Genomic DNA, 115343 nt, shown 5'->3' with positions numbered 1-115343 from the left:
ATTTTTCTGATCTTTGTTTCATGGTCAACGGACCATTCGCAAAGAACAGTGATGGCAGGGCGAACGCTTTTACCAAAGGCCGTTAGTTCGTATTCAACTCGGGGAGGTATTTCCGGAAATACCTCCCGCTTAATGAGCTCTAGCTCTTCTAACTTTTTAAGAGTTTGTGCGAGCATTTTAGGAGAGATCGTCGGAACTTGTCGTTGGATTTCACTGTAACGCTTTTTTCCTTCCATCAGAACAACCAAAATAATAATAGTCCACTTGTCACCAAGCAGGCGAGCACCAAGGCTAAAGATGCAGCTCTCGTCAAAGAGCGGTTTCTTTTTGATTTTTCCCACCATGGCTTCAATTTTTTCGTCAAAGAAGGTTTGTTCGTTACGAGATGTGCCCATATAATTTCCTATATATAGCAACTATATATTAGATAGTATAAGAGCGCAATTTCTGCTTTTTGTTCGATGCGGATTTATTTCGTAGCTGATGTTGAAGAGACTTTCTGATTTTTAATATTACAAACTTCTCTGCTGCATTTGTGCAACGTCTCGAAAAATTTGGCGAAATTGGTTTAGATTCATTTGATGAATCAATTTTTCGACTCCCATTTATTCGCGAGCGTTCGGTATCAATTTCATTCACCGAACGTCACCTTCTGAGATTTTGAACCCTACGGACTCTCACGTTCACCTCCGATAAGTTATATACGACCAGGAGGCTTTTGTGCGTACTGTGACATTGCCCCAAGGAAGTTTTCAGGGGCCGAAAAATAACCAGGGTAATACCATTCTTGGTGTTTTGTGTTTGATCGCTGCATCAGTGGCTGCTTTCCAAATTAGTTATTCGGATTCTCTGGCAGTGAACAGCGGCATTAAAAACTCTCGAATCTTAAGTGCGCGTGACTCGCTTGAGTCGCGTATTAAATCTTATTCTTCAATGGCCGCTACATTCCGGAGTAGCATGTATAAAGGACTGCCTGTTACGGTAAATCCAGAACTTCGTAACTGCGTTTTTGGCAGTGGCACCACTCCATGTAAGGCCGGTGAGAAAACACCTATTGCGCTTTATTATCCAATTTATTCCGACAGTGGATCGGGCAGTGCAACTCTAAGAAGAATCTCAGGTCCCGGCATAGCCGATGATCTCGCAGAATCTGAATCGGCGTTTTACGACAATAAAGGAAATCTTTGTCTTCCGAATAGTACAGGAACAATTGATCCGAACTGCGCTTTCTTTGAAGTCAGAACAAGCTTTGTCGCGACTTGCGCAGCTGGTGCTTCTTCATGTGCAACAGCGGACACCATCACCGTGAACTATCTTATTAAAGCAACAACTCTTGCAGGTTCGGCTTCGCAAAAAATGGGAAGTGTGCCAATGGCGCAGATTGATCTTTCAGCTCCGGAGGTTTCAGTCATAGATATTCTTCCGCCAAGACCTGGGTCTTCTGCGAACAACGTGACGATCTCACTTTTACAAACTTCTACGACACTCAGTCTGGATTCTATTATTTCTGCTTTGAAGGCCCTTGGCATGAAAGATCAAAAAGATATCGAAGAGATGGCTTTAGCCTTTCAGCAAAGTGGTGTGAATGATTTAAGTAAATTAGAATTCGCAGCAAGGGCTGGTCATGCTGATCCTGCTTGGATCCGACTTGTTGCAGACTCTGGAATCACCAACTTGATTTTGGCGCGAGAACTCTATTGGGCAAAGAAAACCTGGACGCCGGAACTCTTAGCAGCCGTTGCCGCAGCCGTGGCCGATGTCAAAGTTCCGCAAGTAATGTATGCCATCGCCGAACAACAGATCTCGGATAAAGCAGTAGCTGACAGTATGGCCAAAGCCGTTGAAGGAGTTTCTAATCCAAGTGTTGCGGCGGGCATTATCACCGGCGGGCACTATTCAGATGCCGAGAAAGTTCAAAAAATTTCCGAAGCTGTTAGTCATATTCAAGACCCCTATGCTGAGTATATGGCAGAAGCTGGCATCCAGGATAAAACAACGGCAGATAAAATCTTAACAATCGTTTCAGTTATCTCCAATCCATATGGAACGGGTTGGATTATTGTCAGCGGCGGAGGAGATGTCGACAAAACACAAAGTATCGTCACCAAAGCTTTAAGCTCATCATCATCAACTTCTGAAACACCGGCAACAACAACAGCGGCGTCAACTCCACCACCAGCGCCATCTCCGACACCTCCACCTGTGGAGATCTCGTTGATGCCGACATGCTCGACGTGCGCACCTTTGACTTACTGACATGAAGCAAATTTATTCAAACCAAGGACATACAGTCATTGAAATCGCGATCGCTCTCGGCCTTGTGGGGCTGGTGTCCTTGGGTATATTTTCTTTAACTCAAGAAACTCTTAAAAATATTCAGCACAGTAAACTTGCGACCACTCGCGATCAATTGGCAACTCAGTTCCGTCAAAGTGCAGGGCGGATGAAAAACCTGCGCTTATCTCTGACAAAACCCGAGAACGAGGCTTTTTTAAATTGTGTTTGCGGGAAGGGCAGCGGATGTACGAGTGCTCAATCTTATCCGCTGTCACTCTATGATGACGCTCTACCTGATAAACCGATTAGCACTTTTTATGATTATGCAGGAATGCCTTGCGATCAGAACGCCGATAGTTGCGCAATCAGAGTCACAGTGAATTTTGTGCCTCAGTGCAAACCGGTATTGCCTTCTGCGGATCCAACGCCTCCGGCAACCTGTGTGGGGGTTCCTGTAGAATTTTTCGCGGTCAGCTTTACTGTTCAACAAAATCCCGCGACTTTATCGCAAGGAAGTTTATTTAAAACCATCGGGGGCTCTTCTTTCACTCAGGTATCGGCCTTGGTCGCTGGAACTGGGGTTTGCAATTGAAGACTTTTAAGGCAGCTAAAACACAGAGTGGATTTACTCTCATTGAAGTCATGATCTCATTGGCATTGATTTCTGTTTTTGTATTTATGGTTTTAACTTATTCGTCGGTTTTAAGTAAGCATTCCAATATCAACCGTAGTAACAACACGAAAAATCGAATTCTCGCCGGTGTTCGCGATCTAGCCGGGATGCCGGCTTCGTTGCGTGTAAGTATGCGCGCTTCTGCAAATGGTGCCGCGATTAATCCGCAGCTCTTAGCTTGTGCCGGGGGAAATCCGATTAACAGTTGTACGACGGGAGTGGAGATTCCATTTACTCTGTATTCACCATTGATTCAAAGATCACCTACCGGCGCGGTTTTAGGTGCGCTCCCGATCTCAGCTCCCTTAGGAAGTTCAACACCCATGCGTATTGATACTTTTGGTGCTCCTTGTACGGTGGCGGGCCCAGGCTGTCCGCTTTTGGTTTCAACTTCTTTTAAAGCGCAATGTGCGCCACCATCATTGCCAGCAGGGCCGCCAAGTCCAACGGTGGATCTTGCGCCGTCAGCGACGTGTACGGTCGCTGACGTGATTGAGGTGACTTATTACGTGCGCTTAGATTCACAAGTCGCAATCGCAGATCCTGAGCTGATGAGCTTTGTGACGCCAATATCAGGATCTGTCGTGGTGCCGGTCTCGGCGATTTCTGGAAACGTTCCGCAGTAAGAATTTATTTTTTTACTTCCCGCATCAACTACTTTCGATTTCTTTGCCGAGACCTTTCCTGTTAGCATTTTTGTATATGTCGAACATCAAATTCAAAACAACAATGGTCCTTACAAGCATTTTACTTCTTCAACCGATGGTGGGTTCTTTCGCTTTAGCGAAAAAGAAAAAACCAATGAAAGCTTACAGCTTTATCGCTGAAGGTGGAAAAGCATCTCAAGGGGAGTGTGACGGAGTTCGCAAACTTCCAAAGATGAAGAAGCTTGGTGAGTTTTCTAAAACGGGCGCTTACATGGGATCAGAGTTGCAAACTTCTGAGATGTCGGTAAAGGGTGGCGCCGAGATGTGGGTGCACTTCTTTAGAGATAAAGGCAGTTGCAATGCGGTTTTGGCGAAAACGCCTTCAGCGCTTGCTCCGCAAGTGAAAGATGTTAAGCGTGAGCTTCCGCCGGATGATTCTGCAGAGGGTGATGATGATAGCGATGCAGAGCAAACAAATGCACCTGCGGAAGGCCCTGCTGCTGAGGGGCCGGATAGCGAATGAGTCTGTACATGTGAGTGTTTTAACTGACGGGCAATTACGCACTTATGGGAAGAGCGTCCTCGATCTTGTGTGAGAGTAAGCTGGACATTGTTCCGCCCGAATGGGTGTACAAAGCTATAGGTCGTCTTCGTTACTTTTGAATAACGACAGAAAGTCTGAGTTGTAGTAGGATGCTCCATTTTTTACTTCGCGGTCCACGATCCTCCTCACAAAAAAAGAATGGCGATACCAGTTTTGCATACCCTTTTTCCAGCACCTCCATACGTCTTCGTCGATGAGGGCCTTTTTATACCAATAGTATTCTTCAGAGCATAAATTTATGTAGTCATAAATTGAATTAATAAAATCCGGATTTTTTGTTGGTTCTTCTTCGAATAGCTCAGACCAGATCATTTCCAAGGATTTTCCGTAGTCTATTTGATGGTCACGTTGGATCTCAAACTCCATAAAAGCCAAATCCTCGAGCTTGTCGTTGAGGGAGTCATATTTTTCATTGTATTTGAGAAAAAGGTCACGTTTGAATGATTCTGTATCTAATTTGATTTTGTTTGAATTGAAACGCCAAGCGATAACTGCAGCAACTGCGGAGGCGATTAGCGTTTGATATTCTTTTGCGTATCCAAGAACGCATTGAAAAAAATCGATTAGGGCTGACACGTCGACTCCTGGGATAAATTTTGACATTTTTTAGCTCTGCTCAGATATGATTTTACAGAATAAGTTCAGAAGTCTGACTTTGTCGATTGTGTTCGCCCTTGAATCAGCAAGAGCGCTGCTTCCGACGATTATTGCTAAGCTCTTTGCTCTTGAGATCGCAACATTTAACCTGTTTTTATTCAAAAGAAATTCAAGTCCTCTTGGTGAGAGGTCTCCGTTGCTCGAGCACATCGAGATAAAAACAACTGGAGCTTCTTGACCTTGAAAGAGATCTACTGACCCAATTTTTGCAAACTCTCCCAGGCGGCTTCTAAGAATACCTACTTGCATATTAAATGGAGAAATGAATAGGCACGATTCGACATTAAAGGGCTTTGCTGCAGAGTCATTGGTTTCGACCATCGTATTTTTTAGCATATTTATGCAGTTTGTGATCGCTGTGGCTTCTTCGATACTACCTTGAGTGTTGCCTTCGTGTTCAACTGGAATAAATACAATTCCAGACTCTTTCAACGGGGGAGGGCTTGCTTTGATTAGATTAACGGCAGCACTCTCATGTGAGAATAAACGTGATTCATAGACAGAGTCGGAGATGAATTTGCACACGTCCGGATGCATTCGGCGTGAAACTCCCAGAAAAATTCCCATATTTGGAGGGATGGTTGCATGCCCCCTGAGGTAATAGCCTAAAGCGCTCTCGGCGATGTCTTCGGGATGCGTGCCTTGTATTGGTTGTTCAAGCTGCATTTGGTCGCCTAGAAGAATTAGGTTATGCGTCGATATCGAACAAGCCACACAGTTAGCGAGTGAAAACTGACCAGCCTCTTCGATAAATAAATAATCGAAGTGATTCGCGGAACTTTCTGCTGCGAAAAACCAAGAAGTTCCTCCGACTAAGTTATATGGTTTTCCTGATTTCCAAAAGTCATTGGCACTTTTGAAATATTGTATCCCGATGTCCTTATGAGAAGGATCTGATGGGCCACCCACTTTAGTAAATGCATAGTTATTGTTCCGCTTCTGCTTGCGCAAGACTCCTACCGTTTTTTCCATTAGTTGATTGATCGCCTTGTGTCCGTTACTGACAATTCCAATTCTTTTTCCTTTCGTGAGTAAATAGGCGATAAGATGACTTGCAGTATACGTCTTTCCTGTTCCTGGAGGACCTTGTATAGCCAAGGTACTCTGGTTCAGATTCTCAGCATATGCGAATACTGTTTCTATCTTATCCGGGTCGAAAGCTATTTCGTATCCAGACTGATGCCCTGATATTTTCGGTAGTTCCCGATTCAAAAAAGTTCTTAGGCATGGGCGAAGGGTTTCTAACTTTGGTTCGTTGTAGTACTGTTTTGCGACTCCTAAGATCGCATTTTCCATTACCTCTGTTGAAATTGGCTTGGTCGCAATAAAGGTGACTTTAGAGTGAGGATCAAGAATGTCAGGCTTTCCTGAAAGTATTGCCGTGCCAGTGGCGATATCTAAACTCTGTATTTCAAAAGTTTTTCGATTGGAAAAGTCATCAACCTTGGATCCTTTTTTGAGTTTTGTTTCTTGCTGAGGATCAAAGGAAACTGTTACCGTTTTCGCATCAATGCGTTTAATTTTGCAATTGGCCAGGCACTCGAGATCATCTTCCAGATCGTCAACGGGACTATTCAGTCTTTCGAAGTATGACCACCATTGCGGTTTTGCCTCTCTTCTGTGATAACCTATTAAACCCGCTAAGAGTTTTTGAATGGCGGCTTTTTCAGGATCAGGTGGTAGATTTGTAAGCATTCGTAGTGCGAACAATTCATTTTCTGGAGGGGGTGTTTCTGTGTTTGTGGGATCGGCTGTTATTGTTGCATGCACATATGAAATTCTGTTTTGCTTTTGTTGTTCACTCAACCATTTAAAGAGTTCGAAAGTTGAGATACAGTCTTCTTCGTTATAGTCACGAATCTCTTTTAGAATAGGTGAGTTCTGCCAGGTATTGCCATCCGGCGATTCTAACCATATTGCAAATTGAATAACAGAGTCTGTGGCTTTCTTTACATCGCCTTTTCGTTTGAAGTTGTAAAGTCCTTCTAGTTTTTTAATCGAGTAGCTTTCTTCACCTACAGTTAATCCTTCTTTTACAATGCGATATAAATCGATGAAAACTCCATGACGAAGCAGTTGATCAATCTCGTGTTCCCTGGTCATGTATTTTCCCATGAGCCTCTTCATGGCAGTGACCTCGTAGGCAGCGTAATGATAGATATGCATTCCAGGATGCTTTTTCCATCGGGCAGTTACCCAATCGACCCAACCTTCAAAAGCTAATTTCTCTTGATCATTGCTCAAGGCCCACCAATCAATAAAGGCAACTTTGCCTTTATCCATGTATGTAGCGCCGAATAAATATTCAAGGCCACCGTCAAGAAGTGGGTATCCTTCCATGTCAAAAAAAACATCGCCGATATTCGGTTGTGGTAAGCGCGCAAGTCCGAATGATTCGTCAGATGGGTATTTAGTGACCTGAAACTGAGTGGTCCCTTTTTCCTTGGTGGATAATTGTAGCTGTGCCTGTAGCTTCAATTTATTAAAAATATTTCTTTGAATTTCATTTGGGCAATTGGTTGCAGCAGATAGTGCAGTCAGCGTGGAAATACCGGCTTGCTCTAATTTCTTTATCTGACTGATATTAATTCCTGCTACAAATGAGAGATGATCTTTCTTGCGGAGAACTTTTTCAGCCTCTTCTTCCCACTTTCCAAATTGTTCAGCTGACTGCGGGATAGGAGGTTTTTCAGGGACAAAGGATTTTTGAAATTCAAGAAATTTGTTTTTTATTCTAATGTAGTAGTGGCGAAAATCCTCTACCTGTAGCTCCTCGATAGTGAGGTCGCCTAATACAACGGAGAAGTTTTTTGGCCAAATACCTTGAATTGAAAATATCATCTCGGAATATGCGCAAAGCTGAAGTGAATATTCAGGTTTTACATGACGAGAGAGTTTCGTATCCCAAACTTCATAATGGTAATCACCAAGTTTAGATGCTCCTGTTTTTTTTACTAAGAAGTCCGAATATCCCTGGAACGCACCAAGCTTTAATGCTCCTTGGAAAATAATTGAGGCACCTTGAGTCATCGCCTGGATCGTTTTTTGATAGCTTATTTCAAAGTCAGCATCTCGTTGAATTTCCACAAGATCCACATACTCAGATCTCAATTTTTCTAAGTATTTGCGCTCGTGTTCATTCCCTTTTTTTGCAAGTAGTTTCAGAGTTTCATCTTCTAGAGGGTTTGGTGCTTTACTAGGTAGTTCCAATGCATATCGGTCCATCCACGAAGAAAAAGGACTTTTAAAATATGTCGTTAGATCTGAAGGTGAAAATACGACTTCGTTTGATAGTTTTCTCATTATTTCATCCAATCTAGAGGAATAATGACTCTTATCGGATGGTTGACGTGAGATTTGTACAGGAGAACTAAAAAATAGCGTAGCAGAAAACGCGATTTCGTTATTTGTTTAAAATGATTTTATGAAAGCGGGTTGCGCCAAATAGTAGGGCGAATTTTTGGTCAATCTGAGAGAGCAGTAGCCTGCAATTAATCGATGACCAATCCATCGAATATCAATTACGTTCTTTTCTGTGTCGTTTAGTAGAAGTAGACGACCGAGATACTCAGTAAAACGATTTGCCTCGATTAAATTATGTCCATAGATGTGATACGATCGCCCCGAAGAGAAGAGGCTTCCTCCAGAGACATTGAAATCCTTAAAAATTTCTTTAATGTTTCTGAGATCTGTGTCCTCGACTGCACCATTGAGATCAATCATAGGAATATGCCCAAGCAATTGATCTTTAAAGTAAATCTTCGAGTGAATTGCGACATCTTTATTTACTGCGAAAGCATCAAGCGACATTTGCTCTAAAAACGGAATTACGGAAGCACAGTTAGATTTTACAATAATACGAGAGTCTATAACACTTTTAGGAGTGTATCCATAAATGCCGTACTCAAACTCAGCAGACTGCGGGAGAGTTTGAGAAAAAGCATTCAAGAATAGACCTGGATTTTGTCCCGCTTTAAGTCCTAACACCAACTTTAATTCCTTTTAGAATTTGATAAACCTTTAACGCATGAGGGTCAGTCATGCCAGAAACGTAGTCAACAATTAGATGAGTTCTTGCCACCATTTCTGGGAGTGAGCCATTCTTCACACAAGCTTTGTAAACTTCAATATGTTTTTTTGGTAACAGCCAAATTAGTCTTTGTTCTAACGCGAGGCTGTGAGGGCCAGTATCCTCGAGCAGCGCAGCAAAAGAGGATTCATTTAAATCAATGATGCGATTGAAGCTATCTAAAATTCCAACGACAATGCTATGTCCACTTAACTCTATATCGTAAGCGTGGCAAGAGTTGAAAAGTTTCTTTTTTGCAAAGCTTTTAATGGCAAAAAGTACTTCGAATGCTGTTCCTTCCTTTAGCAATCCGTGTTCGAAAGTGCCATCCAGAATTGCTACCTCAGAATTTATATATGAGTCCACCGCCCACTCAACGAGCTTCTGGGTGATAGATATTTTAAATTCAATAAATTTTTTGATTCCGGTATCACATTCCTGGTCCTTTTCAATTTTTGTTAGTGTATCTAAGATCACATTTGCTGCGTCTCTATTTTTGATTGTCGAAATAGCTTCTTTAATACAGTCTAAGGCGGATTCGCCCGTTACAATTTTTTTTTCGATGCCATCTTCAATATCGCTCATGCAGTAAGCGATATCGTCGGCAGCTTCCATTAGCAGGCTTAACGGATGTCTCCCCGCTGTCGGTAGGTCGAGATTCTGACAGATATCTGCGTAGATATTTTCATCAGCTTTAAAGTAACTAATTTTTTTGTCCCCCGTCGGGTACTTAATAGTAGATGCAATTTGAGTACATGTTAGGTTAAGGCCGTAGTCACTTTTATGACGCTGAAGACGAGTGATAATCCGAAACCCTTGAGCATTCCCGTCAAAACGTGCAAGCGAATCGATGAAAGGAAGAAGAGTTTGGTCTTTTTCGCTCTTGAATTTTTGACTAACCCAATCACGAATTGCAGATTCTCCAAAATGTCCAAAAGGTGGATTCCCTATATCATGCAGGAGGCAAGCAGTTTCGACAGATGATGTGAAAGGAATTAAAAGAGTTGGAGCAATGTGCCCCTTTTCAACCAATCTTTGAAAAACCCTATATGCAATTAGTTGTCCGACTAGGCTTACCTCGATACTATGGGTTAGTCTTGTTCGAACGGCGGCATTCTCTTCCAGTGAAAAAACCTGTGCTTTAGCTTGCAGACGTCGAAATGCTGAACTGGCAACGACTCGAGATTTGTCACTTAAGAACTGCAGATCAATAGATCGCTCATGAAGCTCACTTTTTTTTCTACGAGTAGGCGCAATTAGAGTTTCATACTTCTTTTTAAATATTTCTTGTTTCAAAGCTTCCCCAATTTTTTTGAGATACACAATCTACAGTTTATTTATCGGAGTATGTGCATATAAGTTTATGTTTGACATTGGCTGGACCACCATTTGTGTTATAGGACGAATCATTTTGAGATTTAGCTGGGTACTTTATGATCTCGGTGAATGTTGGATAATTTGGGCGAATCGTTCATTTATGAGGAAGTGAAAGTTCATATATTTACGGTCGTTGATCGGGTTTTAGAAAAGCATAAAAATAGAAGGGGAGAGTACATCTTTTTTGGTTCGCTGTATGGACCTATCACCTGAGGTGATAGAAAAAGACCATTTGGTGCAGAAAGATATTTTCTTCTATGTCGTTTCTTTTTGTAACTAACGCAGAGACTTTTTTTCGTCATCTGTTCAAAGAATTAATTGAGAAAGAACCTGATAAATTGCATTCGGCAGCTAAAATTCTCGATGATCACCTTAGCAAGAAAGATCTTGTCGATACCATAGTAGCAATGGGAATAAAAAAAGTGTCAATCGGAGAAATATTTAGTCATGCAGTTTCTATTTCAAGTGTGGACCAAATTATTCGCTATTTCGACGTTATCACGGAAGGAAAAACAAAGGAGAACCTTAAGAGGTTATAGGTAGACCAGTTCTGTGGGAATGACTACTCATGTGCGATAAGGTTTACAGCTTTTTAACAACGATGTTTCAATAGCATACAGATTTATGTTTTTATAAATTAATACCGATTTATATGATGGAGGTCTTATGATCGACTATTCATCGGTATTACTCGCTGCTGTTGGAGGCGGAATCGGAGGAGGGTTGGCGACCTACTTCGCTCCAAAAATTAAGAACAAATATGGAAAGCAGGCAATTTTTGGTTTGATCGTGATTCCAATGCAGATTCTTCCACTTACGCCGCTAAAGGGTGTTTTGGATAAACATGTCTTCAAAAAGACTCGTTTTGAGTTGGCAAGTCAAGATGCTGAAAAAGCGATTCTTGCAGATCCAGTCATCCGTGAAAAACTAAATTCGATGTCACCGGATGAGCAATATAAATTTATGCTCCAGAGTTCGCATGATGGGATGTACTGGCTTGAACTCTCGGATTTAGATCGTTGGAATGAGATAAGGCTGAGTTTGGCGCAAAAATCTAAAACACTTTGTGTTGCGTTCCTCCGCGGAGGAGTGAGTCAAGCAGATTTAAAGCAAGCGTTTGAAAAGTTATCAGATCAAGAAATTCAACAATGGTTAAAGATTTCTCTTATAGCGACAAAAACATCTGTGTCGAAAGGCCCAAAAGCCTTAGGTGTAGAAACTCCAACTAAGGACATGGTCGCACATTTGAATGAATTGATCGCATTCAGCGGTCCTGAAGAGGGACCTAAGCTCGGTAATGCGATCAAAAACTATATGATCGGAACTGACGAAGAAGCGTGTTGGGCCGCTAAGAAAATTCATGAGAACGCAAAGAAGCTTGAGCCTGAAAAACGGAAAAAGTTTCTTCGTGGTTTGGCGTCTATTTAAGGACTAGCTAATGAAACTACTCTTACACTTGATTTTTGGACTGATCTTGGGAGTATCATTGCATGCGCATGCTGAAAGTCGTTTGTACGAAATCAATGAATATTATGTCGGTTTCGACGCATCCAAGCTGCCCGAAGAATTGAACGACGTTATTGCCAAAGAAGCGGATAAATGGAACTGGGGTGCCGACGGTCCTCTCAAGGTAAGCAAAGGAGTTCGAAAAAAAGTTCTTGAGATATATAAAGTTCGCGATGATGAGATTGTATATGTTAAGTCGTTCGATAAAGAAAAGTCTGCGAGCTACAAGGTCTCAGACCTCGAAATAACGGCGCAAGTTAATCGAGCTGCAGGTCTTAACCTTGTATACGGCATAGGGCTTATTGTTTCAGGCGGTTCCGGCTTGGCTTTAATTGGGGAAAAAAATCCTTTTAGTGACGTTGGGGTCATGAAAGATATTGAACCGCAGGCCTCGCGTACGACGTATGTCATCGATTCAGATTTGAAACTTCTTGTCGACCGCCCAATGGAAGCTGACAAGAACGCAGAAGACCCAATATTGGCAGGAGTTTTTAGATTCGAAATTCAACACGGTAAAAACAAGCCTGTTTTTGTCGACTCAGGAGAAGTTAAAAAGAGTTCAGATGTTGCAAGCGTTTGGGTTAGGGCCGGGAAGATTTTTAATGATGGTTCGACTCTCATTTATCTGAGTTCGATCGACCTGTGTGGTAAATATATTTTAATAAAGAATGGCAAAGCGTCGGTCCTTAAATTCGTATGTAGTGATGCGGCCGGATGTTAGAAAAGGGAAACATCTGCCCTTACGCTATTTTCAAATCCTTTTTGAAGTTTGACCACAACTTATCTGCGTTAAAGAAATGAAAAAAGTTTTGAAAGCTCAGGAAAAGTGGAAAAAAAACAATAAAGAGGACTAAAATCATTTGGAACTGACTTGGAAGTGTACTTAGGAAGACTTTTGAGTCTTTGATGTCTTCGAATTCTTTCCAAACTAGTAAATCATATAGCTTCGCGAAATTGTAAAGTAGATAGATCTGAAGATAAGTTATGGCTGAAAAGTATGGGGCAAACTTATCGATTCCATTTTTGATAGTTTGTTGCGCTTCTAAATTTGGGATTTGATTTCGAAGGTGGCCGTAAACTAATGATTGCCCAAATCCTATATAAAGAATGACTAATATTGCTGGAATCGAAACTGCCAAAAAGAATTCTGATGGAAGGTCATTGCCTTTGAATGCAATGGCTGCGGCAATTAATGAAGAAATAACTAGCATAAGTAGTTTGTATGCTATCCAATACCAAAAAGGTCGCACCTGACATTCTCCAAAATCTCTTCGATGTTTTTCTTGGTAGGATAATAAATATCAGGATGTTTATCAACAGAGCTGGACCATTTTGAATAGGATATTTTTCTTACGTGTTGGCTGAAATAGCAGCCCACTTAAACGCTTTTTCTTTACTCCCAAAGGTATGAAACTCCGTCACGAGTCCGTCTTTCACGACAAATCCATCTGCGATCTTTGCATCAATCCAGTTCGTCTCATTTTTTAGACGAACGTGCACATGAACGGTCACAACAACTTTATTCCCATTGGTGAAAAACTCGATAGGTTCGCAGGCTCCCTCGGCCCAAGAGCTTGTGCCTTTGATGATGTGGGGCCGCATTTCTGCATGACCTCGGTAAGTTCCGGCTCCCGGGAAATCTTCGTCTTCTTTGCGAAGGATATTGGCGTCTAGAAGCTTCATCATCCCGTCGACGTCGGCGCGATTAAGACACGAATAAACTTGCTTGATGACGTCAATATCTTGCATCTGTAGCTCCTTTATCCTTGGTGAGTTGCATACGCTTTTACGCGATTGATTCCGCCGTCTGGGTGGGCCGTTACTTTTAGCTGTGACAGAACTGATTTCTCAGTGATGTCGAAAACGATTTTGTTCGCGGCATAGCCTTTAACATTCATTTTCTCAACTAATGGAATCCATTTATCATCAGCGAGTCCGTGAATGGAAAGTTCAAGCGGACTGTTATTCACAAAGTATGTGAAATCCAATTCCAAACGATTCAAGCGCGAAGCTTTACCAAGTCCAATGATCACTTCTTCAAAGTGGCCAGGTTTACGACTGCGTGAGGTTTCCATTCCGTCAAACATATGAAGAGGTGGGAATGGAGAGATTACCTGAATTGCCGGGCCATAGTGTTCGTTTGTGGCTTTGATGATTTTTCCGCCAAAGGCTGAGCTTGCCACATCCACTTCAGAGCCTGGTTTTAGTTTGGACCAGTTTGTTTTGATATTTGTTTCGGTTGCTTCGTATTTCGGAGCGAGCGATTTAATTGTCTGAGGAATCACGTCATCAAAACGCACACTCTTGGCTTCGTTAGCCGGCAAGAATTTGGCTTTCTCAGCTTGCGGTAAAGTTTCATCAAAAAGATGCAAACGAGAAATACCGCCGTCTGGGAAATTGGAAACTTTGATCTGACTAAAGATCGTAGAGCCCGTCGTTGTTTTCATTGCCTTATAAGAATGACCTTCAAGAGCCGTTTTAGGAATGATGTCTTGCCATTCTTTGGTTTGAACATTCAAGCCTTCAATGCGAGTGAACTGGGCTTGATTGCCCAGGTGGTATTTCGTTGAGACACCGACATAGTTTATTGCTGAAGGTTTCTTCAGCTCGAAAATCATTTCATCAGCAGGCTTTTGATTGTGGCGGACTGTTTCCCAGCTATCCATGATTTTACCCTGACGACCGAAAAGGCCTGGGTCAAAAAGCGGGAGGTGATCAGACAGTAAATTTTCCGCTCGGGCAAAAAGCTGATTGGTGGCTTCTAAAACTTTTCCGCCCACAGCCAAATTGTACTGAGCTAATGGATCCAAAGGTCCTTTTTCGATAATCTCTTCTGGAAGGTCTGCTGCAAACGCATTAAAGATCAAATCGCGATAGCCAATGTTTACGACTTCTTCTTGCGAAAGGTCAGCTGTTACAAAAGTCTTTTTAAAGAGCTTCGTATCAATGCCTTCCATTTTAAATTCAGAAAGCAGAGCTTGTGCAACTTCAGAAATAAAGAGCACGCCATTAAGTTCCGCATTGCAAAGAATCGTAAAGCCTAATCCCGTCGATGGGCCATTGTAACAATGAACAAACAGGCAGCGGAAACCTTCGTTTGCACCTTGATGGATCATCAAGCGATTGGGACCAGCTTCAGCAGTGAAAACTCCAAGACCCATCTTTGTGCCCATAAATTTTTTGCAGCCCTTATCAGAGCCAAAGAGCATTTGCACAGCCGTATCGTGAGAGATAATTCCCGCACCTTCTGGTTGATGGAAAGCTTTCGTAAGCTGAGCTAAGAAGCTCGACATATCACTTGCCGTCCCCATCGCGCCCGCAGCGAAAGCTGGGAACATATAACGTGTGCCTGGAACCTCTTTGCCATCAATTTGATAGCCGTGAGCGTACTCAACATTTGGTAAGTTCTTTTGTTCGAATGAGAAGTTCTTAAGACCCAATTGATCCAAGAACGGACGGGTCAAAGATTGAATGCTTTGTTTTTCTAAAGATTCAATCAAATGCTCAAGCACGATAAAGCCCGCACCTGAGTATTGGAACTTCGCATTTGGTTCATTGATCACACCAACTTGAGGAAGAACTGTTGTCAACGCTGGCATTGGTTCATTTGCTGGAGTGCCACTTACATAGTGCATATTTAAAGCACTGTGAGACATAAGATTTGCAATCGTGACTTGATCAGCCCACTGCGGATTCGCTGCATCAAGTGATTTTAAGCGGAAGCTAGAATCTGTCTTTGCCAAAAGCTGATTCACAGAAGTATTGAGTGGAATCTTCTTTTTACGGAAATACTCAATCGCAAAACAGCTCCCCACTGTTTTGCTGAGTGAAGCTAGTTCAAACCAAGTTTTAGTCGAAGCTTCACCTAAGGCAAAGCTTTGCATCGAATCAGCACCCGTTGAAATCGCAATCTGTGCGCCATGAACTTTGTGCTTTTTAAGCATGGCTGCAAAGTCTTCATGCAAGTGATTTAAGGGATGTGCTGTAAAGCGCTTCTTCGTGATTTCCCAAAGAGCGGTACGAGCATTCTCCAATTCTTGCGCTTGAGAGTTATTCATTCGTTTAGTTAAAGCCGCTAAAAGCTCTTTCCCAGTTTTCCCTTGCGCGGAAATCAAAAATTTCATCCCGAACTTTTCGCGATAGGCTTTACCAAGAGTGGCGAGCTGTTCTTTAATTGCCGCTTCTTCGTTAAATACCAAGGCTTGTTCTGTAGAAGCCATGCTGTCTAAAGTTTTTTTGCTTTCACCGATATCTCCGTGGAAGCTTGCGGCTTCCAAGATCTCAGGCAGGGTGAATTTTCTGATAGCTTGTTCAGCTTGTGCAGTATCCACCGTCAAGTTTTTGGCCATCAAGCTTGCAAATGACTGCGTTCCGCACATAGAGAAATAATAATTAAATCTCTCAATGTGGGCTTTCATTTGGTATTTCACCGGATCAATTGCCGTAACCTTGGCCCAAGGGTTGTCACTGTTGCGGATTGATTCAACCGTAAACGGCAATAACAACTCTGAAGCAAACTCAACCGGCTTATCACTCGTCATCAAAAGAACCATCAAGTTAAACGCAATTGGATACCACTTCTCAGTGCGAGCATCCCATTTCACTTGAGCGATTTTTTTAGAATCAGAAAGGTCCTTACGGATAAAGTGCAATTCTTCATGCGCAATTTTTAAAAACTCTTCAACAGAGAAGCGCCCGTGATTCAGTTCATGCCACACTTCCCAACGCGAACGTTCAGCTGTTGCTAAATCATCCATCACGCGGGCAGGGATACCATCGATTTGCGTTGGCAAAGCCACACAGCCATTACCCGAGAGCCAGTCCGTCAGATATTGCAACGATTGGAAAACGTTATAGCGAATTTCTTCAGGATGGTTATTGGCGATAAAAGTCGATTCCTTAATATCGGCAACGAGGAGTGAGCGCTGATACAAAGGATCTTTAATATCCAAGCCCTTAAGGTCAGGCCCATTTATAAAGCCCATGATCTCCGCGTGATATTTTTTATCAAGCAGCGAAGTCACCATAGCCTCAAGTTTGCTTTTGTCACCAGCTTGATGGAATTTCCAAGCTTCAATCATCGCAAGACCCAAACGAATAAAGTCCGGATGCGCGACCCAGAAACCAGAAAGATTTCTTTTAAGCTGTGTGATCACGTCTTTAAAAAATCCTCTGAGGGTAATTTGGAAAGAAGGACTGGCAAGATCCGTATCGATCGGCAAAATGCCATACATGCCACCGATTTTAATTCCACCACGAGAACCGACAACATCCGCCAGCAAGTCGTGCGAGCCTTTGATGTATTTAATAACGATATTAGGATCCGCTTTCACAGGAATGCGATAGTTGGCGTCTTCTTTAAATAAACGCGCTGTCGATCCCAAATAGTCATGCCAGCCCAAAGAAGCACCGGCAAAGTACGGATAAAGCTCATCCATGATTTCATTGACACGGAATACGGCACGAGGATTTTCAAGAACGATCAACAGGCGAACAGAGCCCACCTTGTAAGAAGCATCCATCTTATGCAGCATTTTTTCCGCAGTCTCGATCATGATACGGATATAGCGAGCTTCTTCTTCAGTTTCGAGTTTAGGAACATAGAAAGCCAACGCTTCCGGATTTTGCCAATTTCTAAACATATGTAGAGCAAAGTCATACATATGCAGCGGCAACGGATTGCCATTATAAAACAAGAACAAACATGGCAAAGCCAGTCCCGGGAAACGTTTAATTGGCAGCGCCAAATGGTCTTCGGCAAGTTTGTATTCTTTATTTGTTTTAGGATCAGTAAACGAAATCGTTTTCTCAAAACACTCTGTCAAATTCACACCAGCGGAAACTAAATCCTGATGCAAGGGAGTTTTCGAGTCCTCATCATCGGCACCCCATTTTGGAGTACTGGTGTGAGTTTTTAAAAGTTCTTCAACGATAGCGGGTTCATTTTTAAGTTTACGATGATAGGCATTCATCGCATTCACTGAAAGTTTCGCATCATCTGGAGGACCAAACAAAGTCACATGATGACCTTGCAAGTATTTAGGAATCTCTGCAATCGGAGACCCGCCACCTGGTTTGCAGTAAAATTCATTCTTAGGCCCAATCACGATACGGCCTTGAGCATCCTCTTGGCCGATCAGGGTATGATAGCGTTCTTCTAAGAAATCAATACCAAGTGACTTGTTCAGTTCAAAGCAAGCGCGCGTTCTTTGATCGATAAACTTACGATCGGCGATTCTTTGCTCAAGGACTTTATTAAGTTCAGCTTTGGTCGCCTCATAAAGCTCGCACAGAAATTTCAGAGACGCTGTCGTTTCAAGACCACCCAGTTTTCCAACATGCGTAAGTCCGGGAACCCCCGGGACTGCTTGGCTTTCGGAAGCCAGTTGTTTCAGAAGATTTTCAGAGATGTAGTCTTGATAGTAGGGGATGTCTCTTTTTTTCATAGGCTTTGCGGGCAGGTGCCTTAGCTTCCTCTGTAAGTTGAGTAACCAAATGGGTTCAATAAGAGCGGCACGTGATATTTGCGGTTCGTATCAGCCACTTTAAAGATCACCGGAGTATTCATAAAGAACGACTCACGGCCGTTCTTTTTAAAATACTCTTCGATTGAAAAAATAATGCGATAAACGCCGGGTTGATTTTTGCAATCAAAAGCAAAGCGGCCGTCAGCGTTAGTACTCCCAGCGCTGAGATCTTTCCAAGTATTGCCGTCTTGAATTTGCAACATGACGGCGACGGCTTCCGCTGGTTTTCCGATGCTAGTGTCTAGGATATGTGTGCTGATCATGTTGCAAGTCCTTTATTTTTTAGTGAACTCAAATTCTAAATCGATTTTGCTATCGGCCGCAATGGTGATTTCTTTGGTTTGTGTGCCAAAGATCTCATGCCAGAGCTCAAGCGTGTAAGTTCCTGGCGGCAGATCTTTGATCGCGAATTCACCTTTATCGTTCGTAAGGCTAAAGAACGGATTGTCCATGACCGCGATATAGCCGCTCATCCAAGGATGCACGCTGCATTTAGCCTGGACAAAGACTTCGGGCTTATTAAAGACCTTAGTGATTTTGTCGTTTTTATTCGGCATCGCCTCATTGAAAGTCGCGTTGTTATTGGCAATTGTTCTGACGTTATGGAAAAGGGCATCGCTATTTAAGAACTCAACCTTTTGGCCCACGCGAGTGGTCGCAATACGAGGCTCATACAAGCAACCGATTTGGTCCATCACCACAGGCTCTGAAGGAATATCCGTGTAAGTACGACCTTCAAGACCTTTCACTACACGGATAAGCACGTTTTTAAGTCGGCCATCGTTGACGATGACTTCGTTTGAGTAAGCATTGCCTTTGTAGTGAGTCGCACAAGCAAAAGGTAAAAGCAGCTGTTCGCCTTGCGGGACGGCACCTACGAACTTCACAATACCTTTTACTTCCGTTTTTGCATTTGGATCAGCAGGAACTGTTGCTGAAGCAGCTTTGGGAGCTTCCGTGTGCGTAGCTTCGGCGACATTGGTGTCACCCGTGTTTTCACGAGTAAAGATCACCAGCGCCAAAATCATTGCGACACCAAGCGCACCAAAAGTTTTCGAGCGCTTTGGATTTTTCAAACGCACCACAAAGAATTCACGAATCGCAGCACCCGCAGCGCAGATCACAAGCAAGATGATCCAGTTCCACTTATTCCCGTAAGTTGAAGAGAAGTGGTTGCTCATCATGATGAAAATCACCGGCAGAGTGAAATACGTGTTGTGAGTGGAGCGGTTTTTAGCATTCTTGCCCCAGTCTTGATTTACGGCTTCACCTTTTTTAGATGCTTCCACCATTTTTACTTGGCGAGGAATGATGCGAAGGAAAACGTTTGCTGTCATCCAAGTGCCAAGCATTGCGCCGATGTGGATGTAAGCCGCGCGTCCACTCAAAGTGTGGCACAAGAAATAAGCCATGCCTGCAAGCCACGAGAGCGTGAGCACATGACCGACGATAGGTTTATCTTTCGTTAATTTTGTCTCCCACAGAAAGTCATAGAAAAGCCAAGAAACGACGATAGAGCCAACGCCGATCGCAACTGCTTCCCAGTAGGTCGTTCCTGAAACCGAAGAGTCGAGCAGGAATGTTCCGCTGCCTGTGTAGAAGATCGCGATAAGGAGGAACACGCCACTCATCCAAGTCCAATAAGATTCCCATTTGAACCAGTGAAGTTGTTCTGGAACTTTGGTTGGGCCCATTTGCATTTTTTCGACGTGATAGAAACCGCCACCATGAACCATCCATAGATCGCCGACGTGACCAGGGTTTTTAGAATTTTGATTGAATTCAAAAGTGCGATCGAGCCACATGAAGAAAATCGAAGTGCCGATCCAAGTGATACCGACTGTGATGTGGAGCCAACGAGCAAGAAGCAAAATCCACTCATAGATTTCTTGATTCATGAATAAGTCCCCTATAATCAAAAAATGTTGAGGGGAGATTAGAGCACTAACTCAATAGCGTGTAAAGCGCTCTGGGAGCGGCAATTGAGGGCAAGTGAGCGCAGAGTTAAAGTCCGCAAGTTGGCAGATTATGGGGGTGGTGATTACGTCCGAATTCTCATCGTTAAATCTCAAAAATAAGAAATTTCCGGCCTCAACGGACGTTAAAACGAATATATCCATGAATGGTACGCGCGAACTCATGTGTCCGTCTTTGCAATAGGTCCCTGCAACGGCCAATCACGGCCAAAACAAGGAGCTAACCATGAACCAAAATATTTCCTTCGTAGAGTCAGTAATTGCATTTCGTAAAGGCAGCAACGCACAAGGCGTTCGCATGGACCTTAAACCAAATGAAATTCCAGCGGAGATCATCGCGATGATTCCGCAAAAGAAAAAAGCAGCGAAGTAAATCGCACTCTGAAGAAGCTGAGGGCAACCCCTCAGCTTTTTCTTTTTGGGGACGTTATGAATTCAGAATTCTTGTTAAATAAAACTCAGGTACAAAAGTTTCAGAAGCCGTGGGATCACTATGTGATTGAAAACTTCTTGCCACATGACGAGTTTGCGCAAGTTCAAAAGGCACTGTGCAAAGTCGAAGATGGTTTCCATCAACGAGACGATGATCCGTTTGAGCTGAATTTCAAGTTTTTACCGAATCTAGATTTGGCGAAATTCTTTTTAAGTCCTGACTTTCAGAAATTTCTAGAGCGTACCACTGGAAAGAATCTTGAGATTTACCCGGGTGGACTTGTTCAGCTCCGTTTGATGACTCCCGAGTCACCAGCGATGCCACCTCACGTGGACGACCAAGACGAGCGCTCATTGGTGTGTCTTTGGTACTTGTCTGATTGGATGGAAGGACGAGGTGGAGAGTTGAATCTATTAACTTCTAAAACGGGTCATCCATCGGAAGGAAAAATCATCGCTCCTGTGGCGAATCGAATGGTTCTATTTTTCTCTGATGATTGTAACTGGCACAGCGTAAATAAAGTTGAAAATTGGAAACGTTATTCCGTCATTTCCGAATGGATTGTGAAAGGTTAATTATGAAATCGCACTCTTGGCAGTATGTAGATAAGAAGAAATTGGTTCCGCTTTTGTTTCTGGCGGGAGTTCAGCAGGGTCTTACTGCGCTTGGAACGTATGCCTTGATCAAAGCGGGATATTCAGTCGGCGTCGGGCAGATGTTTTTGTTCTGGATTGCAATTGCTTTGGCTACGCAATTCTTAAGTCCGATGGTTTCGGTTTTAGTACGACCATTGGAAATCAAATTGACCTTTGCCGCTTACAAAAAGTTCTTAGATCAAAAGCTTTTCTTCAAAGCGGGGAATCCCTCTATCTGGGCACAGAAAAACAAAAAAGAAGTTTTTTTGGCTTCAATAGGAGGAGAAACCGATTCGTATCTCGGTGCAATTTTATTTGTTGTGCTTGATGTGTTTTCATTTTTTCTATCTCTTGTTCTTGGAGTTCTGGTTCTAGGAGCCACTTTGGATGTGTCCTTTGTTCCGGCTTTTATCGTGGCTGGTGTTTTAAGTTACGTGATTTATAGTTATTCGCAAAAGTATGTCGTTCGAAAGAATAACGAAGAGCAAGAGGCTCGCACGGACCTTGGAAGTTTTCTTTTGCAATCGTGGGAAAATATCTTTTTTAAAAATAAGAGCGTAATTCGTGGCTATGTAGAGTGTCTGAACATAAAGTTTAAAAAAGCAGAACGAAATTCTGTTCAAGCGACGTTTTGGAACGAAAGCATGGTTGCGATTCTTAGTACGGCGACTGCGATTCCAGTCTTTGTTGCGATTTTTTGGATGGTTTCAAGAGACCTTAATAACACGGCAGCCCTTACGGCTTTGCTGGTGACGATTCCTCGTCAGATAAATCTCTTGGCGACCTTTCGCAATATGTTCCAGAGCGTGGCTTCTTTAATCGCGTTTGAATCGAAGTTTGAAACTTTGATTAAGAATGCTTCGTTAGAATCCGAAGATTTGCTTCCTCGTATTACGTTTCAAGATATTTCGGCAGATCAATTGGATGCCGATGTCATCACAGGTGTTATGAAAGCTACTAAAGGACGCATCACTGTGAGAGGAAAAAATGGAGCCGGAAAGTCAACTCTGTTGCTGCACTTGAATGATGCTCTAGATAACTCGTTTTACCTTCCGGCCCATCCACAGTTCTTCAATCAAGAAGGCGAGCAAGGGGAATCAACAGGTCAAAAAGTAATGCGCCATCTTGAGTCTCTTGTACGAAGCGACGCCCAGCACATACTTTTGGATGAGTGGGATGCGAATTTGGACAGTGCGAACTTAGCCAAGGCCAACAAGTTGATTGATTTGTTAAGTGAATCCAAAGTCGTCCTTGAAGTCCGCCATCGAAGCCAGGGTTCGTAATACCGCTGCGGTTCCTGAAGAATTAGTAGGTAAGGGAGCTGTTGCGCTCCGCGCCATGATTACAAATGTAATCATTTTGAAGTCCCGACCCCTTGGCAAACGGTCTCTGTTAATGAATAGTGGGCTCATCAATATTGATGCTCACTTTTAAAAATTAACGGAGACTCAAATGAAATTACTCATCCCAGTTTTGCTTCTATTTGCAAGTTCTGCCCAAGCTCTTGAGGCGGATCGTTTTGAATGTAAAGTTACCCTTAAAGACTACGAGACCAACCAAGTTGTTGAACAAGTTCAAGAGTTCGATATGGCTCGCCAATCTTTGTCAGCTAGTCCCTCTCCTGATGTTCGTATGACGGCGGCTCGCACGACAATGCAAGCGTCCTTAGAACGCAAAGATACGATTGTGAAAACCAACATCGCTTTTTACTACAAGCACGCTGTGAAACTGGATGCCACTGGAAAACCCGTCGATGCTCGCCAGTTTGCATGTGTGGGAATCTCACTTGGCAAGTGCACAAAGCATGGTAGTCCAAAATGCGGCGACTCTGATACACCACAGGTAATTTGTAAAGAGCCGCGTGATCCGTTTGATTCAGCGACGGGATGGACACCAACAAAACTTATTGATGGTGTCCCGATGTTTACTGATCGTGGATCGGGTGATGCAACGGCTGAGACTACCGATGGCACATCACGTGTCGTGACGATCTTTAGCTGTAAATACAAAGGGACCTACTGGTGATTTCTCGTCCCGTTGTCTTTGACTACGCGGTTCCTGTTGAATTCCTAAAGGCGCTTCTGACTTATCATAAAGCGACAAGCTCCTTTAGTCTTCGTCAGCGAACTGCGAAAGCTCAAACTCTTTCACAAGCTCTGGTGTCGCAGATCTTAAATGGTCGTCGGCAATTAACCCGGGATAATTTCCCGCCGTTGGCTGCGATTTTGAAACTTACAAAGATCGAGCAAGACTACATCGAAAAGCAGCTTTTGGGTGTCACGCCCAAAGTGCGTGATGAAGAAAAGAATGAAGTGGCTGCGAAGCGTGAGCCTAAGAATCATCTTTTGGTGGATTGGTTAAATCCTTACGTGAAGGATTTAGTGAATCTTAGAGGATTTGATCTGGAGCCCACGCATTTACATCGCATGCTTTCGGGGATTGCGTCGCCAGAGAGAATTAAAAAGACCACTGACTTTCTTTTACGTGAAGGATTTTGGCGCCGAACTCCAGAGGGAAAAATTGTTCCTGAAGAGGCGGCAGTGACAACAAGCAACGGGATTCCCAATGAAAATATCAGGACGTTTCATAAGAAAGCGCTAGAAATCGCGCAACGTGGAATTTCAGCCCTTCCGACCCATCGTCGCAAGGCCTCAACGGTTTTAGTATCCGTTGATAAAAACAAAATGGATGAGCTGCGAAGTCTCGTGGATTCCTTTCAACAACAGCTTTTAGATTTTGTTGAAAAGAACCCCGATGGCAAAGACAACCTTGTGCAGGTCGCCATCCATTTGACACCAATAGGATCGCTCCATGAAGAAGATGTTCAAGTTTAAAACGTTTTTCTTAGGGCTCAGTCTGTGTATCTCCTCGGGAGCTTTTGCTTCGGGAACTATCGTTGGCAATGGCGGAGATCCAATCTTTGCCTTTATGCGCGCAACTCGCGACTCAATGGTTGATACCGTAAAGCTCATTGTGACCCAACCGGCGATTGCAAAAGAGTTTTGCATTCTTAAAAATTTAAGCACAGAGCAAATTGAGTTCTGTCGTAAATTCTTTTTTGAAGTCGCTCCACAGATTTTGCGATTAAGCCAAGGCCAGGGACAAATTCCGTTTGTTCTAAGAGAAGAGCCATTGCATGTGTTAGGTCCTGACGGAAAACCGATGATCGTTTCTGCGAGAACAGAATTGGGGCCAGCAGGTGCAATAGAAATCCATCGTGACTCTGTCAAAACAATGGCGCCTTCACAGGTTTTATTTTTGATCGTGCATGAGTTTGAGCACAAAGTGTTATTCGAAGGACGTTCTGTCACTGATAATGAAGTGATGAGTCCCTTCGCTTCCGGTCGGGATTTGTTAGATGCCGTGGCATCAGCAGTCGTGGCTGTGGCAAAGAAAAAAGGCATGGTGGGGAGTCAGTTCGGTATTCGCGATATTTTCCAATGTATCGCAAGCTCAGGAGCCACACAGTTTGGAGCGCAGCTATTGAGTAGCCGTCTGTTCCAATCAGAAGACCTGATGTCTTACGAAACAAGCGTTGGACGGAACCCAACAGATGGTTCGATCTTTTTCCGCGAAGATTTTGAGACGGTGATTCGTTTAAAATTCACAATTGTTGAACCAAATAACTGCGGCGAAGCAGATCCACGCAGACAAACAATCGTGCAGGTATTGCGTTCGCAAGCAGGTCTTGGAAAAAATCAGTCCGAACAAGTCTTAAGCGAAGTTCGATTGGATAAAAACCCCATGTGCCCACAAGCGGATTCAAGCTTAAGTATTTCCTATAAAGACTTAAAGTTTTCGTGCAACTACTTTGGCTCAGAGGGAACGACCGCTCTTTAGAGCAGCTTTGTTACTTCCACTTCTGCAGGCCGGCCCATTTGTGCTCGGTTGTTGTTATATCATTCAGCTGAGCTTGCGTCATGGGTTCTCCACGCACGGCTGTCATGAAAAGATCTGTGTATGCAGCAGGACAACCGTTCTCTTCACGGTTCAAGCAAGAGGCCATCGGTGAATGCCCGTGCTTAGTCACAAGAATGAGCTGGGCGTTGCCTTTTGCGGCTTGCTCATAGTGGCGAATCGCATTTGGGGGAGCTGTTGCACCATCTGTCGTACCTTGGAAATACGTTGTCGGTACTTTTACCGGATAGTTTTTCGCAGAGTACATTTTAATTTTTGCTGTTGTGAAGTTCTTAAGAGTCAAACACACGCTGCCAAAACCTGTTTGCGCTGGAATGAATTTTCCCTCTTTTGTTAAGATAGAGCCAAACGTTGCTTCAGGATGCATTCTGGAAAGTTCTTTACAAGCGATTTGATGAAAGAAGTAGCCTCCATAGTAGATGGATTCCGTAAAAAGAAATTGCTCGCGACTGAAAATCGGGTTGCTGGCTTTGGGATCAAAAGTATCAATAAACTCGTTCAAGCCTCTTATAAGTTGTGGCTCGTAATTCCTATCATACATTGCGGTTTGGGCCAGAGCTGAAAGCCACGTGTCGGGAACATCTTCGCGGGCTGTGAATTTTTGAATCTTGTCCTTCTGTTCATCAGAAAGATCGCGATAAAAGCTATTCAAAAGTTTGCGGCGATGAGCATTGGCCCAAAGATCTTCAGACCCGTCAAAGACAACCCCTTCGAGGATAAGGTTGTTTGTGAGTTGCGGATACTTACTGGCAAAGATCGTCGCGACAACAGTTCCATAGGAGTGACCGTAAGCCGTTACTTTTTTGATGTTCAGTTTTTTCAAAATAGCAACAGCATCGGCAGCGACAAACTCAGAAGTGAAGTAGTCGGTGTTTTGCAATTGTTCGAGAGTGTCAGGTTTTGAAAAACCAGTTCCACGTTGGTCGAAATAGAGGAAATTGACTTCCTTCAAGTTTTCGTACTGAGAGGAGTACCAAGAGTTGCCGCCGGGGCCGCCATAAAAAAACAACACGGTTGGTTTCTTCGGATCAAAATTGGGCGACAGGCGATAGTAAACCGACATCGCACCGTCAGAAGTTTTTTTGTAGTTCAATGGAACTCGCAAAAATTCACCTTTGATTTTAAGTGGGTAAGCCTTCCCATCTGGACTTTTCATCACGTGGTCATAGAGCTCTTGGGCCGAACGATACTGGTCGTGGACGAGAATTTGTGGGGCTTGCTGAGTTTGAGGAGCCTGAGTTGTCTGTGAGAACGAGCTGCTAGCGACTGCGAAAGTTAACAACGTGAACAACGATTTCATAACCTGCCCTATTGTGAGAAGGCTCAGTTATAGCGTTCGGATGACGTCTTTTCAAATCGGGTCAGAGGATGTTTACTTAAATGCAGAAATGACTAAATTTTGGTCACGTTTTGAGAGGGAAAAGTTCTGGTTTTCTGTCAGATACGCTAGGACTGGATTGAGAGCGAAAGATTGTTTCAATTATGGAACAGTCTTATGCAGATATGACTACTACCGCAACAATCATAAAAGGCCGACAATTATTTAATGAGTCGTAAGCCTTTTTCATTCAATCGTAGATCCTTTCTGCTTGCAGGAGGATCATTGCTAGCCGGGTTCGAGCTCTGGAGATTAATTATGCCACAAGATCTAAAATTAAATTCGAAATACGATGGCGACAAAATGCCGGTGATCTTTGTTGGTCATGGCAGCCCGATGAATGCAATTCAAGACAATCCATTTACGGCAAGCTTGGCAAAGCTCGCAACAGATATCGCTGTACCAAAAGCGATCTTGGTGGTGTCTGCGCATTGGTTAAGTCGTGGCACCTGGGTGACTCGGACAGAGAGCCCTCGCACCATTCATGACTTCCGCGGGTTTCCGCAAGAATTGTTTAACGTCGAATATCCTGCTCCGGGAAATCCGGAACTGGCTCAACACATTCAAACTCTTTCTACGACACCACCTATTCAAGGTGATGATGGTGGATGGGGATTGGATCATGGGACATGGGCGGTTTTGCGCAAAATGTATCCCGAAGCAAAAATTCCTGTGTTGCAGTTAAGCATTGATATGACTCAGCCACCGGAATTTCACCTTGAAATGGGTCGCAAGATCAAATCGTTGCGTGAACAAGGTGTGTTGATTGTCGGTAGTGGCAATATTGTGCACAACTTGCGTGCCATGGATTGGGATAAGCAATTGCAAGGTTATGATTGGGCCATTGAGTTTGATCAGTGGTCGAAATCCAAACTTGTCGATCGTGACTTTAAGGCATTGACGAATGATTTTATGAATACGGAAGCAGGTCGTTTGAGTATCCCGACTCCGGATCATTATTATCCAATGCTTTATATCTTGGGAGCAGCCGATGCTAAAGAAAACTTGGACTTCCAGTTTGAAGGTTATGACATGGGTTCTATTTCTATGCGCGGCTTTAGCTTTGGGAAGTAGGTCCTTTATGAAAGAAGAAAGTACTCTCGAATACATCTACATTCCGGCAAAGGAAAAGACTGGAGAGAAATCTCCAGTCTTGATAGCCCTTCACGGCGTTGGATCTAACGAAAAGGATCTTGCGAATTTTGCGGCGTCGTTAAATCCTAAATTGGCGGTCATTAGTTTACGTGCTCCACTTAAGCTGGGAATAGAGAGCTTTGCGTGGTTTCACGTGCGCTTTACTTCTGAGGGCCCCAATCACAATCGCGCAGAGGCAGAAGAGTCTCGTTTGGCTATTCGCAAGTTTATTGCAAGTCTTAAGGACCATCTCGAAATCGATAGCTCAAAAATTTTCCTTTTAGGATTTAGCCAAGGCACGATCATGAGTTTGTCGCTTGCACTGACCGAACCAGAACTTGTAAAAGGTGTCATTGGCATTGGCGGTCGCACACTTCAAGAAATTTCAGCGCAAGCACGCGAGCGTTCTTACCACGTCAGTCCGAAGGTTTTATTGATCCACGGTAAAAACGACAACAAGTTGCCGTATTTTCATGCAGAGGCGTCGGCAGAGACCTTGAAACAAGCAAAATTTGATTATGAATTAAAATCCTATGATGCTGGTCACGAAATCACGACTGAAATGGCGGAAGATATTCGTGCATGGCTTGTGCAAAATATTTAATTTAAGATTTTGGCTGCTTTGCTTAGGACTCACGCATTTTCTCAAAGTCTTGAATAGAATTTCAGCAATTCAAAATAAAACTCAAATTCTTCTCGAGAAGCGAAATTTCTCAAGTGGAATTTTACTGCCGATTCATTTAGCAATCTCTTGTTTTTGATACCGACCTCTTGAGCGTTCGTGGTAATCCATTCGTCCCTATGCACCTTGATGTTTTCAACGTTGATGAAGGATCTCTGGATCCAAGTTCGCCGCGTGGTCTTTCCGTGGTGGATGATTATAATATACGCAAAGACCTCTTTTCAGCATCGTCCAATTTGCTGGCAAAAATTCGCAAGCTTGAAAAAGATCATGCTGATTTTTTGCGCTGGGATCAGATCGTCTATCAAGAATGGTACAACGTTACTTTCCGTAAAGAACTTGAAGCCGGGGGGTTGCTCGAAAAGCGTCATCACGTTTTGTCGACTTTTCAAGTGCATTTAAATCATGTCGCGACCACTGCAGACGTTTCCCTTGAGCGCGCCTATCATATGCTGAAGGAAGAAGAAATTCAGTATCAAGCGGGTGATGAGGCCTGGAAATTTGTCATTGAGAAACTCCGCCACAATCGTTTTGAAAGTGCCACTAAATCTCAATCGCCATCAAGGACTCGTGCATCTTCCGAGCAAGTTATTCCTGAAGCCACGGTCGATTTTGCAGATATCTTTTTTAAAGATGACTCGGCATTAAGCGGCCTTAAACGTCGTGCACGCTCCGTCTATCACTACTTAAATGATATTGATGATCACATGATGGCGCGCCATATGTCCGTGCCTGCAGCGGGATATCAACTTTTTAAAGAAACGTTTCAGATCGCGATGAAGTGTGGGGACTGGAAACTTTTAGGCCGTATATGGAAAACTGCAAGCCCCGTGTATCAACAAAAGTTTTTGCGAAACATGCCGGTGCATTTGAAAGATTTCTTGCAACAGGTCATCGCTGAAAATCTTGAAGAAGAAGCAATTGAAAACGAGCAAGCAGAGTCCGAAAATCTTTTGCGCTCGACCTATCGTCGCCTGGCGCGTTTACTTCATCCAGATACCCATACAGCTGAAACCTCTATGGAGCATCAGGACTGGGCCTCTATTAAATGGCAACGCGTGCAGGACGCTTATAAAGCTAAAGATCATGAAGCTTTAAAACGCATTGAGATTTTGTGCATGGCTGAGCAGGGGCAATTGAACAACATGACGACTGATGAAATTTATCAGAGCTCGTTGATACTCGCGCAAGAGTTAGACGCACTTAAAGACAGTTTGCGTACATCAAGAAAGCATCCAGCATGGAAGTTCTCAAGTCGCCGCCGCTATGATGTCTTGGCAAAAATCATTCGCAAGGAGCTGGAAGCTCGTTATGCTCCTCTTGAAGAAGAAGTAAAAGCTATGGAGCTTGAGCTTCAGAAATATGCTGAAGCTCAAGCAACATAAGTTGACAGTGCTTCTTGCCACGCCTGCTTTTTAAAAGTTTAAAGCAATAAGTTTTCTATTTTCTCAGAGGGATCCTTATTATGGGAGCAATACCTGAATATCTGGGAGAATTCTGTGCGACTCCAAATTCTTTCTTTCATGTTGATTTCCATTTTGGGCTTGCAAGCGCAAGCTTTACCTTCACCTGACATTGTTCAGCGAATAGTTTCGCAAGGTGTGCCGGAAGATGCACTGACTCGCTTGTTAGATTTTATTTATTTCTATAATGGGCGCAGTTTCTATCAAGAGATTTATGTGTGTGCGGGGGCGCCTCTCGGCAGTGCAAAACCTTGTGAAGAGTCCAAGCGAATTCCTTCGTTTAAATTCGTGACGCTAAGAAGTCCAACCAATGTTGTGATTATCAACTACGGGGCTCCTTCAACTGACTATCGATTTTTTCTGATCAATCTTGAAACGGGTGATGTGACAAGATTTTATTCTTCGCATGGAGTTGGAAGTGGCAAGAGCAACTTTGCCAGCCGCTTTAGCAACATACAAGATTCGCGACAAACTTCGCTGGGTATTTTTATGACGGGCGAAACTTACGTCGGTCGCTATGGCCAAACTCTGCGCATGTATGGACTGCAGACCTCAAACGACCAGGCTTATAAGCGTGATATCGTTTTGCATGGGGCATGGTACGTCGGCGATAAGTTTATTAATTCTATTGATCCAACAACCGGTCTAAAATACGGACGCTTGGGTTTAAGTTGGGGATGCCCAGCGGTCTCGACCCAATACATTCAGTCTTTAATTACCACTCTAGGCTCGGGAAGTTTGATTATGCATTATCATAATAATTTGATGGAGTCGGCTTTGACGGGTGGTGAAGTCATTGCGACCGGAACTGATGTCATCGCGCAAGAATGATCTTGATAGTTTTTGGAAAGACCCGCAGAATCGGCCTAAAGGATTCGTGGGATGGGTTATTTAGGACTTCTCCAAAGCGCTCTCAAAATCGCAGTACTCTCTTATGTGGGAGTTATGATCCTTGTCTATTTTGTTCAAGAAAAGATGATGTTTTTTCCTTGGAAGCTGGCCGCAGATTTCCAATTTAATTTCAAATCCACTTTCGAAGAGAAGTGGACGACGTTTGGACAAGAAAAGATTCACAGTTTGCTTTTTAAAAACGCAAATCCCAAAGGCGTGATACTTTACTTTCATGGGAATGCAGGATCTCTTGAAAACTGGGGTGAAGTTGCCGAGCGTATCGCAGTTAATTTGAACTGGGATGTTTGGATGTATGACTATCCTGGCTACGGGAAAAGTTCTGATAAAATTCGTTCAGAAGAACAACTGCTGCAAGTGGCCCAAGCTGTATTCGAGGATGTTCGTAAAAATTATCCAAATTCCAAAATCGTCTTATTTGGTCGTTCGATTGGTTCGGGAATGGCCGTGCACCTAGCTTCGCGCAATCAGGTGCATAAGTTGATTTTGGAAACTCCCTACACCAGCCTTACGGATATCGCAGCCAAAAGCTACCCGTACCTACCTATGTTTTTATTAAAATATAAAATGCCATCCAAGGACTGGATCCAACGGGTCAAAGCGCCGATTATGATTTTGCATGGCACGCGCGACGAGGTGATTCCTTTTGCGCATGCAGAAAATCTTGCGAAGATGGTGCGAGATCCAGTTTTTGTTTCTTTTCAGGGCGGCTATCACAATGACCTGTCGGACTTTAAGCAGTACGAAGAGGCCCTCGCTCAATTCCTCGATAATTAGTTTTCTTGGAACAAGGTCCAGAATTGGCTTCTAGGAGAAGAAGTTTCTGCTCACGCAGGGTAGACTGATCCTTTCACTGACCAATTTGGAGTAAAAATGCGCTATCTCAACGCAGTAAAAGAACAAGTCCTTAAAATCTACGAAGTGATCAAAGAATTCGATGAAATGCCCATGAGAAATTTTAGCGGTCAGTTTTATGATAAAGAAACGAAGAAACCGCTCGCGCCTCGTCAGAATAAAGTCAAAGTTGAAGATCTTCGCCCCCCACGCAAAAATTAATTCGTGAATTATCCAGGAGTCTTCATGAAGTTCGCAGCAGCACTTTTTATTACTTTGATCGGCATGCAAGCTCACGCTGGATTTTTGTTTGAACCGATGGTTGCTTACGAAATGGGTTCGAACAATGTCGAATTCACTTCGGACGGGCAAGGCATTGTTGGAGTCGATAAGATCAAGTCTGATAATTCCGCTATCAATTATGGAGCACGTTTAGGTTTTCTTTTTGCGCCATCAGGTTTTTGGTTTGCCGGAAACTACAATGTGGCCTCATCTGGTAAAGCAAAATTTGATACCCACGAGGATACTTTTGAGCGCACAACAATCGGTCTCGATATCGGTTTCTGGCGCGGTCGTTGGAATTTCTTCGTAGGTTATAACTTCAGCGACAAATTAGATTTCATGCAAGTAAACGGCACGGACAAGGATCACGTAACAGGTACGTCTATTCGCGCGGGTATCGGGTTTTTATTGTATCACCATATTGCCTTTAACCTTGAAGGCGTCATGCACACCTACACGGCTGGTTCTGATGAATCAGGTAGTACGATTTTTCAGTCAGACTTTGAAAAGTACGTGAAATCTTTCAATCAAATAAGCTATTCCGCAGGTCTTTCATTTCCATTCTAGGTATAGGTGATTTCGTTTCGTAAGAGGGACCAGAGACTGGTCCCTTTTTTTCGTCTAGTTTCCGCCAGTTGTCAGAACCATATTCAAATATGGATAGAACAAAGTGAGATCGACCTTTTTTGGATTCATCTTATCAATTAGATTCTTGTACTTCTCATAAAACTCAGGATGCGTTTCGCGTGTATTGAGAATTTTTGCGTAAATCTCTGATTCACGCTCTTTCTGCGCATTGCTGTACTCATTCATCACTTTCGCAACAAACGAATCTTGGCCTTGTAGGGCGATTTGCAACACTTTACCTGGGCCATAAGTCATATCGGCCCAAGATCTAAACAGTAAATCTTGCGAATACTTTTTTGCCATGTGGATCGAAACACTCGCCAATTGGTTTTCTTTTTTGATCGCGTCTGTGATGGCTTTTTGGTTAGCTGGATTTTCACCTGCTACGGCCAAAAGTTCTCGCATCACCACGTTGTGTCCGTTTTTATCCACATGTTCGAAAAGATAGTGACCGATACCTGGTTCAATTGTGATAGTCGCATTTCTAAGAGCCGCACGCAGCGGAACGGACACATCATAAGTGTTTTGGCCAATCGGTAAGCCAGTCTCTGGACTTAAAGGTGCTGGAACGTATTCTTCTCTGTCACCACTTAAGATACGGATATTCAGATTTGGATTTACCACTGTTGGATCTGCTAATTTATTGCGTGACCAATTAAATTGTTTTGAAACTTTCGCCGCCCAAATACCGCCGAACTCATTTTCAGGAACTTCACCACCGAATTTCATTTTCGTTGTGTATTTGTCGTACCATTTCGATAGTTCTTTGGTGAAAGCAGCAGGGGATAAAGCAACAACGCCATCAATTGTTTTCGGATAGCGAGCGGCGAATTCCAAAATCACATCCGGACCAAAAGAGTGACCGACCAAATAGACAGGCTTACCTGATTTTTTCGCCTCAAGGACAATCGCACGAGACCACTCCATAAACTCAAAGGCATTATCGTACTTGTGATCACGTGGGCCTTCACCGTGGAAAGGCATATCCACGCTAAGGGCTGAGAACCCCATGTTGGCAAGATTGTTCATGTTACCAATATAGTTACGGCCGCTGGATTTCATTGTTCCTGAACCGTGGAAGAAGATAAAGACGGCTTTGGCGTTTGGATCGATTAACGGAACTTCACCTTTGTGATTGGGAAGGGCTGTTTTCGTATAATAGACTTGGGTGTCCCATTTTTTTGAGAAGTACGTTTCCACCTGTCCATAGACTTCTTGGCGTTGCAAGGTTTCAATATATGATCTATCGCTATTCCATTCAACCTTGGGAGCCGTGATACCGCGTGTTTCTTCAAAAAGGCCGGCGCAGACTTGTCCCTGACCCCAGCTCAAAAATGGCATGAGGGCGATCAAGAGATTGACAGAGAGCACACGCCCTTTGTGATTAAATTCACGCATAAAAACCTCCAAATAATTTCAATCAATTGAAATACAAGACAAGTGCCAGAGGCGTTGTCCCAAAGTGAGATGATCCCTATGGGGAGCAATAGACTTATTAATTTCGAAAAATAGGGAACGGAACTTTCCTTCAGGCCTTGTCGATCCTTTGAATAAGACTGAAGATACTATTCAAGGAGACCTCGATGAAGCTTGTTACGCAAATGAGTATTGTGATGCTTTCTCTCTGTTTCTATAGCACTGCCTATGCAGGAAAAACTGAGGCCGACAAAGTCGCCAAAGAAGCTCTTGAATGTCGTCGCATTCAACCTTTTTATTGGGAAGTTGGCGATGCGAATTCGGTTCTGGCAAGCTCCTCGGTCGGCAGTGAGTACGATCGAGAGTCCGAAATAAGAATGGCCTCTGCTTCAAAGTTCATTTTTGCGGCCTACGTATTTGAAAAACTGCGTGGTGATTTGAATCCTCATCAGAAGAATTTACTTTTGATGTTGGGAGGGTATGAGGATTTCACACCTGCTCCCTGCGAGCTGAGACTTAAAGTATCTGGATGTTTCGATGCCCGGCAAAATAGCCGTGTCTCAAAAGAATCTTTGGGAAAGTTTTATTACAGTGGCGGTGACGCCCAGGCTCTTGCGGTTGAGCTGGGGCTTGGAAACCTCAATCGGGAAGCGCTTGCTCGTGAAGTTTCGCGCCACCTGGGACAAAAATTCAAAATTCAATATCCAAACTTGGCTCTGGCAGGAGGAGCGAAGATGACTCCTGGCGACTATGCCGAGTTTCTAAAATCTATTTTGCGCGGCGATTACCTCATAAAAAACTTTTTAGGTAAAGAAGCGATCTGCACCTCGGCCGCAACTTGTAAAACGGCGGTTTTTTCTCCGGCAAAAGAACCCTGGCTTTATTCGTTTCATCATTGGGTTGAATTGAATCAGCAAAAACAAGTTGAAGCCTTCAGTAGTCCCGGGGCTTTTGGTTTCTATCCGTGGATTAGCGCGGATAAAAAAATCTATGGCGTTTTGGCGCGTGAAAATAAGTCACGCGATGCCTATTGGGAGTCTGTAGAGTGTGGGCGTCTTATTCGACGGGCCTATTTACAAAAGTAGGCCGAGCTTCGAACAATACTGAGCGAGCACTTGATCGTAATCACCTAGATCTTTGACGATCGTGTGAGCGTGAGCCTTCGAAGGCTCTACGAATTGGTTGTGCATAGGGCGCACTTGCAGTTCAAATTGCTTCTTCACGCCCTCGGGAGTCCGACCACGCTCGTGCACGTCGCGATCTAAGCGACGTTGGAAGCGTAACGCTTCGGGGGTATCAAAGAAGATGGCTTCATCAAGTTCCGCGCGCACTTCTTCCGAATGCAAAATTAAGATACCATCGACTAAAATAACTTTGGTAGGTTGGCCGATGAGACATTCTTTTTTACGAGAGTGAGTGACGAAATCGTAGATGGGAATTTCAAGTTGTTGGCCAGATTTAAGAGTTTTAAGGCCGCTAGCAAGAAGAGAGAAATCAAGGCTTGAAGGGTGATCGAAATTAACGGAGCCGCCATCGCCATCGAATTTTGCCGATTGGTCGATGTAGTAGTTGTCCTGATAGAGGATCGTACAATGAGCTTCGCCCAGCATTTTTTGAAGCTGTTTTGCGAAGTGTGTTTTTCCAGAGCCGCTGCCTCCAGCGACTCCGATAATGTGCGGTCTCTGCATTTTTTACCTACTTCGTTTGAAAGAGGCGGTCCCCAGCATCACCTAGGCCTGGCACTAAATAACCGAGCTCATTTACCTCAGATTCGATGTGAATTGTATAAACTTCGACGTCAGGATGGAAATGGCGAACTTTTTCCAGGCCTGATTGGCTTGTTAATATACTAATTACCTTGATACGACCCACGCCATAGTTCTTAAGGCGGTCAATCGCTGCGATAATCGTATCGGCCGTCGCAATCAAAGGGTCGCAAAGAAGGACTTCTTTGCCTTTAATGTCTTGAGGCATTTTGAAGTAGTACTCCACCGTGTTGTGAATAAATTTATCACGGTAAATACCAATAAATCCTGTGCTCGCAAAGGGGATCATTGATAAAGCAGCATCAAGCATGCCGTTACCAGCGCGCATAATTGAAACAACCACGGGAGGGTTTACGATACGCTCAGCAGTTGCTTTGGCGATCGGTGTTTCAATGCTGATGTTTTCTAGCTGCTTCCAATCTTTCATCGCCTCATAGATCAGGATCTTTGAGACTTCTTTAACCAACTCACGGAACTCATGCGAGTAAGTTGTCTTATCACGCAGGTAGCCCAATTTGTGTTTTAGTAAGGGATGGCTGACAACAGTTACATTATTCATAAATCACTCCAAAAAATTAGAATACAGTTCCATCACTCTCAATTTTGAGAGGAGGAGAGCTATCCGCGCGTAAAGCTTTCGCTGCTTTACGACCGGCCCACCAAGTGCCACCTTCTAAAACTTTTGCAAGAGGGAAGTCGGCCGGTGTTTTGTTTAATTTTTTCTGAACTTGTTCACCGATACGATCAAGCAGCGAAACCGTGAGGCCGCGCCATTCAATGATCAATTCAGAGTCAGGACGATGACTTTGTTCCGCCAAATTTTTGTCTTTCAAAGAAATCAAACCACGATCGATGAGCAATCCGCCATTGCGGTATTCAGCAAGGCCCGTCAGTTTTTCAACATCGACAAGTTCAAAGCCTGCATCCATCAATGGTTCCATTAAAGAATAAGTCATCCATTGCGAAAGCTTGTGGAAAGCAGCAAGGCCTCCTGGAACTTTTGAATAATTCCAGATGTCGCCAAGGTTCACCCCCGCCACTCTTACACGACCTGGCCAAATTTCTCCAAGCCCATCCAAAACGGCGCGGAGTAATTGCGGCCCTGTGATTTTTTTGCCGTAGCGGTTGTGGAGATAATCCACCAAGCCACCCGGACGACCGCCAGGGAAAAGGTCTTTTTTCTGCGCAATTGTTTTGCCCAAGTTTTGCAGCAAAGACAAACGTCCTTCGACACCGACAAGTGGATTCGTCGCGCTGACTTGGAAAGCTTCTTCGAGTTGTTTCACGGAGAGCTTTTGCAAAGCCGTTGCTGTCGCTTGGTGCGGTCTGCCTGCAACATCTGAGAGATGTCCTTGCATAAAGAGATAGAAACTTGCAACGCCCAAGCCTTCTGAGCGATTGAAAACCTTGCCAGTTGATTGTTCTTTATAAGACCAAACATTCCCGGCACCGGCATCAAGCAATACGGAAGTTATCACCAGATCCAATTTCACGCGGGCTTTTTCAAGAGCGTCAAATTCAGCCGTTTTTGCTTCTAGAATTTTGACACGATCAATTTCTCCGACACGGAAGTGACCCCAGCGAGAGTGAAATGGAATGTTCAAACTTGGATAATTCGCGCGAATCACTTCAACAACATATTCGACCACAGAATCAAATTGATCTGCGTGATATTGAAAATGTGTCTGGCCCGCTTTCGTCAGTTCAAAAATTTTTTCAGCACTTTGACGAACGGCCAAAGGGGATAAAAGAAAATCCAGATCTTTTTCCGAGTAGTTCATATTATTCATCGATAGGTCTTCCTTTAACCTTTTGGAGTTCTTCGCCCGCTTTTGCGTCACCTTTATTGAAATAACCCGCTGCTTTCTTAGCTTCGATTTCAACTTGGGCATCTGCTGGGATTAATTCTTCTGGGATCGAAACACGGTTGATGACTTCAATTCCGCTTTTCGCAATCGCATTGTATTTCATATTACTCATTGAGTGCAGATTGTGAATACGAGTGATGCCGAAGAAGTGCAAAATATCTGGCATCAATTCTTGGAAGCGCGCATCTTCAACACCGGCCACACACTCTGTGCGGTGGAAGTAAGTCGCAGCCGAGTCGCCACCTTTTTGACGCTTACGAGCATTGTAGACTAAGAATTTTGTCACTTCACCGAGCGCACGGCCTTCTTTGCGGTAGTAAGCAATAAAGCCCACGCCACCACGTTGTGCTGTGCGAGCAGCATCTTCAATACCGTGGATCAAGTAAGGACGGCATGTGCAAATATCAGAGCCAAATACGTCTGAACCGTTACATTCATCATGCACGCGGCAAGTGAGTTCCACATTTGGATTTGAAAGATCTTTGACGTCACCAAAAACGTAAACTGTCGTGCTGCCGATTGGAGGAAGCATAACTTTCAAATCGGGACGAGTCACAAGCTCTGGGAACATGCCGCCAGTTTCTTGGAACAAGATTTTACGAAGGTCGCCTTCGTTCACATCTAGGCGTTTTGCAATACCCGGCAAATACCATACAGGTTCCAACGCGATTTTCGTAACACGAATATCTTTGTTTTCGTTGATGATCTTGCCGTCAATTTTCAGGCGGCCAGCATCGATTGCCTGATGAATTTCTGGGATTTGCAAATGCGCTTGAGTCACTGCGATTGTCGGGCGTACGTCATAGCCATTTTCATAGTACTCTTTGAAGTGAAATGGAACGTCGAAACCCCAAGGGTCGATTGAAACCATTTTATCCGGATCGGACCAAGACGGGAAAGGGCCGATTTTCACCGGGCTCTCTGTGTTATTTAAATCCGGTTTGTGAGAAGTTGAATATTTACCTTGCGCAATCGAAAGCGCGCGATAGACCGCATAGCTTCCGCTGTGTGTGCCGATGGCATTGCGTTTTTTAGTGTCAGTCAGTGATCCTACGATCGGGCCACGTTCTTTTGGAGTCTTTGCGCCCCAATTGATCGGCAAGCTGTCTTTAAAGACTTGGCTTGAGTGCGAAGTAAGAATCACATGTGCAGATCTTTTATGTTCTTTCATGACGGGCCTCTCTTACGACATCCAGTTGTTGTCGTCTTGCTTTTCCCATTTAACAGTTACTTTTTTAACGTTTGACCAGAAATCCAAGGACTGATGTCCCGTGATATCACCGTGACCAAATTTAGAGGCATTCACGCCTCCAAAAGAAAATGGCTCACGCGGAACAGGAACACCGACATTCACGCCGACCATTCCAGTAGAAGCCATGCGAATGACTTTCTCAGCAAGGTTGCCACTGGAAGTGAAAACCGAGCAGGCATTGCCGTACTCAATGCTGTTTTCAATTTCCATAGCTTGGCTGATGTCTTTGCAGCGAATGATAGAGAGAATCGGACCAAAAAGCTCAAGCGTTGCCGCTTCACTTCCTGGAGACACATTGTCGAGGATAGTGGGACCGATCCAGTTTCCTTGTTCCATTCCCGCAGGCGCTTTTGCTTTGCGACCATCAAGTAAAACTTTTGCGCCAGCCTTTTCAGCATTGGCGATAGCTTTGTTCAAGAATTCTAATTGAGGTTTTGTGATAATTGCACCCATGTCTTGGCCGAGTACCAATGAGCTGGCGCGCTCATAAATTTTTTGAATGTGTTTGTCGACGTCGCCAACAGCTAACAACACAGCGGCCGCCATGCATCTTTGACCTGCACACCCGGTGAAAGAATCACTGATGCCCATGCCTGACAATTCAGGATTTGCATCTGGCAAAAGAACGATATGATTTTTAGCTCCGCCCAGAGCAAGCACACGTTTCCCGAGTTGAGTGCCGCGTTCAAAAACGGCTTTTGCTACTTTTGTTGAACCAACAAAGCCTACGGCTTTGACGTCTTTGTTATCAATGATAGCTTCGACTGTTTCCTTGCCACCTTGAAGAACTTGGAAGACTCCATCAGGCAATCCAGCTTCTTTCAAAGCTTGTGCGATTTTCATAGATGTCAGAGGCGTTTTCTCTGATGGTTTCCAGATATAGGCGTTACCGAGTGTCAAAGCGATTGGAATCGTCCACATCGGAACCATCGCGGGGAAGTTAAATGGCGTGATGTTCGCAACCACTCCCAAAGCTTCGCGACGGTATTCGCAAGAAACACCTCTTGAAACTTCAACCTTGCCACCCAGATCCATGTTTTGAAGGGCGATTGCGAACTCTAAAACTTCGATGCCTTTTGCAAGGCCGGCTTTACCTTCAGCAAAACTTTTCCCGGATTCTGAACTTTTTAAATGTGCGATTTCGTCCATGTCGCGCAAAAGAATTTGACGGAAGTTGAACATCACTTTCGTGCGTTCTTTGAGGGGAGTGGCGGCCCATTCTTTTTGTGCGATTTTCGCAGATGCAACAGCAGCATTTACCTCAGCAGCTGTCGACGCATTAAATTCTCCGATCACTTTGCCGTTATAGGGGCTCAAGACTTGATATTTTTCGCCGCTGGCTTTGTCGAATTTCCCATTCACAAAATTCAAACACACAAGAGGGCTCACTGGGATTTTTACGCTCATAACATTCCTTCGATTTGGTAAAGAACGAAAGTCTATTGAGTGTTCTATTTGCTTGCCAACAAAAAAGAGCAATCACTCAAAAACGTAAGATTGACGCTCTATGATTTGTTGTCTGACACGATCTTATTAAATGGACGCACGTAAGTCGTGTTCAATGTGAGTTGATAATTGACCGCACGTCGTTTTCCACTGTCCTTTCATATAGAAAGCACTCGGAAGTGTAGAGATACAAATTCTGTTTCATGTAGGCTGACACCTCATTGCAAGGACGCAATGTTAAGGAGATCAGATGACTTTAAAAATGAAAACGTTGGCCCTGGTAGTAGCGTTGGGCCTGCCACTTGCCGGATGCTCTGGTGGCGCAAATGACTTCTCTTCAACCGAAGAAAATCAACAACAACAAGATCAAACTCAAGACAAAACTCAAATAGCAGAACCCACTGATCCTCATGCGGAGGAGAATCCTGCTGACGAATCCAACTCCGAAAGCGAAGACCTGGTCGATCATATTCAGGACGATGTGGGTGTTGGCGATATGATCAACGAAGAATTGCAGGCGCTGGGTTGTGTGCGTGCTTCTTCATCACAAATCAAACAAGTGAATCTTGGTTTGTCTAAGAAAGAAGAGTTCTTGCAAAAATGTGCAGCCGAGACGAACAACTCTTCGTGGTGTTCTCAGGTCGTGCGTCCGAATCCTTCAAGTATCAATACATTTCGTTGCACGTATGGTTCAAGCCAAGCACATAACCTCATTCACCCAGATGAGTCGACATGGAAATATCCAATCAATGGCGTGAAGATTCTAAAAGACCTTCAAGCTAAGGGAATCAAAATCAGTCATATCTACAACTGGTGGAGACCTCAGCCGTACAATAAAAATGTCGGGGGGGCCGCTGGCAGACATCCCTACGGAACTTCAATTGACGTGCGCTTTGCTTCAAACTCAGAGGCCAATCGGGCCTTTCGTGAGCTTTGTCGCATGAGACGTGCAGGCCGTTTGCGCGCAATAGGTCATTACGGTAGCGCCTCGTTGCATATTGGCGTTGGTGATAGATTGGCCAATACTTGGGGTAAAAGCTGTAATTAGGAACTGATCCAAGAGTCTGTGCTTCGAGCGGGGTTTGGTGGCTGGGTTTTGGAAATTTCCAAGGCTTCGCGACACGGCATCCGGCCTCTGCTGTTGCCCACCTTCGGTGGGTTCGTGCCATCCAGGCACCAACAGAGGTCGCTACGTCTTGAAAATCTCCAAAACCCAGCCCCCAAATTTGCTGAACCTCATAGCTCGGATACAATTTTTCTATTTTAAAAATGCAAAGTTGTTACTCTTCGCAATATATAGATAAAGACCTAGCTCTAAGTGCTCAGGTTTTTTGGTTGTGCACCAACTTCTTCTTGTAAGTCGTTTGATGTGATCTCGAAGTTTGGCGCAGGTGTGATTGATTTTAAATAATGGATCGAATTTACGTTTGTTGTGGTTGAGATATCTTTGTTCTCTCGTCTTTTCTTTTTTGTCGTCCGCTAAGAATGTTAAGTGTTGAGCTTTGGGAAAAGCTTTTTTCACGGCTTTTATGTAGCTAAGTTTTTTGTCTGACTTAATAATCTGGATATGGGGATTACGAGAGGAGATTTCTTGTAATAACTCAGGAAGTTTCGCTTTGATTTCGTCAGGGCGTGGTCCGTATTTTTGGAGAGAAATTGAAGATAAATGTCCAAAGGCTTTAATCTTAGCCACTTTAACTCCGGCAATCTCATAGTGCTCATTAACCGCAACGATGACGGATAATGGTTTTAACTTAGTATGTTCAATAGATAAAAGTTCATCAAACTCAAGCTCTTGACCTTGAAGTTTTCTACTTAAGACATCGTCCTTAGCAAGTGTACCGAGCCAAACCCATCTGGTGTAGGCTGTTTTATAGTTGCATCCCACAATTCTAGCGGCCTCTCTAATACTGACTCCACCAGCAAAAAGCTTGCAAAGGGTTCTATTCAGAAAGCTTTTCTTTTGTTTAAAAGCTGGCGACAAAGTTCTGGTGGAAAAGTTCTTATTGCAGTGATTGCAATGAAAACGCGGAATATAGGTTTTAGTACTCTTTTTATAAAAGTAGCCGCGTTTATAAAAGTCGTTGTTGCCACAATAAGGGCATTTTTTATGGTGAATCGAAAACTGCGCCATTAAATGATTAGGACAGCAATAGTGCTACTTAGCTTAAGGCGTTGTATTTTAACTCTAGGCATCCGGTTTTAAATTGATTCGGACCCCTTCGGATGGCGTAGCGCGCACAATACTGGATCAGTTTCCTGTAATTAATAGCTGTTTCGAAATGTGATTTAAATAAAAACCCATGCTTAACAACATGGGTTTTTATTTGTATAGAATAATCTATACAAATATGGAGGAATGCGGTATTATAAATCTATCTAGAAAGTGCAGGTAGGTTATGAAAAAAGTCATTTTGCCGTTTGCTCTTTACGCTCTTCTTTTTAATTTCACCCCAGCTTTTGCTGACTCCAGTGACCCCGATGTTGTTCCAGCTGTGGATTTTAATCGGTACTCAGGCCTCTGGTACGATATAGCCCATGCTCCGAATTTCTTTCAGAAAGATTGCGTTCGATCGACTGCGGAGTATCAAGTTCTGACTCCTCTTTCAGTTTCAGTAAAGAATATCTGCTATAAGGCAAATGGCTCGAGCAGTGATATCGAAGGGGAGGCCAAGGTCGTAGATCCGACTGTGCCTGCCAAGTTGAAAGTGCGTTTCAATATTTTTGCCCGCGGTGATTACTGGATCATTGATCTGGATCCCAACTATCAATGGGCCGTCGTCAGTGCGCCGAAAAAGAAATCACTTTTCATCTTATCTCGTCAAGCACCGATGGATTCAGTGTTGTTGGAAAAAATTGTTCAAAGTTTAAAAGCGAAAGGCTTTGCAACAGAGGACCTCGTTTACGGTCAGTACTAGTCCGGGAGGTCACGCTGTGAACCTGAAGTTTTTTCTTCTGACTTTTTCTTTTGTATTGGGAGCCTGTGGAACTATGTCTTCTCGTGAGCCATTGCGCACGGTCAATTATGTCGATATTCCCAAGTTCATGGGGGATTGGTATGTCATTGCCAATATCCCCACCTTTGTCGAAAAGGGAGCTTACAACGCCATTGAATCATACTCATGGAACACCCAGGAAAAACGCATTGATGTCGATTTCCGCTACAATAAAGATAGCGCCACAGGTCCGATAAAAAGATATCCGCAAAAGGCTTGGATTTATGACAGTAAAACAAATGCCGAGTGGCGAGTGCAGCCTTGGTGGCCTCTAAAATTTGCCTACTTGGTTATTGATTTGGCTCCGGATTATTCCTACACAGTGATTGGAGTGCCGGATCGAAAGTATGTTTGGATCATGGCGCGAAATAAGACGATGGAACCTCGGTTGTATGAGAGTCTGGTCGCAAAACTTCAGGCATGGGGCTATGACATATCAAAGCTGCAAAAGGTGCCTCAGCTCTGATAGGCGAGATCTATTTAAGGCTTTTTAAAACAGTCCAGAATTCCGGCATGGAAGAAATAAACTGCACCTTGCGTTTGAGCTTTAAGTGGAGTCCCTGAGAATTTCTTCCTGCAATCAGGAATGTTATTTCTTGAGGCAAGTTGCGATCTAAAAAATTCACAAAGGAATAAAGACTTTCCTTTGCGCCTTCTTGCTCGGAAACGGTACTTGCTAAGAGTAAATGAGTGGAGTTGTAGCGTATGCAAGTTTCACACAGGTCTTTTTTAGGAGTACTAGGGCCTAAGAAAAGTGTGTGCAGTCCCAAATATGAACCGAGGCTTGATCCTATCATGATACCCATGTCGTGAAGATCTCCCTCTGGAGTGGTCAACACGAGGCGGGATTTGGATTTGGCTTTTTTGCTCTCACTTCGGGTGAGAATCAATTGATCCTTGATCAGCGCCGAAAGAATATGTTCTTGTGCGACCGAAAACTGTCCTTCAGCAACGAGAATTCCCATTTCGCCCGCAAGTGGTACAAGATGGTCCAAAACGTAAGTATCAGGTTTGTTGGCTTTCCTTTTTTTGTTCAGCAGATCTCGGATCTGATCCCATTGAAAAAGCAGAGCTAGATCTAAAATTTCATAAATAAATCCCGAGCGAGAACTGCCAGAATCGGGAAGTTTGGGGGACCCTGTCGGTTCTTGCAGCGGCAGAATTTTTTCTAAGTCACTGAGCTTGAGGCGGGCGATTTCGCTAATCTTGTATCCTCTGTTAACAAGTTCCTGCAGCAAGCGGGCTTTCTGAATATCCTGAAGTGAGTAGTGCCTACGTCCAGTCGCACTTCTTTTGGGCTTGAATGCATTATAACGGGATTCCCATCCGCGGAGGGTAAACTCCGAAATCCCAGTAAGTTCGATAACCTGACGAATTGAAAAAGCCTCTTCCTTAGCCATTGTCTTATTTTATACCCCAGATCTTTTTTTGTATAGAAAAATCTATACAATATCAGAAGGGTCGTATATGACGCTTTTGCGAGGTGGCAAATGAAAGTGGCAGTCATCGGTGGTGGTATTAGCGGTTTGGGTGCAGCCTGGATTCTGAGTCAGAAAGCAGAAGTGCATCTTTTTGAGTCAGAACCTCGATTGGGTGGGCATGCTCACACTGTCCATGTTCACGAATCACAAGGCACAGTTCCCGTCGATACAGGTTTTCTGGTCTACAATGAATTAACATATCCTCACTTGAAGGCGTTCTTTGCAAAACTTCAGGTTGAGACTGTCTCCTCTGATATGTCATTAGCGGTACAAGCTCCATTTAAAAAATTGGAATGGGCGGGAACTAATTTAGACACAGTTTTTGCTCAGCGAAGGAATATTCTGCGCCCTGGATTCTTGCGGATGCTCTGGGATATAACTCGCTTCCATAAAGAATCTGAGCAAAATTTGGAGCTTGCAAGAAAGAATTCCTGGAGCTTAGGTCAACTGATTCGCGAGCGTTCTTACAGCGAAGAGTTCCGTCAGGACTATCTGCTTCCAATCGGTGCTGCGATTTGGTCCACTCCCGAAAGGGGAATGGAAGATTTCCCTGCTGAGACCTTTATTACTTTTTTTATCAATCATCGACTTTTGCAGATTAATGATCGACCTATTTGGAGAACGGTTCGAAACGGTTCTATTGAGTACGTCAAAAAGGTGGCTAGCAAAATTCCACATATTCATCTTAATACGCCTGTGCATGGAGTTGAGCGACGCAATTCTCAGGTTTACGTTCGGGTGGGGGGCGAAGTCCTGGCATTTGATCGTGTTATTTTCGCGACTCACGCTCCAGTTACTTTTCAGATGCTGCAAGACGCGTCGGAGCGCGAGAGAAACATTCTCTCTGCAATCACCACTCGTCCGAATAGGACCTATTTACATCAAGATGAATCTTTTATGCCTGCTCGTAAAAAATGTTGGTCTTCTTGGAACGTGCAGGGATCTCCTTCGGAGTCTGCGCACCAAGATGTCTCACTCACATATTTTTTGAATAAGCTCCAACCGCTTTCAACAAACTCAAATTATTTTGTGACGCTCAATCCGCGGTCACCTATTCAAGAGGCCCTGCGTGAGTTTACTTATCATCATCCGCAATTTGATCGAAGAGCGTTGGAAGCCCAAAGATCACTTGGAGAGATTCAAGGGAATGGGGGAGTGTATTTTGCCGGAGCATGGACACGTTATGGATTTCATGAAGATGGACTTTTAAGTGCAGTGAACGTCGGAGAGTTATTGGGGGTGAAGCCACCGTGGGAGGTTTCATGAACTCAACACTTTTATCAAAAGGCTTTGTGTTTCATGGGCGTTCGGAAACCGCTCGTCATTCTTTCCGGTATCCGGTCTTTACGCTCTTGTTTCCTGTGGATAGTGAACCGCAAATGCAGGCTATTTTCAAAAGACGTTTTTGGGGAACTTTATCCGTTCGCGCTTGTGATTACCTAAATGGGTCGCATGGCTCTTTGAACGAAGCTATTCGTCATTTTTTAGCGGAGCACTGTGATTATCATCCGGACGAAGTCTATCTACAAACATTCCCTCGCATGTTCGGTTATGTTTTTAATCCGGTGAGTTTTTGGTTCTGCAAAAAGCAAGGGAAGCTTGATGCTGTATTGTGTGAAGTGAACAATACCTTCGGAGAGAGACATTTCTATTGGCTCAATCCAGAGGGTGGTATCACTAGTGACCTGTGGTTGCGCTCTGATAAGGTATTTCACGTCAGCCCCTTCTTCCCCATTGATGGTTATTATAAATTTCGTTTCAATCTTGGCGAATTCAATTCGCGCGTTGATATTTTTTATTATGATCAGCAGGATCATCTTCGTTTATCGACTTGGATTGAGGGCACTCATTCGCCCCTGAGTGAGAACAGTATTTTTTCAATAATATTCAAATACGGCTGGATGACTCCATTGGTTGTTTTACGAATCCATTGGCAGGCCTTTCAGTTATGGATCAAAAGAGTTCGTTTTTTTACTAAGCCGGAGCCTCCGCGCAAGGAGATCACATGAGCCGCATGACACTCAAAACTCGCTTCTTTTTATCGATTTTGCAGAACACTCAAGGAGCCACCTTAGTTGTGACTTTTCCTGACGGGCGCCGGGAAGAATTTGGGCAGGGAAATCCCCGAATCGAAATTCAGGCCACAAGCTGGCAGACGTTTGATGAAATTATCGACAAGGGAGACTTGGGATTGGCCGAAAGCATCGTGAATGGCGACCTGATTGTGAACGATGTTGCGGCCTTGATACAATGGGCTTGCTACAATGACGCTGCAATTGAACGTTTGATTCATGGTACTTGGTTTGGGACGTTCTTTGCGCGTCTTCGCAAAATGTTAAATCCGAATAGCAAGTCGGGCGCCAAAAAGAACATCATGGCTCATTACGATCTTGGAAATAGTTTTTATCAGTTGTGGCTGGATCCAAGTATGACTTACTCCTCAGCGCTCTATGCTTCACCAAATCAGGGACTGCAAGAAGCGCAGATGGCCAAGTATGACCGAATTATCGAAGCTCTGGATATCAGACCAGAGGATCATGTCTTAGAGGTTGGTTGTGGTTGGGGTGGTTTTTTCAGCCGCGCCGTTGAAAAGACGGGATGCAAAGTGACGGCTGTTATGAATTCACCCGCACAAGCTGCGTTCAATCGAAACCTTATCCGTGACAGGGGTTATGCACAAAACGTGGATCTTCGTCAGATAGATTATCGCGACATTGATGGGCGTTTTGATAAAATTGTCTCTATTGAAATGGTCGAAGCCGTCGGTGAACAATACTGGCCGGCATTTTTCGGGAAAGTGACGGAGTCACTTAAGACCGGAGGACAGGCGCTGATTCAATCGATTACTATTCAGGATGATCTTTTCGATGTTTATCGAAGCAAAACAGATTTCATCCAGCGCTATGTCTTCCCAGGCGGCATGCTTTTGGCGCCCAAGGTTTTTGCGGATTACTCAAAACGTTTTGGCTTGCTGGCCGAGAAGCCTTTCGAATTCGGCATTTCATATGCCGACACTTTAAAAATGTGGAAAGAGAACTTTGAAAAATCCAAATCGGAAGTGCGGACCTTGGGATTTGACGACAAGTTTTTAAGATTGTGGGACTTGTATCTCGGATATTGCGAAGGGGCATTCCGCGCAGAGCGCATCAATGTTGGACATTATCATTTACAAAAGTAGGAGGCAGTTGTGGCGTTATCAACGTTCATCGATTGGATGGAGAGAGGACTGATTCCCGAGAATTTTGTGCGAATGGGAATTAGGAAACTTTGTAAAGAGCGTCTGGAGAGTCTTCGATTCTCTGATCCTGAGATAGGTCAGGAAAGGGATTTTGCTTACATTCAACAGTTAAAAAAGTCAGCTATTGCCTTTGCAACAGAGAAAGCCAATCAGCAGCACTATGAGCTTCCGGCGAGTTTTTATCATATGGTGCTCGGAAAAAACAAAAAATACAGTTCGGGTTTTTGGCCGGATGGCTGTTTGGATTTGAGTCAATCTGAAGATGCGGCTTTGGATATCACGCTACAGAGAGCTGAAATTCAAGATGGAATGAAGATTCTAGATTTGGGGTGTGGCTGGGGCTCTGTGACTCTAAAAATTGCGGAACGATTCCCTCGTGCTCAAGTCATCGGTTTGTCAAACTCGCGCTCGCAACGTGCTTACATTTTGCAAGAAGCGATGACTCGCGGACTGCACAATGTGGATGTGGTGACTGGTGATATTGGTGTTTTTTTGGGGAAAGAAGATTGGTCTGCAAGCTTTGACAGAATCGTCAGTGTGGAGATGCTGGAACATGTGCGCAACTATGAAATGCTTTTTGAACGTCTGAGTGGATGGTTAAAACCTGAAGGTAAATTATTTGTTCATATATTTACGCATCGATTGTATGCCTATCCGTTTGAAACGGAAGGTGATGACAATTGGATGGGGCGATATTTTTTCACTGGCGGGCAAATGCCGAGTCATCATCTTTTGACCTACTTCCAAAAAGATTTGGTTCTTGAGCGCCAATGGGCCTGGAGCGGTCTGCATTATCAAAAGACCTCAGATGCTTGGCTGAGAAATATGGAAAGACATCGCGGTGAAATCGTAAAGATATTCCGTGAAGTCTATGGGGAACAAGAAGCTGCACGTTGGTTTGAAAGATGGAAAGTGTTCTTTATGTCCTGCTCGGAGCTTTTTGGATATCGTCAGGGACAAGAGTGGGGAGTTTCTCACTACTTGTTTCAAAACCGCAAACAGCGATAAGGAGACCAAGCCATGTCAGATTTTTGGATGCAAATTGTTTACGGCTTGCTTTTGATGTTCATGGTGATGTCAGGAACTTGGTATTTTTCCAAGAGATGGAACAACTATAGTGTTGTCGATGCAGTTTGGTCGTTCTCATTTGCTCTGATGGCTGCTTTCTTTGCTTCCATGAGCGAAGGTTGGATGCCCCGAAAGATATTGCTTGTCGGTGTCGTATTTCTCTGGAGCATCCGGCTAGGAGTCTTTTTGGCACGCCGAATTTACTCTCATCATCCTCTGGAAGACGAGAGGTATAAGAGCCTAAGGGCCGATTATGGAGCACGAGTTCCTTTTCGATTTTTCATGTTTTTTCAATATCAAGGCATCAGTGTCGTAGCATTGAGTTTTTTGTTTCTGGAGATTTTACGAAACCCGACGCCAACGTTTTCAGCTTTCGAGATTGCAGGCTTTATCCTCAGCATCTTGTCCTTGATGGGAGAATCAGTCGCAGATAGCCAAGCAAATCGTTTTAAATCCAACCCTGCAAACAAGTTACGGGTTTGCGACGTGGGTCTGTGGAAGTATTCTCGTCATCCCAACTATTTTTTCGAAAGTATGATTTGGTGGGGTTTTTATCTCGCGGCACTAGGCACTGCTGGAGCAGGGTACACGATTTATGCTCCACTCATTATTTTGTTCATATTGCTGAAGGTGACGGGCGTCCCACCTTCGGAAGCGCAAGCTTTGAAAAAGAGAGGCGATGCTTACCGGCAATATCAGAAAAGGACCTCTGTATTCGTGCCTTGGTTTCCCAGAAAAGGAGATTAAGGTGATAAAAAAGTTATCTCAGAAAATCAAAGATGTTTTGTATCAGCAGCTTAAGCAAGGAGCAACTGCGGATGGACTGGCACTTACTTGTGCCGTTGGGATCGCGTTAGCTTTGTTTCCCGCATTGGGAACTACAACGGCCCTCTGTATTGCGGTAGGAACGGCTATGAAATTAAATCAACCAACACTGCAGATGATCAACTACGTACTGGCACCAATCCAGTTGATTTTGATTCCGGTTTTTTTAAAGCTGGGCGCTTGGATTTTTGGTATCCCAGCTGTTTCTGTAAATCCAAAGACAATGATTGCGGAATTTTTTGAAGCCCCTGCACAGTTTCTTGCTGACTATGGGATGGCGGGCTTGTTGGGAATAGTGGCCTGGTCGCTGGTGATGCCTATAGTCGCTTATATTGCCTATCGCTTTTTACGAATTCTCTTTGTGAACTTTCAGAAGATGAAAGGAGCCTAGCCATGAAGTTTTTTTTGATTGTCGGAATTCTTTTGGTGATGTCTTTGGGGTATGGAGAGGAAAAGCAGACCCGTGTTTCGAAGATTTATGCAATTGGGAAAACCTCAGAGGAACCACTCTTTGTACAAACAACCGAGTTGCAAAATTCCACCTCTGGGAGTTTTACGTCAAATGCAAAAATTGAGGATCCGAGTGGAAAGCTCATTATGACAGAGAAAGTGATTGTGAAGGATGAACTGTTGGTTTCTCAGTATGTCGAGCAGCTCCAGTCACAAGAAGCCTGGGATCTTTCAGTAAAAGATGGATATGCGACTTTTAAAACCTTCAAGTTGAGTGAGGGGCGCTCTTCCCCTCAAGGGAACGGTAAATCCGAAAAATTGGAAAAGTCTTTTATAAACGGTCCTTTGATAGAAATGTTCATTAATAAAAACTGGGAAAAGCTTGTGTCTGGTGACACCGCTTCTACGGCTTTTAGTGTCTTGGAGCTTGAAAGATCGGTGAATTTTAAGCTTCAAAAAGTCAAAATGTCAGAGCGTCGTGGTCGCCCCGTTTTAGTTATTAAAATGAAGCCCGCCAATTTTTTAATTTCAGTTTTGGTCGATCCGATTTTGTTAGAATTCGACTCATCCACCAGAAAGCTTGTTTATTTTAAAGGACGCACGCCTCTTAAAGTCAGAGAGGGTGAAAAGCTGAAACCTTTGGATGCAGAAATTTTTTATGAATAAAGCGTCTGATTTTCAACAAGAATTCGTTGTCTGACATATGTGAAACTTGAATCGCTCTCCTGATTGTGGAGTCTATAAGGAGCGGAGGGCGTTGCATGATAGACAAGAAAGCTTTGGCGATTTCTAAAAGTCCGAAATATCAACACTTACTTCGAACACGTTCACGTTACAGCTGGCTTCTGACCTTTTTGGTTCTCGTCGTTTATTATGGTTATATCTATCTAGTTGCGTTTCAGCGCGATTTTATGGCGCAACACCTAGGAAGAAGCATTACGACAATCGCGATTCCCTTAGGTCTGGGTGTGATTGTTTTTACCATTCTTATTACCGGCGTTTATGTCCGTCGCGCAAACTCCGAGTTTGATCGTCTCACCCAAGAAATTCTTCAGGAGAATAAGTAATGAACTGTCGTAATGCAATTGCATGTCTCATGGTATCCGTCATTGAAGTATCAGCATCAGCTGCGGGTGGAGATTTGGGACAAGTGGAAAAGCAGCCCATTAATTGGATTGCCATTATCATGTTTGCATTATTTGTGGTTGCGACTTTATGGATCACCAAAGTCGCCGCGACAAGAACTCGTTCGGTTTCTGATTTTTATACCGCAGGCGGTGGAATCACTGGCTTTCAAAATGGTTTGGCCATTGCCGGTGACTTTATGTCGGCAGCCTCTTTCCTTGGGATTTCGGCTGCTGTGATGGTCAGTGGTTATGACGGATTGATTTACTCCATTGGGTTCTTAGTAGGTTGGCCATTTTTAACATTCTTAATGGCAGAGCGACTTCGTAACTTGGGGAAATTTACTTTTGCTGATGTGGCGGCTTATCGCTTTAAGCAAGGGCCGATTCGGACATTCGCAGCCGCTGGAACTTTGGTTGTTGTCGCGTTTTACTTAATCGCGCAAATGGTGGGGGCGGGACAGTTGATCAAATTGCTTTTTGGTTTGGAATATTGGATCGCTGTTGTGATCGTCGGTGCGCTTATGATGATTTACGTTTTGTTCGGAGGAATGACGGCGACGACCTGGGTGCAAATTATCAAAGCGTGTTTGTTGCTTGCAGGTGCCTCGTTTATGGCGTTTATGGTTTTATTGAGATATGGATTTTCGCCAGAAATGTTATTCGCAGAAGCGGTGAAGGTGAAAGCCGATCTCGCATTCAAGAACGGGTTGCCACAGGATGAAGCGATGAAGCAGGGACTTTCAATTATGTCACCAGGAAATTTTGTGAAGGATCCAATTTCGACAATTTCCTTTGGGATGGCGCTGATGTTTGGCACGGCGGGGTTGCCGCATATTTTAATGCGCTTCTTCACGGTTCCTAATGCTAAGGAAGCTCGTAAGTCCGTCTTCTGGGCGACGACTTGGATTGGATACTTTTATATTCTGACTTTTGTTATTGGATTTGGCGCTATCGTTTTGGTTTCCAATAACCCAGAGTTCTTAGATCCTAAAGGCGGGCTCTTAGGTGGCGGGAATATGGCCGCCGTGCATTTAGCAACTGCCGTAGGTGGCAGTGTCTTCCTCGGATTTATTTCGGCCGTTGCCTTCGCCACTATTTTGGCGGTCGTTGCAGGGTTGACTTTGTCAGGTGCAACAGCAGTATCGCATGATCTTTATTCAATCGTGATTAAAAAAGGCAAAGCAAATTCGGCTTCCGAGTTAGCAGTTTCAAAAATCACCACGCTTGTACTCGGTATAATTGCTGTCTTACTTGGAATTATTTTTGAAAAACAAAATATCGCGTTCATGGTCTCGTTGGCATTTGCGATCGCGGCGTCTGCCAATTTTCCGGTGCTTTTTATGTCAGTTCTTTGGAAAGACTGTACCACGCGCGGTGCTTTTGTCGGTGGCTTTGTCGGATTATTGACGGCGTTTATTTTGACCGTTGTTTCCCCTTCGGTGTGGGAAGCGACTTTAGGAAATCCAGCAGGGAGTGCTTTGTTCCCTTATACGTCGCCCGCGATCTTTTCGATGCCAGCGGCTTTCATCACAATTTGGTTGGTTTCGATTTTGGATCGAAGCCCTCAGGCGGTCTTAGATCGTGAAGGCTACGTCATGCAGCGTGTGCGTTCGGAAACAGGGCTTGGAGCTGCCGAAGCAGCTCAGCACTAAATGAGTTCAGTACTAAATTAATCTTGAAAACTCGGCATCAATGCATTGCGCTCGGCTTTCGAAATTTCTCTGCCATTAAAGTAGTAGCTTTTTTGGGAGCCACGTTCAATTTGTGTGTAGTAGAAGTTTCCTGAAGAAGTGGTACCTTGGAAACGAACTTTTTTGACGGTCTCAAGTCCTTTATTTAAAACTTCCGCGAGAATCGTAGTTTTGAAAATCTCGCCGTTTGCAAACTCCATAGTCATTTCCGATTTAGTGGTGTAGCGAGCTTTCATCGTTTGTTCGAATTTCTTGTAGACGATATTAAATTTTCCCGTTGAGACAGTAACAGCCTGCCCACTTTTCATTCCAGATTTAGCTTTGAGCTGGCCACTGACCATCGTTGAATTTGTTTGAGTTTGATTGTACACACCAGATGCCGTGTAGTTCCCGTTTTTGGCTCCGCCTTCTTTTCTTTTGTCACAGTCGCATCTTGGATTTGGCAGTTGGCTTTGATTTCAGCTAGAAACTGACGACCTTCAGAATTAAGCTTGCTCAATTCAGTTTGATATTCGTTGCTATCGCGTGCAATGCCGACAGCTTCGCCACCATCAATGAACTTTCCGAAGATAACTTTATCTCCAGGCTTGAATTTGCCGCTGTTTTGAAGATCTTGGAAAAGCTTTTTGACCGACTCTTCAGACGCAGCATCATGGGGAACATCGTAAGGATTTAATTGCATTTCCGTTGTATAGTCTTCGCCGCCGTTGTCGCCATTTGAGCAAGAGACAAGTGCCGCTGAAGATAACAAAAGAAGACCTAAGATCGCTTTGTTCACGGGAGCCCCCAATAAAAAATGAAACTTGTTTTAGCAAATTTGTGGAGGGTTCTCAAATTTCAAGAGGGGGAGAGAAGGACTTCCAGGCCTGTCTAAAAAGTCGACAGGCACGCTGTGGTGGAGAGCGAATTAATTCGCTCTCAGAGGGGGATTAGGCTTTCTTAACGAATTCAGACTTAAGGTTCATTGCGCCAAAACCATCAATCTTGCAAGAGATATCATGGCCATCGCCTGCGTCGGCTAGACGGATGTTTTTAACTTTAGTGCCGACTTTCACGACGGATGAAGAACCTTTGATTTTAAGATCTTTGATCACCACGACTGTGTCACCGTCTTGCAGGACATTGCCATTGGCGTCTTTGATGACATGCTCTGTAGGTTCGTTGCTTGCTTCGCCAGCATCAGCTGCAAAGGCACTCCACTCATGCCCACACTCTGGACAAATCCAAAGGTTGCCATCTTCATAAATATTTTCAGATCCACATTGCGGGCATTTTGTTTGTTCGCTCATGGCTTAGTTGAATCATATCGGGGGTGGGTTTGGCTATAACTAATCGCTAGGAGATGTACAAAACGAACTTCAACGCAAAGCTTCTCCGGGTGTGAGCCGCTCCATTAGCGGCGGTGCTTTTGTGGTTTTGCTTTTGTTTTCGCAGGATGAGCCGATCTAGACCCCGGGGAGGATTTTCCAGAGTGGGCAGGTTTTTTATGCGATGGTTTTCCGGAAGGAGCGTGCTTACCAGAAGCAGATTTTGAATCTGATTCTTTAGCAAAACGTTTACTGCGGTCAATAAACTTAAACATCGGATCAAGTTTAATTTCCTCAGCACCCGCCAAATAACTTTGAATGCGCTTATACATTCTAAAATCTGAAGGCGTGATAAATGTAATCGCTTCACCCGATCGACCTGCACGAGCGGTACGACCAATGCGGTGAAGGAAATCTTCAGATTGGAAAGGCAAATCATAGTTGATCACATGGTTCACCTGCGGGACATCAAGACCGCGCGCGAGCAAATCAGTACCAACGACGATACGGATTTCGCCATTGCGGAATTCGCGCATCACGCGGTTACGATGACCTTGAGTCAAAGCCCCGTGTAGCATGTCGACAGAGAATCCATATTCTTCAAGATAATTAAAGACGAATTCGCAGCTTTCTTGATTGCCTGTGAAAACGATCACGCTGCCACGAGAGGCATTGAGTTCATCAAGCAAGCGATCGTTTTTCATCGAACGGTCTAACAACAAAACTTTTTGCTTTAAAGTGCCAACCGGCGCTTCGGCTTGTTCCGAGCGAATCATAAAAGGCTCAGCCTTCATGAAAAGTTCGGCGATCATATCGACGTTTTTACCGAAGCTTGCCGAGAACATCAGTGTTTGCCAGTTTCCGCGCATCGTATGTTGAATGGCTTTAAGTTGTGGTGCAAAGCCCATATCGAGCATGCGATCTGCTTCATCGATCACCACAATCTCGACATTCTGTAAAAGCAACTTATTACCAATCAAGTGATCGTTCAAACGCCCCGGAGTTGCGACAATAATGCGTGGAGCTTTGTTCAATTGATTCTTTTGTTTTGAACCAGTCGTTCCACCGATTGCGAGTGCCACAGAAATAGGAAGTTCTTGGCACAGGTCCAAAAAAACTTTTTGAATTTGCTGAGCCATTTCACGGCTGGGTGCCAAGACCAAGGCCCGCGCTGTGGGCTTTTCATTCAGCTTGCTTAAAATCGCTAACGCATAGGCAATTGTTTTACCGCTTCCAGTTTGAGCAATAGCTACGAGGTCTTTCCCTGTTTGCGCTGCAGGAACTGCCTGAGACTGAATAGGAGTTGGTTTTTTGATCGACATCTTATCCAGTGCCGCAAGCAGGGCAGAGGGCAATGACATATCTTGAAAGCTATTCAGGCGAAGATCCGGCGTTTGAAATTTCATAGGGGAGTTGTGTATCACAGCTCCCATTAAAAGGGGCAGATATTTATGCCCAACCTGCAATTTTTAGAGGGGAGAATCAAAGAAATCTATGTAGCTCATCAGAGCGGCTTTGGCTCCTTTGACCACAAACCAAAGCCAGATTGAAATAAGCGTAGGGGGAGCTATGGTAGATAAAAGAATACTTATCGGGCGGGGAGAAGAGCCTTGCTATCTCTTAGGTCGTTATAGCAATCGCCATGGGCTAATTGCAGGCGCCACTGGCACTGGGAAGACGGTAAGCCTCCAAGTTTTAGCAGAAGGTTTTTCAGATCTAGGTGTTCCTGTCTTCCTTGCAGATATCAAGGGAGATCTTGCCGGTCTTTCTCAAGCTGGCGAGTCGGCGAAGTTAAAGGAAAGGGCTCTATCTCTAGGAATAGAAAATTATCAGAATAAAGCTTACCCTGTTATTTTTTGGGATGTCTTGGGCGAACAGGGGCATCCCGTGCGCTCAACAGTCTCAGAGATGGGGCCGATGCTACTCGCGCGATTGATGGGGCTTAACGACACTCAAATAGGAGTGCTTAATGTTGTATTTAAGTATGCTGACGACAACGGATTTTTGATTCTGGATTTAAAAGATCTTAAAAGTATTTTAAATTTTGCAGCTGAAAATATCACCTCACTGGGTGATGAATACGGCACAATCACCAAACAAAGTGTGGGAGTCGTGCAAAGGGAGCTACTGACTTTAGAAAGTGAAGGTGCCTCCGAGTTTTTTGGAGAACCCTCAATTAAGGTCCAAGATTTCATTCGTACGACTATTGATGGTAGAGGTCATATTAATATTCTGGCCGCCGATAAGATTTATCAAAAGCCAACGCTTTATGCGACTTTCTTATTGTGGCTTCTCTCTGAGCTTTTTGAAAACTTATCAGAGCAAGGTGATCAAGAGCTTCCCAAAATGATTTTCTTTTTTGACGAAGCCCATTTGCTTTTCAATGACGCTCCTAAAGCACTCTTGGAAAAAGTTGAACAAGTGGTAAGACTCATTCGTTCAAAAGGAGTGGGCGTGTATTTTATTTCGCAAAGCCCGCTGGACATTCCGGAAAAAATATTAGGCCAGTTAGGAAATCGTATTCAGCATGCCTTGCGTGCTTTTACTCCGAAAGATCAGAAAGCTGTGAAAACTGCGGCTGAAACCTTTCGCGCAAAGCCCGGCGTCAATGTGGTGACAGCCATCACGGAACTAGGAGTCGGTGAGGCTCTGATTTCAATGCTGACAGAAGGAGGTGTGCCTGCGCCCGTAGAACGCGCCAAGGTCTGTCCTCCACAATCGCGAATTGGTGCTATTACGAATGAAGAAAGGCAAGCCGTGATGGCACGTTCACCGTTTAAGGGTCAATACGAACAGGCGGTGGACCGGGAATCAGCTTACGAAAAGTTAGAAGCGCAACGACACATCGAACACCGAGAAGAAGAAAAAAAAGCGAAACCTAAGAAAGAACCAGATACGATGTGGGAGATTGCAACCAAGAGTGCCGTGCGAGCGGCAAGTTCAAAAATGGGAAGAGAAATCGGACAATCATTGTTAAGAGGGATCCTAGGATCCCTCACCAAAAAACACTAATCTGTTTTCTCAGCTTCTTTTTCGTCTTGCGCATGCAAGACCAAGGTCGCGTAAACAAAGTTCCAGACTAGTGAATTCAACATTGCATTAGAGACAATGAGGAACATTCGCGAGAGGGAAACCATGCGGTCGGGAACGGTTTGTTTAGTATTTGGAATGTTGTTTTCAAGCCAAGTTTTTGCGGCAACCTTCATGAAGTTCGGAGAAGGTTTTACGGCGACCAAGGGTTCAGAAATTTCACTTAAAAACATGCCACCGGTTTTATCCCAAGATAGCTTGGGCCTGTGTTTTTCTTACGCAACTGCGACCATCATGAATTATGAGAACTGCCGCGTTCAGAAAACCGACTGCACAAATCTCAAGGACGAAAATGCCTTTTCTGCATTTGATCTGGCGCGCTTCGGCCAATCAGTGGACGGTGCAGAAGCTGAATACGAATCTTCTTATCGTGGAATAGTTGAAGGGGGCCCTGGCGGGCATACACTTGAAATTGCAGCCCTCTTTGTCGGAAGTTCAGCCAGCGAGGCCTGTCATTCCTTGGATAAAATTTTACAAAAAATGGGCGGAGCCTCGGGGCTTGCCGATCCTATTCAGATAGAGGCCTTCGAACGTTTACGCAAACACTATGAAAAGTTTAAAGGTGTGAAATTAGACTGTGAAAGCTGTGTCACGAAGTTCTTTGATGGGTTTCGGAAGGACATGTGCAATCAGTTTCAAATTCCAGACGACAATGCGAGACTTCTGAAAATATTTTCGGAAGAATCGGTGGGAAAGTTTTTTGATCGCTTTTTTTATCCAAAGGAATGCCAAAGGGCGAAAAACCGCGCCTATTTTGAAGGTCAAAAAACGATGGAAATTGGACTCTTTCCAATGAAGAAATTGAAAGAATCAAAATCCAAAAATTATCAAGCGAGTATCAACAAGATCAAAGAGGTTTTGAAGAGCGGACATCCCTTAATGCTGCAAAATGTCTGTCTGGAAGAGAGAACGAAAGGGAAATGCCCTGAAGGCAAAGGACACGCGGTTGTCGTTTCCGGATATAAAAAAATGTGTGATGGTGCTGGGAAATGTTATGACGCTCTTCGTGTTCAGAACAGTTGGGGACAGGCTTGGCAAAACGAATTTAATGGCGGATGGATTTCCGCACAAGAGGCTCTGGATTCGACTAACTATGAAGATGAGTTTCTAGTTTGGCTTCAGGATAAAAAGGGAGAAGGTAGCTAATGAAAGCATTTTCATTTTTTATCCTTATTCATTTTTCATCGATGGCGCTGGCGACGGACGGCTTAAAAATCTACGACGGCAAGGTCTATAAGTCTTTTGTGACGAAAGAATATCAAGGCATGCGATTCACAGAGGGGTGCCTGGAAAAAAATCCACCGACGTGTGATGCCTATAAAGCAACTCTGACCCCAGCAATAGAAAAGAAAAAGTTCCCCACACCTTTAGTGGGACATCCCGCGGCTCAGTACTGTTTGGATGCGGGCGGAGAAAACCGAATTGCAAAGGGTCGCCAGAACGAACAATACGATTACTGTCTTTTTAAAGACGGTTCGATGATTGATTCATGGGATTTATATTTTAAATTTCATAAAGCAGATGAAAAGAAATAGTTCGGAGAGATTTCAAAAAAACAGCCTGCGCTAGGTGGAGCGCAGGCTGAACCAGAACGTGCCTAAAATTTAAAAAATTAAAGGCAGCGACAAGAAACGTTACCTTGATTATCAGGATGACTGATCGCGCGGCAAATACCTGTTTGCCCGCGAGCTGGATCAATCACACATACATTTCCCGGAGTCTTTCCTGCGCAATAGAAATCTGAAATGCAGCGAGGAGGACGGGATGCGATGACTTCACCTAACTCTTCGTCTGATACCGGAATGCCCGGAATATCAAACTCATCAGCCATGGCCATGATGGGTAACATGGACAGGACGAATATTAACTTTTTCATTTAGTAACCCCCGACAGTGGGGCTAACGTATCATTGCTTTTCCGAGGCGCATTCTACTTTTTTAGCAATCTTCAAACTTACCACCCGGGCTTGGGAAAAACCGTGATAATTGGCAAACGAACGACTCCGACGCCGTGAAAAAACTTTAGCAGTCCTCAGTAAGGTTCTGCTGACGGGGACGTTTTCGAGGACTAAAATGGTCCCATGTCTGATGAAAAGTCCCAAAAAGTTCTGCTCTGGTTGGTTGCGATTGGTTTTTTTATGGAGACTTTGGATTCCACCATCGTCAACACAGCCCTCCCGGGGATGGCCCGTAGCTTAGGGGAAAGTCCCCTCTACATGCAATCTGTCGTGATTGCTTATTCTCTTACGATCGCACTTTTTATTCCGGCTTCGGGGTGGATCACGGATCGCTTTGGTATTAAGAAGGTTTATCTCTCGGCCATTATCTTGTTTAGTATGGGCTCATTGGCCTGCGCTTTTTCACAAAATCTGACCCAATTGGTGTGTTCGCGCGTGTTGCAAGGAGCAGGGGGAGCAATGCTCTTACCCGTGGGGCGGCTTGCAGTTTTAAGAGCGTTCCCGTCCGATAAATTTTTGCAGGCAATAAGCTTTGTTACCATCCCCGGACTTGTGGGACCGCTGATCGGTCCAACCTTGGGTGGGTGGTTGGTTGAATACGCTTCCTGGCATTGGATCTTTCTGATTAATATCCCCATCGGTGTCATCGGAATGTATGCAACCGCACGCTTTATGCCGGATATTCGTGGCGTCTCGCTTAGCAAGTTCGATGGGTTGGGATATTTGCTGCTCGCGTTTAGCATGGTCGCGATTTCTTTTGCGATGGAAGGACTGGCAGAACTAGGGCTTCGTCATGGCACGGTCATGGTGCTGTTGTTCTTTGGCTTAGCAGCATTGGCGGCTTATTGGTTGCACGCAGGTCGCGTGAAGAATCCGTTGTTTTCTTTAAATCTCTTTCAAATTGGCACTTACAACATCGGTCTTTTAGGAAATCTTTTTGCGCGAGTGGGAAGTAGCAGTATGCCGTTCCTCTTGCCGCTGCTTTTACAAGTCGGAATGGGTTATTCGCCAGCTAACGCCGGTATGATGATGATCCCCATGGCAGTTGCCGGTATTTTTGCAAAACGATTGGCAACACCGCTGATCGTGCGCACGGGTTATCGTAAGATGTTAGTTATAAACACAGTCTTGCTCGGTATTTCGATGGCGGGTTTTGCGCTGTTTGCAATGGAGCAACCGTTCTGGTTAAGAATGTTGCAGTTGATATTCTTTGGTATGGTGAACTCATTGCAGTTCACGGCGATGAATACGTTGACCTTAAAGGACCTAGGGCCCCAATACGCAAGCAGTGGCAATAGTTTGTATTCGATGATGCAAATGTTAGCGATGAGCTTAGGAGTCGCAGCCGCGGCCGCAGTGATTAAAGCCTTTGCCGATCAATTCGGCGTCACTGGAGAAGGCACGATTCACACCTTCCAAGCGACCTTTGCGGTGATGGGCCTTGTCACATGCAGCTCTGCCATGATTTTTGCGCAGATTCCTCAAGAAGAAAAACAAGTCGCAAAAAGCATGGCCCATGCTGAAGGTTGATCAATGATTTCTCAAGAATTTGTTTGTTCAGTAAAAGTCACAGCTACCTGGTCCTTAGCGGGGCCAAAGCGTGCGAAGTTCTTATTCTCCATTTAAAACGATCAAAAATAGGACGCTTAGCCGTAAACTGCGGCGTTCTATAGGTCGGGACTTGATCTCCGTTTGTTGGTTGGCAATAATATTTTGCGAAACAAATAAGGAGAAAATCATCATGAAGAAAATGATTTTAGTAGGATGTGCAGCGGTTATCGGATTAAGCGCGTGCGCGACGATGGATGAAAACCCAAATGCAGCAAAAGGCGCTGGTATCGGTGCAGCTGTTGGTGCAGTAGCAGGTGCAGTGATCGGTCACCAAACAGGTAAACGTAACGAAGGTGCCTTGATTGGGGCAGCTTTGGGTGCGGGTCTTGGTGGAGCTGTGGGTCACCGTATGGACAAACAAGCAAAAGAACTTGAGCGTATCGCTGAAACGAAACGCACAGAGCAAGGCCTTATCACGAAATTGAAAAGCGACATCTTGTTCGACACTGGTAAAGCAGATTTGAAACCAGCAGCGAAAGCTAACATCAATGAGCTTGCTGCGATCATGAAGAAGTACCCAGAGAACGTATTGACGATCAAAGGTTACACGGATTCTTCTGGTTCAGACAAAGTGAACATGCCGCTTTCTGAAAGACGTGCTCAAGCCGTTCGTAATCAACTTGTGACTGCGGGTATTCCTGCAAACACAGTGACTTCTTTGGGTATGGGCTCAGCAAATCCATTGGACGCTGGTACATCTAAAGATTCATTGGCAAAAAATCGTCGCGTAGAAATCGAAATCACTGTCGACGAATCGAAAGTCCCTAAAGCATAGTTCCTTTTCGTCTCGCATCTTTGTTCTCTAGAGCAAAGATGCGAGAACACTTCTGTTGTCTCAGAATAAGATTCTCTCTCGCCCCCTCTTAGTTTTAAAAATCGCAGCCCGATATACTGAAAAGTATGTTCGATCGGCTCGGGTCGCTTTTCTTCTTAGCTCTGATTGTAGTCGCCTTGAGTGCATGCACGAATGGTGGACTGGCCACGATTCTACCTGAATCCGACAATCCATCGACCACTGAATCGCTTGAAAAAACCAATTTGCTTAGCAGCAGCTATGTCGACATGTCGGGTGCAACTCGCAATTATGAAATGTTCAAAGTTCAATACGCTTCTGGCGACGCCACGTTTATGCAGTGGGTTCCGAATTCCGCGGGCACTAGCGCAGGAGCTGTGTTGCTCTTTATGCCTTACGGTGGAATCACGTGGTCGGGTGAAGCAAGTGACGCGAAGTGGACGGCTAAAGGCAACGGTGTACATTTGGATGAAGACGGTCCCTTCTATGATCCGACGACATCATCGGTGATTAATTTTACGATTGTTCCACCCACGGATGCTGCGGCGGAAGGTTTTCCGTACTCTTATAATAATTTACATGTGCTGGTCGTGTATGGCCGTTTTCATATTGGTGGGGATTTGCAAAACGATATTGAAGACGTGAAAAATGGCCTGCGCTTTTTACATTCGCAAAGCTTAGTGAACAAAAATAAGATCGGGCTCACCAGTGGTTCTTGGGGTGGGATTGGTGTCCTGCATGCGGTGGCTCAGTTGGGCGCCAGCTATATGCCTGCCGCTATTGCTCTTCAATATCCTGTCAGCGATGCTAAAAAGTTGCGTGAGTATTTGTATACAACAGTTCCCGCAGGAACGGCTAACAATACGATTCGCGATTCCTACGCAACCTTCTTCGATCCTTACGAACGTCGTATTGATAAAGCAACAGAATCTCTAGCGGGTCAGAGCAATCGGTATGACAAGTACACGCATGCGAGTCTTACCGGCATCACTTCAGACATTTTTTTAGGTCATGATGCCTGGGACACGCTGGTTCCAATCAGCCACTCGGTGGATTTGCTGAGCTCCATTTCGTCGACGAACAAAGTGTATTATTATCAATTGCATTCGACGCCTGTTGATTTTGATAATTTTATTTTGAACCATACGCAAAATTTAGACGCGATGAGCTCCACGGCTATGGGCATGTGGACCTATACGTACTTGATCACGAAACTTAAAGACAGCGCGGAAGCAAAATATTCTTTCTATGACTCCTCGGAGCTCGCCGCACAGTTTGCTTATATGTTGGGGAGAATTCCCGGGGGAAACACCGATTTTTATAATGATGTTTTAAAAATGTACTGCGCACCTAACTTAACATTGGTCGATGCAGACAACACTTACAGCGGCCTTGGAAAAGATGTGGTGAAAACAATTATGGAATTTTATTCGGTTGGTTGGGCGGCGGATGGTGATGCTGCTTGTGCCAAACTCATCACTCATCCTCCGTTTTAATATCTCAATTTATTAACTACTCTGCAGGCAACGGAATAATATCTGTTTCTCCAGGGACCTGCGGGAAGTTTCCAGTCTTCCAACGAGTCTTGGCATTTTCAATTAAGTCCGCAGATGAAGCGACAAAATTCCAATAGATAAATCTTTTTTCCGCAAAAGGCTTTCCACCTAAAACTACAAAGCGACCTTCTTCGATGCACTCTGTACGGAGCGAAGATCCGGCCTTCAATACAATAAAATCTCCTTCATTGTAAATATCATCGCCAGCTTGAAAGCTTCCGCTCAAAATATAAAATGCGGTTTCGTGGTCAGGCTCTGGTGTAAAATTAAAAATGCTTTTCTTTTTGCAGACGACATCTAGGAAAAATAGCGGAGAATAAATTTCCACCGGAGATTTTTTGCCAAAAGCTTCTCCTGCCACAACTTTGACAGAGCCGCCGTCAAATTGAACTTGAGGAATTTCATTTTCTGCGTGGTGAGTAAAGCTTGGCGCCACTTCTTCTTTTTCTAAAGGCAAGGCTACCCAGAATTGCAACAAGTGCAGGTGGTATTTCTGAGTGCGCAGATGTTCAGGAATTCGTTCCGAGTGAGCAATACCACTGCCGGCAGTCATCCAATTGACATCTCCTGGTTTTAAAACTTGGCGACAATTCAAGCTGTCGTGATGAAGCACTTCGCCTTCAAGTAAGTAACTCAGTGTGGACAGACCAATGTGTGGATGCGGGGACACGTTCATGCCTTGGCCCGGAGCAAATTCCGTGGACGGAAAGTGATCAAAGAAGATGAAGGGTCCTACCATTCGCTTTTTTGAGTAGGGAAGAATACGTCGAATTCCAGCACCCGATAAAGTCATTATGCGGGGAAGAATTTGCATTTCGATACGATTTTGCTCTGTGGCCATGAGGGCTTCCTTGCAAATAAATTTGTTTGTGATAGAGTAAATCAATTTACCAAACGACACAAATAAGAGTGTTCAGAAAGATAAAGGACAAACTCGAATGAAGACAAAAAAAGACATCGTAGAAAACTGGCTGCCGCGTTATACCGGCGTACCCCTCAATGAATTTGGCCACTACGTTCTCCTCACGAATTTCGGTGCTTACGTTAAATCCTTTGCAGAACAATTCAATGTTCCAGTGCGTGGCCTAGATAAGCCCATGCAGTCAGCAACATTTGAGGATATCACGATTATTAACTTCGGTATGGGTTCTGCACTAGCCGCAACTTGTATGGATCTTCTTTCTGCCATTAATCCCAAAGCTGTGTTGTTCCTTGGCAAGTGCGGTGGAATTAAAAAGAAAAATCAATTGGGTGACTTTGTTTTGCCAATCGCTGCGATCCGCGGTGAGGGAACAAGTAACGAATATTTGCCGGCAGAAATTCCAGCATTGCCATCGTTCCGCTTGCAACGTGCGGTGTCTTCCACAATTGTGAAACATAAGTGCGATTACTGGACAGGAACCGTCTACACGACAAACCGTCGCGTGTGGGAACATGATGACGCGTTTAAAGATTACCTGGCAAAAACTCGCGCGATGGCTGTTGATATGGAAACCGCAACGATCTTTGTAACAGGTTTCGTAAATGAAATTCCACGTGGCGCTTTGTTGCTAGTCTCTGACAACCCAATGATTCCAGAAGGTGTTAAGACTGAAGAGAGTGATAAGAAAGTCTCTGCGAGCTTTGTTGAGAAACACTTGGCAATCGGAATTGATTCTTTGCGCGAACTTCGCGACTCTGGCGAATCTGTAAAACACATGCGTTGGGATTGATTTAAAACAGTCTTCTCATACCTAATTTTCAAAAACACACAAAGACCTTTAACCTCAAGACTTACACAAGTTTTGAGGAGGTCAGGTGTGAAGAAGTGGTTCGTTTCGGTTTCGATTCTTTTGTCGGTATTTGCGGCAGCAGCTTACAGTGAATCTCTTGAGCAACATGATATCGACACGTCTGAATTCTACGATGAAGGTCTCAATTATGAGGCTTTCTTTGCTGAAGAGGGGCCTCTTCCTTTGCCTGAAGATCCGACCGATCCGGGACAGCCACCACTTCCTCCGCCACCGTCAGGAAAGCCCGTTAGCTACACCGTCGGTAGTGGTCAAACCAGTCGTTTTGGCAGTCGATCCTTTACTTTCTACACGCGCGGGGAGCTGCAAAAGACGACAAAGCTTCGTATCGTTGCCTTAAGAAATAATATTAACATCAACGGGGTTTGGTTGAGTTATGCGGATTCCTCAGAATCACGTTTAGTACGTGAGTTCCAAGGAGAACTCACCACTGGAAGAGCACGTGAAATTCGAATGTCAGGACGACCACTTTTACGTGTCGATGTTGAAGCTTCCTCTGGATATTTTTGGAAACAACCTGGATCTTTCAGAGTTGAAGCGACTGGGGTACCATAGAAAAAAGACTTCATACGTCATTGTGAAAAGAAGTGAAAAAAACCATTCAGCATGCTGGTTTTTTCAGCATGAAGATTTGATTTTCACCTTTTTTCACGCAATTAACATATTGTGTCATGCATAAAATTGCGATATAACCGTCTGCACTTTCAGAACATTGATGACATAAAAGTATTTTGGGGAGGCTCGCTTTGATCAATCCAGGTAACAATATGCAAGTTGAAGAGTTAGATGCAGACTTGGACTCCGATTTGGAGAAGGAAACGGTTAAGAAATCTGCTTTCGAAGCAGAGATGGACGAAGACCTTGAAAGCGAAGCCGCAGCGTTGGCTGCAATGGCAGGATCTCTTTTAGGCGAAGGCGAAGAAGACGATACAAACCTTGATGAAATCGAAAACATCTTGGATTTGAATGACGGTCAATTCCCGAAATTCACACTAGCGAAAAACAAAGCGCGTTTCTTGAGAATGGTCAGCTGGTATCGCGGTAAAGAAGAGTGGATCGAAGTTGCGCCTCTTTCTGGTGTAACAAAACTCTTCAAGCAACAAACTAAAGAGTTGGAAGGCATCCGTTCTTCTAAACTTGATTACGAAATGGAACTTGAAACAGGAACTTTGACTCCATCACAACGTTCATACCGTCGTGATGAATTGAAAATGTGCCGCGTTCAAGAAAAAATGGCAGTTCATTTGATCTCTAAACTTCAAGTGAAAATCAAATCAGGCCGTCGCTAATATTCGCGACTGATTGATAAAACCGAAAAACCCAAGCTGATGAGGCTTGGGTTTTTGTTTTTTAGGGCCTTCACATAGAGATCAAATGCGGAGTAAGCTTTTAAAATGAACTCTGTGAACTCTTCAGAATTTAAAATCGTCAAAAATTCTCAGTACAAAATCATGCCGTGGAAAAATGGTTTGGGTTCGACGGCACAAATCGATATTGCGCCCGAGGGAGCGAAATTTCCTGAGGGTCCTTTTCTGTGGCGCGTGAGTTCCGCAACTGTATCGGCTTCTTCGCCTTTTTCTCAGTTTCCAGGTTGTGATCGGTGGTTGGTGGTTTTGCGTGGTGAGGGGCTGTTGTTGAATGGTAAAAAGCTTTTACCGATGCAGCCTTTACATTTTAGCGGTGACGAGTTGATTCACTGTGATCTCATCACCCACGAAGTGTTAGATCTAGGTGTGATTTATCCACGTGATCAAGTTCAAGCCGTCATGACTGTCCACAATTTCAAAACCGGTGAAGTTTTGGAGTGCGGGGGGACGTCAGAATATTTTTATATTTATTGCGCTCTCGGTGGGTTTAGATGGAGCGATCAAGATCTGGAACAGGGAGATACTTTATCATTGATGCAAGTGTCTCAGGGCGCGCTTATCGCCAAATCGGATGCCAGCTGCGTGGTCATCCGACTTCAGGTAAGGACATAACCTCTATTTCTTGCAAAGAGGAAGCTTCGCAAGATCTTCTGCAAACTTTTGACTGCTGAGGTTTAGTGGTGGTGTATTGACGCCGATTTTGAATTCGATCCGAGAAGACTCTTTGCGAAAACAAGGAGAAGAAACTTGTTGGATCTCAAAGGCATGCAATTTGCCATCTGAATTCAATTTCACTGAGACATCATAGCGGTCGCTATAGTGAGCTTGATTATCACGAGTGAGCAGTATTCCGTTGATCACGATGGCTGTCGGTGTGTCTCTAAAATCAAGAGATCCTGAAACTTTATTGACCTGACCGTTTTTGTCAAAGGTCCACTGTTCAGCTTCGAAACGAATTTTCGTAGTCCCTTCTTGGTAAATGTAGGCGGTATCGCAATCAGGCTTATATGTTCCAAGTGTACGAATCTGAGCGACTGTTCCGTCTTCGTTGAAATGAATAGTCGAATCCCAAGGAAGACATTGGATATATCGAGTGTTTCCTGTTTCCATAAGTCCATCGTTGGCAAGCAACGCCATTTTTAATGCACCATTTGCATGGAACTCAATATTCGATATGCGCCAGTTGATGTTTTCGAGCGTGTACATCAGGCGAATCGTATAGCCATTGTAATCCGCACGAGGGAAACGAAGGTTTTGCAAAAGAGAGAGATATTCTTGGATGGTTAAATATTCGAACTTTTCGGAATGAAGGGCGCTATTGAAATAGCGTGTGCTTTCTGAGGTCTGATGCATAGAACCGACTTCAATCAATTCGCGATAGGTGATTTCATGGATGATCAGGGCTGCTTTATTCAGATTATCGAGCGAATTCCAAAGATCGAGACTGATCACATAGCGTTTCTTATTCAAAGCATCGGGTTCGCGCTGAAAGACCGCAAGTTCGAGATCGCAATTTTTAGGCTTTATACCAAGACCAATATCAGGAACAGGTGTTAGCTCGACACCATCCAGGAATTCACTTTCCCCCATAAAGCTTGCATACCAGCCACGATAAAGGGCCGCTCGCGAAGGATTGACCTTTTCAATTTTGCCGAGAAGGTACTGAACGCGCTCATCAACGGAACTCAAATTCTTTTGATCCAAGACTTGGAAGCGTTTTCGGGCCTCATAGATATCAAAAACTTGGTTTTCCGAATCTTTACATTTTAGAACGAAGCCACCATTACCGCGTTCAACCCATTTAACGGCGTGAGAAAAAAGCGGAGCCAGCGTGATGAAAAGTACGAGAAGCTGTTTCATTGTTCCTAGTCCTTTGAAAGAGGGAAGAGTTGAACATTGATTGTGTAGACGCTCGATTTTTTACCTTGTGAGAGGTAATTTGCAAGACGGCGACGGAAAGTGCGAATCATCTCTTTTGCTTTTGGTAGCTTTTTTGGATCGACAGCCAATGTAATGGAAGAGACATCGCGTTTTTCAACGGAAACTTGGTCAATGTTGTCGATGATATTTTTTAATGAGTCTTTGTGTGACAAGCGCAAGTAATGGCTTGGAATATCAGACGTCGTTAAAAGAGGGGAGGCATCAGTGATAACTTTATTGCCTTCGACCTTTACATAGCCAAGACGCTCCAGGCGTTCCCAAGAAGATTGAATCAATGTGACGGGGAGACCCATTCTTTGTGCCATCCAATCAAAATCAAATTTGAAGTCTGCTGTGTTGACCAATGTTAGAATCGCATCGTGATACCATTCAACGATCATGGAGAGCTCGTCTTCTTTGATGCGACGAACGTATTCACCACGACGTTCTTTGGTGTCGAGTTCGATTAAGTGTAAGAAGTAAGTTCTTTGAGTTTCATCCAAATCAAGCTTTGCGGAAATGTTTGCTCCGGCGGCTTTAGTGATCGGACGCTCGTTATCAAAATATTGGCTGACACGACCCGGATTGATTTCCAGTGTTCGAGCAAACGCTCGAATAGAATAGCGCGGGTTGCGGTTTTTACGTTGCTGGTATTGCGATAGTAAGTAATCCGATGCTCTCGACATGTTCGGGAATGTAAGGGAACAAAAAATGCGAGTCAAAATCAAAAGATTATGATTTTAATCATCCGTTTCCATTGCAAAAGGAATCAATCCCAGGCGCAAAACACCTATTCTCGAGGAAGTTTTTTCATGTTCCGTTAACTATGCTTAATTCCCAAGGCACTATAGTATCCCAGTGAAATTTTAAGCCACTTGTTTTCGCTTCCCAGCTGAACAGGTGTGCTCAACAGGGTGGTGGCGCCGCTTCCGAGTTCGCCGTAGTTTGCAAATCCCCACACCCACAATGTTTTGTTCGACTTGATGGCCATGTGAACGCCGTTATAAGTAAAAACTTTTGCCCAATCAGAAGCTGTTCCTATTTGCGTGACGGCTGTGCCATTCCAGCTCCAAAGGGTGCCGTTGAGATTTTTTAGTAACACCAAATCAGAGCCAACGGAAATAGATGACCATGTGGTTCCACTGCCAATCTGAACAGGGGAGCTTTTATCAGGGCTAACAAGTCCCCCTGTTGAACCTCCCCAAATCCACGCAGTCCCGTCGCTTCGAAGCGCTGTAAAGCAGCTGCTCCCCGCGGAAATGGCTGTCCACGTGTTACTTCCAATTTGTGTCGGGACGCTGCGATCTGTGGTGTCTCCGAGCCCGAGCCAACCATAGGTGTTTGAACCCCACGACCAAATACTGCCATCCGTTTTAAGCGCCAGAAAACAAATGTTCGAACCAGTTGCGCAAATTTGACTCCAGTTTGTGTCGGTGCCAACCTGCGATGGCGTGATCGTACTACCGTATCCCCACTGCCACATTGTACCGTTTGTTTTAATTCCCGAACTGACATTTCGATAAAACATCGAGTAGCCACTAAAAGCAGATCGCGCAAATACATTTTGCCAATCCGTATCTGTTCCGATTTGTACAGGAGAACTCTTGTCAGTCCGAGGCACAGGTAGTTGACCATTTGTGTTTAAGCCCACTCCCCAGAGTGTGCCATCTGATTTTTTGGCGATAGTGAATTGATCACCTCCCCAAACATTTACCCACGTTGCGCTGCCAACTTGTTGGAGACTTGAATAGTAAGTCGTGCCATTTCCGTAAAGACCAGTGGCGTAATATGGCGAGTTAGTACCCCAACCCCAAAGAGTTCCAGTTGCTGTGATTGCCAGTGCTGGAAAACGTGTGACAGTTACAGCGGACCATGACGAGGCAGAGCCAATTTGTACGGGAGTTGAAACAAATGATGAGAAATTAGTGCCCCAGCCCCAAAGACTATTGTCAGTGGCAATGGCCGCCGTGTATCCATAGCCTACCGAAAATTTTGTCCAAAGCTGAGAGCCGACAACCTGTGTAGGACCCGAAACATTCGTCGTACTTCCAATACCGAGTTGGCCATACGAATTTGCACCAAAGCCCCATAGAGTTCCGTCGGCCTTGAGAGCGAATGAAGACGAGTTGATGCCAGCAGCAATTGCCACCCAGTCTGTGGAGCCACCGACTTGAATCGGCGAGCTACGTCTTATTGTATTGGAATGGCCGAGAGAGCCGTTGAGATTTCTCCCCCACGACATGATAGTTCCTGCTGTTGTCAGAGCCAGCGCATGATCCGCTCCTGCGGCAATTTGACTCCATGTTGAGTTTGTTCCAATTTGGGTGAAGGTGGAGACGTTCGTGGTAGTGCCAAGACCGAGTTGCCCAAATGAATTGTTCCCAGCACTCCAAAGAGTTCCGTTTGTTTTTAAGGCCAGAGAAAAAGCTCCGCCACAGGACACTGACGACCAATCGGATGCTGTGCCGATTTGTGTAAAAGTTGAAACTACATTTGCATGATTTAGTCCCAATTCTCCTTGAGAATTGTAACCCCATCCCCAGAGTGTTCCGTCGGATTTTACTGCAAGACCGCTTCCAGTTCCGGCGGAAACTGAAATCCAGTTTGTTGCACTGGAAATCATTTCGAGACTTGCCACGAAGCGATTGAGTTTTCCTGTTCCCAATTCTCCGTCATCATTTACACCCCAAGCCCAGAGAGTCCCATCCTCGCGAATTCCAAGCGAATGGGGGCCGCTCGTGGAAATATTGGTCCACGTAGTGAGCGCCCCCGTTTGTACAGGACTTGACGTGCTGGTGGTTGAACCGTTTCCGAACTGACCATTGGTGTTTGTGCCCCAGGCGAAAAGTTTTCCGGAGGTATAGATAATTGCTTTTTTTGCCTTACGCACACGCATGCCGATAAAAGCCTGAGCTTTCTCAAGGTGCAAAACTTGTGAAAGTGCCATTCCGCTAAGTGCATTTGTGCAGATGTGAAGCAGAGTTCTTCTGGAGAGTTTTGACATGTATATAAGATAGTATTTACTTAAGCTTCTCAGCAATACAGTCACGTTTGATTCTGATTCCTCCGATGAAGGAATCGTGTGAGATTGCTAAGTCAATATGCCCAGTTCGGAGCGCATGCGCCGTTCATCTTCGTGGGAAATCGATGCGATAATTTGAAACGTTTCTTCTTTTTCTCGAAGAATGTAGGTGATCTTAAACGATACCAACTTGTCGCCAGTTTTTTCAAAAAAGGCACCCCAAGTAACGATCGCGAGATAATGAGGAGACGCGATTTCTCCTATTTCAACGGCGATCGGGGAGAGTGAACGCATTCCGGTTTTCTTTTGGTATTCAACGACCTTCTTCATTTCTTTTAAAACTTCACGGGAACCTTTAAGGCCTCCGACAAAGCTCGGATCGGCAGCGACTGTGCAATCAGCATAAAAGCTTGAGATCAGTTCCGGATTTAAGAAGGCATCACCGTATTCTTCAAAAAAAATGCGCACTCTTTTATGAAATGATTCAGAAGGCTTTAAGAGCTGGAGTGTTCCCTTCATCAGGGGATCACGTGGCGTGAGTTCATTTTCCATAAAGCCTCCCTTAGGGATATTTTAAATGAGACAGATGTGAGGGGTGAAAAATCCAGAGAGGCCTGCTTAGAAACACGACAGGCTTAAGTCCTTGATTCGTCGTAATTTCCAGCTGACATATGTCAATACGGATTAAAGTCGGAGGCAAATCCCAAGTCCTTTGGAGGGTTTAAGGTGTCTCAAAAAAAAATTGCACCTAGCCCTAAATTCTCACCATGAAACGCCGATAGGTACAAAGTGAGTCAATTTGAGTTTGATAATGTTTCAAAATGGAGGGACGAAATGTCACGCACAGTAATGATCGTAGTAAGTGATAACCAGGAAACCATCGACAATGCGAAGAAGTACTGGGAGAACTACGATGTGACAGTTCATGCGTATTCGTATGGGCAATGGAGAGAAGGTCTAGATAATACTTTCTTCAGACAACAACTTATGGCGGGTGTACCAGCTCTTGTTTCAGGCTCTAGCCCTGTAACAGTAGAAGGCGGTAGCAACGTATTGCAATTCCCAACGGGTGCGGGTTCTTCTTCTGCAAACGTACAAAAAATGGAAGAGCTAGAAGCTCAAGCAATCGAGAACGCAATTGTTCAGTACAAAGGTAATTTGACTGAAGCTGCGAAAGCTTTGGGTATCGGTCGTGCAACTCTTTACCGTAAAGTAAAGCAATACCACATCGATCCATCAGCTGCTCGTAAAAAGAAAGTTGCAGCTTAGTCTTTCTAGTAGAAGGACAAGTGCAAGACCGAGCGGCGAAGGCCACTCGGTCTTTCTTTTTCTAAGTAAAACCACCTAAAAATGCGTCGTTACTTACTTCCTCTTTTGATCTTCGTGGTCTGCGCTTATGGCGCCTTTCACTTGGCTTTGCAAAAAAGCTTTGTGAATCCCTATCCTGTTGTCTGCGACTTCGTCGCTGAAAAAATTTATCTCGATGACAGCGTGATTTCTGATTGGAAGAAAACGTGTTTGAAGCGCAGCCAATTGGTGACGCCTTCCACTTCCAAAGCTCTTATTCTTAAAGACATCAATAATGTTTTGTCTCTTTTAAAAGTTTCCCACTTAGAAATTTACAATCCGTCCGAAGTGAAAGAGATTTGGAATGGAGAAGCCAAAGAGACGGGCATTGAAAGTCAGTTCGTCGATAGTGAACTTGTTATTTTTAAAATTCATCCCGGTTCTCCTGCGCAAAAAGTCGGCCTCAAAGTAGGCGATGTAATTGTGCAGTTGAACAAAAGCCAACCAAGTCCGTGGACTGCACAAACCGAAGCGGGCAATTATGAAATCAAACGGGCTGCGAAATCTTGGACGGTGGTATTAAAGCCTGCCATTGTCAATCGCGATGAAAAAGTGGAAGTCAAAGAAGTGGCTGCATCGAAATCCGTGCTAAAAATTCCATCTTTCCGCGCAGAATTTTTCTCAGACACGGAACTCAAGAAAATGGCCACTTCAATGCAAAAAACAAAATACCTGATCGTGGATTTGCGCGGCAACGCCGGTGGCAATTTCGTTGCGGGGTTAAGATTTTTATCTTTATTCATGTGTGAACCGACTGAGATTGGAAGTTTAGTGCGCCCGCGTTTTGAAGGTGCTAAGGCTGAACTTCCGAATGAATTAAAAGACGAAGAACAATTGAAAGTTTTGAATTCCCATCGCGAAGTTGTGCTGAAAACTTTTCCACAGAGTCCGTGTTTTACGGGGCGAGTTCGTGTTCTTGTCGATGGTAAATCCGCGTCAGTGGCGGAGATGGTCGCGCAGGCTCTCAAAGAGAGACGGGGAGCGTTAATCGAAGGTGCGCCTTCCCGAGGTCAACTCCTCGTTGGGGTGTGGTATCCGATGGATGAAGTGGCGCCAGGCGTTCAGATTTCAATTCCCGAGGCCATTTACGAAAGTGTGCAGAAGTACCGCATCGAAGGCCAAGGAGTTCAGATAGATAAAGTGCTTTACTATTATCTGCCGGAAATGCAGGCGGGCGTTGATTCTTGGGTAAAAAGAGCCCTCGACTAGACCATTCTGTTTTAGAAATTTCAGATCCAAAATGAGATTATCAAAGTGAGACGTCAAACATCTTTTGCGCGTCTGATAAAAACTTTTTCAATCAAAACACTTAGGTTAGAATTAAAGACGGCACAGACTTCGCAATAACAAGAAGAGTCAGTCGTTAATTGTTTGGTTCACATTCCGATATGTAACTTGTTGCGAGGGGCGAAGTGCATGGAGAGTTCAAAAGTAATCGAGTTTCCTAAGGAGCATTCTGTGAAGAAAAGACTTCAAGATAAAGCACAAGAGCAAAAAGCTGTCTTGGTATTATCTATTGCTTCGGTACTTTTGATGACCGTGTTTTTAAACCAGTGGTTGGTCAATGGTCCAGATCGCAGTCTTTCTGGCTCTGGAAATCGTCAAGTCGCTAGTTTTGAACCTGGTGTTTTTGCCAAAGACATCAAGTGGGAACATGATCTCGCTAAAAAAATCTCAAATGATAAAGCAAACCTATTTGCAAACTTGGCTGAAAAGCCGACATTGCGTGATGAGTTGATCTTTGCTTACCTAGAAGGGAAGTACGGAATGAAACTCAATCAAGGTCGTATCGAAAAATTGGAATTTATCGACGCTCAAGCCGGCGAACAACCCATGGCTATTGATGACAAACCTGCATTCTTGCGTCAGTACGCGGAAGCATTCGGTTTGAATTATTCAGAAGCAAGTCTAACAGCGACGACGGATTCTAACCAAGTTTTCAACTTGATTGACTCCGATAAGACAATCGTCGGGACAGCAACTTTTGAGCTCGATCATCAAGGTCGAGTTCAGGCTATCAAAATCAATCAGTAATGAATCTCTAATCTCTTCAGTGTTTTCTGTTTCAGGCCGATACGAAAGGTATGTTATTTCCTGACTTATCGGCCCCTCGTGGCTCTGTAGAACAAGCGCTTCCAAAGAAACCAAAAGTTGCATTTGTCGGGGATCGCTTCCTTGCGCTTCTTTTGGATTTTCTTATCTTTTCTCCCGTTGTGAGTTTCTTTATTGCGGGACTTTTGCGTCAGACGAAAATGTATTTTCTTTTCGACACAAGATCTGTCGAAGGTTATGTCACGATTTTCTTTATAGTCGGATTCACTGCCGCCTTGGTGACCTTTCTCCAATCTATTTTCTTGTTTTTCTGGCAGGCAACTCCGGGACAGAAGTTCATGCAAATGCGCGTATACAGCTATCCAGTGGTTCGCGGTCATTTGACTTACCCTCAGTGTTTGTTGCGAGCGTCGTTGTGGACTTTGAGTTGTTTAACTTTGGGTATTCCTTTCATGGAAATTCTCAGTCATCCACTTCGTCGTGCGGTTCATGAGAGAGCCAGCGATACCATGGTGGCAACACTGAAGGAACAAGGGGATGCCGGTCCACTTCCGATTGAGGAAAAATTTATTTCTTCTTGGTTGCGCGTCAGTTTTATTTTTGCTGCTTTTTTTGCAACGATTTTTGCTTTGCGCGAGTATCAAGAATTGCAACTCGGTCACTATAAAACGCCAGTCGATGCAAAAATGTATTGCAGTGAAATGCCAGATGCAGAGCTATCAGGCATTCAGCGTTTAGATGCAGCTGTTTCATTGTTTCTTTTAAATTCGATTTCTTCCGAGTGCTTGCGCAAAGAAGCCGAGGCTTCATTATGGTCAGATCCTGTTAACGCTCAGGGGATGGCTTATCTTGCGATGTATGTGGTGAGCGATCCAACGACGCAAAAAGATTACTTGGCGAAATTATGCTCTTCGTCGTCTGACAAGGAATGCACGGTTGTGAAGTATCTTGCTGGCGAGGTTCGTACTTTACCTGTGGTCGACGCCAAAGAAACTTGGACCGAGCAAGTTTTAAAGATTGAAGACCTCTATACGCGCCGCGATTTTTCGGGAAGCTTGAAGCAAATTGAAAAATTGCAGAAGGTCGGAGTTTTTGAGTCGGCTTTAGAAAAGAAATTTGTGCGCTCGATCTGGGCTTTGCAAAATACGACAAGCACTAAGGGCCGTGTTCCGGCAAGCCAAAGTGAATCCCAACACTGGTTGGAAGTGTTTAAGGGAAGGTACGACATCGAATGATTCTACCTTGTCCAGAGAACCTTCGAGCATACGACCGATTTCCGCTGACGATCACGCTTGCGGTGCTAAATATTTTTATTTTTATTCTGATCTTTGATGGAACCTCTAGCTATTATGGAAGTTCTCGTCTTTTATCCGAAGATGGACTTTCCCTGACAGGGCGTCTGTATTTTCAATATTTAAAAGAACAAAGCCCGCAGGAACTTTATAGCAAACCTTCATGGGTTCATGAAATGAAACCACATGATCCAGAACATTTGGTGGTTCTGGGGTCTTATGCTCTTCGTGATGCCAAATTTGTCGAAGCAGGCGAGGGGATGAAGTTTTGGGGCGACGAAGTGCAGATCGCTACGTGGAAAAAAGATTTCGCCGAATTTCGTAAACTGTATCGTGAACAAATGCTTTATCGCTTCGGTTTAAGTTCATTGGCGACGGGACCTTTCAGTTGGTTGACCTATCAATTCTCGCATTCTAGCTGGATGCACTTATTTTCGAATTTGGTTTTCTTGATCGTGATGGGTGCAGCCGTTGAAAGCCTGGTGGGAAGTGGCATGCTGCTCTTTATCTATGTTTTGGGTGGTGTTGCTGGCGGTGCGGGCTTTTTGCTATCGCAGTTTCACGGCACTGTTCCGATGGTAGGCGCGAGTGCCTCTATCAGTGCGCTGTTAGCCTTTTATTGTTTGGCAGAAACGCGTAAGCGTGTGCGCTATTTCTTTGTTGCGCCTCCGATGATGGGACAAGATGGTTTTATTTATTTGCCGACGCTGCTTATTTTGCCGTTGTTTCTATTAGTTGACCTGGCAAGTTTCTGGTCAACCCCTGAGGGACTTGGCAGTGGTGTGGCTTATGCCGCTCATTTAGGTGGAACAGTGTTTGGTCTTCTTGCTGGTGCGGTTTATCGTCTGCGCCCTCAGCCGCAAACTCACAGTGCTAACTAAAATTAAAAACTTTTTTATTGAGCAACTCAAACAGGGGACAAGTCCTGAAGGAATTGCCTTGGCCTGTGCTGTCGGTGCGACGTGTGCGATTTTTCCGTTCATTGGTGTGACGACGACGATGTGTTTGATTGCTTGTTATTTATTGAAACTTAATCATGCAGTCGCCCAGGCCGTGAACTATGGAATGGCAGCTGTGCAATTGATTTTGATTCCTGTGTTTTTAAAACTTGGTGCGTGGATCTGTCGCGCTCCTGCGGTTTCAGTGAATCCCGAAAAAATTGTGCATGAGTTCTGGGAGGCGCCTCAGGCATTTTTTATTTCTTACGGTTGGGCGCTGTTACAGGCGATGTTGGCCTGGTTGATTGTTGCGCCTGTGTTCTTTTTTGTGATCTACAAGTTTACTTTGATGTCGCTCAAAACTTTGAACAAGGTCAAAAGACAGGCTTAACATCGTTGAGTCCGTTTTTGTTTGCGCAGCATCAAAATTCTCTATCATTCCTTGAAAGCCTTGTGATTAAAGGGTTTTATAATCCTAACAGAACCCTGACATTGCATTTTCTATATTGCTGTTGACATAAATATTACAATTGAGCCAGATTTCTCGCAACAAAGAGGCTGAACATCACCCGAACTAGAAGGCGGACCCGAATGAAGCTTACACAGCTCATTAAGTCAGTGATTGTATTATCGTTATTATCTTTTGGCTCTGCTCACGCAGCATCCGAATCAACTCAAATCCCTTATTACGGGGATGAATTCTACGCAAGCTTAGCAAACGGAACAAGCAACCAAGAAATGCTCTTGGTGATCAAAAAAGTTCTCCGTAGCTTCCATGCTCCTCATGCAGGTGGTTTGGATGAGCTTGTGAGCAGCTGTGACGGTCGTCCTGGTTGCTACTCTCACCGTGCTGTCGGTTACGACATGGCTCGTGTGATTCTTCTTGGTGGTTACTATCTTGTAAACCATGGCGATAGCTACGGCATTCGCGACATGTACTGCGATAGAGAGCGTACAAGCAGCGAGTTTTCTAGCAATCCACCGGATTTCAAAAAAATCCCTGACAACACAGTTTTGAACACTGAGCACACATGGCCACAAAGCCGCTTCTCAGGTCGTTTCGGTAAAGACTTGCAAAAATCTGATATGCATCACTTGTATCCAACTGACTCTGAGTTGAACGCGATTCGCGGCAACCACCCATTTGGCGAAGTGACAAAAGATTTGAAAACTTTGAAATGTAACGGTGTTTCTCGTTACGGCTATCCAGCAGGTGGCAGACAAGAAGTTTTTGAACCACCACGCGGTCATCGCGGTAACGTGGCTCGCGCATTGTTCTACTTCTCAACTCGTTATGATCTTCCAATCAGCCAACAAGAAGAGGCCGCTCTTCGTAAATGGAACAAAGAAGATCCAGTTGATGAAGATGAAGTTCGCCGTAACGGTGAAATCTTCAAATCTCAAGGCAACCGCAATCCATTCGTGGATTATCCAGAGCTTGCTGATTTGATCGCTGATTTCTAGCCTAAATCTCTTTGGTTGATCCCGTTTTTAATGGAAACCCCATGTTTAATCTACATGGGGTTTTTTATTTCGAGTGATCCAATTTATGTGTTTCAATTGGTCACAAATATATGAGTTTCATATTTGAGTGACGTTCATTTTTATTAATTAAGCCACTTAAAAGCTTATAAAAATTCGAATAATTCCGATAAGTACCCATATGGAACGTCTACTGTATGGATTTATCATAGCTCTAAGCTTACCCTTGGTCGGTTGCAGTATGGATGCAATGATCGCTCCGATTGCTTCAGATGACGGCAATACGATCTCATTCAGTAAACCGGTCGGTGAGTTTGTATCAAGCTCCACTCAATATGTTCCAACCAATGTGCGCGGGTACCTTGTTCAAGCCTCTGCAGGTGCCTTAGTTTCCGAGACAGTTCAAACATCCAATGTCCGACAGTACAAAGTGTATCAGAACGTTCAGGGACGCATTATCTCAGAGGATCAGCGATGAAAACAATCAAACTTGTTTCAGCGTTGATCGCAGGCTTTTTGTTGCCTTCGTTTGCCGAGGCATCAACGGGGATTTCTTATCACGGTCGTTTGCTGCTTCCGTCGGGTGAGCCTGTTAAAACTTCGACTCAATTTAAAATTCAAATTCGTACACCAGGCACTGAAAATTGTTTGATGTATGAGGAAACAACCACACGTGACTTGTCACAAAGTGATGGTGTGTTTTCAATTACTATCGGTGACGGCACGGGAACTCGTACTGACTCCATGCTTTGGAGTTTGGATAAGATCTTTGCCAATCGTTCGAAGTTTACATTCACGGGTGATTGCGCGGTAGGAACTGAGTACACACCAAATATTGCAGACGGCCGTCGTTTGTCAGTGGCTTTTAATGACGGATCATTTGCAGGTTGGGAAGAACTTCCGCTGCAACAAATCGGATATTCTCCAATCAGTTTGGAAGCTGTGCAAGTGGGTGGCTTTAAAGCAAGTCACTTGTTGCGCGTGCAAGACGGTGCCGGCAATCCGCAAAACGTGGCAGCATTAACGCCAGCATATTTTGCAGAGCTTGTTGCTTTAGCGGCAGGTACGAGCACGACATATTTGAAAGCGGCTAATGATCTGACGATCCCAGGTAAATTCACGGCGACGGAAATTTGTATCGGTTCTGATTGTAAAACTGCGTGGCCTGCAGGCGGTGGTGGCGGTTCTGGTACGGTGACGGATGTGACAAGTGCCAATGCTTATTTGACAGTGACGAATGGAACTTCGACTCCGCAATTAACTCTGAATGTGGGTACGACTGCAAACACTGTCGCTGCTGGGAATGACTCTCGTTTTACAGATTCACGTGCTCCATCAGGGACTGCTGGTGGTGATTTAGGTGGAACTTATCCAAACCCATCCGTTGAAAAAATCCAAGGCAATGCCGTGGCATCAGGAACTATTCCTGGAGCTGATGTGGGTAAGGTCTATCGTTGGAATGGAACAGCTTTACAAGCTTCGTATTTGAATTTCAGTGATTTGAAAACTGTTACTGGTTCTTCTCAGTTGCCAGCCGCCTGTGCGGTAAATGAAAAAATGCAGTGGAGTGCCTTAACTGATGCATTCACCTGTCAGGCCATTGGCATCAATGCCAATCAAATTACGGCCGGTACGATTGATCCGGCTCGCTTACCTGCGATTTCCGCTGCGCCGGGCGGGAATAACGAAAATATTCAGTACAATAACAGTGGCGCATTGGGTGGCGAAGATTTCTTTAAATACAACACGACCTATCGCACATTAGTCATGGGGCCTGCAGCTGTAGGTGGAAATGATGAAAGAATTCTTGTATCAAGTCCCATTAATACAGCTACGATCCGCATGAGCAACAGCACTGCGGGAACGGCGTTCAATGACGGGTTTGTATTTCGTTATGAAGACAACGATATGAAAATTGTGAATCGTGAAAGTGGGTATATTGGCTTTCACACAAGTGGTTATGGCCTTGAACGCATGCGCATTCTTGCAGACGGAAAAGTTGGTATAGGAACTACGACTCCATCTGAAATGTTAGAGGTTGCAGGTAAAATCAAAGGAACAGAGCTTTGTATCGGTGCCGACTGTAAGGCTGCTTGGCCAACAGGCGGTAGTGCAACTCCTGCAGGTGGTGATGGTGAGATTCAGTTCAACAATGCAGGGGCATTAGGGGCTGCATCGACATTAAAATTTGTCGCTCCAGGAACTCTTTTTATTGGTCAACAACCAACTGGATATTCAACAGACGGATCTCTCTATGTATATAGTTCTGTTGCTCGCGCTGACATCATGTTGCGAAGTGCGAATACAGGAAATACGGCGACCGATGGCGGAACATTGGCACAAGTGTTTGGCAACATGGAACTTGTGAACTATGAAAACGGTTATTTAGCCTTTAAAACTAACAATACAGAACGCGTTCGTGTTCTCGCAGGCGGTAACGTTGGTATCGGCACAACGACTCCTTCAGAAAAACTCGAAGTAAATGGTAAGGTAAAAGCCACTGAATTCTGTATCGGTGCTGACTGTAAAGCTGCGTGGCCAGCAGGTGGTGGCTCAGGAACAGTCACAGACGTGACAAGTACAAATGCTTATTTAACTGTTGCGACCGGAACATCGACACCTGCTTTAACTTTAAACGTCGGAACTGGTGCAAATACTGTTGCTGCTGGTGATGATGCGCGTTTTACAGATTCGCGTGCTCCCACGGGAGCAGCTGCAGGTGATTTAGACGGCACGTATCCGAATCCAACTGTTGCGAAAATCCAAGGCAATGCAGTCGCCTCTGGAGCAATTCCTGGTGCTGATATCGGTAAAGTGTATCGTTGGAATGGAACGAACTTGGTTCCGACATTCTTAAATTTTGGTGATTTGCGAACGGCAGCGGGGGCTCAGCAGTTAACAGCAGCTTGTGCCGCGAATGAAAAAATCCAATGGAGTGTGATCACTGATGCATTTACTTGTCAATCGATTGGGTCCCTGGACGCCTCGACTATTACTGCAGGCACGATTGATGAAGCGCGATTGCCAGCCTCTGTAAAAGTATGGCAGTCCGCTTCTGGTGATGTTTATCGCGCTACAGGAAATGTAGGGATTGGCACAGCTTCTCCAGCATATCCGCTTGATATGGGAGATATCACTTCAGCGATGCGCTTACCGAAAGGCACGACGGCACAACAACCTGCAGCCGCTGATGGGCTTATTCGTTATAATACAGAATCCCATTTGCCTGAGTACAGCGACGGCACTCGATGGAACACTCTTTCTGAGGCTCCTTTTATTTCAGAAACTCTCACCGCTGATAAAACTCTGATCAAAGTAGATGGATATCGAAACTATCTTTTCTCAATCAGCGCAAACCGGAATGTCTACTTACCTGCGGGAAGTACTTTGCCGGATGGCTGGTGGGTCGAAGTTGGTGGGTCCGCCTCGTCACCGAGCTATCAAGTGCGTGTCAACCTCACTGGCGGTGATACGTGGGGCGACGGATATTCAAGTGCAGTCAATGGGGTTTTTAATAACGAAATTATGCGCTATCAATGGGCAGGCGCTCTCAATCAATGGCGCGCCATTACTGTTTCGGGTATGTTAAGAGCTGCACCTGGCAGATCTATGCTCATCTACGGTGGGTACTCAAAAACCAATGGGCAGGGTATCTCGATAGTTTCGGGAGCGGCAGTCGAAGGTGCAGGCGGATCCGTTACCATAAATGCTGGCACCGGGGCGAGTGCAGTCAGTGCTGCGCAAAACGGCGGAAATATCACAATGAATGCAGGTTCTTCAGTAAATGGAGGAACTCCAGGTAATATCATTCTGAGTCCCGGATACAACGGTAGCACCACTTACGGAAATATTGTTTTAGGCAACACCGCTGTCGCTGTAAAAGTCGGTGTTGGGATATCGACTCCGGCAACCTCTCTGCATGTGTACAGCTCTCAACCGAGTAGTACCGCTCAACCAGACCGTGCTGGCATGATCGTCGAAGGTGAAGGTACAAGTTATGGTGGACGCATCGCCGCTCGGACCTTCTCGTCGACAGAAGGTCCGATTGTTTCGGGATATCGGGCTCTCAATAATAAAACAGCTCCTACGGCGGTTCAATCTGGCAAAGGACTTTTAAGTCTCATAGGTTATGGTTACGATGGATCAAACTGGTCGAGCAATTCCTCATCACCAGGTATCACGCTAGAAACTTCAGAATTTTGGACTGGAACTGATAAAGGCTCACGCATTGTCTTTAATACGACAGCGAACGGAACGACTGCATCCAACGAGCGTATGCGTATCGATCAAAATGGACGAGTCGGTATTGGTACGACGACGCCTGGATATTTGTTGGATGTTTCGGGAACGATAGGCGCCTCTGCGGTTGAGGTCACCACAGGTGGTTTTGGTTCTGTCTATACTGCTACGGCCGCCATTGCGAGCTCGAGATCGTCTGACGTGATGATGACAGTACAAAATAATGCAACTGATGGCTATTCTGCGATTTCGTTTTTGACGGCACTTGGAGGCATGAAGGGTGTGGTCGGGTACGGAAACTCCGGAACTGGTGCATTTGCAAACGCTATGGCCGTTGCATCGATGGATAATTCAACGCCTATTATGTTTGGTATTAGTGGTATAGAAATCGCGCGTTTTAAAAGTACAAATGGTTACTTTGGTATTGGCGTGAGTGATCCGCAAGCGCGTTTGCATGCGTATACCTCTGGTGCTGGAGCCGTCGCAGCTTTTCAAAATGATACGGGTACTTGTACAGTGACTCCAAACACAAGTTCGCTTTCGTGTTCTTCTGATATTCGTTTGAAGAAAAATATTGATAGCATCCTAGGACTCGATGCTTTAAACAAAGTTTTGAATCTCCAAGCTAAAACATACCAATGGAAAAACGGCGATAGCGGCCGTCATATTGGTTATATAGCTCAAGAAGTTGAGCAGGTTGTTCCTGAGCTTGTTATTGAAGGAGCAAATGGCTATAAGCAAGTGAGTTATTCGGGTTTTGTTCCGCTCCTCAGTGAAGCGATCAAAGAAGTTCATCATGAGCAAAAACGTGATATCGCGTCGGTGAAAGCTGAAAACGAATCACTGCAGAAGCAAGTCGATACTTTGAAAAAACAAAACGAATCCCTTGAGGCACGTTTGCAAAAGCTTGAAGCCCTTTTGCAAAAGAAATAATTCCTCGGAAATTCCTAGACTCTCACATTTCATAAGCGAGTGGCTCTCTTGAGCTTCACTCGCTTTGACTCTATTGTCGCACAATGAATCTCTCGAAGTTTCAAGTGGTTCCGATACGTCAGTTAAGGAAACTTAACAGTGCGATGAGCGCACGGGTGCGGGCATCTCACGGAAGGAACAATGTTGAAAGCATATACAGTTTTAGCCACATTGTTCTTTTTATTGGCTGCGAATAGCTCGCAGGCGACGACAGGGATTTCTTACCACGGACGTTTGCTTCTCCCTTCTGGAGAGCCAGTCAAAACGTCAACTCAATTTAAAATTCAGATTCGTACACCAGGAAATGAAAACTGTTTGATGTATGAAGAAACCACCACACGCGATCTTTCACTAACGGACGGTGTGTTTTCAATTACCATTGGCGATGGCACAGGTGCTCGTACTGATACAATGAATTGGAGCTTGGATAAGATTTTTGCCAATCGTTCTAAATTTACCTTCACCGGCAATTGTGCTTTCGGAACGGAGTATACTCCGAACATCGCAGATGGCCGTCGTTTGCAGGTCTCGTTTAATGACGGATCATTTGTGGGTTGGGAAGATTTACCGGCTCAAGCGATAGGATATTCTCCAATCTCTATTGAGGCGGTTCAAGTGGGTGGCTTTCAAGCAAGCCATCTTCTGCGTGTGCAAGATGGAGCAGGAGTTCCACAAAGTGTCGCGGCACTAACGCCAGCCTATTTCGCGGAGCTTGTTGCCTTGGCAGCGGGCACAAGTACGACTTATTTAAAAGCTGCAAATGACCTGACAATTCCCGGGAAATTTACTGCGACTGAAATCTGTATTGGGGCTGATTGTAAAACAGCTTGGCCTGCGGGTGGCGGCGGATCGGGAACAGTGACAGGTGTGACGAGTGCCAATGCGTATTTAACAGTGACGAATGGAACAACAACGCCTTCACTGACTGTCAATGTTGGAACGGCGGCGGGAACCGTGGCTGCGGGTAATGATGCTCGTTTCACGGATGCACGCTCTCCTTCTGGCGCTGCGGGTGGTGATCTTAGTGGGACTTATCCCAATCCAGCGGTTGAAAAAATTCAAGGTAATGCCATTGCTTCAGGATCTATTCCAGGAGCTGATGTCGGGAAAGTCTATCGTTGGAATGGAACAGCTTTACAAGCAACATATTTGAATTTCTCTGATCTTCGAACAGTGGCGGGAGCTTCGCAATTGCCAGCGGCGTGTGCCGTAAACGAAAAAATGCAATGGAGTGTTTTAACCGATGCATTTACCTGTGAAACAATTGGTTTAAATGCCAATCAAATTACGGCGGGAACTATTGATGCCGCTCGATTGCCAGCATCTGTTAATTTGTGGCAAACGGGTGCTGGTTCCACAATTAATTATGTCGCTGGAAATATCGGTGTTGGAACGACGACACCGGGTACGGCCTTAAATATCGTCAGCATTCAGCCTTCCGCAGCGGCTCATCCCTATAAAAACGGTTTGGCAGTCGAAGGGGAAGGTACGAACTACGGCGGGTACTTGGCCGGAATTCAATACTCAGATACTCATTCTTCGTGGTTTCATGGTTATCGTGCTCGCGGAACGAAGGCTGCACCGACGGCCTTGCAAGCATCCGATGTCATCGTTGGTTTTTCTAGCGGTGGTTATGACGGTTCGGCTTGGGCCAATAATGCTGAAATACGAATTATGGCTTCAGAAAATTGGACGGGCACTGGACACGGGACTGCTTTTGCTTTTCGCAACACCACAAACGGTTCGACATCGCCATCTGAAAAAATGAGAATCGAAAATGACGGAAACGTGGGTATCGGAACGGCTTCTCCATCTGAGAAATTAGAAGTCGTCGGTAAAGTTAAAGCCACAGAACTTTGTATCGGCGCTGATTGTAAAGCGGCTTGGCCAGCAGCAGGCGGGTCTGGGACTGTCACGGATGTGACAAGTGCGAATGCCTATTTGACTGTTGCAACCGGCACGACAACTCCTCAGTTAACTGTGAATGTGGGAACTACCGCGGGGACTGTAGCAGCTGGTGACGATGCACGATTTACGGATTCGCGTGCACCATCGGGAGCTGCGGGTGGCGATTTAAGTGGAACTTATCCCAATCCCTCAGTCGCAAAAATGCAGGGAAATGCGATCGCCTCGGGAACCATTCCAGGGGCGGATGTAGGCAAAGTGTATCGATGGAACGGAACTGCCTTAACTGCGACGTATTTGAACTTTTCTGATTTAAGAACAGTTGCGGGGGCTTCGCAATTGCCCGCCGCGTGTGCCGTGAACGAAAAAATGCAGTGGAGTGTTTTGACTGACGCTTTTACTTGCGAAGCAATTGGCATCAACGCCAACCAGATCACAGCCGGAACTATTGATGCCGCTCGTTTGCCGGCGTCAGCAAACTTGTGGCAACAAGGTGCAGGATCAACCGCGTACTATAATGCAGGAAACGTAGGTATCGGAACAAGTAGCCCGACATCAAAACTGCATATCACCGAAGCTGACGACTCATGGAACAGTTCGATTCGCATGGATCGTTCATGGGATTCTTCGACAGATTATTTTCAAATGATGTACGACAATGACGGTTTGAAATTTCGTACGATGGATGATGGCGATGACAATGCCCATATCATTTTTAAACCTCTAAACTCAGAAGCGATGCGAATTTCACAATCTGGAAACGTCGGTATTGGGACGTCCAATCCAGGTGCAGCTCTACATGTGATGAATGCTGCAGCGTTTGAAAACAACAGCAACAACATGAATGCACCGACCTTTAGTTTTTGGAAAAACCGCAACTATGCAGCCACCCAAGACGGTGACGAGCTCGGATATGTTTCTTTCTACGGTCATGATGGCACATCTTCACGTCGTGGAGCCTACCTTATCGCAAAAGGCGAAGGTGCTCCACCATCAGGATCAGTTCCTGCAAGTTTAGGATTTTACACGACGGCAAGTGGCGATGCAGACAGTACGGAAAGACTGCACATCACAGCGGCAGGTAATGTTGGAGTAGGTTTATCGAACCCAAGTGAAAAGTTAGAAGTCAGCGGCAAGGTTAAGGCAACCGAACTTTGTATCGGCGCTGATTGTAAAGCAGCTTGGCCTGCTGCCGGTGGCGACTTCAAAGCAGATGGTACGGTGTCGATGACCGGAAAATTTAAAGCGTTGCAAGGCGCGTGGAACAATCCATCCATTTCATTTGCGAGCTCTACGACCACAGGTCTATTTGATGGCGGCGGATATATCGGTTTCTCAGGAAACGGAAATCTCTTAGGAAGCTGGTCAGCCTCAGCTTTCCGATTGAACGGATCGTACTCGGCCTATATGTACAACGTAGCGGGAACATCAGCCGCAACTCCAGCCTATGGATTTGGTGGGTCGACAACAACGGGCATATTCTGGACAAACCCAGGAGTAGGTTTCTCAGTTGCAGGATCTGAAGTAGGCCGTATCAATGCGACGGGTTTAGGTATTGGTACAAACAATCCATCCTACAAACTCCACGCATTGGTCACAGGCGCAGGCGCCGTAGCAGCTTTCCAAAACGACACAGGAACCTGCACAGTAACCCCAAATACGAGCTCCTTGTCGTGTTCCTCAGATATTAGATTAAAGAAAAACATAGATAACATCTTAGGCCTAGATGCCTTGAACAAAGTATTAAATCTCCAAGCCAAAACCTACCAATGGAAAAACGGAGACGAAGACCGCCACATAGGTTACATCGCCCAAGAAGTACAAAAAGTAGTCCCTGAATTAGTAATCGAGGGCGAAAACGGCTACAAACAAGTCAGCTACAGCGGCTTCGTCCCACTACTAAGCGAAGCCATCAAACAAGTTCACAAAGAACAGAAGCGAGACATCGCATCGGTAGAAGCCGAACTAGAAACAGTAAAAAAGAAAAACGAAGACCTAGAAGCAAGACTAAAAAAACTAGAAGCCCTCTTAGAAAAAAAGTAGAGCAAAAAAAATCTAGCGCATCAAAACACCCAATTCGAAATTCCACTATTCTAGTCGAACCCAAAGGAGCCCTCTAAAAGAGGGCGATCTTTTTTCGTCGGTAGCAGAATTTGACGAGGGGATTTGGAACTTCTTGTTGGAGTGGCCTTTGTCGGCGCCACGATGGCGCGAATCCGCTTCCGCAGGAAGCGGACGACAACAGAGCCCGGAAGGCGTGCCACGGAAACAAGAAGTTCCAAAGCCCCTCGGCAAATCCCCATGTCTAGCGTTGAACAAAAAAGAAAACGGCTGGTTTGAGGCCAGCCGTTGAAAAAAACTAAAATAGAGGTGAGAACATCATGCTCCCGAGACGCCTTCCCTGGTATCACCCCTCCCGTATTAAAAATTTCAACACAGCTGAAATCTCTTTGCAAGAGGGGAGTGAAAAAATATTTTAAATTTCTTCGGCAGGTGCAAATCCGCGGCGAAGAGTATTCTCTGTAACCGCTTGTGGTTCCATGTACTGTTTCAAATAATCAGGTCCACCGGTTTTAGAACCAATGCCCGACATTTTGAATCCACCAAATGGATGGCGATCCACCATCGCACCTGTAATACCGCGATTAATATAGAGATTTCCAACTTCGAACTCGTTTTTCACGCGTTCAATTGTAGCTGGCGAACGAGAGAACAAGCCACCTGTCAGTGCATACTCGGTACTGTTCGCAATCTCCAAAGCTTGATCCATGTTCTTCGCGCGAATTACCGCGACAACCGGGCCAAAGATTTCTTGTTGAGCCAGTTTCGCATTTCCTTCAACTTCACCGAAGATTGTAGCAGGGATAAAGTATCCACCACCTGGTACAGATGCTTTAAAGAGCAACTTGTTCGTTTTTTCAGCATCTGCAATCGTATTGAGAATACGGTCGTAAGCTTCCTTATCAACAACAGGTCCCATGTAAGCTTTTGGATTTTCAGCAGGCAAGATGTCGATAGATTTTGCTGATTCAACCAAGCGATCGACGAAACGATCGTAAACTTCATCCAAAACAATCACACGGCTGGCAGCAGAACATTTTTGACCGCTAAATCCAAATGCAGAGTAAAGAACTCCGTCAACTGCTTCATCCAAGTCGGCGTCGTTATCAATGATAAGAGCATTTTTACCGCCCATCTCGATGATACAGCGTTTGACGTGTTGTTGTCCTGGCTGCACTTGGGACGCACGATTCATAATATGTAGACCCACGGCTTTTGAACCTGTGAAGGCAATCGTTGTCGTGAATTTATGGTTCACAATGTATTCGCCCACTTCTTCACCGTAACCAGGAAGGAAGTTTATCACACCTTGTGGGAAGCCTGCTTCTTGGATCATCTTCATCAATCCCCAAGCAACGGCCATAGATTGTTCTGCTGGTTTCATCACAACTGTATTTCCAGTCACAGCAGCAGCTGTCACCATGCCGGCCAAGATAGCCAACGGGAAATTCCAAGGAGCAATAACTGCTGTTACACCACGAGCGCGGTAGATGTATTGAGAGTTTTCACCCGGAACACCACCCACACGCAGTGGTTTTGCGATTTCGCGCATGTGTTTAGCGTAATAACGACAGAAGTCGATGGCTTCACCGATATCACCATCAGCTTCCGCCCATGGTTTACCAACTTCCAAAACTTGCGTTGCGATCAATTTAAAGCGATCGCGTGACATAATATCTGCAAGTTTATCAACCAAAGCTGCACGTTGTTCTGTCGGAACGTTTTTCCAGGTCGCAAAAGCAGTTTGCGCTGCTTGCATGGCTTGTTCCGCTTCTTGAGTAGAAGCCATTGCAACCTTCGCAACGATTTGAGTCGTTTCAGAAGGGTTCACACGGTCAAAGATATTGTTCGTGCGGATTTCTTTACCATTGATCAAAGAGGGAACTTGGATCGGCAATGAGGCTTTTACATCCGCAATGGCTTTGATCATTTTTTCGCGGTCTGCTTTAACTGCGAAATCCAAAAGCGGTTCGTTGTAGAACTTGTTGGCTTTCTTTGGAATGATTGGAGACGTCGGAACTAATCCTTGCGCTGGATCCTTCAAGAGTTCCGCTGTCGTTTTGCCGTCAGCGAATTTTCCACGCAACCATGATTCATTCGAAGTGTTTTCCAAAAGACGACGAACTAAGTACGCCATACCTGGGATCAATTCACCCACTGGAGCGTATTCACGCATGCGGTAACCCATATCGACGATTGTTTTTTTAATGGGTTCAGCCATTCCGTAAAGCATCTGGAACTCCAGTGCTTCTTTCGGGATGTTGAGTTTTTCAGCGTAGATCATACAAGCTGCCAATGTTCTGACGTTGTGAGACGCAAAAGCAGGGCGGATTGTTTTGATATTTTCTAAAAGATATTTCGCGCAAACTTCGTAGTTCGCATCTGATTCCGCTTTATTCGTGTAAACTGGAACTGGCCAGCCACGTTGTTCGGCTTCAATCGTTTCGTAATCCCAGTAAGCTCCCTTAACCAGGCGAATCCAGAATGGAGTGCCACGTTTTTGAGCGAAGTCAGTCAATGATTTGACGTCTTCGAATGAATCACGCAAGTAAGCCTGGATGACGATACCGAAGAATTTATAATTCTTGAATTCGGGTTCGTTGATAAGTTCTGTGAACACTTCAAGAGTCAAATGTTTCACAGAGTATTGTTCCATATCCAAGTTTACGAAAAGACCTTTTTCCATGCCCGCACGGAAAATAGGGCGGAGGCGATCTTTCAACGCCTTTTTCGTTTCATCCCAAGCAAGATCTTTGATTTGAGAATAAAGCGCTGTCATTTTCACTGACACGTTTACTTTTGGAAGAGCTCCTTCGTGGTCGCGATCGATTTGCGGAACTTCGTCCCACTTCTCAGAGTCTTTCGCAAGCCAGTTAATCAACTCCATACATTTGCCAGAGTAATCTTGTGCTTCTTTTTCAGAAAGAGTGGCTTCACCCAAAATATCGACTGTGAAAGTCATTTTGTTTTTGCGCGCTTTTTTTAGAACAGGCAAAGCTTCATCAGGGGATTCGCCTGTGATGAACATTTTAGCCATCGCTGTGACGTTCTTACGAATCGCACCAGCCATCAAGCCTGGAGCCAACGATCCCAAGCCCAGTCCCACGTTGAAAACTGGTGGAAGTGCGCCGCCGTCTTCAGAGAAATATTCTTTCAAGTGACGAGCTACTTCATCGCCAGAATTCAAAGAAGGCAATACGTCCACGAAGCGGAACATATTGGTTTTGAATTTTTCATTTTTCATACTCCATTCCATGATGGAGCCGTACCAGAAATCTTTAGAGAAAATGGAAGCCTTGGATTGGCTTTCCATGCGTTTCAGAATCTCTTCGCCACGTGCGACGATTTGCGCTTGGATATCGTTCATTTTGTTACCTCTAGAAAGTGGGCCGAATAATCGCTCTAGAGATAACAGATTTCAAGCTATTTGACAGTCCAGCTATGGCGCATTTTCCCTTTGATCTCGGCTTCCAGGACGTCGCCTTTTTTAAACGGTCCTACGCCCGCCGGAGTGCCAGTGAGGAGGAGATCCCCAGGCATAATAGGGAAATGTTGACGCGCGAAGTCTATAAGCTTTTCTAGAGGGAAAACGAATTGGTTTGTATTTCCTTGTTGGCGGTACTCGCCATTGATTTTCAGAGAAATTTCGAGGTTTTTGAGCTCCTCTAGATCATTGACCGGAAAAAATCCTGAAAGAGGGCAAGAGCCCTTAAAGCTTTTTGCCAGCGTCCAAGGGTGACCTTTGGCTTTCAATTGATTCTGTTTTTCACGATCTGTCAGGTCCAAAGCAATACAGGCCTCATCAATTTGCAAGTTTTCGTCGAATTGCAGTGCCAGTTCGACCTCGTGATGAAGTTCTTCAACCCAGTACGGAAGTTGAATTTCTTTAGCACTGAGAGTGGCTGTGCTGCCAGCTTTCAAAAAGAAAAACGGTTCGGTAGGAACTTCGTTGCCGAGTTCTTTGGCATGTTCTGCATAGTTTCTTCCAACGCACCAAATATTTTGAATCATAGTGTGATCCTCTTTAAATCGAGATATTCAAAAACGCCTTCATTGTTGATATGAAAGGCGACATATTGACAGGGACTCCAATGGGAAAATTCATCTTTCGTGAGATCTGTATCAGCCGGAATAACTGACATCGCTTCGATCACCCAATCATAGTGAGAACACAAAAACAGCACGCCATTGTTTGATTCTGCTGCTTTTTCCAGAAGGTTTAAAATGCGTTGGCGGAACTCTGACAGCGTTTCATCGCCATGTTGTTCAAGCAAAGCATCTTGTTCTTGCAAGGGAAGGCGAAAGTGCTGGGCCAGCGGTCGAAAGGTGCTGTGGGTGCGCTTTTTCGGTGACACCCAGAGTTGCGTAGGCGTGTCTAACTCAGCTTTTAACACACGATCTAGAAGTTTTGAGGCCTGAGCATGCCCTTCTGGAGTTAAATCAGGATCTCCAGAGAAATCGAGGGCTTTTTGAGCATGGCGAAAGATATAAATCTTCATGGTAAACTTGATTCTCTCTCTAGGCTTTGTTACTTTTTCGATTATTTTTCATCAGTTCCAGGAGTTTGTCATGAGTAAAGAACGAGTTCACCGTTTTGTGTCCAGCGATTTCACTGTGCGTATGGCTGCAGTAAACGCGACGGAAGTCGTTCGACATATGCAATCCCTGCAAAATACCTATCCATTAGCGACCGTCGCATTGGGGCGCGGTATGGTGGGTGCTCTTTTAATGGCCTCTCAATTGAAAGATGGGCAACAAGTCGGTCTTTTGTTTAAAGGCAATGGCGCTTTAGGTAGTGTTTATGCGGAAGCTTCTTACGAAGGTCATGTTCGCGCCTATACTCCAAACCCTCAATACCAACCACCCAACTACGATAATGGTTTGAGCTTAAAAGAAGCCATCGGTAACGGAACTTTGAGCGTGTCTCGTCATCAGCCTTTCCAAAAACAACCCTTCCACGGAACAGTGGAGTTGGTGAGTGGTGAAATTGGTCAAGATATTGCGCACTACTTGCATCAATCGCACCAGATTCGTTCTTTAGTTTCTTTGGGTGTGTATCTGGATTCTTACGGAAAGGTTCAAGCAGCTGGTGGTGTGATGATTGAGATCATGCCGGGAGTTGAAGAGTCACTGGTAGAAAAAATCCAGCAAAATTACGAAGACAAAAAACCAAACATTTCAAAAATGTTGATGGAAGGTGCTTCTCCTGCAGATTTGATTGCGCCATTTATGGAAGGCATTCCATTCCAAGAAATCGACCACAAACACGAAGTTGAATACTTCTGCCCATGCACGAAAGAACGCGTATTGCGTGCTTTTGAAACTTTGGGCGAAGCGGAACTTCAAGACATGATCGATAAAAAAGAATCTTCAGAAGTGACTTGCCAAGTTTGTGGCAAGCCGTACACGATTTCAGTTTCTGAAATTCAAGACGTAAAAGATCGCGTTCACAAAGCTTCTTTACACTAGCTTCGAGCGGGGATTTGCTGACCTTGTTAAATCTTTTTTTTTCGAGCAAATTATTTTTGTAACGTTGAATTTATAACTGTCGACGTTTTTGCATTTACGCCGAAAGCACTGCCCAGTGCGGGGCCTGTTGCGTTCATCCAAGAGTTGCCGGTGTTTCCTGTTACGATTGAGTCTTGGACAGTGATGGAGCCTGTATAATCGTTGCTGGTCATGAAGACGCCGCCGGCATTGGCCTGGGCGCCGGCTTTGTTGTTTACGATATAATCCCCACAGAGAATGACGTTCGTTGATCGGCCGCCGTCTTGGTAAATCGCGCCGCCGTTTCCGCCAGAGCCTGCTTGATTTTGTCCGTCGTGAACGACGGAGCATTTTGAGGCGTCGTTGTAGTTGGCGCCATTTCCGGTTGCGATGTTGTTTTGAAAAAGGCTGTTGTAAATTTCTAGTTGTGCAAATAAACCTGCGACGGCGCCCCCATTGCTGGCTTTGTTATTCATGAAAACGCTGTTCGCAATTGTTAGTCCTGATTTGCTTCCTAGAATGTAAATCGCGCCGCCGCCGGTGTCGGGTCCCAAGAGGGCTGCTTGATTGTTGGAGAACGTGCAATTGATGATTGCAAGATTTCCGTCGCGCATGAAAATGGCGCCACCTTGGCCGTCATCATAACCTTGCGAGCACGGTGCAGGAGCCGTCGGGATTTTATCGACAGGTGTTGTTTTGCCGTTAATAAAAGTGAGATTTTGTAAGGTTACTTTCGTCGTTAGCACCATAAAGTTACTGGATTCGTATCGCAAAATTTGTACAGCACTTTGCCCATCCAAGGTGATGAGACCACCACCGTCGATGACCGTGTTCACGTTGGTTGGCAGATTCATGGTCGCAGTAACGGGAATTGTGACGGGAGAAGGTCCGCAGTTAAACGTGATAATCCCACCAGCGGCCACCGCAGATTTTAATGCGGCAAATGTACAGCTTGCAGGTGTTCCAGTTCCGATGACTTTGGTGGGATTTGAAACATTGACCAATTGTGCGTTGGCGGGAAGCGCACTGTTGCAACGAGTGGGGATCGTGACACCCCCAGGAGGAGGGGGAGTTGGTTGCTCACCAGATCCAGCGGAGTTATTGTTATTTGAGCCTGTGGATAATGAAGAGTTTGAGTTGCAGCCTTGAAGAATCAAGATAAAGGCGAAGACGCCAATAACTTTAAAAACCGTAGCCATATATCCCCCGGTGACTCCATTTTAGCGTCATTCAAGGAACGAGAAATAGAAAACGCCACCCCTCTCAAGATGAGACGCTGCAAATTTCAAGCTGTCGGATTTCTTGTCTGACCTTTTGACATCAAGATCTATTTGATTCCTTGAGTGACCACCTCATCGTCAAAGATCACCGAAATATGGCGACCCCACGAACTTGGGTCAGAGGAAAGTTCGCGGCGAATTGCTGTACTGACTTTTTCGCGCATATCATTTTTTATATGTGCTTCCGGTGTTTGTTCCCAGCTGAGAACGACAACGAGTGATTGATCTGTCGGAGTCAAAAACGAAAGCTTTGGCTTTGGATCAGGTGTTCCTTCGACTGCTTTATCTATGGCTGGCGAAACAATTTTTTCGAGACGTGCTTTTTCTTTTGAATCATGCATATCGCGAACGATGTTTGAAACAAGAACCGTTGCGAGAACGGCAACAACAACAAGAATGACAGACAATTTATTGAAACGCATTTGCACCTCTACATAGAGACACTATTTCAATCTGCCTTCGAAATCAAAGATATGTTGTCAGTGATTTAGGGTGCGCGGTAAAAAGACGGCGATATGCGCATCAATTTTTGCTGCACAAATAAAATCGTTTTCCGAAATTCCATTTACAGAGTGCGTGCTGAAACGAACGATGCAGTTGTTGTAGTTCACAATGAGTTCCGGGTGGTGATTCTCGGCATGGGCCACGCATGCAATTGCATTCACGAACGCCATCGTCTGATAGTAGTTTTTAAAATGAAATGATCGCTCAAGCTTGCCTTCGACAAGCTGCCACTTTGGAATCTGAGTCAGGTTCTCTTGAACATCGCCTTCAGAAAGGCTCTGGCTGACGTTGTGGGAGGATTTACTCAATAGATCGCTTGCTGTGAGCATAGGCACCTCGATAGGCTTTATTTTGGAGGCTTACACATCTAAGTCAATTTGCTATTCATCACGTGGTGTTTCTCGGCAACCAGATAGGGTTTGAAAAACTTGTCTCAAAATAAGAAAACAACTGAGCGCTCTTTTGAAACAGGACTTTTGTGTCGATAATTAAAACGGCCAGGTTTCGGTGATTTTTCTGAGGGGGGAAATCAATGAAGTGGGATCGTTTTCATTTGGTTGTACTGGGCGCACTTGTTGTATTCGGCTTTCAAAACTGCAGTCCCGTAAATTTTTCGCAAACAGCTGATCTGGCTTCCGTCGGTTCAGATCCATGTACCTTAAATCCCGCAGATCCTCTCTGCACTCCAGGTGGCGAAGTTCCTGAATGGAAAACATGCCATTTCAACGGTCAAATTTTAGAAGAAGGCCAAAGTGTTGTTGCTTATCTGAACTCATCGGTTTCATATGGGCAAAAATGTGAAGCTGAAACGCGCGTTTGTAAAGCCGGGGCTTTGTCGGGATCTTATAACTATGCAAGTTGCGCAGTGGGAGTTCCCGAGTCCTGCCTCTTTAATGGTAAAACAATCGCACATGGTTCAAACGTCACGGCTTATCAAAGTTCATCCGTAGAATACGGCAAATCTTGTACATCGGAAGTTCGTTCATGTGATAATGGCACTCTGTCGGGTTCTTTTTCTTATTCAAGTTGTGAGGTCGGCGCCCCAAGTGCGTGTTTGTTTAACGACCGCACGATTCCTCACGGGCAATCTGTTACAGCCTATCTTTCATCAAGTGTGGATTTCGGAAACTCTTGCTCAAAAGAAACCCGCGTCTGTGACAATGGAAAATTAAGCGGTACCTATACGTTCGGTTCTTGCGCGGTGGGCGCACCGAAATCATGTCTATTTAATGGACGTACGGTTGCGCATCTTGAAACGGTGACAGCGTATGCTTCTTCAAGCGTTGATTATGGCCAATCGTGTGCTTCGCAAACGCGTATTTGTAACAATGGAACTTTAAGTGGTGCGTACTCCTACGCGTCTTGTTCCGTGGGGGCGCCAAAGTCGTGCTTGTTCAATGGTCAAACAGTAGCCCATGGTGCAACTGTCGTTGGTTATAAAGCGGCATCGGCTGCAGTCTGTGAGTCCGAAACACGTCGTTGTGACAATGGAACTTTGACCGGGTCTTACGGTTATCCGAGCTGTGAAGTCCCGTGTACAGATGTGAAAGAAACAACGAAGTATCTCAATACAATGATTCAAATTTTCCCAGGCATCTCGAACGAAGAAATTGCCAGAAACTGTATCGATACTTCAGTGCCAACGTTGGCGAAGAATATGCCAACAGATGCCTGGTCAACGGTTCGCTTTAAAAATACGTGCGGCAATCGATACTGTGCGAATATCAAAGGAATGCCGTCAGGTCGAGTGATTGAAATGGAAAATGGTCTTTCAAAAGTAGAATGTCGTTATGAAAAGACTCCTGCGACCTACGTGGGTTCTTGCGTGAAAGAAGTTGAAAAAAGCGGGACACCTCTACAAATCCTCAATGATACGAAAGCGAATATCTTAAATCTGTGCGCAGATGCGGGAGTAGACCCCAACTCATTAGACCCAGCTAAAAATGCGTCGAACTGGATCAAGTTTTTCTATGTGTGCGGTTATCGCTATTGCGCTAAAAAAGGTTATGCAGATGGACGGGTGGTCGAACTTGGGAATAACAATGCGGCACAAGTGCATTGTTACCGTGATTTCGCGGGCAGCTTACCGACAGTCCAAGCAGTGCTGAATGATGTCGCGAATAATTGTATAGACTCGAACAATCCGAATCTGCAAACGAATGTACCGTCAACAGATCTGCAGATGGAGCGCTTTATGAGCACTTGCGGAAACCGCTACTGCACGGCGAAGGGCTATTCAATGGGTCACGTCGTGGAATATGCAGGCACCGCAGCTGTGCTGAAGTGCCTGAAAAAATAATTACTTTAAATTTTGAATAATAGCGTCTGTAAAAGTGGTCGTGTTTCCGCGACCACCCAAATCACCAGTTCTTGCATTATTGTCAGCAAGAGCTGCGATCAAAGCTTTCATGATCGCGTCTGCTTTCGCATTTTCACCAATGTGTTGAAGCATCATCACTGCTGATTGCAAGAGCGCCGTCGGATTGGCTTTGTTTTGGCCTGCGATATCTGGGGCAGATCCGTGAACCGCTTCAAAGACCGCGATGTTTTCACCGATGTTTGCACCAGGCACGACACCCAAGCCACCAACAAGACCCGCGCAAAGGTCACTCAAAATATCTCCGTAAAGATTTTCAGTTACGATCACGTCGAATTGTTGTGGGCGAGTCACCAGCTGCATGCAGGCGTTATCTACGATCACGTCTTTTGTTTGGATTGCAGGATATTGCCAGCCAACTTCTTGAGCGACTTTCAAAAATAAACCGTCAGACATTTTCATGATGTTGGCTTTGTGAACGATCGCGACTTGTTTGCGACCGATTTTTTGTGCGAGATCGTAAGCGTAACGAGCAATACGCTCAGAGCCTTTACGAGTGATGCGTTTGATGCTTTCAGCTGTGTTTTCATCGACCATACGTTCGATACCAGCGTAAAGGTCTTCGGTATTTTCACGAACAATTGTGAGATCCACATCGGGGCAGACGCACTGAACGCCAGGAAGTGAGCGGACAGGACGGACGTTTGCGTAAAGATCAAATTTTTGGCGAAGAGTGACGTTGATAGATTTGTGACCGCCACCAATCGGAGTTGTCGTAGGTCCTTTGATGGCTAACTTTGTTTCTTCAATTGCCTTCAAAGTTGATGCAGGAAGGAGTTCGCCCATTGTGTTGAGGGCAACTTCGCCAGCCTGATGCTCATTATACTCAAATGGAGCATGAACATGTTTAAGGACGCGTACTACTTGGGTCATAATTTCTGGGCCGATACCATCGCCCGGAATCACTGTAAGTTTCATCATTGAAGTGAGGCCTTTCTTATTGTGGGGCCCTTTTAGCACGCGGCAGGTGGCCTTGGGAGCTTTTCTTTTAAACTCCTCCACCCGGGGTTGGATTGTGGGATGTGCTGGGGGCACCGAAGGTTTCCACGAGTGTGGGAGGGTGCCGATGTGGTCTCAAAATGAGACATGCATTCCTATAAAGCAAAGCACGGACCAAGTTTTTCAGACACTTTTTGCACCACACTTTGCGGCGAGCGGGTGTTGAGAAAATTGACAGCTCCTAAGCTCAATAAATTCATCTACTTGCGTTGATTTTTGGGCGTCGTCCAAAATCGAAACAGCATCTTTAGGCAAATGCTCAAAAGCGGGCAGGATTCTGCCGGATATTTTAAGCCAATTAATTCAAGTATTTAAGTAGCAATTGCGGAAATGCCAGGTTGGCGCTGACTTTGTATTGGTCAAAGTCAGGAGGTCGCTCGCATGAAGAAGTGGCTTGGAGTAGCTTTGCTCCTGACATCTATGTTGACTATGCAAGCCTGTGCGCCGAAATCGCAAGAAGACTGCGGCTTCGTGCAAAACGTCTATGGCGAGAGAATCTCTTGGAAGGGTGCTGTTCCAGTGACGATGAAAATTCACGCAAGTGTTCCTGAAGAATATGTTGCGGCCATCGTGGAAGCAGCTGCTAGCTGGGATCGCACGGCAGGTAAAAAGATTTTTAACATTGTTACTTCTCCACGCGTGACAGGTCCAATTGCCCCTCATAAAGACGGCGAAAACGTCATCTATTTCCTTGATACGTGGGAAGACAGCAAGGCCTCAGAACAAGCGCGCACGAGTGTTTATTGGATCGGCGATGCGATTCAAGAAGCCGATATTCGTCTCAATAACAAAAACTTCGACTTTTACGTCAGCGGCGGAGCCCATAATGGCGTCAATATGGAGGCGCTGGTTTTGCATGAGCTAGGTCATGTGCTTGGACTGAAGCATAAAGACACCGGCGGTTCTGTTATGGCCACTTATCTTGCAAACGGTGTGGATCGAACTTCAGTAGCAGATACGGATTCAACTTCGCTTCAATGCGAATACTGATTCCATGTCTCTTGTAATAACTTTATGTAAGTTTTTTTAAGTTGTGTGAGTTGAAATTTAATTTCTAAACTTGTTAGTTGGATGAAGGAGAACTCATGAGATCTATTCAAGACACGAAAAATACCAAAGCAAACGTGGAATCTGAAAGTGTTTTGAATGATTCTTTAACAAGTTCTTTACCAGAGACATTTGTCTCTCACAAAAGTTATCATGAGTTGTCTGATCGTACTCTTGTCGAATGTGATGTCCTGTCACAATTAGCCGCGAACATCGAAACTCTCTCTGATCTTCAAGCGCGTTTTTCATTCGTGATGAGAGAAGTGCGCTACGTTCTCAAAGTATAAATATAAAATATTTGTTTGAAATAATATCTGACATACAACGAATGCTAGATGACGAAGTGATTTTTCTGATGTTCTATTGTGAACATGAAATGCTTTCGGAATCTGATTGATCCGCGTGAGTCTTGTACTAATTGTGTATTCCGCGGTGGAATGTCAGGCCCAATTCAGCAGCAGTTTGTGGTGTGGGGTCTTTCGAAATCAGAAAGCGAAATCGCAATGCTGTTGTTGAAGGGATTTGCTTTACGTGAAATTGCAAAACTTCGCACGACAACAGAAGCTACTGTTCGTCAGCAAAGTCTTCAGATTTATCAAAAAGCGCACGTGGATGGAAGGCATCAGCTTGCCGGGTTCTTTATTGAAAGACTAATGAATATATGCGGTGAGTCTGAGTAGCCCCTCACGTATTTCCGGGAAGCACTTTTTGAAAAAGAGATGAGAACCTCACATTTGTTTAATGACAGGGCGGTTTTATTAATGTTTCATGGGGACATGATGGACAAATCGATAGGATTCAATACTTACATTCAAAGCCACTTCGAAAAGTGGGGGTTAACAAAGACTGAGTCTGAAGTTGGCCTTCTTATTCTTCGTGGGCTAAGCCTCAAAGAGATCTCCAAACAGAGAGGCACAACCGAAACAACAGTTCGCCAACAAGCATTGAGTCTTTATAAAAAAGCAGCTGTTGATGGACGTCACCAATTGGCGGCTTATTTCTTGGAAGATCTTCTTCCGCCTTGTGAAGCTGCTTTTAGTGTAGAAAAAAAAGAGGCCTAAGCTTTAGGCTTTTCGACTGAATCGCGGTCCAGTAGAAAATTTAGGAATTTTAAATTCCACCCAATCGCCACTTCGTTCTCTTGTCATTCCTTCGGTCATAACGGGCGTCTCGAATGGAAAATCTTCTCTGAAACTTTGATAGTTGCTACTGCTGACGATCTTGCCTTCGTCTTCAATTTTATCTTTGAAAGAGCGTTGACCTGAAATGGTCGCACGATCTTTCTGGATAGAAACTTTAACGGAGTCTTTTTCGTGCTCAGGGACATAGGCACGCAAGATATAGAAATCCGAGTTCTCACTCATCGTGCTGCCTCGGTTTTGAACCTTGTAAAAGGGGTCGTTTTCTTTTTCGGCGTACTTTGTGGCTTTGGTCACAAAGTCTTTACGTGTTTCTGCCAGTTGCTTCAGATAGCGTTCGTTTTGAATATCTAAAGACTCACGTTGGGCTTCTTCATTTTTTTGATAGACGCTTTTGAAACGCTCATTCTGAGTTTTAAGCTGTTTCTCATTTGCATCTTTCGAATGAATCAGGCGCGTTGCGTACTGAGAGTTTAACGTCTCTTCTTTTTTTACCCAAGACTCGTGCTGCTTTTCGTGATCACGTGCGAATTCTTCATCCGTACGCTTTAGCTTTTGATTATAATTTTCTTGTGTGCGAGCGACTTGGTCGTCACCGCGCTGGCGTAAGTTTGCAACATCACGCTCGTTGCGACTTCGAACTTTTTCTTGGGCGACACGTCCGCGTTGAACTTCATTTTGCAAAGCTGAATCATTTTGGCTGCGCTGACGTTGCAGGCGCTGCTCTGAGTACTGATTCAATTGCGCCATGTCTTTATTGTATTTTTCTTTTGATTCGCGCATATCGTTTTCAGCGCGAGAACGAACATTGGCGATTTGCGACTGGGAATGGTCTTCAATTTCCCGTAGACGCTGATCTGTGTCGGCCTTCGTGGAAGCAATTTGTTGTTGGCGTTTGTCGCGGAGACTTGTTAATTTTTCGTCGTAATTTTTTGCGAGAGAAGCGGTTTTAGCGTTGTAGTTCTCTGTCAATTTTTGACGATCTTCACTGGCAGAATCATTCAGAGATTGTTGTCTTTTACGAATGTGATTGATCGCTGCTTCGTTCTGTTCTGCGAGCTGAGTTTTTTTATCGCCATAGTATTCTTTGAGATCTGAGAGTTGCTCTTCGCCGTCACGGACGATTTGCTTTTTTTTGCGTTGATGTTCGGTCTGAAGTTCATTCAGTTCCGCTTGCTGGGCTTTTCTCGTGGAATTGTCAATTGACGACATGAACTCAGTGTATCATAAAGACACACTTCGACTAAGTCTCTGGCTTTTCCTCTGGGGCAATCTGGGCTTTGGGATTGGGGCAGTGAGGTTTGAATTGATCGGTGCGGCCATAGCAGCGCCATGTGTCCGTATAAGTCACGATTTCATCTGCTGCCACCGGATAGTAATAGCGATACTGATCGGGATCGAGAGTGGATTCCACCTGACGAAAGTCTGTTGCCATGGTGGGGTCTTCGGATTTCTTTGAGATCTTCAATAGAAACACTCGATACTCTGCTTGTGCAGGAATCATCCAGAGCGTCGCTAAAAAGAAAGCCGATAAGAAAATTCGATATTTCACAAACTCTCCTATCGGCTTTGCGGTGGGAAACTTAAGTCAAAGGGCTAGCTCCTTATCGAGCGTTCACCTCAATAATATCACTCAAACTGTATCCTAAATCTTCGGACACGCTGACCACCTGTGCGGCGTAAGAGTGCCCGAGGGCAAGTCCCATAACCTTCACAGAATGATGAGTGCGAAGCGTGTTATCCGTTTTCGTTTGAATCACGTCGCCAGATTCATTGCTCACAAGTTTCACTTGCGAGGTCGATGGGATGTCGGTTTTCCATTCGAGAACCACTCCATTTGGTGGGGCTGTCACGGCAGCAAACTCGCTGATAATCGGTGCCGAGACATCAACCTGCTGAAATTTTTCTGCCGCTCCGTAATGAGCCTGACTGCTACTGGCAGCTTGCAGCCCACTTTTAAATCCACATGATGCTAACACTAAGCTGGCTGAGATGACTGCGATCAGACCATTCATGGTTTGCGCTCTCATGCCTTCCTCCGACAACGTGTCTGTGGCCAGAATAACTGAGACTTTTGTGACTTGCAGAAAAATCAAACATTGATGCCGATTTAAGACTCTAAGAGTTCGACGTTTTTTCGCTACTTAAATTGGTAAGGGGAGGCTGTTTAAAGGATTGACGTATTTTTTTAATTTCTTCAGAGGAGATTTCTCGTCTCCTCTCAGTCTAGAGTTAACCTTGGATTGTTGACCCCTCTAAGTTTGTTCCATCTAATAGAGTGAACACAACATCTTGGAAGCAACAACAATGAGAATTATATCGCTATTATTCGTTCTTCTCTGTGGTCATTCTTCTTATGCAAATGTGCTTGGTGATATGCAGACCTTTTCACCGAATACGGATGGTCTGGATTTTATCACGGTTCACTCCGCACGACCTCTTCCGGAAGGTTATTTTGCTTTTAGTAATTACCTGAACTACGCCAAAGATCACTTGTTGGTTTATAGAACTTTGGCGGCTCAAGATCGCATGGATTACGAAGACTCATTTTTTGAATACGACTTCGGTATCGCCTATGCGTGGACGAAGGCTTTGCAATTCAGTTTTCAGATGCCAGTGTTATTAAAGCACGACACCGAAAGACAGGATGGAGTCATCGTAAATGTAAGCGAAGGAGTTCATAGTTTTCGTCCGGGAATGAAGTACACCTTTGGTGATGTCGCAGATCCACGGTGGGCTCTTTTGGCATCTTTGGATTTACCGAACGTACAAAACAGTCCATACACAGGGATCAATCCTAAGCCCATTGGAAATATCGAATTGGCTTATCGTTGGAAAGTCGGCGGCTTGGTTCAAGGTTTGAATTTAGGTTATCGCTGGCGCAGTCCGGGCGACACACCATCCGACGCGCATATGTTTCCACTTCGTGATCAGATGACGGCCTCTTATGCGATCGCCAATGATTTTTCCAAAACGGCGCGTTGGGTGGCGGAAATTTTCACAAGCTATCCTTTAAATAAAGACCCTTACAATGATGCCGTCGACGCATCATCTGTGGACGTTCTATTGGCGATGAAACATCGTTGGTACCGCAATTTGAATTTTGATTGGGGTGCGACAGTCGAGCCAGGAGTTGAAACTTTAGCTCCGGCTTATCGTCTTTTTGCAGGTTTAGTTTATTACTGGAAACCTGCCGGTGGTGAAAGTGAAGTTCAAACGAGCGGTAACACGGCTCCAGCGGAAGCTTTAAAAGCGTTCACAGTTTTGCCAGGATATCCGACTGTTCAAGTTGGTGAGCGAGTTCAGTTTTACGCAGAGAACGATCAGAAGATTGAATCTTGTACGATCTTAGATGGTCCCGGAGATCTTTCTTCAGGTTGCGAATTTTTAGGTGTCACTCAAGGTTCAACGCGCATTGAATTCATTAGCGAAACAGGACAGAAAGTTACGACCACTGTTGAGACAGTTTCCAGCACACCTGTTTCGTTCGTACAAAAGGACATGACGGTTTACACTGGCGGCAGCTTGCAGCTAGAAGCTCAAGGCGGAACGAAGCCTTATGTTTATGCGATTGAAAAAGGCAAAGGTGAGATGACGTCAGAGGGCTTCTTCGAAGCGCCTTTGAAGCCTCAAATCGTTTATGTAAAAGTCACCGATAAATTCAAAAAGGTGGCACGTGCACAAATTAAAGTAATTGATCCACCAAAGGCCGATCGCACGATTGAATTGACGAATTTAGAATTCGTGACAGCTCAGGACGTGTTGACACCGACCTCAGAGAAATACTTTATGAAAAATATCGAGAGTCTGCGTGGTGTGAATGTGGGGAGAATTATCGTGGAGGGTCACACGGATTCCGACGGCAATGATGAATACAATCTTCGCTTAAGTCGTAAACGTGCTCGCGCGGTGAAGAAGCGTTTGATTGCAGAGCTGAACATGCCCGCAAGCGCCATCGCAGCTGCCGGTTACGGCGAGGCTCGTCCGATTGCGAGTAACAAAACCAAAGTGGGCAAGCAGCGCAACCGTCGAGTGGTGTTGAAGGTTTACTATAAATAAAAAAGGCCGGTGACCCGGCCTCGTTTGATGCTTCTAACTAGACCAGAGGCTAGTGTGAATGCTCATGATTGGCGCGAACTGTGTTTTCAACAATGTGGAAGTAAGCGCGCACGAGCATCTGGTAGGATTCTTTGTCGAGCGCTTGCAGGTAAGCCATTTTTTCGAAATATGTTTTCTTGGCGATGAGTTCCGTCATCACGTCCTGGACCTTTTTCATTTTGTCGAAACTGTAAAAGTCCTTATCGTCTTGGACTTCCTTGAGAACTGAGGCGATAGCCTTATTATCAAATAGAACGTGAACACCCATTGCGGAATGAGAGAGGAGTGCTTCCATTCGCTCCAAACTTGTTTCTTCGATGCTCATCGAGTGGGCTCCTTGGTAGGTTCCTTAGCTCGATGGTGAGGAAGTTTTGAAGTTCTTGCAAGAGTAAAAACGAGCTATGACGAGGCTTGTCGTTCGCAGCTTTTCCTGTTGTTGTGATCAGTGATTCTTTCGATAATAGAAACTGAAGGAAGTTCAATGGCAAAAACAAAGTCCCGATTAAAAAAGAAGCAGAGCAGCTCTGAAAAAGAGTACATAGTCGTCGATGAAGCGGCGGGACTTATTTTTGAGTCAGAGAAAGATCTTTTCGGTTATTTCGAGTCCGCGATCCAGAAATTGGAAGATGAATATCAATCTATGCGCACTCCGGAAGATTTCACTGACGAAGAACAAATCGAAAAAGAAAATTTCCTAGAAACGACTTTGGACGAACCAGATGAAGTTTGGATGGACGATAAACTCTTCGAAGACTTTGTTGTTTATCAATACATCAAAACCTTCAACACCGAAAACGCTGAGACCTTTACTTATGTGGCGGTGGCTTACGTTTCTTCCGAAGAAGAGTACCCAACTTTTGTATTTATCCATTTCCCAACCAAAGTTCCTGGCATGGTGAAGCATTATCAGCGTGGCGATATGGTATATGACATCAATTTCGAGAAAGCATCCGAAGGTGCCATTGAAGGTGATGCGCTGTCAGAAGGTGATCCGTTAGCTTTGGGACTTTATCAGGCCATGATGAAAGTTCGCGGTGACAAAGATATTTCGCAAGAGGATTTCCCGAAATTTGCGGAGCTTCGTGAAGAGACGATCGAAAGTGCTGATGAGATTTGGCGCAAAAACGATTTGGATGGAAATGTTTTGGTGAGTTTTATTCGTGAATTCCCAGATCATGAAACCAAAGAGCTCACCTATATCGCGGTGACTCAAGAGGATGAAACATCAAATGTTCATTCTTTGTTGTTCTCATTCCCCACCACGGATCGCACTTTGGTCGATCGTTACCGCCAAGGAGAAAATCTGCAGGCGGATGAAGTCAGCCAGGAATCAGCCCACTAACAAAATAAAAAAAACGGATCTTGCGATCCGTTTTTTTTTATCAGGGAAGAGTTCTCAATATTAGAAGCAAAAGCTTTTTGTTGCAGAGAGAAGTTGGGCGCTTGTGTAGCCTTGATTTGCGTAAGCTTTAAGTGGGTGCAGGTTCTGAAGGACAGAAGCACGAGCCGCCCCTGAAGATTCTTTTGCATAATCCGCTGGATTTGCATTGAATGGTGGAAGCAAAACATCAAGTTGCAATGCTGGTTTTTGAGTCGATCTGTTGTAAGAAACAATCTTTAAAGCGTCGTACTCTGTTACTTTGTAAGCGTCTTCAGCTGTTTGAAGATCGACAACGATTTTTGCACGTTTGAAAAAATCTGCAGAGTTTTTGATGCCCATTTGGGAAGCTTTTGCTTTTACATCGTCCCACAAAAGAGTTGTTCTCCAACCAGTCAGAGCTTGATTTGTTTGTGAATCGATGACGATGAAGTTTAATGGGTAGCCAGCCATGTGGGTTGAGCCTGTTGATTGCGCCAACCATTTCCAGAAGCCAATGTATGAACCGTTCACGGCAAAGTCAGAAGGAAGTGAAGTCATACGAATTTGTACAAGGTCCATGCGGTATTGATTGTAACCATCAACATACATTTTAAGTTTTGCGCCGAGGTCTGCCTTCGCACCTTCGTTGCAAGTGGCGATGTATTGAGTTGAGTCCGTTTTTGTATCTGTGCTTGTCGATGAATCAGGAGTCACCGGCGTGCGGCTTGAGAAGTCATATGAAGATTCTTGGCTCGAACTCCCACAAGCAGTCATAAAGAGTGCCATGCTTACTAGGAAAAGAACCGTGAATGTTTTTTGATTAGATGCTTTCATATGTCCCCCTGATACTGATTACTAGAGCAATTGAAGTGCCATATTTCACTCTGAAACGACGAAAATTGCGCTGGTATTTCAGGGGGTTGTGCGAGCGATTTTTCTAAGAATGAGACACTCTCAAACTGAGGCGGAAAAGTCTGCGCAAAGTGCCGTTTGTGGGTTTGCAGGTTATTTATTCCGAGGAAAAATAGAAGGTACTTAAAGAAGAGTAGGAATAGATTTTATTGCGCGAGCAATAGTTTCATCCCACTGCCCCCAACGTTTCTGATGGAGAATCTGCATCGAGTTGTACCACGGTGTGCTTTGCAGATTCTCGTGATCAGGCTTGTGTCCAAATGTGAACCAACCCATCACGCGATTTAAAAGCAAAGTTTTGACTCCCAATGCGCCGGCAATATGGGCCATCCCCGAATCCACCGTGATAAATAAATCCAACTGACTCAAAAAACCGGCAAGATCACTGGGGTTGCCTACTGACGACGTGAGGTCCTTGAGGTTGGGGTGGGTGAAAGAATTATTCTCAGAGTTCACTTGCACTTTGAAAAACTCATATCGAGTGTCCGCAACCATGGGAGCAAAGAGTTCACCCGGAATACTTCGCACGTAATCTTCTTTAAAGTTTGGATTGCCTTGCCAGCACAAACCAATTTTTGGACGAGAAGAAGTGACAAGGCTCTGCCACTTGGCTTTCATATCTTTGGGGCAGGTGAGGTAGGGACTGCCGTCAATATTTTGATAGTCGATACCTAAAACTCGCGGGCAGCTTAAAGCGGGAACCCAGTAATCAAAATCAGTTTTTATCGCGACACTCAGATCGACTTGCGCATTCATGCCCTGTAGTGGGCGAAGCAACTCAAAAAGACCGTCATAGCTTGCGAGAATGACTTTGGCGCCAAGCTCTGCAAACTGTTTGGTGAATCTCGAGAAACAAACGGCATCTCCGATACCACCTTCGCAGGCAATCAATAAAATTTTTCCGCGGAGATCTTGGCCATCCCAAAGAGGCTTATACGGTGTCAAAAGATCGCCACCAAAGACGTGATGACCGCGAACAGAATCAAAAAGATCCAGTCCCTTCATCCATTCGCCGACTGCGATAGAGTTGCGTGCGTGATAAAAGCGTACCAGAGGATCTTGCCCCGCGATTTGGAGCAAGTGTTCACCGATGTCGTAGGCTTTTTGATAATGAGTTTGATGCGCCGATAAAATCATCTCCACATAACTAACATCATGTGTGGGATGATTTCGTTTGAAAGAATGAAGCTCTTGTTCCGCGTCTTCAAGATGAGTGTCGCGAATCAAGGAAACTATTCTTTCAATTTCAGCTTCGATCATTACATCTCTCCGAGCTCAACCCAGGTAATTCCATCACCACCACTTTCGGGCGAACCTGCTTTCCATTTTTTCACATAAACGGAGCGAGATAAATAGGTACGGACGGCTTTTTTTAGTGCTTCAGTACCGTGGCCATGAATGATCTTCATGCGGTCCTCACGAGAAGAAGCCGCGCGATCCAAGGCCACCTCTAAATCTTGCAGAGCATCTTCTACAGTTTTACCACGTAGATCCAATGTGCGATCTTCATCGGCAAGTGAAATTGAGAAGCCAGCACTTTGACGAACCAACTGTGACGTTGGATTCTGTGGTTTGCCCGGAGCTTTTAACTCCTGCCAGTGAAGTTGCAAACGAACCGAACCTGACAAGATCAGAACCTGGCCTTTTGAGTTCGGTGCACTTTGCACGATGCCGTCCTGGCTGAGGCCTGGAACATAAACTTTCGATCCTGGTGGGAACTTCTTTCCAAACTCTTCCGCTGATTCGGGAGCACCGGGCTGAGTGACAGGCTTTGCTTTTACGATCTCAGGTAATTTATGTTTGATCTCTTGCAAGGCGGTATGACGTTGGAACGTCTCGGCTACTTTCGCCTGCGCAATGGCTTCTTCCACTTTGCGTTCGGCTTTTTTAAGCGTGCGCTGCAACCATTCTTCTTTGTCTTTATTAAACTGCTCAAGCAAACCTTCGTACTTGCGCTTAGTCTCAAGAGCTTTATTAGTTTCTTTGCGCAGGTGATCTTGCAACATCGTGATATCGCTTTTTAGGCGCTCAATTTGTTCAAGACCTTCAAGGCGGGCACGAGTGGCAGGGGCTAGAACATCCAATGCGCGTTGTACAATCTTAGCATCCACACCCACACGTTTTGCAGTTTGAATCGCCAGTGAATCACCCGGGATACCTGCAATAAATTGATAAGTAGGGCGGCCTGTTTTTGGATCGTATTCAAGGCTGCCATTTAAAACATGACTTTCTTCATCCCAACCAGATTTCAAAGGACCTAAATGCGAGGTGATCACGGCATAGACGTCATTGGAAGAGAAGGCTTCAATGAAAGAGCGCGCCAAGGCACTTCCTTCTTCGGGATCCGTTGATCCGCAGATCTCATCGATCAAAATTAAATTCTGACGACCTTTCAGGCTCGCCGCGCGGCCCAAAATTTTTAAATGTGCGGCAAAGGTACTGAGATCTTCATCCACACTTTGTGCATCTCCGATACCAATAAGGATATCTTTGAAGAACGGAATCTTAGAAGTTTCACTTGCGCAAATTGGGAGTCCACAACGAGCCATCTGTGCGGCAAGGCCCAAAGACTTTAAGAGAACAGTTTTACCACCGGCATTGGGACCGCTTAAAAGTAAAATGCTCTTTTGTTTTTCAAGCAAAACGGAATTGGCAATAACGCTCTTTCCTGAAAGTTGTAAGAGCGGATGTCTCACATCAATCAGCTCCAGAGCTTCATCCGAGAATTGAATCGGATGGCCTTCCACCAAATTCGTAAATTGAGCTTGAGCAAAACGAATATCAGCTTCTTCCATCAAAAGGCGACTGCTTTCGATGTCCGACGATTGCGAAGATAAGTAATGAGAAAGCTCAGTTAAGAGTCTTTCAATTTCATCTTCAATCTCAACTTCGATTTGGCGCAAACGGTTATTAGCGGGAATAACTTTTTCCGGCTCCATAAAAACAGTTTGCTTCGTTTGAGAGGATCCATGGATTACACCTGGAAGGTGATGTTGCATTCCACTGCGAACTGGGAGAACCCAACGTCCTTCGCGAGTGGTCACGTACTTGTCTTGCAAAACATTTTCCATTTGGTGATCGCGCACCAAGCGATCCAATGTCGATTGGACTTCGCGAGCCAGGCGCTCTTTTTCTTTATACAGACGGTATAAAGTTTCACTGGCATCGGATCTGATTTCACCCGAAGGAGTCAGAATTTGGTCAATAGCTGAGACCGGTTCTTCGGCATTCATCAAACTTTGCGAAAGAACTTGGGACCAGTTATTTTCAACAGCAGAGGTGGCTTCTTTTAAAGCCAGAGCTTCCAAACAGAAGCTGCGAACGTCTTTGATCTCGAGAGTTTTTAGAACAGCTTTCTTTTTAAGACGTGTGATCCAAGTCGAAAAAAGATCCAAGCTCTGCATGTAAGGACGCACCCCTTGGTTCAATACTTCAACAGCGTGACTGATTTCTTCAAAGCTGGCGTAAGCATCTTCGGCTCGCGCTAGAGGTTTTGTTGCGGCAATGGATTCGCGGGCAGCTTCACTTGTCGCGTGACCTTTAATTTTTTCTAGAATTTCAACCCAATCAAGCGCGACGAGTTCTTGCATAATATGCGCCTCCTCCTAGGAGAGTAACCAAAGCAATCAGAAGTAAGATCCAGTCATAGTGTCCACCGCGCACATAGAATGTTTGCGGAGCTTCATGGCGGTATTTTAGCACGAACTCGCCGGACCATTCTTCGTGTAATGGTGATTTTTGTAAAACGTCACCGTTCGCTAAAATCGCTGTGCTGATTCCCGTATTTGTCGAACGAATCAAAGGACGACGAACTTCGATGGCACGAGCGAGTGTCATATACAGGTGCTGGTTCGGTTCAAAGGTGCGACCAAACCAAGAGTCGTTCGTGACATTCACCAAAATGTCAGTGCCTTTTTCAGAAAGCTTGCGAGTGAATTCCGGGTAAAGACCTTCGTAGCAAATTTGGCCACCCCAATGAATTGTTTCATCACGGAATTTCCAGGCCATTGTTTGTGGACCTTTGCCGCGCCCAAAGTTTGAAATAAATGGCAAGAGCTTCAATAAAACAGGCAGCTTTTCACTTAGCGGCAGATACTCACCAAAAGCAAGTAGCTCGGTCTTGTGATAGGGCTTGTCCAAATTATTAGCCTGCGCATCTACAAGGAAAAGAGCGTTGTAGGTTGATTGATCTTTTTTCTCATCAGAGAATTCGTCGCGTGAGTAAGCACCCGTGATGAGCGGACGATTTATTGACGACAGACCTTGAGCCAAAATATTGGTGTGCTTGCGCCCAAGAAGATGTTGATTGAGATAATCGGGGAAGGCAGTTTCTGGCCACACGAAAATATCTGTTGTCGGATGACGAAGAAACGCATCTTGGGTCATGTTAACAAAACGCTGAGTGATGAACTCTTGAAAGCCACGCCCTTGTTCGGCATAAATCTTTTCGCTGTTTCCGATATTAGCTTGAATGACGGTCGCACGCACTTCGCGGTCAAAAATTTTCCATTCTTGCCCATGTATCGCACCTCCGATAACGAGGGCTGCAAATGCCGCTACTAAAAGTCCCACATGAGTAAGAGCTTTACGCGTGGCCTTTTGCATCAGCCAAATGCTTCCAACCCAAGCATTGAACAGCAGAACAAGGCTGGACAATCCTTCAAAACCCACAAGGTCAGCAAGGTTGTAAATTGGAAGTTTCGCCCAGATAAAAACATAACCAAGATGCCATTGGAAAATCACGGGCCATACTCGCTCTAAAAGAGCATGCAGGAGGGCAATCACAAAAAGTGTCGGGATCGCGCCAAGGGAAAATCGTTTGCGCAAATAAGTTCCCAAAGCCACAGCTGTCGGGATGTAGAGGTGCATGAGAGCACAAAAAAGTAGCAATGCTAAAATCGAAACGGCCCAAGGCAGTTGCCCGAATGCGTGAGCCGTGTAAGCGATCCAGTGAAAACCAATCAAGGTCAGAGTGAACTGTGTGACCCATCCGGCCCAAAAAGATTTCTTAGTTGTCGTTGAGTCCGCAACGGCAAAAAGCCACAGGGGAGTGTAGCAAAAGATCAGTGCCCACGGAGGAAAGGGAATGTAACTTGTGCCGACCAAAACGCCCGCAAGGAAGGCCCAACGAAATTCGTAGCCTTTCTGCTTGAAAAATTGAATCCATCTCTTCATCATGGTATTAGTAACACAAAGAGTGAGTGAGTCCACTGTGAAAATGCGAGTTAGATGCCCATCATGTTCTAAACTTTATGAAGTTGCGAGTGAAGATATTCGCAATGAAGCGCCTCTATTTGAGTGCGTTTCCTGTCAATCGCGTTTCAGCATGGAGTATCCTCCCGCCGATCCTCAAAATGTTTTAAGCTTTTTGATTCCGTCAGGGGATATTGTCACTCCGGAAGCTCCGGCAGCTTCTGTGGCCTTTGAAACAGTGTTAAATCAACACGCTGAGTCAGTAATTGATGCGGCTGCAGTTTCGGCTGTGGAGCCTGGCAATGCTGAGATGAAGTCATGTCCTAAGTGCGGTGCTTTGAATGGTCGCCGTTCAAAGGAGTGCTACTCTTGTCACGTTTTGTTTGAGCGCCTAGAAGGCTTGCCACAAGATCCAAGTTTGCGTGCGCAACCAAGTCTTGTTCGTAAATGGAAGAGCTTGCTTGAGAATTTCACGGATATGAATTTGCACGATGACTTTATTCGCAGCTGTCGTGAATTGGATGCTTTGAAGTTCGCAGTTCTTAAATACGAAGAACTAAAAGCAGCACAAGGCGGGGATGAGCTTTGTGATCAAATGCTCGCTCGTATTCAAGGTATGATGATGGTGAGTTTGTCGCAAAAACCTGTGCACAAAGACTCCGTTGAACCAGTCATGAGTTTTATCACGAGAAATCGCAAATACTTCTACTGGGGTCCCTACGGTCTCAGTGCTTTGATGATTTTAATTGGTATGATGAATCTTGGACACCGTAACTTGATTGGAGTGGGTGTCGCTTTGGCTTGTATGACCTCGGGGTTGATTGTGATGATCCGAGGCCGTATTTCTTGGTCTGATTTCGTCGACTAGATCTATTCGCCCAAGTTGTCGTTTTTGATACCCAGACGACTTGGTTTTGTTGATTTTCCCATGACATCAATAAGTGAACGACCAAAGCTGCTCATTTCAGTGGCAGCTTTGCCTGCCATATTTTCATTAGGATCCGCTCCTAATTTTTCCATGCTATCCACATTCACGGTTTTTACGCCGGTCGCTGATACACCCTGATCCAGGATTGTCAGAGCTTTGTAGAGATTCAACTGACGAGATGTTCTGGTTTTTGAAGCGAGTTCTGTTTGAGCATCACCCGTTGAGAGGATGTACTTTTTAACGTCTTCCGCTTTGAAACCTTCTTTGGTAGCGAGAACCAGAGCAGCAGCGCCACTCACAAACGCTGTCGCTTGCGAAGTTCCTGTCATATATCCGTAAGAATTTCCAGGAAGAGCTGAAAGAATATTTTGTCCTGGAGCTGCGATGTCGACTGTCTCAACACCATAGTTTGATGAAGACAAAACTTGTGTTGAAGGATCGATAGCCGTCACAGAAATAATATTTTTCAATTTATAGTCAGCCGGGTAGTAGTGATGTTGGTCGGAGTTTGAGCGCTCGTTCCCCGCAGCTGCGACAAAAAGAATGCCTTTCTTTTCTGCTTCCGCAACAGCGTCATGCTCGTCTTGAGAGAACTCCGTGCCACCACCAGAGTAATTGATAATGTGTGCCCCCATTTTTACGGCGTAGCGAATGGCTGCAACTGTGTTTCTCAAGTTATCTGTGTTAGGAACTTTCGGGTCGTAATATTTAAGGATCATCAAGCTCACTTCTGGCGAGATCCCGATAATACCTTTTTTATTACCGCCCTCGGCACCAATGATACCTGCGATATGAGTTCCGTGACCGTGGTTGTCGTCAAGCTTGTTATTGTTCAGAACAAAGTTCCAACCATAAACATCATCCACAAATCCATTGCCGTCGTCGTCGATACCGTTCGTCGCTTTGTCGCGACCTTTAGAATCAAGACCTGTCTCGCCAGGATTTTTCCAAAGATTTCCAGCAAGGTCTTCGTGTTTGATATCAATACCTGTATCAATAACCGCGACGATGATATCGCGACTTCCATGCGTCACAGACCAAGCGCGAGCCGCATCGGATTTTTTAAGTCCCCAAGCTTGGCTGATTGCCGGGTCATTAAAGAGAGCACTTGGCTCATCAATCACCTTATCGACTTGAGAAGTGATAACCGAGTTTTCAAAAAGACGATTGGAATCTTTTTTCGTAGAACTTTGGGTACGGGAAGGACCTGATTCTGTGGAGTAGACATAGAATCCAAGGGCACCAAAAAATAGCAAAGCACAGCAGCTCGCCGTAATCCACAATTTGCGAGAAAACATGAAGAGTCCCCCTTCTCCATGTACTTATCGGAATCGCGGTAAATATAGTGAGTCCAAAGAATACCGTCTCAAAGCGAGACAGGTACCTTCCGGGGAAAGCCGCAAATATATTATTTTTTAAGTTTCAGAAGATCTTCTGGAAAAGTAATGGGTGTTTGTGGGTTCAGAAGTCTGCGATAGAAAACATAGTTGCGCATCACAAGTTTGATGTAGGTGCGTGTTTCTTCGTAAGGGACTTCTTCGATGAACTCAACCGGGTCAGGGCGGAAGCGAGTTTTCATCCAGCCGCGGATTGCGCTGTCATTGGCGTTGTAGCCAGAAACTGACAAGATAAATTGCTGATCGTATTTATCCATCAAAGATTTCAATTCATAAGCGCCAAGTGGAATATTGATCTCGGGTCTATTAAGATCAAGGGCTTCTTTGTATTCCAAGTTGTAACGGCGAGCGAGTTCTTTCGCAATACTTGGCAAAAGCTGCATCAAACCAAAAGCATCTGCGGAACTGCGCGCTTCGGGATTGAACGCCGATTCTTGACGGATGATGGAGAAGATAAACTCTTGGGGAGTTCCCGATTTTTCCGACGCTGCCTTAATAATGTCTGCATAAGGTTGCGGGAATAGAAGATCGGGATGGTCATTTAATAAACGATCTTTTACCTCTGGTTTCAGTCCACCAATTGCAGAGAACAGTGGTAGGTAAAGGCCTGATCTCGCATAAGCAGAAGAGATCGCAAGCCAAGTCGTTTCATCCGAGATATTTTGTTTTTTTAGATCCTCAACGGCGGC

General features: G+C 44.8%; 110 protein-coding genes (2 of these 110 running past the window's edge). 62 read left to right on the top strand and 48 right to left on the bottom strand.

Annotated elements, in window-relative coordinates; translation table 11 throughout:
- Nucleotides 1–395 carry the 5' portion of a winged helix-turn-helix transcriptional regulator gene (locus ACLWOR_RS16145; protein WP_413941829.1) on the bottom strand. The gene continues 16 nt to the left of window position 1, outside the view, so only the first 395 of its 411 coding nucleotides appear in the window; it begins with the start codon at nt 393–395; its stop codon lies beyond the left edge, outside the window.
- 325 nt (nt 396–720) lie between these two features.
- Between ACLWOR_RS16145 and ACLWOR_RS16140 the strand changes: the two genes are divergently transcribed.
- The 4 genes from ACLWOR_RS16140 (at nt 721) to ACLWOR_RS16125 (ending at nt 4120) form a co-directional block, all read left to right on the top strand.
- Entirely contained in the window at nt 721–2256 is a 1536-nt protein-coding gene (locus ACLWOR_RS16140; protein ID WP_413941828.1) for a hypothetical protein, read from the top strand.
- Between the two features lies 1 nt (nt 2257).
- Nucleotides 2258–2869: a Tfp pilus assembly protein FimT/FimU gene (locus ACLWOR_RS16135; protein WP_413941827.1), complete on the top strand. Its 612-nt coding sequence runs from the start codon at nt 2258–2260 to the stop codon at nt 2867–2869.
- Nucleotides 2866–3576: a type IV pilus modification PilV family protein gene (locus ACLWOR_RS16130; RefSeq protein WP_413941826.1), complete on the top strand. Its 711-nt coding sequence runs from the start codon at nt 2866–2868 to the stop codon at nt 3574–3576. Before ACLWOR_RS16135 ends, ACLWOR_RS16130 begins: the two co-directional genes overlap by 4 nt.
- A gap of 76 nt (nt 3577–3652) precedes the next feature.
- The gene (locus tag ACLWOR_RS16125) at nt 3653–4120 is read left to right on the top strand and encodes a hypothetical protein (protein WP_413941825.1); all 468 of its coding nucleotides are present in this window, start codon (nt 3653–3655) and stop codon (nt 4118–4120) included.
- Between the two features lie 114 nt (nt 4121–4234).
- Here ACLWOR_RS16125 and ACLWOR_RS16120 read toward each other — a convergent pair whose 3' ends face one another.
- The 4 genes from ACLWOR_RS16120 to dgt form a co-directional block, all read right to left on the bottom strand.
- Nucleotides 4235–4777: a hypothetical protein gene (locus tag ACLWOR_RS16120; RefSeq protein ID WP_413941824.1), complete on the bottom strand. Its 543-nt coding sequence runs from the start codon at nt 4775–4777 to the stop codon at nt 4235–4237.
- 30 nt (nt 4778–4807) lie between these two features.
- Nucleotides 4808–8161 (bottom strand): TM0106 family RecB-like putative nuclease, encoded by a 3354-nt coding sequence (locus ACLWOR_RS16115; protein ID WP_413941822.1) that lies wholly within the window; start codon nt 8159–8161, stop codon nt 4808–4810.
- A 108-nt stretch (nt 8162–8269) separates the two neighbouring features.
- Nucleotides 8270–8845, bottom strand: coding sequence for a hypothetical protein (locus ACLWOR_RS16110; RefSeq protein WP_413941821.1), 576 nt, complete (start codon nt 8843–8845; stop codon nt 8270–8272).
- Entirely contained in the window at nt 8832–10250 is a 1419-nt protein-coding gene (gene dgt, locus ACLWOR_RS16105) for a dGTP triphosphohydrolase (RefSeq protein ID WP_413941820.1), read from the bottom strand. Before dgt ends, ACLWOR_RS16110 begins: the two co-directional genes overlap by 14 nt.
- Nucleotides 10251–10561: 311 nt before the next feature.
- On the opposite strand from dgt, the gene ACLWOR_RS16100 reads away from it, so the two are divergent.
- The 3 genes from ACLWOR_RS16100 to ACLWOR_RS16090 all read left to right on the top strand — a co-directional run bounded on the left by ACLWOR_RS16100 (nt 10562) and on the right by ACLWOR_RS16090 (nt 12531).
- On the top strand, nt 10562–10843 hold the full coding sequence (locus ACLWOR_RS16100; protein ID WP_413941819.1) for a hypothetical protein: 282 nt from the start codon (nt 10562–10564) through the stop codon (nt 10841–10843).
- Between the two features lie 127 nt (nt 10844–10970).
- Nucleotides 10971–11732 carry a hypothetical protein gene (locus tag ACLWOR_RS16095; protein ID WP_413941818.1) on the top strand — a complete coding sequence of 254 codons (762 nt, stop codon included), beginning with the start codon at nt 10971–10973 and terminating at the stop codon, nt 11730–11732.
- A 10-nt stretch (nt 11733–11742) separates the two neighbouring features.
- Complete coding sequence (locus ACLWOR_RS16090) at nt 11743–12531, top strand: hypothetical protein (RefSeq protein WP_413941817.1); 789 nt, start codon at nt 11743–11745, stop codon at nt 12529–12531.
- Nucleotides 12532–12550: 19 nt separating this feature from the next.
- On the opposite strand, the gene ACLWOR_RS16085 is transcribed toward ACLWOR_RS16090, so the two are convergent.
- The 5 genes from ACLWOR_RS16085 to ACLWOR_RS16065 all read right to left on the bottom strand — a co-directional run bounded on the left by ACLWOR_RS16085 (nt 12551) and on the right by ACLWOR_RS16065 (nt 20235).
- Nucleotides 12551–13021, bottom strand: a complete 471-nt coding sequence (locus ACLWOR_RS16085) for a hypothetical protein (protein ID WP_413941816.1) — start codon at nt 13019–13021, stop codon at nt 12551–12553.
- A 139-nt stretch (nt 13022–13160) separates the two neighbouring features.
- The gene (locus ACLWOR_RS16080; RefSeq protein ID WP_413941815.1) at nt 13161–13559 is read right to left on the bottom strand and encodes a nuclear transport factor 2 family protein; all 399 of its coding nucleotides are present in this window, start codon (nt 13557–13559) and stop codon (nt 13161–13163) included.
- An 11-nt stretch (nt 13560–13570) separates the two neighbouring features.
- Complete coding sequence (locus ACLWOR_RS16075) at nt 13571–18256, bottom strand: serine hydrolase (RefSeq protein ID WP_413941814.1); 4686 nt, start codon at nt 18254–18256, stop codon at nt 13571–13573.
- A 20-nt stretch (nt 18257–18276) separates the two neighbouring features.
- Nucleotides 18277–18600, bottom strand: a complete 324-nt coding sequence (gene uraH, locus ACLWOR_RS16070; protein WP_413941813.1) for a hydroxyisourate hydrolase — start codon at nt 18598–18600, stop codon at nt 18277–18279.
- Between the two features lie 12 nt (nt 18601–18612).
- On the bottom strand, nt 18613–20235 hold the full coding sequence (locus ACLWOR_RS16065) for a urate hydroxylase PuuD (RefSeq protein WP_413941812.1): 1623 nt from the start codon (nt 20233–20235) through the stop codon (nt 18613–18615).
- A 304-nt stretch (nt 20236–20539) separates the two neighbouring features.
- Between ACLWOR_RS16065 and ACLWOR_RS16060 the strand changes: the two genes are divergently transcribed.
- From ACLWOR_RS16060 to ACLWOR_RS16035, 6 genes are all read left to right on the top strand, one after another.
- Nucleotides 20540–20686 (top strand): hypothetical protein, encoded by a 147-nt coding sequence (locus ACLWOR_RS16060; RefSeq protein ID WP_413941811.1) that lies wholly within the window; start codon nt 20540–20542, stop codon nt 20684–20686.
- Between the two features lie 56 nt (nt 20687–20742).
- Complete coding sequence (locus ACLWOR_RS16055; RefSeq protein ID WP_413941810.1) at nt 20743–21321, top strand: 2OG-Fe(II) oxygenase; 579 nt, start codon at nt 20743–20745, stop codon at nt 21319–21321.
- Nucleotides 21322–21323: 2 nt separating this feature from the next.
- Nucleotides 21324–22664: a hypothetical protein gene (locus tag ACLWOR_RS16050; protein WP_413941809.1), complete on the top strand. Its 1341-nt coding sequence runs from the start codon at nt 21324–21326 to the stop codon at nt 22662–22664.
- Nucleotides 22665–22833: 169 nt separating this feature from the next.
- The gene (locus ACLWOR_RS16045) at nt 22834–23406 is read left to right on the top strand and encodes a hypothetical protein (RefSeq protein WP_413941808.1); all 573 of its coding nucleotides are present in this window, start codon (nt 22834–22836) and stop codon (nt 23404–23406) included.
- A complete protein-coding gene (locus ACLWOR_RS16040; protein ID WP_413941807.1) occupies nt 23403–24215 on the top strand; it encodes a TIGR02147 family protein in 813 nt (270 codons plus the stop codon). Before ACLWOR_RS16045 ends, ACLWOR_RS16040 begins: the two co-directional genes overlap by 4 nt.
- On the top strand, nt 24193–25221 hold the full coding sequence (locus ACLWOR_RS16035; protein ID WP_413941806.1) for a hypothetical protein: 1029 nt from the start codon (nt 24193–24195) through the stop codon (nt 25219–25221). The genes ACLWOR_RS16040 and ACLWOR_RS16035 overlap by 23 nt, the downstream gene beginning before the upstream one ends.
- A gap of 10 nt (nt 25222–25231) precedes the next feature.
- On the opposite strand, the gene ACLWOR_RS16030 is transcribed toward ACLWOR_RS16035, so the two are convergent.
- A complete protein-coding gene (locus tag ACLWOR_RS16030) occupies nt 25232–26599 on the bottom strand; it encodes an alpha/beta fold hydrolase (protein ID WP_413941805.1) in 1368 nt (455 codons plus the stop codon).
- A 336-nt stretch (nt 26600–26935) separates the two neighbouring features.
- Between ACLWOR_RS16030 and ygiD the strand changes: the two genes are divergently transcribed.
- The 7 genes from ygiD (at nt 26936) to ACLWOR_RS15995 (ending at nt 32548) form a co-directional block, all read left to right on the top strand.
- A complete protein-coding gene (gene ygiD / locus ACLWOR_RS16025; RefSeq protein WP_413941804.1) occupies nt 26936–27751 on the top strand; it encodes a 4,5-DOPA dioxygenase extradiol in 816 nt (271 codons plus the stop codon).
- A gap of 7 nt (nt 27752–27758) precedes the next feature.
- The gene (locus tag ACLWOR_RS16020) at nt 27759–28415 is read left to right on the top strand and encodes an alpha/beta hydrolase (protein WP_413941803.1); all 657 of its coding nucleotides are present in this window, start codon (nt 27759–27761) and stop codon (nt 28413–28415) included.
- A 167-nt stretch (nt 28416–28582) separates the two neighbouring features.
- Complete coding sequence (locus tag ACLWOR_RS16015) at nt 28583–29878, top strand: hypothetical protein (RefSeq protein ID WP_413941802.1); 1296 nt, start codon at nt 28583–28585, stop codon at nt 29876–29878.
- A 114-nt stretch (nt 29879–29992) separates the two neighbouring features.
- Entirely contained in the window at nt 29993–30787 is a 795-nt protein-coding gene (locus tag ACLWOR_RS16010) for a murein L,D-transpeptidase catalytic domain family protein (RefSeq protein WP_413941801.1), read from the top strand.
- A 114-nt stretch (nt 30788–30901) separates the two neighbouring features.
- The gene (locus tag ACLWOR_RS16005; RefSeq protein ID WP_413941800.1) at nt 30902–31642 is read left to right on the top strand and encodes an alpha/beta hydrolase; all 741 of its coding nucleotides are present in this window, start codon (nt 30902–30904) and stop codon (nt 31640–31642) included.
- 96 nt (nt 31643–31738) lie between these two features.
- Nucleotides 31739–31921: a hypothetical protein gene (locus ACLWOR_RS16000; RefSeq protein WP_413941798.1), complete on the top strand. Its 183-nt coding sequence runs from the start codon at nt 31739–31741 to the stop codon at nt 31919–31921.
- 24 nt (nt 31922–31945) lie between these two features.
- Nucleotides 31946–32548 (top strand): hypothetical protein, encoded by a 603-nt coding sequence (locus tag ACLWOR_RS15995; RefSeq protein ID WP_413941797.1) that lies wholly within the window; start codon nt 31946–31948, stop codon nt 32546–32548.
- Nucleotides 32549–32602: 54 nt separating this feature from the next.
- Here ACLWOR_RS15995 and ACLWOR_RS15990 read toward each other — a convergent pair whose 3' ends face one another.
- On the bottom strand, nt 32603–34006 hold the full coding sequence (locus ACLWOR_RS15990) for an alpha/beta hydrolase (RefSeq protein ID WP_413941796.1): 1404 nt from the start codon (nt 34004–34006) through the stop codon (nt 32603–32605).
- 185 nt (nt 34007–34191) lie between these two features.
- Here ACLWOR_RS15990 and ACLWOR_RS15985 point away from each other — a divergent pair, with 185 nt between their 5' ends.
- Nucleotides 34192–35109, top strand: a complete 918-nt coding sequence (locus tag ACLWOR_RS15985) for a hypothetical protein (RefSeq protein ID WP_413941795.1) — start codon at nt 34192–34194, stop codon at nt 35107–35109.
- On the opposite strand, the gene udk is transcribed toward ACLWOR_RS15985, so the two are convergent.
- The 5 genes from udk to mmsA are packed head-to-tail and all read right to left on the bottom strand — an operon-like array spanning nt 35098 to nt 40317.
- Nucleotides 35098–35712, bottom strand: coding sequence for a uridine kinase (gene udk / locus ACLWOR_RS15980; RefSeq protein ID WP_413941794.1), 615 nt, complete (start codon nt 35710–35712; stop codon nt 35098–35100). The genes ACLWOR_RS15985 and udk overlap by 12 nt on opposite strands.
- A gap of 7 nt (nt 35713–35719) precedes the next feature.
- Nucleotides 35720–36349 carry a uracil phosphoribosyltransferase gene (gene upp / locus ACLWOR_RS15975; RefSeq protein ID WP_413941792.1) on the bottom strand — a complete coding sequence of 210 codons (630 nt, stop codon included), beginning with the start codon at nt 36347–36349 and terminating at the stop codon, nt 35720–35722.
- A gap of 16 nt (nt 36350–36365) precedes the next feature.
- On the bottom strand, nt 36366–37580 hold the full coding sequence (locus ACLWOR_RS15970; protein WP_413941791.1) for a URC4/urg3 family protein: 1215 nt from the start codon (nt 37578–37580) through the stop codon (nt 36366–36368).
- Nucleotides 37573–38829 carry a GTP cyclohydrolase II gene (locus ACLWOR_RS15965; protein ID WP_413941790.1) on the bottom strand — a complete coding sequence of 419 codons (1257 nt, stop codon included), beginning with the start codon at nt 38827–38829 and terminating at the stop codon, nt 37573–37575. Before ACLWOR_RS15965 ends, ACLWOR_RS15970 begins: the two co-directional genes overlap by 8 nt.
- A 12-nt stretch (nt 38830–38841) precedes the next feature.
- A complete protein-coding gene (gene mmsA / locus ACLWOR_RS15960) occupies nt 38842–40317 on the bottom strand; it encodes a CoA-acylating methylmalonate-semialdehyde dehydrogenase (RefSeq protein WP_413941789.1) in 1476 nt (491 codons plus the stop codon).
- A gap of 289 nt (nt 40318–40606) precedes the next feature.
- Between mmsA and ACLWOR_RS15955 the strand changes: the two genes are divergently transcribed.
- A complete protein-coding gene (locus tag ACLWOR_RS15955) occupies nt 40607–41404 on the top strand; it encodes a hypothetical protein (protein ID WP_413941788.1) in 798 nt (265 codons plus the stop codon).
- A 210-nt stretch (nt 41405–41614) separates the two neighbouring features.
- Here the strand turns inward: ACLWOR_RS15955 and ACLWOR_RS15950 are convergent, their stop codons facing one another.
- The gene (locus tag ACLWOR_RS15950; RefSeq protein WP_413941787.1) at nt 41615–42340 is read right to left on the bottom strand and encodes a transposase; all 726 of its coding nucleotides are present in this window, start codon (nt 42338–42340) and stop codon (nt 41615–41617) included.
- A 415-nt stretch (nt 42341–42755) separates the two neighbouring features.
- Between ACLWOR_RS15950 and ACLWOR_RS15945 the strand changes: the two genes are divergently transcribed.
- A complete protein-coding gene (locus ACLWOR_RS15945; protein ID WP_413941786.1) occupies nt 42756–43274 on the top strand; it encodes a lipocalin family protein in 519 nt (172 codons plus the stop codon).
- A 16-nt stretch (nt 43275–43290) separates the two neighbouring features.
- Nucleotides 43291–43818: a lipocalin family protein gene (locus tag ACLWOR_RS15940; protein WP_413941785.1), complete on the top strand. Its 528-nt coding sequence runs from the start codon at nt 43291–43293 to the stop codon at nt 43816–43818.
- Between the two features lie 10 nt (nt 43819–43828).
- Here ACLWOR_RS15940 and ACLWOR_RS15935 read toward each other — a convergent pair whose 3' ends face one another.
- Nucleotides 43829–44752, bottom strand: a complete 924-nt coding sequence (locus tag ACLWOR_RS15935; protein ID WP_413941784.1) for a MerR family transcriptional regulator — start codon at nt 44750–44752, stop codon at nt 43829–43831.
- A gap of 90 nt (nt 44753–44842) precedes the next feature.
- Between ACLWOR_RS15935 and ACLWOR_RS15930 the strand changes: the two genes are divergently transcribed.
- The 9 genes from ACLWOR_RS15930 (at nt 44843) to ACLWOR_RS15890 (ending at nt 53193) form a co-directional block, all read left to right on the top strand.
- Nucleotides 44843–46099 carry an NAD(P)/FAD-dependent oxidoreductase gene (locus tag ACLWOR_RS15930; protein WP_413941783.1) on the top strand — a complete coding sequence of 419 codons (1257 nt, stop codon included), beginning with the start codon at nt 44843–44845 and terminating at the stop codon, nt 46097–46099.
- Nucleotides 46096–46842, top strand: coding sequence for a DUF1365 domain-containing protein (locus ACLWOR_RS15925; RefSeq protein WP_413941782.1), 747 nt, complete (start codon nt 46096–46098; stop codon nt 46840–46842). Before ACLWOR_RS15930 ends, ACLWOR_RS15925 begins: the two co-directional genes overlap by 4 nt.
- Nucleotides 46839–48011 (top strand): class I SAM-dependent methyltransferase, encoded by a 1173-nt coding sequence (locus ACLWOR_RS15920; protein WP_413941781.1) that lies wholly within the window; start codon nt 46839–46841, stop codon nt 48009–48011. The genes ACLWOR_RS15925 and ACLWOR_RS15920 overlap by 4 nt, the downstream gene beginning before the upstream one ends.
- Before the next feature lie 36 nt (nt 48012–48047).
- Nucleotides 48048–49079, top strand: a complete 1032-nt coding sequence (locus ACLWOR_RS15915; RefSeq protein ID WP_413942176.1) for an SAM-dependent methyltransferase — start codon at nt 48048–48050, stop codon at nt 49077–49079.
- A gap of 12 nt (nt 49080–49091) precedes the next feature.
- Nucleotides 49092–49886 carry a DUF1295 domain-containing protein gene (locus ACLWOR_RS15910; protein WP_413941780.1) on the top strand — a complete coding sequence of 265 codons (795 nt, stop codon included), beginning with the start codon at nt 49092–49094 and terminating at the stop codon, nt 49884–49886.
- Nucleotide 49887: 1 nt separating this feature from the next.
- Nucleotides 49888–50355: a DUF2062 domain-containing protein gene (locus ACLWOR_RS15905; protein WP_413941779.1), complete on the top strand. Its 468-nt coding sequence runs from the start codon at nt 49888–49890 to the stop codon at nt 50353–50355.
- 2 nt (nt 50356–50357) lie between these two features.
- Nucleotides 50358–51080 (top strand): hypothetical protein, encoded by a 723-nt coding sequence (locus tag ACLWOR_RS15900; protein ID WP_413941778.1) that lies wholly within the window; start codon nt 50358–50360, stop codon nt 51078–51080.
- A 95-nt stretch (nt 51081–51175) separates the two neighbouring features.
- On the top strand, nt 51176–51481 hold the full coding sequence (locus ACLWOR_RS15895) for a DUF485 domain-containing protein (protein WP_413941777.1): 306 nt from the start codon (nt 51176–51178) through the stop codon (nt 51479–51481).
- Entirely contained in the window at nt 51481–53193 is a 1713-nt protein-coding gene (locus tag ACLWOR_RS15890) for a cation acetate symporter (RefSeq protein ID WP_413941776.1), read from the top strand. Before ACLWOR_RS15895 ends, ACLWOR_RS15890 begins: the two co-directional genes overlap by 1 nt.
- A 17-nt stretch (nt 53194–53210) precedes the next feature.
- Here ACLWOR_RS15890 and ACLWOR_RS15885 read toward each other — a convergent pair whose 3' ends face one another.
- The 4 genes from ACLWOR_RS15885 to ACLWOR_RS15870 form a co-directional block, all read right to left on the bottom strand.
- Entirely contained in the window at nt 53211–53540 is a 330-nt protein-coding gene (locus tag ACLWOR_RS15885) for a hypothetical protein (RefSeq protein ID WP_413941775.1), read from the bottom strand.
- Nucleotides 53537–54010, bottom strand: coding sequence for a hypothetical protein (locus ACLWOR_RS15880; RefSeq protein ID WP_413941774.1), 474 nt, complete (start codon nt 54008–54010; stop codon nt 53537–53539). Before ACLWOR_RS15880 ends, ACLWOR_RS15885 begins: the two co-directional genes overlap by 4 nt.
- 151 nt (nt 54011–54161) lie before the next feature.
- Nucleotides 54162–54521 (bottom strand): zinc ribbon domain-containing protein YjdM, encoded by a 360-nt coding sequence (locus ACLWOR_RS15875; protein ID WP_413941773.1) that lies wholly within the window; start codon nt 54519–54521, stop codon nt 54162–54164.
- 104 nt (nt 54522–54625) lie between these two features.
- Nucleotides 54626–55945, bottom strand: a complete 1320-nt coding sequence (locus ACLWOR_RS15870) for a DEAD/DEAH box helicase (RefSeq protein WP_413941772.1) — start codon at nt 55943–55945, stop codon at nt 54626–54628.
- A 163-nt stretch (nt 55946–56108) separates the two neighbouring features.
- On the opposite strand from ACLWOR_RS15870, the gene ACLWOR_RS15865 reads away from it, so the two are divergent.
- Complete coding sequence (locus ACLWOR_RS15865) at nt 56109–57551, top strand: helicase HerA-like domain-containing protein (protein ID WP_413942175.1); 1443 nt, start codon at nt 56109–56111, stop codon at nt 57549–57551.
- On the opposite strand, the gene ACLWOR_RS15860 is transcribed toward ACLWOR_RS15865, so the two are convergent.
- Entirely contained in the window at nt 57548–57802 is a 255-nt protein-coding gene (locus ACLWOR_RS15860; protein WP_413941771.1) for a hypothetical protein, read from the bottom strand. The two genes, ACLWOR_RS15865 and ACLWOR_RS15860, sit on opposite strands and share 4 nt — an antisense overlap.
- Between ACLWOR_RS15860 and ACLWOR_RS15855 the strand changes: the two genes are divergently transcribed.
- On the top strand, nt 57801–58775 hold the full coding sequence (locus tag ACLWOR_RS15855; RefSeq protein WP_413941770.1) for a hypothetical protein: 975 nt from the start codon (nt 57801–57803) through the stop codon (nt 58773–58775). The two genes, ACLWOR_RS15860 and ACLWOR_RS15855, sit on opposite strands and share 2 nt — an antisense overlap.
- Nucleotides 58775–59164 carry a DUF333 domain-containing protein gene (locus ACLWOR_RS15850; RefSeq protein ID WP_413941769.1) on the top strand — a complete coding sequence of 130 codons (390 nt, stop codon included), beginning with the start codon at nt 58775–58777 and terminating at the stop codon, nt 59162–59164. Before ACLWOR_RS15855 ends, ACLWOR_RS15850 begins: the two co-directional genes overlap by 1 nt.
- Nucleotides 59165–59241: 77 nt before the next feature.
- Here ACLWOR_RS15850 and ACLWOR_RS15845 read toward each other — a convergent pair whose 3' ends face one another.
- Nucleotides 59242–59505, bottom strand: coding sequence for a hypothetical protein (locus tag ACLWOR_RS15845; protein WP_413941768.1), 264 nt, complete (start codon nt 59503–59505; stop codon nt 59242–59244).
- 204 nt (nt 59506–59709) lie between these two features.
- Here ACLWOR_RS15845 and mdtD point away from each other — a divergent pair, with 204 nt between their 5' ends.
- The 3 genes from mdtD to ACLWOR_RS15830 all read left to right on the top strand — a co-directional run bounded on the left by mdtD (nt 59710) and on the right by ACLWOR_RS15830 (nt 63486).
- Complete coding sequence (gene mdtD, locus ACLWOR_RS15840; RefSeq protein WP_413941767.1) at nt 59710–61116, top strand: multidrug transporter subunit MdtD; 1407 nt, start codon at nt 59710–59712, stop codon at nt 61114–61116.
- Nucleotides 61117–61327: 211 nt separating this feature from the next.
- Complete coding sequence (locus ACLWOR_RS15835; RefSeq protein ID WP_413941766.1) at nt 61328–61972, top strand: OmpA family protein; 645 nt, start codon at nt 61328–61330, stop codon at nt 61970–61972.
- A 125-nt stretch (nt 61973–62097) separates the two neighbouring features.
- Nucleotides 62098–63486, top strand: a complete 1389-nt coding sequence (locus ACLWOR_RS15830; RefSeq protein WP_413941765.1) for an alpha/beta hydrolase family protein — start codon at nt 62098–62100, stop codon at nt 63484–63486.
- Between the two features lie 16 nt (nt 63487–63502).
- Here the strand turns inward: ACLWOR_RS15830 and ACLWOR_RS15825 are convergent, their stop codons facing one another.
- Entirely contained in the window at nt 63503–64387 is an 885-nt protein-coding gene (locus tag ACLWOR_RS15825; protein WP_413941764.1) for a pirin family protein, read from the bottom strand.
- A 97-nt stretch (nt 64388–64484) separates the two neighbouring features.
- Between ACLWOR_RS15825 and ACLWOR_RS15820 the strand changes: the two genes are divergently transcribed.
- From ACLWOR_RS15820 to ACLWOR_RS15805, 4 genes are all read left to right on the top strand, one after another.
- Nucleotides 64485–65258: an AMP nucleosidase gene (locus ACLWOR_RS15820; protein WP_413941763.1), complete on the top strand. Its 774-nt coding sequence runs from the start codon at nt 64485–64487 to the stop codon at nt 65256–65258.
- 87 nt (nt 65259–65345) lie between these two features.
- Nucleotides 65346–65891 carry a hypothetical protein gene (locus ACLWOR_RS15815; protein WP_413941762.1) on the top strand — a complete coding sequence of 182 codons (546 nt, stop codon included), beginning with the start codon at nt 65346–65348 and terminating at the stop codon, nt 65889–65891.
- A gap of 191 nt (nt 65892–66082) precedes the next feature.
- Complete coding sequence (locus ACLWOR_RS15810) at nt 66083–66625, top strand: hypothetical protein (protein WP_413941761.1); 543 nt, start codon at nt 66083–66085, stop codon at nt 66623–66625.
- 114 nt (nt 66626–66739) lie between these two features.
- Nucleotides 66740–67315: a HutD family protein gene (locus tag ACLWOR_RS15805; RefSeq protein ID WP_413941760.1), complete on the top strand. Its 576-nt coding sequence runs from the start codon at nt 66740–66742 to the stop codon at nt 67313–67315.
- A 3-nt stretch (nt 67316–67318) separates the two neighbouring features.
- On the opposite strand, the gene ACLWOR_RS15800 is transcribed toward ACLWOR_RS15805, so the two are convergent.
- From ACLWOR_RS15800 to ACLWOR_RS15785, 4 genes are all read right to left on the bottom strand, one after another.
- Nucleotides 67319–68563, bottom strand: coding sequence for a hypothetical protein (locus ACLWOR_RS15800; protein WP_413941759.1), 1245 nt, complete (start codon nt 68561–68563; stop codon nt 67319–67321).
- A gap of 5 nt (nt 68564–68568) precedes the next feature.
- Nucleotides 68569–69309 carry a DUF4423 domain-containing protein gene (locus ACLWOR_RS15795; RefSeq protein WP_413941757.1) on the bottom strand — a complete coding sequence of 247 codons (741 nt, stop codon included), beginning with the start codon at nt 69307–69309 and terminating at the stop codon, nt 68569–68571.
- A gap of 134 nt (nt 69310–69443) precedes the next feature.
- On the bottom strand, nt 69444–71627 hold the full coding sequence (locus ACLWOR_RS15790; protein WP_413941756.1) for an RCC1 domain-containing protein: 2184 nt from the start codon (nt 71625–71627) through the stop codon (nt 69444–69446).
- An 87-nt stretch (nt 71628–71714) separates the two neighbouring features.
- Nucleotides 71715–72197: a hypothetical protein gene (locus tag ACLWOR_RS15785; RefSeq protein ID WP_413941755.1), complete on the bottom strand. Its 483-nt coding sequence runs from the start codon at nt 72195–72197 to the stop codon at nt 71715–71717.
- Nucleotides 72198–72479: 282 nt separating this feature from the next.
- On the opposite strand from ACLWOR_RS15785, the gene ACLWOR_RS15780 reads away from it, so the two are divergent.
- The 10 genes from ACLWOR_RS15780 (at nt 72480) to ACLWOR_RS15735 (ending at nt 87915) form a co-directional block, all read left to right on the top strand.
- Nucleotides 72480–72914, top strand: a complete 435-nt coding sequence (locus ACLWOR_RS15780; protein ID WP_413941754.1) for a helix-turn-helix domain-containing protein — start codon at nt 72480–72482, stop codon at nt 72912–72914.
- An 81-nt stretch (nt 72915–72995) separates the two neighbouring features.
- The gene (locus tag ACLWOR_RS15775; protein WP_413941753.1) at nt 72996–74201 is read left to right on the top strand and encodes a S41 family peptidase; all 1206 of its coding nucleotides are present in this window, start codon (nt 72996–72998) and stop codon (nt 74199–74201) included.
- Nucleotides 74202–74450: 249 nt separating this feature from the next.
- Nucleotides 74451–75026: a hypothetical protein gene (locus ACLWOR_RS15770; protein WP_413941752.1), complete on the top strand. Its 576-nt coding sequence runs from the start codon at nt 74451–74453 to the stop codon at nt 75024–75026.
- A gap of 50 nt (nt 75027–75076) precedes the next feature.
- Nucleotides 75077–76279, top strand: a complete 1203-nt coding sequence (locus ACLWOR_RS15765) for an RDD family protein (protein WP_413941751.1) — start codon at nt 75077–75079, stop codon at nt 76277–76279.
- Nucleotides 76276–77217 (top strand): rhomboid family intramembrane serine protease, encoded by a 942-nt coding sequence (locus tag ACLWOR_RS15760; protein ID WP_413941750.1) that lies wholly within the window; start codon nt 76276–76278, stop codon nt 77215–77217. Before ACLWOR_RS15765 ends, ACLWOR_RS15760 begins: the two co-directional genes overlap by 4 nt.
- The gene (locus ACLWOR_RS15755) at nt 77207–77665 is read left to right on the top strand and encodes a DUF2062 domain-containing protein (protein ID WP_413941749.1); all 459 of its coding nucleotides are present in this window, start codon (nt 77207–77209) and stop codon (nt 77663–77665) included. The genes ACLWOR_RS15760 and ACLWOR_RS15755 overlap by 11 nt, the downstream gene beginning before the upstream one ends.
- Before the next feature lie 200 nt (nt 77666–77865).
- The gene (locus ACLWOR_RS15750; RefSeq protein ID WP_413941748.1) at nt 77866–78738 is read left to right on the top strand and encodes an endonuclease I family protein; all 873 of its coding nucleotides are present in this window, start codon (nt 77866–77868) and stop codon (nt 78736–78738) included.
- A 199-nt stretch (nt 78739–78937) separates the two neighbouring features.
- On the top strand, nt 78938–79234 hold the full coding sequence (locus ACLWOR_RS15745) for a hypothetical protein (RefSeq protein WP_413941747.1): 297 nt from the start codon (nt 78938–78940) through the stop codon (nt 79232–79234).
- Complete coding sequence (locus ACLWOR_RS15740) at nt 79231–83928, top strand: tail fiber domain-containing protein (protein WP_413941746.1); 4698 nt, start codon at nt 79231–79233, stop codon at nt 83926–83928. Before ACLWOR_RS15745 ends, ACLWOR_RS15740 begins: the two co-directional genes overlap by 4 nt.
- A gap of 180 nt (nt 83929–84108) precedes the next feature.
- Nucleotides 84109–87915 (top strand): tail fiber domain-containing protein, encoded by a 3807-nt coding sequence (locus ACLWOR_RS15735; RefSeq protein ID WP_413941744.1) that lies wholly within the window; start codon nt 84109–84111, stop codon nt 87913–87915.
- A 50-nt stretch (nt 87916–87965) separates the two neighbouring features.
- On the opposite strand, the gene ACLWOR_RS15730 is transcribed toward ACLWOR_RS15735, so the two are convergent.
- From ACLWOR_RS15730 to ACLWOR_RS15715, 4 genes are all read right to left on the bottom strand, one after another.
- A complete protein-coding gene (locus tag ACLWOR_RS15730; protein ID WP_413941743.1) occupies nt 87966–88154 on the bottom strand; it encodes a hypothetical protein in 189 nt (62 codons plus the stop codon).
- A gap of 194 nt (nt 88155–88348) precedes the next feature.
- Entirely contained in the window at nt 88349–91300 is a 2952-nt protein-coding gene (gene pruA / locus ACLWOR_RS15725) for an L-glutamate gamma-semialdehyde dehydrogenase (RefSeq protein WP_413941742.1), read from the bottom strand.
- A gap of 56 nt (nt 91301–91356) precedes the next feature.
- Nucleotides 91357–91944, bottom strand: a complete 588-nt coding sequence (locus ACLWOR_RS15720; RefSeq protein ID WP_413941741.1) for a fumarylacetoacetate hydrolase family protein — start codon at nt 91942–91944, stop codon at nt 91357–91359.
- The gene (locus ACLWOR_RS15715; protein WP_413941740.1) at nt 91941–92432 is read right to left on the bottom strand and encodes a SixA phosphatase family protein; all 492 of its coding nucleotides are present in this window, start codon (nt 92430–92432) and stop codon (nt 91941–91943) included. Before ACLWOR_RS15715 ends, ACLWOR_RS15720 begins: the two co-directional genes overlap by 4 nt.
- A 70-nt stretch (nt 92433–92502) precedes the next feature.
- Between ACLWOR_RS15715 and ACLWOR_RS15710 the strand changes: the two genes are divergently transcribed.
- A complete protein-coding gene (locus ACLWOR_RS15710) occupies nt 92503–93402 on the top strand; it encodes an Hsp33 family molecular chaperone HslO (RefSeq protein WP_413941739.1) in 900 nt (299 codons plus the stop codon).
- A 50-nt stretch (nt 93403–93452) separates the two neighbouring features.
- On the opposite strand, the gene ACLWOR_RS15705 is transcribed toward ACLWOR_RS15710, so the two are convergent.
- The 3 genes from ACLWOR_RS15705 to ACLWOR_RS15695 all read right to left on the bottom strand — a co-directional run bounded on the left by ACLWOR_RS15705 (nt 93453) and on the right by ACLWOR_RS15695 (nt 95533).
- A complete protein-coding gene (locus ACLWOR_RS15705) occupies nt 93453–94619 on the bottom strand; it encodes a hypothetical protein (RefSeq protein ID WP_413941738.1) in 1167 nt (388 codons plus the stop codon).
- Between the two features lie 128 nt (nt 94620–94747).
- Nucleotides 94748–95122 carry a hypothetical protein gene (locus ACLWOR_RS15700; RefSeq protein WP_413941737.1) on the bottom strand — a complete coding sequence of 125 codons (375 nt, stop codon included), beginning with the start codon at nt 95120–95122 and terminating at the stop codon, nt 94748–94750.
- A 57-nt stretch (nt 95123–95179) separates the two neighbouring features.
- The gene (locus ACLWOR_RS15695) at nt 95180–95533 is read right to left on the bottom strand and encodes a 4a-hydroxytetrahydrobiopterin dehydratase (RefSeq protein WP_413941736.1); all 354 of its coding nucleotides are present in this window, start codon (nt 95531–95533) and stop codon (nt 95180–95182) included.
- Between the two features lie 203 nt (nt 95534–95736).
- Between ACLWOR_RS15695 and ACLWOR_RS15690 the strand changes: the two genes are divergently transcribed.
- Nucleotides 95737–97503, top strand: coding sequence for a hypothetical protein (locus ACLWOR_RS15690; protein ID WP_413941735.1), 1767 nt, complete (start codon nt 95737–95739; stop codon nt 97501–97503).
- Here ACLWOR_RS15690 and ACLWOR_RS15685 read toward each other — a convergent pair whose 3' ends face one another.
- The gene (locus ACLWOR_RS15685; protein WP_413941734.1) at nt 97504–98502 is read right to left on the bottom strand and encodes an isocitrate/isopropylmalate dehydrogenase family protein; all 999 of its coding nucleotides are present in this window, start codon (nt 98500–98502) and stop codon (nt 97504–97506) included. It abuts the gene before it with no gap.
- Between the two features lie 459 nt (nt 98503–98961).
- Between ACLWOR_RS15685 and ACLWOR_RS15680 the strand changes: the two genes are divergently transcribed.
- From ACLWOR_RS15680 to ACLWOR_RS15665, 4 genes are all read left to right on the top strand, one after another.
- Nucleotides 98962–99570, top strand: a complete 609-nt coding sequence (locus tag ACLWOR_RS15680; RefSeq protein ID WP_413941733.1) for a matrixin family metalloprotease — start codon at nt 98962–98964, stop codon at nt 99568–99570.
- A 95-nt stretch (nt 99571–99665) separates the two neighbouring features.
- Nucleotides 99666–99914, top strand: coding sequence for a hypothetical protein (locus tag ACLWOR_RS15675; protein ID WP_413941732.1), 249 nt, complete (start codon nt 99666–99668; stop codon nt 99912–99914).
- 84 nt (nt 99915–99998) lie between these two features.
- Nucleotides 99999–100307, top strand: coding sequence for a helix-turn-helix transcriptional regulator (locus ACLWOR_RS15670; protein ID WP_413941731.1), 309 nt, complete (start codon nt 99999–100001; stop codon nt 100305–100307).
- 96 nt (nt 100308–100403) lie between these two features.
- Nucleotides 100404–100688, top strand: a complete 285-nt coding sequence (locus ACLWOR_RS15665) for a helix-turn-helix transcriptional regulator (protein ID WP_413941729.1) — start codon at nt 100404–100406, stop codon at nt 100686–100688.
- 3 nt (nt 100689–100691) lie between these two features.
- On the opposite strand, the gene ACLWOR_RS15660 is transcribed toward ACLWOR_RS15665, so the two are convergent.
- Genes ACLWOR_RS15660 through ACLWOR_RS15650 form a run of 3 tightly spaced genes read right to left on the bottom strand, consistent with a single transcriptional unit; the run spans nt 100692 to nt 102796 of the window.
- Nucleotides 100692–101978, bottom strand: a complete 1287-nt coding sequence (locus ACLWOR_RS15660) for a hypothetical protein (RefSeq protein WP_413941727.1) — start codon at nt 101976–101978, stop codon at nt 100692–100694.
- A gap of 31 nt (nt 101979–102009) precedes the next feature.
- Nucleotides 102010–102318 carry a hypothetical protein gene (locus ACLWOR_RS15655; protein ID WP_413941725.1) on the bottom strand — a complete coding sequence of 103 codons (309 nt, stop codon included), beginning with the start codon at nt 102316–102318 and terminating at the stop codon, nt 102010–102012.
- A gap of 52 nt (nt 102319–102370) precedes the next feature.
- Complete coding sequence (locus tag ACLWOR_RS15650) at nt 102371–102796, bottom strand: hypothetical protein (protein ID WP_413941723.1); 426 nt, start codon at nt 102794–102796, stop codon at nt 102371–102373.
- A 277-nt stretch (nt 102797–103073) separates the two neighbouring features.
- Between ACLWOR_RS15650 and ACLWOR_RS15645 the strand changes: the two genes are divergently transcribed.
- The gene (locus ACLWOR_RS15645; RefSeq protein ID WP_413941721.1) at nt 103074–104825 is read left to right on the top strand and encodes an OmpA family protein; all 1752 of its coding nucleotides are present in this window, start codon (nt 103074–103076) and stop codon (nt 104823–104825) included.
- A 49-nt stretch (nt 104826–104874) separates the two neighbouring features.
- On the opposite strand, the gene ACLWOR_RS15640 is transcribed toward ACLWOR_RS15645, so the two are convergent.
- Nucleotides 104875–105189 (bottom strand): hypothetical protein, encoded by a 315-nt coding sequence (locus ACLWOR_RS15640; protein WP_413941719.1) that lies wholly within the window; start codon nt 105187–105189, stop codon nt 104875–104877.
- A gap of 156 nt (nt 105190–105345) precedes the next feature.
- On the opposite strand from ACLWOR_RS15640, the gene ACLWOR_RS15635 reads away from it, so the two are divergent.
- Nucleotides 105346–106206 (top strand): PBECR2 nuclease fold domain-containing protein, encoded by an 861-nt coding sequence (locus ACLWOR_RS15635; RefSeq protein WP_413941718.1) that lies wholly within the window; start codon nt 105346–105348, stop codon nt 106204–106206.
- A gap of 60 nt (nt 106207–106266) precedes the next feature.
- Here the strand turns inward: ACLWOR_RS15635 and ACLWOR_RS15630 are convergent, their stop codons facing one another.
- From ACLWOR_RS15630 to lnt, 4 genes are all read right to left on the bottom strand, one after another.
- On the bottom strand, nt 106267–107058 hold the full coding sequence (locus ACLWOR_RS15630; protein WP_413941717.1) for a hypothetical protein: 792 nt from the start codon (nt 107056–107058) through the stop codon (nt 106267–106269).
- 201 nt (nt 107059–107259) lie between these two features.
- Nucleotides 107260–108396 (bottom strand): glycosyltransferase family 9 protein, encoded by a 1137-nt coding sequence (locus ACLWOR_RS15625; RefSeq protein WP_413941715.1) that lies wholly within the window; start codon nt 108394–108396, stop codon nt 107260–107262.
- Complete coding sequence (locus ACLWOR_RS15620) at nt 108396–110726, bottom strand: endonuclease MutS2 (protein ID WP_413941713.1); 2331 nt, start codon at nt 110724–110726, stop codon at nt 108396–108398. The genes ACLWOR_RS15625 and ACLWOR_RS15620 overlap by 1 nt, the downstream gene beginning before the upstream one ends.
- Nucleotides 110704–112314: an apolipoprotein N-acyltransferase gene (gene lnt / locus ACLWOR_RS15615; RefSeq protein WP_413941711.1), complete on the bottom strand. Its 1611-nt coding sequence runs from the start codon at nt 112312–112314 to the stop codon at nt 110704–110706. The genes ACLWOR_RS15620 and lnt overlap by 23 nt, the downstream gene beginning before the upstream one ends.
- A gap of 148 nt (nt 112315–112462) precedes the next feature.
- On the opposite strand from lnt, the gene ACLWOR_RS15610 reads away from it, so the two are divergent.
- Nucleotides 112463–113197, top strand: coding sequence for a hypothetical protein (locus ACLWOR_RS15610; RefSeq protein WP_413941709.1), 735 nt, complete (start codon nt 112463–112465; stop codon nt 113195–113197).
- 2 nt (nt 113198–113199) lie between these two features.
- Here the strand turns inward: ACLWOR_RS15610 and ACLWOR_RS15605 are convergent, their stop codons facing one another.
- Both ACLWOR_RS15605 and ACLWOR_RS15600 read right to left on the bottom strand, forming a co-directional pair.
- A complete protein-coding gene (locus tag ACLWOR_RS15605) occupies nt 113200–114555 on the bottom strand; it encodes a S8 family peptidase (protein WP_413941707.1) in 1356 nt (451 codons plus the stop codon).
- A gap of 110 nt (nt 114556–114665) precedes the next feature.
- Nucleotides 114666–115343, bottom strand: the final stretch of a protein-coding gene (locus tag ACLWOR_RS15600; RefSeq protein ID WP_413941706.1) for a transglycosylase SLT domain-containing protein. It continues 1485 nt past the right edge of the window; the window shows 678 of its 2163 coding nt (coding positions 1486–2163); its start codon lies off the right edge, out of view; it ends in the stop codon at nt 114666–114668.

Origin of the sequence: Bdellovibrio sp. HCB2-146 (genome assembly GCF_047345725.1) — a bacterium.
GTDB lineage: Bacteria > Bdellovibrionota > Bdellovibrionia > Bdellovibrionales > Bdellovibrionaceae > Bdellovibrio.
This window is presented reverse-complemented; position numbering and strand designations above follow the sequence as displayed.

Bases quoted from the DNA above. Each gene is read 5' to 3' on its own strand.
- ACLWOR_RS15610 (WP_413941709.1), top strand. From the start codon at position 112,463: ATGGAGTATCCTCCCGCCGATCCTCAAAATGTTTTAAGCTTTTTGATT.
- ACLWOR_RS15680 (WP_413941733.1), top strand. From the start codon at position 98,962: ATGAAGAAGTGGCTTGGAGTAGCTTTGCTCCTGACATCTATGTTGACT.
- ACLWOR_RS16115 (WP_413941822.1), bottom strand. From the start codon at position 8,161: ATGAGAAAACTATCAAACGAAGTCGTATTTTCACCTTCAGATCTAACG.
- ACLWOR_RS15850 (WP_413941769.1), top strand. From the start codon at position 58,775: ATGAAAGCATTTTCATTTTTTATCCTTATTCATTTTTCATCGATGGCG.
- ACLWOR_RS15665 (WP_413941729.1), top strand. From the start codon at position 100,404: ATGATGGACAAATCGATAGGATTCAATACTTACATTCAAAGCCACTTC.
- ACLWOR_RS15890 (WP_413941776.1), top strand. From the start codon at position 51,481: ATGAACTGTCGTAATGCAATTGCATGTCTCATGGTATCCGTCATTGAA.
- ACLWOR_RS15780 (WP_413941754.1), top strand. From the start codon at position 72,480: ATGTCACGCACAGTAATGATCGTAGTAAGTGATAACCAGGAAACCATC.
- ACLWOR_RS15640 (WP_413941719.1), bottom strand. From the start codon at position 105,189: ATGAGCATCGAAGAAACAAGTTTGGAGCGAATGGAAGCACTCCTCTCT.
- ACLWOR_RS15750 (WP_413941748.1), top strand. From the start codon at position 77,866: ATGAAGCTTACACAGCTCATTAAGTCAGTGATTGTATTATCGTTATTA.
- ACLWOR_RS15705 (WP_413941738.1), bottom strand. From the start codon at position 94,619: ATGGCTACGGTTTTTAAAGTTATTGGCGTCTTCGCCTTTATCTTGATT.
- upp (WP_413941792.1), bottom strand. From the start codon at position 36,349: ATGAATAATGTAACTGTTGTCAGCCATCCCTTACTAAAACACAAATTG.
- ACLWOR_RS16005 (WP_413941800.1), top strand. From the start codon at position 30,902: ATGATCCTTGTCTATTTTGTTCAAGAAAAGATGATGTTTTTTCCTTGG.
- mmsA (WP_413941789.1), bottom strand. From the start codon at position 40,317: ATGAGCGTAAAAATCCCAGTGAGCCCTCTTGTGTGTTTGAATTTTGTG.
- udk (WP_413941794.1), bottom strand. From the start codon at position 35,712: ATGCAGAGACCGCACATTATCGGAGTCGCTGGAGGCAGCGGCTCTGGA.
- ACLWOR_RS15715 (WP_413941740.1), bottom strand. From the start codon at position 92,432: ATGAAGATTTATATCTTTCGCCATGCTCAAAAAGCCCTCGATTTCTCT.
- uraH (WP_413941813.1), bottom strand. From the start codon at position 18,600: ATGATCAGCACACATATCCTAGACACTAGCATCGGAAAACCAGCGGAA.
- ACLWOR_RS15605 (WP_413941707.1), bottom strand. From the start codon at position 114,555: ATGTTTTCTCGCAAATTGTGGATTACGGCGAGCTGCTGTGCTTTGCTA.
- ACLWOR_RS16100 (WP_413941819.1), top strand. From the start codon at position 10,562: ATGTCGTTTCTTTTTGTAACTAACGCAGAGACTTTTTTTCGTCATCTG.
- ACLWOR_RS15970 (WP_413941791.1), bottom strand. From the start codon at position 37,580: ATGAATAATATGAACTACTCGGAAAAAGATCTGGATTTTCTTTTATCC.
- ygiD (WP_413941804.1), top strand. From the start codon at position 26,936: ATGCCACAAGATCTAAAATTAAATTCGAAATACGATGGCGACAAAATG.
- ACLWOR_RS15620 (WP_413941713.1), bottom strand. From the start codon at position 110,726: ATGCAAGAACTCGTCGCGCTTGATTGGGTTGAAATTCTAGAAAAAATT.
- lnt (WP_413941711.1), bottom strand. From the start codon at position 112,314: ATGATGAAGAGATGGATTCAATTTTTCAAGCAGAAAGGCTACGAATTT.
- ACLWOR_RS16060 (WP_413941811.1), top strand. From the start codon at position 20,540: ATGAACCAAAATATTTCCTTCGTAGAGTCAGTAATTGCATTTCGTAAA.
- ACLWOR_RS16085 (WP_413941816.1), bottom strand. From the start codon at position 13,021: ATGCTAGTTATTTCTTCATTAATTGCCGCAGCCATTGCATTCAAAGGC.
- ACLWOR_RS15740 (WP_413941746.1), top strand. From the start codon at position 79,231: ATGAAAACAATCAAACTTGTTTCAGCGTTGATCGCAGGCTTTTTGTTG.
- ACLWOR_RS15910 (WP_413941780.1), top strand. From the start codon at position 49,092: ATGTCAGATTTTTGGATGCAAATTGTTTACGGCTTGCTTTTGATGTTC.
- ACLWOR_RS15835 (WP_413941766.1), top strand. From the start codon at position 61,328: ATGAAGAAAATGATTTTAGTAGGATGTGCAGCGGTTATCGGATTAAGC.
- ACLWOR_RS16075 (WP_413941814.1), bottom strand. From the start codon at position 18,256: ATGAAAAAAAGAGACATCCCCTACTATCAAGACTACATCTCTGAAAAT.
- ACLWOR_RS15825 (WP_413941764.1), bottom strand. From the start codon at position 64,387: ATGGCCACAGAGCAAAATCGTATCGAAATGCAAATTCTTCCCCGCATA.
- ACLWOR_RS15675 (WP_413941732.1), top strand. From the start codon at position 99,666: ATGAGATCTATTCAAGACACGAAAAATACCAAAGCAAACGTGGAATCT.
- ACLWOR_RS15690 (WP_413941735.1), top strand. From the start codon at position 95,737: ATGAAGTGGGATCGTTTTCATTTGGTTGTACTGGGCGCACTTGTTGTA.
- ACLWOR_RS16125 (WP_413941825.1), top strand. From the start codon at position 3,653: ATGTCGAACATCAAATTCAAAACAACAATGGTCCTTACAAGCATTTTA.
- ACLWOR_RS15800 (WP_413941759.1), bottom strand. From the start codon at position 68,563: ATGAAACAGCTTCTCGTACTTTTCATCACGCTGGCTCCGCTTTTTTCT.
- ACLWOR_RS16020 (WP_413941803.1), top strand. From the start codon at position 27,759: ATGAAAGAAGAAAGTACTCTCGAATACATCTACATTCCGGCAAAGGAA.
- ACLWOR_RS15650 (WP_413941723.1), bottom strand. From the start codon at position 102,796: ATGAGAGCGCAAACCATGAATGGTCTGATCGCAGTCATCTCAGCCAGC.
- ACLWOR_RS16080 (WP_413941815.1), bottom strand. From the start codon at position 13,559: ATGCAAGATATTGACGTCATCAAGCAAGTTTATTCGTGTCTTAATCGC.
- ACLWOR_RS15785 (WP_413941755.1), bottom strand. From the start codon at position 72,197: ATGGAAAATGAACTCACGCCACGTGATCCCCTGATGAAGGGAACACTC.
- ACLWOR_RS16095 (WP_413941818.1), top strand. From the start codon at position 10,971: ATGATCGACTATTCATCGGTATTACTCGCTGCTGTTGGAGGCGGAATC.
- ACLWOR_RS15875 (WP_413941773.1), bottom strand. From the start codon at position 54,521: ATGAGCGAACAAACAAAATGCCCGCAATGTGGATCTGAAAATATTTAT.
- ACLWOR_RS15845 (WP_413941768.1), bottom strand. From the start codon at position 59,505: ATGAAAAAGTTAATATTCGTCCTGTCCATGTTACCCATCATGGCCATG.
- ACLWOR_RS15945 (WP_413941786.1), top strand. From the start codon at position 42,756: ATGAAAAAAGTCATTTTGCCGTTTGCTCTTTACGCTCTTCTTTTTAAT.
- ACLWOR_RS16055 (WP_413941810.1), top strand. From the start codon at position 20,743: ATGAATTCAGAATTCTTGTTAAATAAAACTCAGGTACAAAAGTTTCAG.
- ACLWOR_RS15885 (WP_413941775.1), bottom strand. From the start codon at position 53,540: ATGAAAAGTGGGCAGGCTGTTACTGTCTCAACGGGAAAATTTAATATC.
- ACLWOR_RS16065 (WP_413941812.1), bottom strand. From the start codon at position 20,235: ATGAATCAAGAAATCTATGAGTGGATTTTGCTTCTTGCTCGTTGGCTC.
- ACLWOR_RS15990 (WP_413941796.1), bottom strand. From the start codon at position 34,006: ATGCGTGAATTTAATCACAAAGGGCGTGTGCTCTCTGTCAATCTCTTG.
- ACLWOR_RS16050 (WP_413941809.1), top strand. From the start codon at position 21,324: ATGAAATCGCACTCTTGGCAGTATGTAGATAAGAAGAAATTGGTTCCG.
- ACLWOR_RS15995 (WP_413941797.1), top strand. From the start codon at position 31,946: ATGAAGTTCGCAGCAGCACTTTTTATTACTTTGATCGGCATGCAAGCT.
- ACLWOR_RS15865 (WP_413942175.1), top strand. From the start codon at position 56,109: ATGGTAGATAAAAGAATACTTATCGGGCGGGGAGAAGAGCCTTGCTAT.
- ACLWOR_RS15895 (WP_413941777.1), top strand. From the start codon at position 51,176: ATGATAGACAAGAAAGCTTTGGCGATTTCTAAAAGTCCGAAATATCAA.
- ACLWOR_RS15965 (WP_413941790.1), bottom strand. From the start codon at position 38,829: ATGAAAGAACATAAAAGATCTGCACATGTGATTCTTACTTCGCACTCA.
- ACLWOR_RS15645 (WP_413941721.1), top strand. From the start codon at position 103,074: ATGAGAATTATATCGCTATTATTCGTTCTTCTCTGTGGTCATTCTTCT.
- ACLWOR_RS16030 (WP_413941805.1), bottom strand. From the start codon at position 26,599: ATGAAATCGTTGTTCACGTTGTTAACTTTCGCAGTCGCTAGCAGCTCG.
- ACLWOR_RS16000 (WP_413941798.1), top strand. From the start codon at position 31,739: ATGCGCTATCTCAACGCAGTAAAAGAACAAGTCCTTAAAATCTACGAA.
- pruA (WP_413941742.1), bottom strand. From the start codon at position 91,300: ATGAACGATATCCAAGCGCAAATCGTCGCACGTGGCGAAGAGATTCTG.
- ACLWOR_RS16035 (WP_413941806.1), top strand. From the start codon at position 24,193: ATGAAGAAGATGTTCAAGTTTAAAACGTTTTTCTTAGGGCTCAGTCTG.
- ACLWOR_RS15860 (WP_413941771.1), bottom strand. From the start codon at position 57,802: ATGTTTTTAAGTGAAATTTCTGAACCCTTGGTCGCCGTAAAACCTTCT.
- ACLWOR_RS15710 (WP_413941739.1), top strand. From the start codon at position 92,503: ATGAGTAAAGAACGAGTTCACCGTTTTGTGTCCAGCGATTTCACTGTG.
- ACLWOR_RS15660 (WP_413941727.1), bottom strand. From the start codon at position 101,978: ATGTCGTCAATTGACAATTCCACGAGAAAAGCCCAGCAAGCGGAACTG.
- ACLWOR_RS15625 (WP_413941715.1), bottom strand. From the start codon at position 108,396: ATGATCGAAGCTGAAATTGAAAGAATAGTTTCCTTGATTCGCGACACT.
- ACLWOR_RS15820 (WP_413941763.1), top strand. From the start codon at position 64,485: ATGAAGACAAAAAAAGACATCGTAGAAAACTGGCTGCCGCGTTATACC.
- ACLWOR_RS15955 (WP_413941788.1), top strand. From the start codon at position 40,607: ATGACTTTAAAAATGAAAACGTTGGCCCTGGTAGTAGCGTTGGGCCTG.
- ACLWOR_RS15670 (WP_413941731.1), top strand. From the start codon at position 99,999: ATGAAATGCTTTCGGAATCTGATTGATCCGCGTGAGTCTTGTACTAAT.
- ACLWOR_RS15765 (WP_413941751.1), top strand. From the start codon at position 75,077: ATGTTATTTCCTGACTTATCGGCCCCTCGTGGCTCTGTAGAACAAGCG.
- ACLWOR_RS15795 (WP_413941757.1), bottom strand. From the start codon at position 69,309: ATGTCGAGAGCATCGGATTACTTACTATCGCAATACCAGCAACGTAAA.
- ACLWOR_RS15745 (WP_413941747.1), top strand. From the start codon at position 78,938: ATGGAACGTCTACTGTATGGATTTATCATAGCTCTAAGCTTACCCTTG.
- ACLWOR_RS15635 (WP_413941718.1), top strand. From the start codon at position 105,346: ATGGCAAAAACAAAGTCCCGATTAAAAAAGAAGCAGAGCAGCTCTGAA.
- ACLWOR_RS15925 (WP_413941782.1), top strand. From the start codon at position 46,096: ATGAACTCAACACTTTTATCAAAAGGCTTTGTGTTTCATGGGCGTTCG.
- ACLWOR_RS15935 (WP_413941784.1), bottom strand. From the start codon at position 44,752: ATGGCTAAGGAAGAGGCTTTTTCAATTCGTCAGGTTATCGAACTTACT.
- ACLWOR_RS15985 (WP_413941795.1), top strand. From the start codon at position 34,192: ATGAAGCTTGTTACGCAAATGAGTATTGTGATGCTTTCTCTCTGTTTC.
- ACLWOR_RS15930 (WP_413941783.1), top strand. From the start codon at position 44,843: ATGAAAGTGGCAGTCATCGGTGGTGGTATTAGCGGTTTGGGTGCAGCC.
- ACLWOR_RS15855 (WP_413941770.1), top strand. From the start codon at position 57,801: ATGCCACCGGTTTTATCCCAAGATAGCTTGGGCCTGTGTTTTTCTTAC.
- ACLWOR_RS15915 (WP_413942176.1), top strand. From the start codon at position 48,048: ATGGAGAGAGGACTGATTCCCGAGAATTTTGTGCGAATGGGAATTAGG.
- ACLWOR_RS15775 (WP_413941753.1), top strand. From the start codon at position 72,996: ATGCGTCGTTACTTACTTCCTCTTTTGATCTTCGTGGTCTGCGCTTAT.
- ACLWOR_RS15685 (WP_413941734.1), bottom strand. From the start codon at position 98,502: ATGATGAAACTTACAGTGATTCCGGGCGATGGTATCGGCCCAGAAATT.
- ACLWOR_RS15920 (WP_413941781.1), top strand. From the start codon at position 46,839: ATGAGCCGCATGACACTCAAAACTCGCTTCTTTTTATCGATTTTGCAG.
- ACLWOR_RS15720 (WP_413941741.1), bottom strand. From the start codon at position 91,944: ATGATTCAAAATATTTGGTGCGTTGGAAGAAACTATGCAGAACATGCC.
- ACLWOR_RS16090 (WP_413941817.1), top strand. From the start codon at position 11,743: ATGAAACTACTCTTACACTTGATTTTTGGACTGATCTTGGGAGTATCA.
- ACLWOR_RS15870 (WP_413941772.1), bottom strand. From the start codon at position 55,945: ATGAAATTTCAAACGCCGGATCTTCGCCTGAATAGCTTTCAAGATATG.
- ACLWOR_RS15760 (WP_413941750.1), top strand. From the start codon at position 76,276: ATGATTCTACCTTGTCCAGAGAACCTTCGAGCATACGACCGATTTCCG.
- ACLWOR_RS15830 (WP_413941765.1), top strand. From the start codon at position 62,098: ATGTTCGATCGGCTCGGGTCGCTTTTCTTCTTAGCTCTGATTGTAGTC.
- ACLWOR_RS15790 (WP_413941756.1), bottom strand. From the start codon at position 71,627: ATGTCAAAACTCTCCAGAAGAACTCTGCTTCACATCTGCACAAATGCA.
- mdtD (WP_413941767.1), top strand. From the start codon at position 59,710: ATGTCTGATGAAAAGTCCCAAAAAGTTCTGCTCTGGTTGGTTGCGATT.
- ACLWOR_RS16135 (WP_413941827.1), top strand. From the start codon at position 2,258: ATGAAGCAAATTTATTCAAACCAAGGACATACAGTCATTGAAATCGCG.
- ACLWOR_RS15630 (WP_413941717.1), bottom strand. From the start codon at position 107,058: ATGAAAGCATCTAATCAAAAAACATTCACGGTTCTTTTCCTAGTAAGC.
- ACLWOR_RS15735 (WP_413941744.1), top strand. From the start codon at position 84,109: ATGTTGAAAGCATATACAGTTTTAGCCACATTGTTCTTTTTATTGGCT.
- ACLWOR_RS15900 (WP_413941778.1), top strand. From the start codon at position 50,358: ATGAAGTTTTTTTTGATTGTCGGAATTCTTTTGGTGATGTCTTTGGGG.
- ACLWOR_RS15695 (WP_413941736.1), bottom strand. From the start codon at position 95,533: ATGCTCACAGCAAGCGATCTATTGAGTAAATCCTCCCACAACGTCAGC.
- ACLWOR_RS15700 (WP_413941737.1), bottom strand. From the start codon at position 95,122: ATGCGTTTCAATAAATTGTCTGTCATTCTTGTTGTTGTTGCCGTTCTC.
- ACLWOR_RS16045 (WP_413941808.1), top strand. From the start codon at position 22,834: ATGAAATTACTCATCCCAGTTTTGCTTCTATTTGCAAGTTCTGCCCAA.